Source organism: Bradyrhizobium sp. IC3195, assembly GCF_020193585.1.
In the GTDB taxonomy this organism is placed as follows: Bacteria; Pseudomonadota; Alphaproteobacteria; order Rhizobiales; family Xanthobacteraceae; genus Bradyrhizobium; species Bradyrhizobium yuanmingense.
In genome coordinates this window covers 55,949-167,174 of record NZ_JADYVG010000007.1, presented here as the reverse complement: position 1 = coordinate 167,174, position 111,226 = coordinate 55,949, and the positions used below count along the sequence as shown (strand labels likewise).

The 111,226-nt window shown below is 65.1% G+C and carries 112 protein-coding genes and 1 tRNA gene (2 of these 113 cut by a window edge); 60 read left to right on the top strand and 53 right to left on the bottom strand.

The features are described 5' to 3' along the window. The 6 genes from xylA to I6F09_RS16615 form a co-directional block, all read left to right on the top strand. A protein-coding gene (gene xylA / locus I6F09_RS16640; protein ID WP_225128501.1) for a xylose isomerase crosses the window boundary here: on the top strand, positions 1–1,202 show its 3' portion. The gene continues 121 nt to the left of window position 1, outside the view; 1,202 of the gene's 1,323 nt are visible here — the last part of the coding sequence; its start codon lies beyond the left edge, outside the window; the stop codon is at positions 1,200–1,202. 13 nt (positions 1,203–1,215) lie between these two features. After that, positions 1,216–1,974: an ATP-binding cassette domain-containing protein gene (locus tag I6F09_RS16635; RefSeq protein ID WP_225188536.1), complete on the top strand. Its 759-nt coding sequence runs from the start codon at positions 1,216–1,218 to the stop codon at positions 1,972–1,974. Further along, positions 1,974–3,044: an ABC transporter permease gene (locus I6F09_RS16630; protein WP_225188535.1), complete on the top strand. Its 1,071-nt coding sequence runs from the start codon at positions 1,974–1,976 to the stop codon at positions 3,042–3,044. The genes I6F09_RS16635 and I6F09_RS16630 overlap by 1 nt, the downstream gene beginning before the upstream one ends. Positions 3,045–3,137: 93 nt before the next feature. Further along, positions 3,138–4,070 carry a sugar-binding protein gene (locus I6F09_RS16625; RefSeq protein WP_057028437.1) on the top strand — a complete coding sequence of 311 codons (933 nt, stop codon included), beginning with the start codon at positions 3,138–3,140 and terminating at the stop codon, positions 4,068–4,070. 104 nt (positions 4,071–4,174) lie between these two features. Then, positions 4,175–5,152: an aldo/keto reductase gene (locus I6F09_RS16620; RefSeq protein ID WP_225188600.1), complete on the top strand. Its 978-nt coding sequence runs from the start codon at positions 4,175–4,177 to the stop codon at positions 5,150–5,152. Between the two features lie 3 nt (positions 5,153–5,155). Then, the gene (locus tag I6F09_RS16615) at positions 5,156–5,998 is read left to right on the top strand and encodes an amidohydrolase family protein (protein WP_225188534.1); all 843 of its coding nucleotides are present in this window, start codon (positions 5,156–5,158) and stop codon (positions 5,996–5,998) included. A gap of 182 nt (positions 5,999–6,180) precedes the next feature. Here I6F09_RS16615 and I6F09_RS16610 read toward each other — a convergent pair whose 3' ends face one another. Next, entirely contained in the window at positions 6,181–7,410 is a 1,230-nt protein-coding gene (locus I6F09_RS16610; RefSeq protein WP_109142196.1) for an ABC transporter substrate-binding protein, read from the bottom strand. Between the two features lie 115 nt (positions 7,411–7,525). After that, positions 7,526–8,452 carry a methyltransferase domain-containing protein gene (locus I6F09_RS16605; protein WP_109142197.1) on the bottom strand — a complete coding sequence of 309 codons (927 nt, stop codon included), beginning with the start codon at positions 8,450–8,452 and terminating at the stop codon, positions 7,526–7,528. Positions 8,453–8,518: 66 nt separating this feature from the next. On the opposite strand from I6F09_RS16605, the gene I6F09_RS16600 reads away from it, so the two are divergent. From I6F09_RS16600 to I6F09_RS16580, 5 genes are all read left to right on the top strand, one after another. Then, the gene (locus I6F09_RS16600; RefSeq protein WP_225143200.1) at positions 8,519–9,556 is read left to right on the top strand and encodes a ligase-associated DNA damage response exonuclease; all 1,038 of its coding nucleotides are present in this window, start codon (positions 8,519–8,521) and stop codon (positions 9,554–9,556) included. Further along, positions 9,553–11,214: an ATP-dependent DNA ligase gene (locus tag I6F09_RS16595; RefSeq protein WP_225134329.1), complete on the top strand. Its 1,662-nt coding sequence runs from the start codon at positions 9,553–9,555 to the stop codon at positions 11,212–11,214. Before I6F09_RS16600 ends, I6F09_RS16595 begins: the two co-directional genes overlap by 4 nt. 135 nt (positions 11,215–11,349) lie before the next feature. Beyond that, the gene (locus I6F09_RS16590; RefSeq protein ID WP_035996474.1) at positions 11,350–11,655 is read left to right on the top strand and encodes a DUF6460 domain-containing protein; all 306 of its coding nucleotides are present in this window, start codon (positions 11,350–11,352) and stop codon (positions 11,653–11,655) included. Positions 11,656–11,682: 27 nt separating this feature from the next. Further along, positions 11,683–12,417: an MBL fold metallo-hydrolase gene (locus tag I6F09_RS16585; RefSeq protein ID WP_225157556.1), complete on the top strand. Its 735-nt coding sequence runs from the start codon at positions 11,683–11,685 to the stop codon at positions 12,415–12,417. A 3-nt stretch (positions 12,418–12,420) separates the two neighbouring features. After that, complete coding sequence (locus tag I6F09_RS16580) at positions 12,421–13,746, top strand: MATE family efflux transporter (protein ID WP_225188533.1); 1,326 nt, start codon at positions 12,421–12,423, stop codon at positions 13,744–13,746. Positions 13,747–13,873: 127 nt separating this feature from the next. On the opposite strand, the gene I6F09_RS16575 is transcribed toward I6F09_RS16580, so the two are convergent. Both I6F09_RS16575 and I6F09_RS16570 read right to left on the bottom strand, forming a co-directional pair. Beyond that, entirely contained in the window at positions 13,874–14,971 is a 1,098-nt protein-coding gene (locus I6F09_RS16575; RefSeq protein WP_035996478.1) for a quinone-dependent dihydroorotate dehydrogenase, read from the bottom strand. Further along, positions 14,968–15,312, bottom strand: a complete 345-nt coding sequence (locus I6F09_RS16570) for a DUF952 domain-containing protein (RefSeq protein ID WP_035996479.1) — start codon at positions 15,310–15,312, stop codon at positions 14,968–14,970. The genes I6F09_RS16575 and I6F09_RS16570 overlap by 4 nt, the downstream gene beginning before the upstream one ends. Positions 15,313–15,604: 292 nt before the next feature. Between I6F09_RS16570 and I6F09_RS16565 the strand changes: the two genes are divergently transcribed. Beyond that, on the top strand, positions 15,605–16,261 hold the full coding sequence (locus I6F09_RS16565) for a helix-turn-helix transcriptional regulator (protein WP_225188532.1): 657 nt from the start codon (positions 15,605–15,607) through the stop codon (positions 16,259–16,261). Positions 16,262–16,270: 9 nt separating this feature from the next. On the opposite strand, the gene I6F09_RS16560 is transcribed toward I6F09_RS16565, so the two are convergent. The 3 genes from I6F09_RS16560 to I6F09_RS16550 all read right to left on the bottom strand — a co-directional run bounded on the left by I6F09_RS16560 (position 16,271) and on the right by I6F09_RS16550 (position 22,664). After that, positions 16,271–17,914: a lysine--tRNA ligase gene (locus I6F09_RS16560; RefSeq protein WP_036020521.1), complete on the bottom strand. Its 1,644-nt coding sequence runs from the start codon at positions 17,912–17,914 to the stop codon at positions 16,271–16,273. A 349-nt stretch (positions 17,915–18,263) separates the two neighbouring features. Then, positions 18,264–21,707 (bottom strand): tetratricopeptide repeat protein, encoded by a 3,444-nt coding sequence (locus tag I6F09_RS16555; protein ID WP_225188531.1) that lies wholly within the window; start codon positions 21,705–21,707, stop codon positions 18,264–18,266. A gap of 369 nt (positions 21,708–22,076) precedes the next feature. Then, positions 22,077–22,664: a PadR family transcriptional regulator gene (locus tag I6F09_RS16550; RefSeq protein WP_035996500.1), complete on the bottom strand. Its 588-nt coding sequence runs from the start codon at positions 22,662–22,664 to the stop codon at positions 22,077–22,079. A gap of 195 nt (positions 22,665–22,859) precedes the next feature. Between I6F09_RS16550 and I6F09_RS16545 the strand changes: the two genes are divergently transcribed. Genes I6F09_RS16545 through I6F09_RS16530 form a run of 4 tightly spaced genes read left to right on the top strand, consistent with a single transcriptional unit; the run spans position 22,860 to position 28,573 of the window. Then, complete coding sequence (locus I6F09_RS16545) at positions 22,860–23,246, top strand: nuclear transport factor 2 family protein (RefSeq protein WP_035996505.1); 387 nt, start codon at positions 22,860–22,862, stop codon at positions 23,244–23,246. Between the two features lie 39 nt (positions 23,247–23,285). After that, complete coding sequence (locus I6F09_RS16540) at positions 23,286–25,076, top strand: acyl-CoA dehydrogenase C-terminal domain-containing protein (RefSeq protein WP_225188530.1); 1,791 nt, start codon at positions 23,286–23,288, stop codon at positions 25,074–25,076. A gap of 55 nt (positions 25,077–25,131) precedes the next feature. Beyond that, complete coding sequence (locus I6F09_RS16535) at positions 25,132–26,340, top strand: acetyl-CoA C-acetyltransferase (RefSeq protein ID WP_157285676.1); 1,209 nt, start codon at positions 25,132–25,134, stop codon at positions 26,338–26,340. A 19-nt stretch (positions 26,341–26,359) separates the two neighbouring features. Beyond that, complete coding sequence (locus I6F09_RS16530) at positions 26,360–28,573, top strand: FAD-dependent oxidoreductase (protein WP_225188529.1); 2,214 nt, start codon at positions 26,360–26,362, stop codon at positions 28,571–28,573. 129 nt (positions 28,574–28,702) lie between these two features. Here the strand turns inward: I6F09_RS16530 and I6F09_RS16525 are convergent, their stop codons facing one another. Together I6F09_RS16525 and I6F09_RS16520 are read right to left on the bottom strand one after the other, a co-directional pair. Further along, a complete protein-coding gene (locus I6F09_RS16525) occupies positions 28,703–29,047 on the bottom strand; it encodes a hypothetical protein (protein WP_225188528.1) in 345 nt (114 codons plus the stop codon). A 373-nt stretch (positions 29,048–29,420) separates the two neighbouring features. Further along, entirely contained in the window at positions 29,421–29,729 is a 309-nt protein-coding gene (locus I6F09_RS16520) for a hypothetical protein (RefSeq protein WP_225171891.1), read from the bottom strand. A 608-nt stretch (positions 29,730–30,337) separates the two neighbouring features. Between I6F09_RS16520 and I6F09_RS16515 the strand changes: the two genes are divergently transcribed. The 3 genes from I6F09_RS16515 (at position 30,338) to I6F09_RS16505 (ending at position 32,981) form a co-directional block, all read left to right on the top strand. Then, the gene (locus I6F09_RS16515) at positions 30,338–30,832 is read left to right on the top strand and encodes a MarR family winged helix-turn-helix transcriptional regulator (RefSeq protein ID WP_035996519.1); all 495 of its coding nucleotides are present in this window, start codon (positions 30,338–30,340) and stop codon (positions 30,830–30,832) included. Between the two features lie 99 nt (positions 30,833–30,931). Continuing rightward, positions 30,932–32,302 carry a glutamate--cysteine ligase gene (locus I6F09_RS16510; RefSeq protein ID WP_035996529.1) on the top strand — a complete coding sequence of 457 codons (1,371 nt, stop codon included), beginning with the start codon at positions 30,932–30,934 and terminating at the stop codon, positions 32,300–32,302. A gap of 112 nt (positions 32,303–32,414) precedes the next feature. Further along, on the top strand, positions 32,415–32,981 hold the full coding sequence (locus I6F09_RS16505) for a PAN domain-containing protein (RefSeq protein WP_035996547.1): 567 nt from the start codon (positions 32,415–32,417) through the stop codon (positions 32,979–32,981). 109 nt (positions 32,982–33,090) lie between these two features. On the opposite strand, the gene I6F09_RS16500 is transcribed toward I6F09_RS16505, so the two are convergent. From I6F09_RS16500 to I6F09_RS16485, 4 genes are all read right to left on the bottom strand, one after another. Beyond that, entirely contained in the window at positions 33,091–33,657 is a 567-nt protein-coding gene (locus I6F09_RS16500; protein WP_035996550.1) for a nucleotidyltransferase family protein, read from the bottom strand. 10 nt (positions 33,658–33,667) lie between these two features. After that, entirely contained in the window at positions 33,668–34,447 is a 780-nt protein-coding gene (lepB, locus tag I6F09_RS16495) for a signal peptidase I (RefSeq protein WP_225128513.1), read from the bottom strand. Beyond that, complete coding sequence (gene tldD, locus I6F09_RS16490; RefSeq protein WP_225188527.1) at positions 34,444–35,871, bottom strand: metalloprotease TldD; 1,428 nt, start codon at positions 35,869–35,871, stop codon at positions 34,444–34,446. Before tldD ends, lepB begins: the two co-directional genes overlap by 4 nt. 112 nt (positions 35,872–35,983) lie before the next feature. Next, positions 35,984–36,517, bottom strand: a complete 534-nt coding sequence (locus tag I6F09_RS16485; RefSeq protein ID WP_035996576.1) for an invasion associated locus B family protein — start codon at positions 36,515–36,517, stop codon at positions 35,984–35,986. Positions 36,518–36,975: 458 nt separating this feature from the next. Here I6F09_RS16485 and coxB point away from each other — a divergent pair, with 458 nt between their 5' ends. The 9 genes from coxB (at position 36,976) to I6F09_RS16440 (ending at position 44,074) form a co-directional block, all read left to right on the top strand. After that, complete coding sequence (gene coxB, locus I6F09_RS16480; RefSeq protein ID WP_035996579.1) at positions 36,976–37,830, top strand: cytochrome c oxidase subunit II; 855 nt, start codon at positions 36,976–36,978, stop codon at positions 37,828–37,830. A gap of 83 nt (positions 37,831–37,913) precedes the next feature. Then, a complete protein-coding gene (ctaD, locus tag I6F09_RS16475; RefSeq protein ID WP_035996582.1) occupies positions 37,914–39,530 on the top strand; it encodes a cytochrome c oxidase subunit I in 1,617 nt (538 codons plus the stop codon). Between the two features lie 61 nt (positions 39,531–39,591). Then, positions 39,592–40,536 carry a heme o synthase gene (locus I6F09_RS16470; RefSeq protein ID WP_035996584.1) on the top strand — a complete coding sequence of 315 codons (945 nt, stop codon included), beginning with the start codon at positions 39,592–39,594 and terminating at the stop codon, positions 40,534–40,536. Next, complete coding sequence (locus tag I6F09_RS16465) at positions 40,533–40,709, top strand: hypothetical protein (RefSeq protein WP_035996586.1); 177 nt, start codon at positions 40,533–40,535, stop codon at positions 40,707–40,709. Before I6F09_RS16470 ends, I6F09_RS16465 begins: the two co-directional genes overlap by 4 nt. A 5-nt stretch (positions 40,710–40,714) precedes the next feature. After that, positions 40,715–41,368 carry a cytochrome c oxidase assembly protein gene (locus I6F09_RS16460; protein WP_036020565.1) on the top strand — a complete coding sequence of 218 codons (654 nt, stop codon included), beginning with the start codon at positions 40,715–40,717 and terminating at the stop codon, positions 41,366–41,368. Between the two features lie 77 nt (positions 41,369–41,445). After that, positions 41,446–42,342 (top strand): cytochrome c oxidase subunit 3, encoded by an 897-nt coding sequence (locus tag I6F09_RS16455; RefSeq protein ID WP_035996590.1) that lies wholly within the window; start codon positions 41,446–41,448, stop codon positions 42,340–42,342. Positions 42,343–42,439: 97 nt separating this feature from the next. Then, positions 42,440–42,841: a DUF983 domain-containing protein gene (locus I6F09_RS16450; RefSeq protein WP_035996593.1), complete on the top strand. Its 402-nt coding sequence runs from the start codon at positions 42,440–42,442 to the stop codon at positions 42,839–42,841. Next, positions 42,838–43,593, top strand: a complete 756-nt coding sequence (locus I6F09_RS16445) for an SURF1 family cytochrome oxidase biogenesis protein (RefSeq protein WP_035996596.1) — start codon at positions 42,838–42,840, stop codon at positions 43,591–43,593. Before I6F09_RS16450 ends, I6F09_RS16445 begins: the two co-directional genes overlap by 4 nt. Before the next feature lie 115 nt (positions 43,594–43,708). Next, on the top strand, positions 43,709–44,074 hold the full coding sequence (locus I6F09_RS16440; RefSeq protein WP_035996598.1) for a nuclear transport factor 2 family protein: 366 nt from the start codon (positions 43,709–43,711) through the stop codon (positions 44,072–44,074). A gap of 1 nt (position 44,075) precedes the next feature. On the opposite strand, the gene I6F09_RS16435 is transcribed toward I6F09_RS16440, so the two are convergent. Further along, a complete protein-coding gene (locus I6F09_RS16435; RefSeq protein ID WP_109142212.1) occupies positions 44,076–45,413 on the bottom strand; it encodes a histidine kinase in 1,338 nt (445 codons plus the stop codon). A gap of 86 nt (positions 45,414–45,499) precedes the next feature. On the opposite strand from I6F09_RS16435, the gene I6F09_RS16430 reads away from it, so the two are divergent. The 6 genes from I6F09_RS16430 to I6F09_RS16405 all read left to right on the top strand — a co-directional run bounded on the left by I6F09_RS16430 (position 45,500) and on the right by I6F09_RS16405 (position 50,985). Continuing rightward, a complete protein-coding gene (locus tag I6F09_RS16430; RefSeq protein WP_028178165.1) occupies positions 45,500–46,144 on the top strand; it encodes a response regulator transcription factor in 645 nt (214 codons plus the stop codon). 552 nt (positions 46,145–46,696) lie between these two features. After that, positions 46,697–48,115 carry a threonine synthase gene (thrC, locus tag I6F09_RS16425; RefSeq protein ID WP_036040215.1) on the top strand — a complete coding sequence of 473 codons (1,419 nt, stop codon included), beginning with the start codon at positions 46,697–46,699 and terminating at the stop codon, positions 48,113–48,115. After that, a complete protein-coding gene (locus I6F09_RS16420; RefSeq protein WP_036020577.1) occupies positions 48,112–49,401 on the top strand; it encodes a pitrilysin family protein in 1,290 nt (429 codons plus the stop codon). The genes thrC and I6F09_RS16420 overlap by 4 nt, the downstream gene beginning before the upstream one ends. 35 nt (positions 49,402–49,436) lie before the next feature. Next, a complete protein-coding gene (locus I6F09_RS16415) occupies positions 49,437–50,024 on the top strand; it encodes a GNAT family protein (RefSeq protein ID WP_035996611.1) in 588 nt (195 codons plus the stop codon). Positions 50,025–50,124: 100 nt separating this feature from the next. Next, a complete protein-coding gene (locus tag I6F09_RS16410) occupies positions 50,125–50,775 on the top strand; it encodes a hypothetical protein (RefSeq protein WP_035996613.1) in 651 nt (216 codons plus the stop codon). A gap of 15 nt (positions 50,776–50,790) precedes the next feature. Continuing rightward, complete coding sequence (locus tag I6F09_RS16405) at positions 50,791–50,985, top strand: hypothetical protein (protein WP_157783945.1); 195 nt, start codon at positions 50,791–50,793, stop codon at positions 50,983–50,985. Positions 50,986–51,003: 18 nt separating this feature from the next. On the opposite strand, the gene I6F09_RS16400 is transcribed toward I6F09_RS16405, so the two are convergent. The 5 genes from I6F09_RS16400 to I6F09_RS16380 form a co-directional block, all read right to left on the bottom strand. Then, positions 51,004–51,489 (bottom strand): ATP F0F1 synthase subunit B, encoded by a 486-nt coding sequence (locus tag I6F09_RS16400; protein ID WP_035996616.1) that lies wholly within the window; start codon positions 51,487–51,489, stop codon positions 51,004–51,006. A gap of 5 nt (positions 51,490–51,494) precedes the next feature. Next, complete coding sequence (locus I6F09_RS16395) at positions 51,495–52,055, bottom strand: F0F1 ATP synthase subunit B (protein WP_036040220.1); 561 nt, start codon at positions 52,053–52,055, stop codon at positions 51,495–51,497. 60 nt (positions 52,056–52,115) lie between these two features. After that, positions 52,116–52,346, bottom strand: coding sequence for a F0F1 ATP synthase subunit C (locus I6F09_RS16390; RefSeq protein WP_008541273.1), 231 nt, complete (start codon positions 52,344–52,346; stop codon positions 52,116–52,118). 52 nt (positions 52,347–52,398) lie between these two features. Further along, positions 52,399–53,148 carry a F0F1 ATP synthase subunit A gene (locus I6F09_RS16385; protein WP_035996621.1) on the bottom strand — a complete coding sequence of 250 codons (750 nt, stop codon included), beginning with the start codon at positions 53,146–53,148 and terminating at the stop codon, positions 52,399–52,401. Positions 53,149–53,246: 98 nt separating this feature from the next. After that, positions 53,247–53,621 carry an AtpZ/AtpI family protein gene (locus I6F09_RS16380; RefSeq protein ID WP_035996624.1) on the bottom strand — a complete coding sequence of 125 codons (375 nt, stop codon included), beginning with the start codon at positions 53,619–53,621 and terminating at the stop codon, positions 53,247–53,249. Positions 53,622–53,696: 75 nt separating this feature from the next. Here I6F09_RS16380 and I6F09_RS16375 point away from each other — a divergent pair, with 75 nt between their 5' ends. From I6F09_RS16375 to I6F09_RS16365, 3 genes are read left to right on the top strand one after another with little or no spacing between them, the layout of a single operon-like run. Further along, complete coding sequence (locus I6F09_RS16375) at positions 53,697–53,939, top strand: hypothetical protein (RefSeq protein WP_225188526.1); 243 nt, start codon at positions 53,697–53,699, stop codon at positions 53,937–53,939. A gap of 41 nt (positions 53,940–53,980) precedes the next feature. Next, positions 53,981–54,496: a hypothetical protein gene (locus I6F09_RS16370; protein ID WP_225188525.1), complete on the top strand. Its 516-nt coding sequence runs from the start codon at positions 53,981–53,983 to the stop codon at positions 54,494–54,496. Between the two features lie 13 nt (positions 54,497–54,509). Next, the gene (locus tag I6F09_RS16365; RefSeq protein ID WP_225113009.1) at positions 54,510–54,983 is read left to right on the top strand and encodes a secondary thiamine-phosphate synthase enzyme YjbQ; all 474 of its coding nucleotides are present in this window, start codon (positions 54,510–54,512) and stop codon (positions 54,981–54,983) included. Between the two features lie 63 nt (positions 54,984–55,046). Here the strand turns inward: I6F09_RS16365 and I6F09_RS16360 are convergent, their stop codons facing one another. The 6 genes from I6F09_RS16360 to I6F09_RS16335 all read right to left on the bottom strand — a co-directional run bounded on the left by I6F09_RS16360 (position 55,047) and on the right by I6F09_RS16335 (position 60,489). Then, positions 55,047–56,672: an MFS transporter gene (locus tag I6F09_RS16360; RefSeq protein ID WP_225188599.1), complete on the bottom strand. Its 1,626-nt coding sequence runs from the start codon at positions 56,670–56,672 to the stop codon at positions 55,047–55,049. Positions 56,673–56,917: 245 nt separating this feature from the next. Beyond that, positions 56,918–57,286 carry an integrator complex subunit 1 gene (locus tag I6F09_RS16355; RefSeq protein WP_157785154.1) on the bottom strand — a complete coding sequence of 123 codons (369 nt, stop codon included), beginning with the start codon at positions 57,284–57,286 and terminating at the stop codon, positions 56,918–56,920. Between the two features lie 91 nt (positions 57,287–57,377). Beyond that, positions 57,378–57,701: a hypothetical protein gene (locus tag I6F09_RS16350; protein WP_225188524.1), complete on the bottom strand. Its 324-nt coding sequence runs from the start codon at positions 57,699–57,701 to the stop codon at positions 57,378–57,380. Next, positions 57,698–58,018, bottom strand: coding sequence for a YggT family protein (locus I6F09_RS16345; protein WP_035996633.1), 321 nt, complete (start codon positions 58,016–58,018; stop codon positions 57,698–57,700). Before I6F09_RS16345 ends, I6F09_RS16350 begins: the two co-directional genes overlap by 4 nt. Before the next feature lie 201 nt (positions 58,019–58,219). Continuing rightward, positions 58,220–60,199: a sodium:solute symporter family protein gene (locus tag I6F09_RS16340; protein ID WP_036040224.1), complete on the bottom strand. Its 1,980-nt coding sequence runs from the start codon at positions 60,197–60,199 to the stop codon at positions 58,220–58,222. Positions 60,200–60,210: 11 nt separating this feature from the next. Beyond that, a complete protein-coding gene (locus tag I6F09_RS16335) occupies positions 60,211–60,489 on the bottom strand; it encodes a DUF4212 domain-containing protein (protein WP_035996678.1) in 279 nt (92 codons plus the stop codon). A gap of 269 nt (positions 60,490–60,758) precedes the next feature. On the opposite strand from I6F09_RS16335, the gene I6F09_RS16330 reads away from it, so the two are divergent. The 3 genes from I6F09_RS16330 (at position 60,759) to I6F09_RS16320 (ending at position 64,440) form a co-directional block, all read left to right on the top strand. Continuing rightward, positions 60,759–61,367 carry a hypothetical protein gene (locus I6F09_RS16330; protein WP_057028414.1) on the top strand — a complete coding sequence of 203 codons (609 nt, stop codon included), beginning with the start codon at positions 60,759–60,761 and terminating at the stop codon, positions 61,365–61,367. 72 nt (positions 61,368–61,439) lie between these two features. Beyond that, positions 61,440–63,575, top strand: coding sequence for a DUF294 nucleotidyltransferase-like domain-containing protein (locus tag I6F09_RS16325; protein WP_225188523.1), 2,136 nt, complete (start codon positions 61,440–61,442; stop codon positions 63,573–63,575). Positions 63,576–63,759: 184 nt separating this feature from the next. Next, complete coding sequence (locus I6F09_RS16320) at positions 63,760–64,440, top strand: response regulator transcription factor (protein ID WP_035996645.1); 681 nt, start codon at positions 63,760–63,762, stop codon at positions 64,438–64,440. A 5-nt stretch (positions 64,441–64,445) separates the two neighbouring features. Here the strand turns inward: I6F09_RS16320 and I6F09_RS16315 are convergent, their stop codons facing one another. Continuing rightward, positions 64,446–67,277 carry a winged helix-turn-helix domain-containing protein gene (locus I6F09_RS16315; RefSeq protein WP_225188522.1) on the bottom strand — a complete coding sequence of 944 codons (2,832 nt, stop codon included), beginning with the start codon at positions 67,275–67,277 and terminating at the stop codon, positions 64,446–64,448. Between the two features lie 195 nt (positions 67,278–67,472). Between I6F09_RS16315 and I6F09_RS16310 the strand changes: the two genes are divergently transcribed. From I6F09_RS16310 to I6F09_RS16295, 4 genes are read left to right on the top strand one after another with little or no spacing between them, the layout of a single operon-like run. After that, the gene (locus I6F09_RS16310; RefSeq protein WP_035996651.1) at positions 67,473–67,892 is read left to right on the top strand and encodes an organic hydroperoxide resistance protein; all 420 of its coding nucleotides are present in this window, start codon (positions 67,473–67,475) and stop codon (positions 67,890–67,892) included. Between the two features lie 35 nt (positions 67,893–67,927). Then, positions 67,928–68,956, top strand: coding sequence for an alpha/beta hydrolase (locus I6F09_RS16305; protein ID WP_225171884.1), 1,029 nt, complete (start codon positions 67,928–67,930; stop codon positions 68,954–68,956). Positions 68,957–69,008: 52 nt separating this feature from the next. Continuing rightward, positions 69,009–69,572 carry a cytochrome P460 family protein gene (locus tag I6F09_RS16300; RefSeq protein WP_225188521.1) on the top strand — a complete coding sequence of 188 codons (564 nt, stop codon included), beginning with the start codon at positions 69,009–69,011 and terminating at the stop codon, positions 69,570–69,572. Positions 69,573–69,589: 17 nt separating this feature from the next. Then, positions 69,590–70,411, top strand: a complete 822-nt coding sequence (locus I6F09_RS16295; RefSeq protein WP_035996659.1) for an SDR family NAD(P)-dependent oxidoreductase — start codon at positions 69,590–69,592, stop codon at positions 70,409–70,411. A gap of 11 nt (positions 70,412–70,422) precedes the next feature. Here the strand turns inward: I6F09_RS16295 and I6F09_RS16290 are convergent, their stop codons facing one another. Together I6F09_RS16290 and hemA are read right to left on the bottom strand one after the other, a co-directional pair. After that, positions 70,423–73,932, bottom strand: a complete 3,510-nt coding sequence (locus tag I6F09_RS16290; RefSeq protein ID WP_225142881.1) for a hybrid sensor histidine kinase/response regulator — start codon at positions 73,930–73,932, stop codon at positions 70,423–70,425. A 181-nt stretch (positions 73,933–74,113) separates the two neighbouring features. Beyond that, positions 74,114–75,343 (bottom strand): 5-aminolevulinate synthase, encoded by a 1,230-nt coding sequence (gene hemA / locus I6F09_RS16285; RefSeq protein WP_035996665.1) that lies wholly within the window; start codon positions 75,341–75,343, stop codon positions 74,114–74,116. Positions 75,344–75,610: 267 nt separating this feature from the next. Here hemA and aroQ point away from each other — a divergent pair, with 267 nt between their 5' ends. Beyond that, positions 75,611–76,042, top strand: a complete 432-nt coding sequence (gene aroQ, locus I6F09_RS16280) for a type II 3-dehydroquinate dehydratase (protein WP_035996668.1) — start codon at positions 75,611–75,613, stop codon at positions 76,040–76,042. Positions 76,043–76,212: 170 nt separating this feature from the next. Here the strand turns inward: aroQ and I6F09_RS16275 are convergent, their stop codons facing one another. The 4 genes from I6F09_RS16275 to I6F09_RS16260 all read right to left on the bottom strand — a co-directional run bounded on the left by I6F09_RS16275 (position 76,213) and on the right by I6F09_RS16260 (position 81,000). Further along, a complete protein-coding gene (locus tag I6F09_RS16275; protein WP_035996672.1) occupies positions 76,213–77,274 on the bottom strand; it encodes an MBL fold metallo-hydrolase in 1,062 nt (353 codons plus the stop codon). A gap of 137 nt (positions 77,275–77,411) precedes the next feature. Further along, entirely contained in the window at positions 77,412–79,568 is a 2,157-nt protein-coding gene (locus I6F09_RS16270) for a methyl-accepting chemotaxis protein (RefSeq protein ID WP_074447650.1), read from the bottom strand. A 161-nt stretch (positions 79,569–79,729) separates the two neighbouring features. Further along, on the bottom strand, positions 79,730–80,455 hold the full coding sequence (locus tag I6F09_RS16265; RefSeq protein WP_035996788.1) for an outer membrane protein: 726 nt from the start codon (positions 80,453–80,455) through the stop codon (positions 79,730–79,732). A gap of 224 nt (positions 80,456–80,679) precedes the next feature. Next, positions 80,680–81,000: a hypothetical protein gene (locus I6F09_RS16260; protein WP_035996689.1), complete on the bottom strand. Its 321-nt coding sequence runs from the start codon at positions 80,998–81,000 to the stop codon at positions 80,680–80,682. 189 nt (positions 81,001–81,189) lie between these two features. Here I6F09_RS16260 and I6F09_RS16255 point away from each other — a divergent pair, with 189 nt between their 5' ends. Beyond that, positions 81,190–81,474, top strand: a complete 285-nt coding sequence (locus I6F09_RS16255) for a hypothetical protein (RefSeq protein WP_036020690.1) — start codon at positions 81,190–81,192, stop codon at positions 81,472–81,474. 32 nt (positions 81,475–81,506) lie between these two features. On the opposite strand, the gene I6F09_RS16250 is transcribed toward I6F09_RS16255, so the two are convergent. From I6F09_RS16250 to I6F09_RS16215, 8 genes are all read right to left on the bottom strand, one after another. Then, a complete protein-coding gene (locus tag I6F09_RS16250) occupies positions 81,507–82,448 on the bottom strand; it encodes an AEC family transporter (RefSeq protein WP_036020644.1) in 942 nt (313 codons plus the stop codon). Positions 82,449–82,553: 105 nt separating this feature from the next. Further along, the gene (locus I6F09_RS16245; protein ID WP_035996696.1) at positions 82,554–82,763 is read right to left on the bottom strand and encodes a hypothetical protein; all 210 of its coding nucleotides are present in this window, start codon (positions 82,761–82,763) and stop codon (positions 82,554–82,556) included. After that, positions 82,760–82,936: a hypothetical protein gene (locus tag I6F09_RS16240; RefSeq protein WP_192893053.1), complete on the bottom strand. Its 177-nt coding sequence runs from the start codon at positions 82,934–82,936 to the stop codon at positions 82,760–82,762. The genes I6F09_RS16245 and I6F09_RS16240 overlap by 4 nt, the downstream gene beginning before the upstream one ends. A gap of 369 nt (positions 82,937–83,305) precedes the next feature. Beyond that, positions 83,306–84,925, bottom strand: a complete 1,620-nt coding sequence (locus I6F09_RS16235; RefSeq protein WP_225147418.1) for an ABC transporter ATP-binding protein — start codon at positions 84,923–84,925, stop codon at positions 83,306–83,308. Positions 84,926–84,927: 2 nt separating this feature from the next. Next, the gene (locus I6F09_RS16230; protein WP_035996700.1) at positions 84,928–85,767 is read right to left on the bottom strand and encodes an ABC transporter permease; all 840 of its coding nucleotides are present in this window, start codon (positions 85,765–85,767) and stop codon (positions 84,928–84,930) included. Further along, positions 85,764–86,735 (bottom strand): ABC transporter permease, encoded by a 972-nt coding sequence (locus I6F09_RS16225; protein ID WP_225188520.1) that lies wholly within the window; start codon positions 86,733–86,735, stop codon positions 85,764–85,766. The genes I6F09_RS16230 and I6F09_RS16225 overlap by 4 nt, the downstream gene beginning before the upstream one ends. Positions 86,736–86,934: 199 nt before the next feature. Continuing rightward, on the bottom strand, positions 86,935–88,485 hold the full coding sequence (locus I6F09_RS16220; RefSeq protein ID WP_035996790.1) for an ABC transporter substrate-binding protein: 1,551 nt from the start codon (positions 88,483–88,485) through the stop codon (positions 86,935–86,937). A 300-nt stretch (positions 88,486–88,785) separates the two neighbouring features. Further along, a complete protein-coding gene (locus I6F09_RS16215; protein ID WP_035996705.1) occupies positions 88,786–89,097 on the bottom strand; it encodes a hypothetical protein in 312 nt (103 codons plus the stop codon). A gap of 211 nt (positions 89,098–89,308) precedes the next feature. Here I6F09_RS16215 and irr point away from each other — a divergent pair, with 211 nt between their 5' ends. Continuing rightward, on the top strand, positions 89,309–89,761 hold the full coding sequence (irr, locus tag I6F09_RS16210) for a Fur family transcriptional regulator Irr (RefSeq protein ID WP_225188519.1): 453 nt from the start codon (positions 89,309–89,311) through the stop codon (positions 89,759–89,761). A gap of 29 nt (positions 89,762–89,790) precedes the next feature. Here the strand turns inward: irr and I6F09_RS16205 are convergent, their stop codons facing one another. Next, a complete protein-coding gene (locus I6F09_RS16205; RefSeq protein WP_225188518.1) occupies positions 89,791–91,338 on the bottom strand; it encodes a winged helix-turn-helix domain-containing tetratricopeptide repeat protein in 1,548 nt (515 codons plus the stop codon). 133 nt (positions 91,339–91,471) lie between these two features. Here I6F09_RS16205 and mddA point away from each other — a divergent pair, with 133 nt between their 5' ends. Both mddA and I6F09_RS16195 read left to right on the top strand, forming a co-directional pair. Continuing rightward, positions 91,472–92,260 (top strand): methanethiol S-methyltransferase, encoded by a 789-nt coding sequence (gene mddA / locus I6F09_RS16200; RefSeq protein ID WP_225188517.1) that lies wholly within the window; start codon positions 91,472–91,474, stop codon positions 92,258–92,260. Positions 92,261–92,348: 88 nt separating this feature from the next. Next, a complete protein-coding gene (locus I6F09_RS16195) occupies positions 92,349–92,771 on the top strand; it encodes a GFA family protein (RefSeq protein ID WP_225188516.1) in 423 nt (140 codons plus the stop codon). 80 nt (positions 92,772–92,851) lie between these two features. Here I6F09_RS16195 and I6F09_RS16190 read toward each other — a convergent pair whose 3' ends face one another. Beyond that, a complete protein-coding gene (locus I6F09_RS16190) occupies positions 92,852–93,076 on the bottom strand; it encodes a hypothetical protein (protein WP_036020653.1) in 225 nt (74 codons plus the stop codon). Between the two features lie 234 nt (positions 93,077–93,310). On the opposite strand from I6F09_RS16190, the gene I6F09_RS16185 reads away from it, so the two are divergent. Then, complete coding sequence (locus tag I6F09_RS16185; protein WP_036020657.1) at positions 93,311–93,595, top strand: hypothetical protein; 285 nt, start codon at positions 93,311–93,313, stop codon at positions 93,593–93,595. A gap of 135 nt (positions 93,596–93,730) precedes the next feature. On the opposite strand, the gene I6F09_RS16180 is transcribed toward I6F09_RS16185, so the two are convergent. The 4 genes from I6F09_RS16180 to I6F09_RS16165 form a co-directional block, all read right to left on the bottom strand. Beyond that, positions 93,731–95,665 carry an ATP-binding protein gene (locus I6F09_RS16180; protein ID WP_035996724.1) on the bottom strand — a complete coding sequence of 645 codons (1,935 nt, stop codon included), beginning with the start codon at positions 95,663–95,665 and terminating at the stop codon, positions 93,731–93,733. Next, positions 95,662–96,345 (bottom strand): response regulator transcription factor, encoded by a 684-nt coding sequence (locus I6F09_RS16175; RefSeq protein ID WP_035996793.1) that lies wholly within the window; start codon positions 96,343–96,345, stop codon positions 95,662–95,664. The genes I6F09_RS16180 and I6F09_RS16175 overlap by 4 nt, the downstream gene beginning before the upstream one ends. 159 nt (positions 96,346–96,504) lie before the next feature. Beyond that, on the bottom strand, positions 96,505–96,732 hold the full coding sequence (locus I6F09_RS16170) for a hypothetical protein (RefSeq protein WP_036020661.1): 228 nt from the start codon (positions 96,730–96,732) through the stop codon (positions 96,505–96,507). A gap of 136 nt (positions 96,733–96,868) precedes the next feature. Continuing rightward, positions 96,869–97,735, bottom strand: coding sequence for an alpha/beta hydrolase (locus I6F09_RS16165; RefSeq protein WP_225188515.1), 867 nt, complete (start codon positions 97,733–97,735; stop codon positions 96,869–96,871). 142 nt (positions 97,736–97,877) lie between these two features. On the opposite strand from I6F09_RS16165, the gene I6F09_RS16160 reads away from it, so the two are divergent. Together I6F09_RS16160 and I6F09_RS16155 are read left to right on the top strand one after the other, a co-directional pair. Then, complete coding sequence (locus I6F09_RS16160; protein ID WP_225140755.1) at positions 97,878–98,255, top strand: VOC family protein; 378 nt, start codon at positions 97,878–97,880, stop codon at positions 98,253–98,255. 23 nt (positions 98,256–98,278) lie between these two features. Further along, positions 98,279–99,163, top strand: a complete 885-nt coding sequence (locus I6F09_RS16155; protein ID WP_057028400.1) for an arginase family protein — start codon at positions 98,279–98,281, stop codon at positions 99,161–99,163. 89 nt (positions 99,164–99,252) lie between these two features. On the opposite strand, the gene I6F09_RS16150 is transcribed toward I6F09_RS16155, so the two are convergent. Further along, positions 99,253–99,337: transfer RNA gene (locus I6F09_RS16150), tRNA-Leu, on the bottom strand. A 156-nt stretch (positions 99,338–99,493) separates the two neighbouring features. Here I6F09_RS16150 and I6F09_RS16145 point away from each other — a divergent pair. Beyond that, positions 99,494–100,033, top strand: coding sequence for a disulfide bond formation protein B (locus I6F09_RS16145; protein ID WP_036020670.1), 540 nt, complete (start codon positions 99,494–99,496; stop codon positions 100,031–100,033). Between the two features lie 3 nt (positions 100,034–100,036). On the opposite strand, the gene I6F09_RS16140 is transcribed toward I6F09_RS16145, so the two are convergent. After that, a complete protein-coding gene (locus I6F09_RS16140) occupies positions 100,037–101,122 on the bottom strand; it encodes an AbrB family transcriptional regulator (protein WP_036020673.1) in 1,086 nt (361 codons plus the stop codon). Positions 101,123–101,222: 100 nt separating this feature from the next. After that, complete coding sequence (locus I6F09_RS16135) at positions 101,223–101,504, bottom strand: PsiF family protein (RefSeq protein WP_036020676.1); 282 nt, start codon at positions 101,502–101,504, stop codon at positions 101,223–101,225. Between the two features lie 200 nt (positions 101,505–101,704). Here I6F09_RS16135 and I6F09_RS16130 point away from each other — a divergent pair, with 200 nt between their 5' ends. Beyond that, complete coding sequence (locus I6F09_RS16130) at positions 101,705–102,187, top strand: hypothetical protein (RefSeq protein WP_035996745.1); 483 nt, start codon at positions 101,705–101,707, stop codon at positions 102,185–102,187. A 108-nt stretch (positions 102,188–102,295) separates the two neighbouring features. Here I6F09_RS16130 and I6F09_RS16125 read toward each other — a convergent pair whose 3' ends face one another. Further along, the gene (locus tag I6F09_RS16125; RefSeq protein WP_035996748.1) at positions 102,296–102,844 is read right to left on the bottom strand and encodes a TetR/AcrR family transcriptional regulator; all 549 of its coding nucleotides are present in this window, start codon (positions 102,842–102,844) and stop codon (positions 102,296–102,298) included. A 107-nt stretch (positions 102,845–102,951) separates the two neighbouring features. On the opposite strand from I6F09_RS16125, the gene I6F09_RS16120 reads away from it, so the two are divergent. From I6F09_RS16120 to I6F09_RS16110, 3 genes are all read left to right on the top strand, one after another. Next, entirely contained in the window at positions 102,952–103,380 is a 429-nt protein-coding gene (locus tag I6F09_RS16120; protein WP_225188514.1) for an acyl-CoA thioesterase, read from the top strand. A gap of 3 nt (positions 103,381–103,383) precedes the next feature. Beyond that, positions 103,384–103,827, top strand: coding sequence for a PaaI family thioesterase (locus tag I6F09_RS16115; protein WP_036020678.1), 444 nt, complete (start codon positions 103,384–103,386; stop codon positions 103,825–103,827). 111 nt (positions 103,828–103,938) lie between these two features. Continuing rightward, the gene (locus tag I6F09_RS16110) at positions 103,939–104,598 is read left to right on the top strand and encodes a DsbA family protein (RefSeq protein WP_035996797.1); all 660 of its coding nucleotides are present in this window, start codon (positions 103,939–103,941) and stop codon (positions 104,596–104,598) included. A gap of 80 nt (positions 104,599–104,678) precedes the next feature. On the opposite strand, the gene I6F09_RS16105 is transcribed toward I6F09_RS16110, so the two are convergent. From I6F09_RS16105 to I6F09_RS16095, 3 genes are all read right to left on the bottom strand, one after another. Then, the gene (locus I6F09_RS16105) at positions 104,679–104,885 is read right to left on the bottom strand and encodes a hypothetical protein (RefSeq protein WP_035996755.1); all 207 of its coding nucleotides are present in this window, start codon (positions 104,883–104,885) and stop codon (positions 104,679–104,681) included. 80 nt (positions 104,886–104,965) lie between these two features. Beyond that, positions 104,966–106,036 carry a phospholipase gene (locus tag I6F09_RS16100; protein ID WP_225140762.1) on the bottom strand — a complete coding sequence of 357 codons (1,071 nt, stop codon included), beginning with the start codon at positions 106,034–106,036 and terminating at the stop codon, positions 104,966–104,968. 26 nt (positions 106,037–106,062) lie between these two features. Next, the gene (locus I6F09_RS16095) at positions 106,063–107,034 is read right to left on the bottom strand and encodes a S1C family serine protease (RefSeq protein WP_225113025.1); all 972 of its coding nucleotides are present in this window, start codon (positions 107,032–107,034) and stop codon (positions 106,063–106,065) included. Positions 107,035–107,298: 264 nt separating this feature from the next. On the opposite strand from I6F09_RS16095, the gene I6F09_RS16090 reads away from it, so the two are divergent. The 3 genes from I6F09_RS16090 to I6F09_RS16080 form a co-directional block, all read left to right on the top strand. Next, a complete protein-coding gene (locus I6F09_RS16090; protein WP_035996763.1) occupies positions 107,299–108,717 on the top strand; it encodes a M20 family metallopeptidase in 1,419 nt (472 codons plus the stop codon). A gap of 259 nt (positions 108,718–108,976) precedes the next feature. Then, positions 108,977–110,767 carry a peptide ABC transporter substrate-binding protein gene (locus I6F09_RS16085; RefSeq protein ID WP_035996767.1) on the top strand — a complete coding sequence of 597 codons (1,791 nt, stop codon included), beginning with the start codon at positions 108,977–108,979 and terminating at the stop codon, positions 110,765–110,767. A 26-nt stretch (positions 110,768–110,793) separates the two neighbouring features. Next, positions 110,794–111,226 carry the 5' portion of an ABC transporter permease gene (locus I6F09_RS16080; protein WP_025033623.1) on the top strand. Its footprint extends 527 nt past the window's final position, so 433 of the gene's 960 nt are visible here — the first part of the coding sequence; the start codon lies at positions 110,794–110,796; its stop codon lies beyond the right edge, outside the window.

Here is a 111,226-nt window from a genome sequence, read left to right as displayed (position 1 = left end):
TCGAGGATCACTTGCGCTTTGCGGTCTGCTATTGGCATTCGTTCTGCTGGCCGGGCGGCGATCCCTTCGGCGGCGAGACCTTCCTGCGGCCTTGGCACCACGGCACCGACGCGATGACGATGGCCCGCGCCAAGGCCGATGCCGCCTTCGAGCTGTTCCGCCTGCTGGACGTCCCCTTCTTCACCTTCCACGACGTCGATGCGGCGCCGGAGGGCGCTTCGCTCGCCGAGTCCGTCGCCAACCTCAACGCCATCGCCGATCTGTTCGAGCAGAAGATGGCATCGAGCAAGGTCCGCCTGCTCTGGGGCACTGCGAACCTGTTCACGCACCGCCGCTACATGGCGGGCGCCGCGACCAATCCGGATCCCGACATCTTCACCTATGCCGCCGGCCAGGTCCGTGCCGCACTGGAGGTGACGCACCGGCTCGGTGGGCAGAACTACGTGCTGTGGGGCGGACGCGAGGGCTACGAGACGCTGCTCAACACCGATCTCAAGCGCGAGCTCGACCAGCTCGGCCGCTTCGTCTCGCTCGTCGTCGAGCACAAGCACAAAATAGGCTTCAAGGGCCCGCTGCTGATCGAGCCGAAGCCGAAGGAGCCGACCAAGCACCAATATGATTTCGACGTCGCCACCTGCTACGGTTTCCTCGAACGCTACGACCTGCTCAAGGACGTCAAGCTCAACATCGAGCAGAACCACGCCATCCTCGCCGGCCATTCCTTCCATCATGAGGTGGCGCTGGCCGAGGCGCTCGGCGTGTTCGGCTCGCTCGACATCAACCGCGGCGACGATCTGCTCGGCTGGGACACCGACCAGTTCGCGATGAACGTGCCGGAGCTGGCGCTGGTGTTCCACGAGATCCTGAACCGTGGCGGCTTCACCACGGGTGGACTCAATTTCGATGCCAAGATCCGCCGCCAGTCGATCGATCCCGATGATCTCATCCATGCCCATGTCGGCTCGATGGATGCCTGTGCGCGGGCCTTCCTCGCCGCCGCCGACATGCTCGACGCCGGCACGCTGAGTGCGCCGCTCGCAAAACGTTACGAGGGCTGGGCGAGCCCGGAGGGCCGCGCCATTCTCGGCGGCCAGCGTTCGCTCGCCGATCTCGCCGACCGTGCGATGTCTCCCGGCTTCGATCCGCAGCCGCGCTCGGGCCGGCAGGAATATCTGGAAACCCTGGTCAACCGCTATGTCTGAGGAAACGCCGCTGATGACGAAGACTGACGCGACGCCGGTGCTCGAGCTCACCGGCATCGGCAAGGAGTTCGGCGCGATCCGCGCGCTGCACGACGTCGATATGCAGGTCTGGCCCGGCGAGGTGGTCGGCCTGATGGGCGACAACGGCGCCGGCAAGTCGACGCTGGTGAAGATCATCGCCGGCAATTTCCGTCCCACGCATGGCGAGATGCGCTTTGCCGGCAGCGCGGTGCATTTCAACCGGCCGGTCGATGCCCGCGCCGTAGGCATCGAGGTCGTCTACCAGGACCTCGCGCTGGCGGATAATCTCACGGCCGCCGCCAACGTCTTCCTTGGCCGCGAGTTGAAGCGCAGGTTCGGACCGATTGCCTTGCTCGACCACAAGGCGATGGCATGGCGCGCGCTGGAGCTGTTCGGCGAGCTGCGTTCGGAGACGCGCCCGGACGATCTCGTCAGACAGATGTCGGGCGGCCAGCGCCAGGCGGTCGCGATCGCGCGTACCCGGCTCTCCAATGCGCGGCTGGTAATGATGGATGAGCCGACCGCCGCGATCTCGGTGCGCCAGGTCGAGCAGGTGCTCGGCCTGATCCACCGGCTCAAGGAGCAGGGCGTCGCCGTGATGCTGATCTCGCACCGCATGCCCGACGTGTTCGCCGTATGCGACCGCGTCGTCGTCATGCGACGCGGCGAGAAGCGCGCCGACAAGTCGATTCACCAGACCTCCCCCGAGGAGGTCACCGCCCTCATCACCGGTGCGAAGGAGGCGGCGTGATGGCCATGCCCTTGGAATCCCCGATCAGCTTCACCAATGTCGGCAAGATCAGGTGGTGGCAGCGCGGCATCTTCGCCTCGCAGACCGGCTACGTCCTGCTCGCGCTGGCGGTGCTGCTGGTGATCATGCATTTCGCCAGCCCCTACTTCTTCACCCAGGGCAACATGCAGAACGTGGCGAAGAACTTTTCCTTCATCGCCATTGCGACGCTCGGCGTCACCTTCGTGATCATCACCGGCGGTATCGACCTGTCGGTGGGATCGATGATGTGCTTTTCCGCCATGATCACATCGATGGTGATGACCGAGTTGTCGGCGCCCGGATCGCCGCTGGTGCACATGGCCGCCGACGGCAAGACCGTGCTCGCCAATGTTCCGGGGCTGATCCTGCTTGTCTCGATCCTCGCCGGCCTCGGCGCCGCGCTGATTGCCGGCCTCGTCAACGGCTTCTGCATCGCCGTGCTCGGCCTGTCACCCTTCGTCACCACGCTCGGCATGCTCTCGATCGTGCGCGGGCTCGGCTATGTCGTCTCCAACGGACGCGGCAGCTTCCCGGGTGGGCCCGACGCCGATTATTTCTATTCGCTCACGTCCGGTGACGTGCTCGGCGTGCCGGCGCCGTTCATCTATCTCGTGATCCTGGCGCTGACCATGGCGGTGGTGCTGCACCACACCTCGTTCGGCCGCCACGTCTTTGCGCTCGGCGGCAACGAGAAGGCGGCCGAGCTCACCGGCATTCCGGTGGTGCGGGTGAAGATCGAGGTCTACGTGATCTGCGCGCTCGCCGCGGGCCTGCAGGGCATCATCATCTCCGGCTGGCTTGGATCGGCGCCGGCCAACATGGCGATGTCCTACGAGCTCAACGTGATCGCGGCGGCCGTGATCGGCGGTGCCAATCTCGCCGGCGGCATCGGCGGTCCGCTCGGGGCCATCGTCGGCTGCGTGCTGCTGGAGGTGATCCGCAACGGCCTCGTGCTGGCCCAGGTCTCCTCGTACTGGCAGCAGACGCTGGTCGGCGTGATCATCATTCTGGCTGTGCTGGTCGACCGCGTCCGCTCGCGGATGACCTGACATGACGACATCTCGGGAAGGCAAGGAAAACGTCGCCTATCCGCTTCCCGGGGGCTTTCGAGGGGATAGGCACCAACAAGAGTGGAGGAGACAATGAGGAAACTGCTTCTTGCCGGCATCGCGGTTGCGATGATGGCCACGCCGGCATTTGCTGCGAACTACCGCTTCGTCATCGTGCCGAAGGCGATGAACAATCCGTTCTTCGATTTTTCGCGCGACGGCTGCCTGAAGCGCGCCAAGGAGCTCGGCAACATCGAGTGCATCTACAAGGGACCGGTCGAGCATGAGCCGGCGAACCAGGCCCAGATCATCCAGGACTTCATCACGCAGAAGGTCGACGGTCTCGCCATCTCGGTCGCGGACGTCGCGGCCATGACCAAGTCGATCGAGGCGGCGACCGCCGCCGGCATTCCCGTCATCACCTTCGATGCCGACGCGCCGGGCTCCAAGCGCATCGCCTATATCGGCACCAACAACAAGGAGTTCGGCCTGGCCCTCGGCAAGGAATTGCTGAAATTGCGGCCTGACGGCGGCAAATACGCGATGGTCTCTGGCGGTCCCGGCGCAAAGAACCTGGCCGAGCGTGTCGACGGCGTGCGCGAGGCGCTGAAGGGCTCGAAATGGACCGAGGTCGCGGGTTCGCCGAGCTTCTGCAACGACGATCCCGCGCTCGCGGTCCAGCAGATGACGGACATGCGCACCGCAACGCCGGATCTCGCCGCCATCGTTCCGATCGGCGGCTGGCCGATGTTCGCGCCCGAAGGTTTCAAGGCCTTCGCCAGCAGGAACAAGAAGGACATCGATTCCGGCAAGTTCACGCTGGTCGTCGCCGATACGCTGAAGATGCAGCTCGAGCTGCTGCGTGACGGCTATGCCAATGCGCTGGTCGGCCAGCGTCCGTTCGAGATGGGCGAGAAGGCGATGGACACGCTGCTCGCCATCAAGAAGGGCGAGAAGGTGCCGGAGATCGTCTACACCGGCCTCGATCTCGTCACCAAGGACAACGTCGCGAAGATGTTGAAGTAGGAGCGCTGCCCAGCCCCGCGCTTCTGCATGCCTCTCCCGCTTGCGGTTTCCGCAAGCGGGAGAGATGATTTGGAATGGACGACGACTGCTGGAAGGCGATGGGAATGAAAAGGTCGCGGCTCGGCGCTCTCGATGTCACCTCGATCGGCCTCGGTTCAGCCCCGCTCGGCGGATTGTTCTCGCCCGTCAGCGATGCCGATGCGCAAGCGACGATTGAACGCGCCTGGTCGCTCGGTGTCCGATTCTTCGACACCGCCCCGCTTTACGGCTTCGGCCTCGCGGAGCGGCGGCTGGGCGCCTTCCTGCGGCAACAGAGGCGCGACTCCTACGCCATCTCGACCAAGGTCGGCCGCCTGCTGCGCGCACCGGACAATGCTGCGCCGGAGGACGAGCACTACAAGGGCACGCCGCGCGAGCGGCCGGTGTTCGATTTCAGCTATGACGGCGTGATGCGGTCGGTGGAGGAGAGCCTGCAGCGCCTCGGCCTCGACCGCGTCGACGTCCTGCTCGTGCATGATCCCGACGATCACTATGACGATGCCGTCACCGGCGCCTTCCGCGCGCTCCAGCGCCTGCGCGAGGACGGCACGGTCAAGGCGATCGGCGCCGGAATGAACCAGTCGGGGATGCTGGCTCGCTTCGCCGAGGCCGTGCCGGTCGACTGCTTCCTGCTCGCCGGCCGTTACACGCTGCTCGATCAGGGCGCACTGGATGCGCTGTTTCCGCTGTGCCAGGCCAGCAATATCGGCATTTTGCTCGGTGGCATCTACAACAGCGGCATCCTGGCCAATCCGCGGGCGAGCGCGAAATTCAACTATCAGGATGCTGATGTTGCGCTCGTGGCACGCGCGCTGGAGCTCGACGAACTCTGCCGCAGGCACGGCACCGAGCTGAAAGCCGCCGCGCTGCAATTCTGCATGGCCCATCCGGCGGTGACGGTCGCCGTGATGGGCGCGCGCAATGCCGCCGAAGTCGCCGACAACATCGCGATGTCCGAGAAGGCGGTGCCGCCGGCATTCTGGCAGGAGCTGCGGACGCGAAAGCTGGTCGATGCGCGCGCGCCGCTTCCCGGCGGAGATTAAGGCATGATCGTCGATGCCCACCAGCATTTCTGGGACCCGGCGCGCGCCGATTATCCCTGGATGGAAGCGGACGAGCTGGCGCCGATCCGCCGTGCCTTCGGCCCGGCCGATCTCGCGCCGCTGCTACAGGCGAACGGCATCGAGGCCAGCATCCTGGTGCAATGCCGCTCAGCGCTGGAGGAGACCGAGGAGTTCCTGCGTATCGCGGATGCGACGCCCTCGGTGATCGGCGTGGTCGGCTGGGCCGATCTCACCGATGCGGCGCTCGGCGAGACGCTCGACCGGCTGCGCGCTCTGCCTGGTGGCGGCAAGCTGGTCGGCATCCGCCACCAGGTCCACGACGAGCTCGATGCGGATTGGCTGCTGCGCGAGGACGTCCAGCGCGGACTCACGGCCGTGTTCGCCCACGATCTCGCTTACGATTTCCTTGTCCGCAGCCGCGAGCTGCCCGCGGCGGTCGCAACCGCGCAGGCCTTTCCGCACGCGCGTTTCGTGCTGGATCACGCCGCCAAGCCGCCGATTGCCGCCGGCGGGAGCGCGGAATGGACCGAGCGCATCGCAGCGCTGGCTGCCTGCGGCAATGTCTGGTGCAAGATCTCGGGATTGGCGACCGAGGCGGTCTGGGACGACTGGAATGCAGAACGGCTGTTTCCGTTCGTGGAGCACGCCGCGAAATGTTTCGGCGAAGACCGGCTGATCTTCGGATCGGATTGGCCCGTATGCCTGCTCGCGGGAAGCTACGGCGAGATCAAGACCGCGCTGGAGACCTGCCTGGCGAGGCTCGGCCCGCGCGTGCGGGGCAAGGCTTTCGGCGTGAATGCCAAGGCTGTGTATCGCTTGGGTTAATCTGCAGTGGATGTGCGCTCTTACCCTCTCCCCTTGTGGGAGAGGGTGGCTCGCCGCGAAGCGGCGAGACGGGTGAGGGGTCTCTCTCCGCGAGCTCGCGTGTGGATAGATACCCCTCATCCGGCGCTTCGCGCCACCTTCTCCCACAAGGGGAGAAGGAAAAGGCGACGGGGCCCGCCTCGCTACTCCGACATCGGCTTGTCGGAGATGTCCCAGTCTTTCCCGGTGAAGGTGGAGATGAACAGCGTCTTCATCGGTGTGTAGTCCTCGGGCGTGTAGCTGTAGGTGACGCCATCGAGGAAATACGGCGAGTGGAAACCTTGCAGGTTCGATGCCTGCTTCAGCACGTTGGCGCGGGTGAGCTCGTTGCCGCAGCGGCGCAGGATCTCGGCCATGGTGGCGGCCTGCCCGTAGCCGGCGAAGGCGATGGTGTTGTCGGGGTCGATCGCCGGCGTGTACTTCTTGCGCAGCTCCTCGAACGCCATCACGTCCGGGTCCTTCTCCCATTTGGGCAGGCCGACCTCCTTGTTGTAGCGGATCGCGACGATGCCGGTGGCGTTCTCGAGCCCCGCGGCATTGAGGATCGAGCGGCCGGTGGAGCCGGCGGACAGGAGGTGCAGCGGCTTCCAGCCGAGCTCGGCCACTTTCCGGATCGACTGCGACGAGGCCTTGCCGGTCGAGATGTTGTAGAAGACGTCGGCTCCGGACTTCGAGAGATTGATGAGCTGGGAATCGACGGTCGGCTCGGTGAGATCGTAGGTCTGCTCCATGATCACTTGCGCGGTGCCGCCGGCGTCCGCCAGTACTTTCTTGAACGGACCGAGGAAGTCGCGGCCGAAATCGTCGTTCTGGTAGAGGATGCCGATCTTCGCGTTCGGCTTCACGCTGACGACGTGCCGCGCCAGGATGCGCGCCTCGGTCGGATAGAGCGGCAGGCCCGCCATCGTCCACTTGAACTCTTTCGGATTATTCCACTTCGACGCGCCGGTGTTGAGCAGGAGCTGCGGCACGCCCTTGGAGTTCAGGTATTTGTGCACGGCGGTCTGCGGCGCGGTGCCGAGCGAGCCGTACAATGCGAGCACTTCCTCCTGCTCGACCAGCCGGCGCGTGGCCTCGACGCATTTCGGCGCGCTGTAGGCGTCATCCATGGTGAGGAACTTGACCTTGCGCCCGTTGATGCCGCCCTTCTCATTTAGCATCTGGAAATAGGCTTCGCCGACGCGGCCGAGCACGCCGTAGAGCGAGCCGGGGCCGGAATGCGGCACGGTCTGACCGATCTTGATCTCGGTGTCGCTGGCGCCCGCATCGTATTTCTTCTCCGCGGCCCAGACGTAGGGCGCGGGCAATGTCGATGCGGCGATGGTGGCGAGCGCGCCGGCGCTGAAATCGCGCCGTGATGGATTCTTGGTCATTGTTGTTTTCTCCCTGATGCGCGCATTGTGCTGACATCGCAGCTCGGCTCGCAAGTGGGAAGTCGCAGCTTTGCGACGCAATGACGCTCAAATCATGAGACGTTAGCGCCTAGACTCAAGTTTTCTCGGCGACGACGACGAGGCCACGCACCGGCTCGTTGTTCTCGTTGCGTGGCGAGGCCGGCTCCAGAGTCAGCAGCTTCATCCCCGCCTTCGCGATGGCGCTGCGCACATATTCCGCGGAATGGGCATAACGCAGGCCATCGCCGAGCACGATGCCGTCGCCCGCATGCGTCTCCACCGTGAAGGCGAGCACGCCGCCTGAGACGAGCACGCGCCTTACTTCGCTCAGCACCGGCGCGAGATCGGAGAGATAGACGAACGCATCCGCGGCCACGACGAGGTTCGCGCTCGCGTCGGCCTTGCCGCGCAGGCCCTCGATCATGTCGGCGACTTCGAGTTCGGCATAGAGGTTCGTCGCCCGCGCCTCCTTGATCATGCCGGATGACAAATCGATGCCGGTGAAATGGTCGACCTGCTTGGCGAAGGCAGCGGCCGCGAGCCCGGTGCCGCAGCCGAGATCGATGGCGCGCTTGAAGTAGGCGGGCTTCTTGGCGGCGACGCGCGCCGCCAGCACCGCCTTGAAGATCAGCGTCGGGGCACGATAGCCGAGATCGTTGATCAGCGCGTGCTCGAACCGCGGCGCGTATTGATCGAACAAGGCCTGCACGTAGGCCTTGGGCATCTCCGCCATCTCGGTATCGCCGAGCCGCATCAGGTGCAGGCCGGCGCCGTGCTGATCCCCGGGGTCGCATCGCCGCGCTTCACGAAAGGCCGCGATGGCCTTGTCGCGCTCGCCGAGCTGCTGACGAATCTCGCCGAGCGTGAACCAGGCCGAGGTGAAATCAGGTGCAAGCTCGATCGCCTGCTCCAGGAGGTCGGCCGCGGCGGGAAGGTCGCCCTTGAGCTGGAGATCACGCGCGAACTCGAAACGGCGGTCGGCCATGAGATCGCCGGAGGTCAGGAACAGGCGGAGCGGCATTGAGGAACCAGGAAACGAAACGGGTAAGTGACTCGAAGATGTGATGGCTCGACTTATATAACAGGCATGCGTCCGCAAGACATCCTGCTGCCAAATGCTGCCGGCCTGTGCTGCAAGCCCGGCGGCTTCCATATCGACCCCGTCCGCCCCGTGGAGCGGGCCGTGATCACCCACGGCCATTCCGACCATGCCCGTGCGGGCCATGGCGCGGTGCTGGCGACGCAGGAAACGCTGGACATGATGCGGCTGCGTTACGGCGAGAACTTCGCCGGTTCGACCCAGGCCATCCGCTATGGCGAGGAGATCCGGCTCGGCGACGTCAAGATCAAGTTTCACCCGGCCGGCCACGTGCTGGGCTCCGCGCAGATCGCCGTCTCGTGCAAGGACACGTGCATCGTCGCCTCCGGCGACTACAAGGACGCGCCGGACCCGACCTGCGCGCCGTTCGAGCTGGTGCCCTGCGATGTCTTCATCACCGAGGCGACGTTCGGCCTGCCGGTCTTCAGGCATGGCGATGCGAGCGACGAGGTCAAGAAGCTGCTGGCTTCGGTCGCGCTGTTTCCGGAGCGCGCGCATCTCGTCGGCGCCTACTCGCTCGGCAAGGCGCAGCGCGTGATCAAGCTGCTGCGTCTGGCCGGCTATGACGCGCCGATCTACCTGCATGGCGCGATGGAGACGATTACGCATTACTATCAGAGCCGCGGGATCGACCTCGGCGAGCTCAAACCAGTGAAGGGCATGAAGAAGGCGGCGCTCGCCGGCACCATCACGCTGGCACCGCCCTCGGCCACCTCCGATCTCTGGACGCGGCGCTTTCCCGATCCCGTCACCGCCTTCGCCTCGGGCTGGATGCGCGTGCGCGCCCGGGCGCGGCAGCGCGGCGTCGAGCTGCCGCTGGTGATCTCCGATCACGCCGATTGGGACGGCCTCACCGCAACCATCGCGGCGACCGGCGCCGGCGAGATCTGGGTCACCCACGGCCAGGAAGATGCGCTGGTGCATTGGTGCCGGAGCAAAGGCCTGAAGGCACGGCCGCTCGACCTCGTCGGCTATGGCGACGAGGAGGAGAGCGAGACGCCGATTCAAGGCGAGGCCGAAGCATGAACCGCTTCGCCGAGCTGCTCGACCGTCTCGCCTATGAGCCCGGCCGCAACAACAAGCTGCGGCTGATCACCGGTTATTTCCGCGAGGTCGGCGATCCCGACCGCGGCTATGCGCTGGCTGCGCTGACCGGCGCACTCAGCTTCAAGCACGCCAAGCCCGCGCTGATCCGCGACCTCATCGCAGCACGCACGGACGAGGTGCTGTTCGGGCTGAGCTACGACTATGTCGGCGATCTCTCCGAGACGGTGGCGCTGATGTGGCCGAAGGCCGCGCTCGCCGCCCACAACAACCCGCCGCCACCGAGCCTCACCGAGGTCGTTACCACGCTGCGCACGCTGGGCAAGACCGAGCTGCCCAAGCAGCTCGAGCGCTGGCTCGACGAGTTAGATGAGACCGGGCGCTGGGCGCTGCTGAAGCTCGTCACCGGGAGCTTGCGGATCGGCATCTCCGCGCGCCTTGCCAAGACTGCGGCCGCAGCGCTCGGCGACAAGGACCCACACGAGATCGAGCTGATCTGGCCGGGGCTCGTCCCGCCCTATCTCGACCTGTTCGCCTGGCTGGAAGGCCGCGGCGACAAGCCCGTCAATCGCGATCCCGCGCCGTTCCGGCCGGTGATGCTGGCGCATGCGATCGAGGACAACGATTTCGCCGCGCTCGATCCCGCCGACTACATCGCCGAATGGAAATGGGACGGCATCCGCGTGCAGGCGGTGGCCGGGCGCGACGAGCGCGGCCATATCACCGCGCGGCTCTATTCGCGCACTGGCGAGGACATCACGGGAAGCTTTCCGGATCTCGTGCCGTCGCTGCGCCTGCCGGGCGCGATCGATGGCGAGCTCTTGATCCTGCGCGAGGGCCGGGTGCAGAGCTTCAACGTGTTGCAGCAGCGCCTCAACCGCAAGGTCGTGTCGCCGAAGCTGATCAAGGAGTTTCCGATTCACCTGCGTGCCTACGACCTGCTCGGCGACGACGAGAACGATCTGCGCGAGCTGCCTTTTGCCGAGCGGCGCGAGCGGCTGGAGCGATTCATCGCAAAGCTCGACGATCCCCGCATCGATCTCTCGCCCACCGTACCCTTCGATAGCTGGGAGGCACTCACCGCCGCACGCGCGGATCCTGCGAGCGCCGGCGCCGGCGAGGACGCGGACGCCGTCGAAGGCGTCATGCTGAAGCGGCGCGATGCGCCTTATCTGCCGGGGCGGCCGAAGGGGCAATGGTGGAAGTGGAAGCGCGACCCGCACATCATCGACGCCGTGCTGATGTATGCGCAGCGCGGCCACGGCAAGCGCTCGTCCTATTATTCCGACTACACCTTCGGCGTCTGGACCGAGACCGAGAATGGCGAGGAGCTGGTGCCGGTCGGGAAAGCCTATTTCGGCTTCACCGACGAGGAGCTCTTGCAGATCGACCGCTTCGTCCGCCGCAACACCACGGAAAAGTTCGGCCCCGTGCGTCATGTCGTGCATGAGGGCGACAAGGGGCTGGTGCTGGAGGTCGCCTTCGAAGGATTGCAGCGCTCGCCCAGGCACAAATCCGGCGTCGCCATGCGTTTCCCCCGCATCAGCCGCCTGCGCTGGGACAAGCCGCCGCGAGAGGCCGACCGGCTGGAGACGCTGGAGAAGATGCTGAAGGCCGAGGCGGCGGAGATCGAGGTGTGAACTGTTGCCACGAGGACGGTGCGCTCCCTCTTCCGCCCGAATTAAACTCCCGTAACCCGATTGACGGCCCCTTGCGGGTTCCCCATGTCCCCCGCCGTGCCTATAATGGGTTCGAATCCGCTTCAGGAGTTTGCGATGGTCCAAGACGTCAGAGATTTGCCGGCCGGCCGCAGCGACGGCCTGCACCGCTTTCTCGGCGGCTCGCCGCTGGCGGTCGCGTTCCGCCTGGTGCTGCTCTCGATCCTGGTCGGCGTCGTGCTGGCGACGATCGGCTTCGATCCCTGGAACATCATCCACAGCATTCGCCTGTTGTTCCAGCGGCTGTGGGACCTCGGCTTCGATGCGGTGAACTGGCTGTGGCGCTACTTCCTGCTCGGTGCGGTCATCGTGATTCCGATCTGGCTGCTGTCGCGCGTGTTCGGCGCGCCGCGCGGCAGGTAAGGATCGGATTGAGGGAGTGCGCAGCCGATGCAATTGCGGTTCGTCGGCTGCGGTGATGCCTTCGGCTCCGGCGGCAGGCTCAACACCTGCTTCCACGTCTCGGGGCGCAAAGCGAACTTCCTGATCGACTGCGGCGCGTCGGCGCTGCCGGCGCTGAAGCGGCTCGAGATCGATCGGGGCGACATCGACCTGATCCTGATCACGCATTTCCATGGTGACCATTTTGCCGGCCTGCCGTTCGTTCTGCTCGACGCGCAATTCTCGCGGCGAACGCGGCCGCTGACGATCGCGGGCCCGCAAGGCATCGACAGGCGGCTGCGCGAGGTGATGGAGGCGCTGTTCGAGCATTCCTCGAACACCAAGCAGCGCTTCGAGCTGAACGTGGTCGAGCTCGCGCCCGGGCAAAGCCAGCGCTTCGGCGCGGTGAATGTGACGCCCTATCCGGTAGTGCACGGCGAATCAGGCGGACCGTTCCTCGCCTATCGCATCGCGGCCGAGGGCCGCACGCTCGCCTACACCGCCGATACCGAATGGACGGAGACGCTCATTCCGCTGGCGCATGGCGCGGACCTTTTCATCGCCGAAGCCTATATGTACGAGAAGGTGGTCAAGAATCACCTCAGCCTGAAGACCTTGGAACAGCATCTGCCCGACATCGGCGCCAAGCGGCTCGTCCTCACCCATATGAGTGACGACATGCTGTCGCGCCTGGGCGAGGTCGAGCACCTCGCCGCCGAAGACGGCATGGTGCTCGTGTTCTGAAAGATGCACGCACCCGTCCATCACCGCGTCGGTAGCCGGCAGGTCTTCGCCATTGCAGGTCCGGCGATGGTCGCGAACCTCACGACGCCGCTGATCGGCGTGGTCTCGACCACCGCGATCGGGCGGCTCGACGATGCCGCGCTGCTCGGCGGCGTCGCGATGGCCTCCGTCATCTTCGACTGCCTGTTCTGGTTGTTCGGCTTCCTGCGCATGAGCACGCTCGCCTTCACCGCGCAGGCGCTCGGCGCGGGCGAGACGCGCGAGCAGACCGTGATCCTGGTGCGCGGTTTCATCGTCGCCGGCCTGATCGGTGCGGCGCTGATCGTGCTGCAGCTGCCGCTGGCAGGCGCACTGTTCGACCTGATGGGCGGCAGCGAGGGCGTGACGCAGGCCGCAAAGACCTATTTCATGATCAGGATCTGGTCCTCGCCTTTCGCCTTCGCCAATTACGTCATCCTCGGCTGGCTGGTGGGGCAGGCCCGCGCCAATCCGGCCCTTGCGCTCCAGGTCGTCATCAACCTCATCAACATGGTGGCGACGATCCTGCTGGTGCTGGTCTACGACACCGGCATTGCCGGCGCGGCGATCGCCGCGCTTCTGTCCGAGACGATCGGCTTCATGCTCGGCGTGATCGTGTGCAGGCGCCATGCACTCGGCGGTTTTGCCATACCTCGCGCAACGCTGTTCGATCGCGACAAGCTGATGCGGCTCCTGGCGGTGAATACCGACATCCTGATCCGCACCGCGGCGCTGATCGCCGTGTTCCTGTTCTTCACCGCCAAGGGCGCGCGGGCCGGCGACGTCACGCTGGCCGCGAACTCCGTGCTCAACAATTTCCTCCTGGTCAGCGCCTTCTTCCTCGACGGCCTTGCCAATGCGGCCCAGCAGCTTTGCGGCCGCGCCTTTGGCGGCCGCGACGCCAAGGGATTTGCGGATTCGACCAGGCTGGTGCTGCTCTGGGGGCTCGGCTTCGCAATTGTCGTCGCCGTGCTGTTCGCCGCGTTCGGCCCTGACATCATCAACGTCATGACGGCGAGCGAGGACGTCCGCCGCGCGGCGCGCGAGTTCCTGCCCTTCATCGTGCTGGCGCCGCTCCCCGGCGTGTTCGCCTTCGGTTTCGACGGCATCTATGTCGGCGCGACCTGGGCGCGGGAGATGCGCAATCTGATGCTGCTCTCGCTCGCGATCTTCTTCGCCGCCTGGCTGGCGCTGCAATCGTTCGGCAATACCGGCCTGTGGAGTGCGCTGATCGCGTTCTACGTCGCGCGCGGCGGCTTGCAGGGCGCGAGGTATCCGGCGCTGTACCGGGCGACGTTCGTGAAGCCGTAGAAGAACCGTAGCCCGGATGGAGCGCAGCGTAATCCGGGGGCTTTGTCCATGCCGATAGCTTCCCGGATTGCGCTGCGCTCCATCCGGGCTACGAAGTCTGCGCAGGCGAGGAGAGGCGAAGGACGCCTCACATCCCCGGCCAGTCTTCCGCCGTCAGCGTCGCCGCGTCGGCGCCGACGATCTCCGACAGCGAATCCCGCCCTGTCCGCAGCAATGTCGACGTCAGGTCGCGCTTGATCTCGTCGACCAGGCCGAGGCCCTTGTAGACCAGCGAGGAATAGAGCTGGATCAAGCTGGCGCCGGCGCGGATCTTGGTCAGCGCGGCGCCGCCCGAATCCACGCCGCCGACGCCGATCAGCGGGAATGCGCCCTCGACGCGCACATAGGTTTCCGCGACCATGCGCGTCGACAGGCGGAACAGCGGCCGGCCGGACAGGCCGCCTTGTTCCTTCGCCCGCGTCTCTTCACGCAACGTGCTCGGCCGCGCGACCGTGGTGTTCGACACGATCATGCCGTCGACCCGGCGCGAGCGCGCGACCTGCACGACATCGTCGAGCTGGGCGAGGCTCAGATCCGGCGCGATCTTGAGCAGCACGGGCGTGTCGCCGGCCTTCTGCCTGACACGCTCGCGGGCCTCGATCACGCGCGCGAGCAGATCGTCGAGCAGCGCGCCTTCCTGAAGGTTGCGCAGGCCCGGCGTGTTCGGCGAGGAGACGTTGACGGTGAAATAGCTCGCCACCGGCGCGAAGGTCTCGATCAGCTTGACGTAGTCGCCGACGCGGTCCGGCGAATCCTTGTTGGCGCCGACATTGACGCCGACGATGCCGCCGTGCTGCGCGCGCGCGGCAAGCCGGCGCAGAGCCGCCTCCGCGCCGTCATTGTTGAAGCCCATGCGGTTGATGATCGCCTCGTCGCGCTCGAGACGGAAGAGCCGCGGCCGCGGATTGCCGGCTTGCGGCTTCGGCGTCACCGAGCCGATCTCGACGAAACCGAAGCCGAGCCGCAGCAGCGCGTCCGGCACCTCGGCGCTCTTGTCGAAGCCCGCGGCCATGCCGATCGGATTGGGAAAGTTCAGCCCGAAGGCGCGCACCGCGAGCTTGGGATCATCGGCGCGCGGCTTGACCGGCGGCAGGAAGCGCAGGCCCTGGATCGCGAGGCGATGCGCGTCCTCGGGATCGAGCCAGCGCAGCACCGGCAGCGAAAAGGCGTCGAACGCGCGGATCACGGCAACAGCTCCGGAACATCGTGACTGCCGTCAGAGCGCATGTTGAGGTTCATCACCGCCAGGACCGCGCCGAGATCGAGCTCGCCATAGAGATGCGGGAAGAGCTCGTCATTGCGCGAGCGTTCCCAGCGCAACTCGCTGCCGAGCGCGTCGCCATCGACCTCGACCAGGAACAGCGCGCGCTGCCCGAAATAGTGCTTGCGCAGGGTCTCGGGAACCTGGGCCGCGGTCGAGAAATGGATGAACCCGTCGCGCGCGTCATCTGCGCTGCCCCGGTAGACACCCTGCCGTTCCGCCTCGCGCCAGGCCGAGGCCGGACAGATTTTGTAGATCTTGACCACCGCTACCGCAGCCTTGTTTGTTCTTTGAGTCTCTTGGGTTTTTTCGCTTTTCGCGGGTCCTCGAAACCCCGGCGCGACCGTAAAGCCCGCCCCTTCCGAACTCAAGGCTTAGAGCCTTTTCCGCGCCGATGAAATCGGCACGGGGCTCCAGATTCCCGTTTTGCGCGCTTTCCTGACGCGAACGGCTACCCGCTTCGTTTGCGAACGCCGCCTCGGTCGCCTCTTGCGCGAAAAACGGAAAACCGGTTGATTTGAGGACAGTTTTCCTGAGTTGCGACGGGCTGGACCTTCCATGGTCAGACAGGCCAAAGCGCAGAGGGTGCTGACTCACGACCAGATCTGGGCCGCGCTGGACCGGCTGGCGGCGCGCGCCGGATTGTCGCCGTCCGGCCTTGCCAAGCGTGCCGGGCTCGACCCTACCACCTTCAACAGGTCCAAGCGCGTCACCGCCGACGGCCGCGAGCGCTGGCCCTCGACCGAATCGATCGCAAAAGCGCTGGCGGCGGCCGACGCCTCGATCGATAGCTTTGCGAAGCTGATTGATGACGACGGTGGAAGCGGCCGCGGCTCGGTGCCGCTGCTCGGCTTTGCACAGGCCGGAATGAGCGGCGCCTTCGATGAGGCCGGTCTTCCAACCGGCAGGGGCTGGACCGAGATCGCGCTTCCGATCGGAGAGGACGGTCAAGTCTTTGCGCTGGAGATTTCCGGCGCTGCGCTACTGCCTGCCTATCGCGACGGTGACATCATCCTGGTCTCGCCTGCGGCGCCGATCCGCAAGGGTGATCGCGTGGTGGTCAAGATCAAGACGGACGAGATCACGATTGCGACCCTGAAGCGCCGCACGGCAAAGACCCTGGAGTTGGCGCCCCTCGATGCGTCACAGGCGGCGCGAACGGTCGCGGCAAGCGATGTCGCCTGGGTTGCGCGGATCCTCTGGGCGAGCCAGTGACTGCGCCGCTCACGCACTCCTCGCCAGGGCGCCGTCGATCATGTTGACCGCGTTTTGCACGCCGTAGACCGCGACGAAAGAGCCGAAGCGCGGGCCCTTCTCCTGGCCGAGCAGGACCTGGTAGAGCATGTTGAACCAGTCCAGCGTGACGCCGGGGCGGCCGTCCTTGCCCTTCTTGACCTGGTCGAGGAACGGCTCGCGGCGGCCGATCTCGTAGACGACGTTCTGGATGTCCTCGGCGGATGCGTCCTGCGCAAGCTGCGACAGCGCATCGCGCAAATCCTGCAGCGCGGCGCGCTCGCTGTCCGTGGGTACGCGGAACTGCTTCGTCGGCGCGACGAAGTCGCGATAATAGTTGATGGCATAGCCCACCATCGCATCCAGCTTCGGATGGGTCTGCGGGCTCACGCCGGGCCGGTAGCGGCCGATGAAGCCCCACAGCGTCTCGGCGTTCTCCGCGTTCGACGATGACACCAGCGTCAGGAGCAGCTGGAAGGTGACGGGCATGTCGCCCGTCGGCGGCTTGCCGTTGTGGATGTGCCAGACCGGATTGCCGAGCTGCTGCTTGCCGTCCTGCTTCGGAAAACCGTCGAGGAATTGCTGGTAGTCGTCGACATTGCGCGGGATGACGTCGAAATACAGCCGCTTGGCCGCCTTCGGCTCGCGGTACATGAACAACGAGAGCGATTCCGGTGAGGCGTAGCGCAGCCATTCGTCGATGGTCAGGCCGTTGCCCTTCGACTTCGAGATCTTCTGGCCCTTCTCGTCGAGGAAGAGCTCGTAGTTGAAGCCTTCGGGCGGCGTGCTGCCGAGCGCTCTGGCGATCGCGCCGGACAGCTTCACGGAATCGATCAGGTCCTTGCCCGCCATCTCGTAGTCGACGCCGAGCGCGACCCAGCGCATCGCCCAGTCGGCCTTCCACTGGCACTTGACGTTGCCGCCGGTGACGGGCGTTTCAACTTCCTGGTTGGTATCGGGATCGACGTAGGTCACCGTGCCCGCCGCGACGTCGCGGCGGATCATCGGCACCTGCAGCACGACGCCCGTGGTCTTGCTGATGGGCAGGAACGGCGAATAGGTCGCGCGGCGATCCGGGCCCAGCGTCGGCAGGATGATCGCCATGATCTTGTCGTAGGCGGCGAGCATCTTCAGCAGCGTCGCATCGAAGCGGCCCGACGTGTAATAGTCCGTCGAGCTCGCGAACTCGTAGTCGAAGCCGAAATGATCCAGAAACGCGCGCAAGCGCGCGTTATTGTGCGCGCCGAACGACGGGTACTCGTTGGAGAACGGATCCGGCACCCGCGTCAGCGGCTTGCCGATATGAGCAGCCAGCATCTCCTTGTTCGGAACGTTGTCGGGCACCTTCCGGAAGCCGTCCATGTCGTCGGAGAACGCCAAAAGGCGCGTCTTGACCTTGTCCTCGGTGAGCACGCGGAAGGCGTGGCGCACCATCGAGGTGCGCGCCACCTCGCCGAACGTGCCGATATGCGGCAGGCCGGACGGACCATAGCCGGTCTCGAACAGCACCTCGTCCTTCGGGCTTTTCTTCAGCCGCGCGACAATGGCCTTCGCCTGCTCGAACGGCCAGGCGTTGGATTGTTCGGCGAGCGCACGCAACTCGCTCGGGTTTGCGGCTAGATCAATAACGGACATCAGGGGCCTCCGGGCCGCGGAAAATAGCGATTTCCCGGCAGAATGCAAAAGCTGCGAGCTAATACCCCCAGCCGTCTCCCGGTTGCGCAGGGCTATCGTATTTGGGAGCTTTTTCCTGCGGCCATCCTTCGAGACGCCCGCTTTGGGCCGGCTCCTCAGGATGAGGGCGGAGTGCGCGGCAGCGGTTTCAACGAGCACTGATGCTGATTAGCCTCATCCTGAGGAGGCGCGTTAGCGCCGTCTCGAAGGACGAGGCGTGCGCGCAGCCGCCGCCACAGGTCATATGCGGTAGCCATGCGCTTGCGGAGAGGGTCGGGGTGTCTCAGCGTTGGATCGAATGCGATGCGGCTCAATGCGCCGCTGAGGCCGAGCGTTTCGTCGCCACTTGCTTGGGGGCCGGCTTCGCGCTGGCCTGCGGTGCGCTGTCCCAGCCGCCGTTCGGGGTCGCAACGTTGACGGCATCGTCGGGCTGCGGCTCGGCGCTGAAGGTCTGGATCGCGAGCTTGGCGGCCGCCAGCGATTGCGGGTCGAGGCGCTTGGCGACGTCGTCGCGCTTGCCGGCGGCATCCGCATCGCCCTGGGCAGCTGCCAGGTTGAACCATTTGTAGGATTCGGCGAGGTTCTGCTCGACGCCGATGCCGCGGGCATAGAGGATGCCGAGGTTGAACTGGCTGTCGGCGACGCCGCGATCGGCCGCTTTCCGGAACCACTGCGCCGCGCTCTTGTAATTGGCGCCGCGACCGCCGCCGTCGGCATCGAGCACGGCGAGATTGTGCATCGCCTTGGCGTTGCCGCGCTCGGCGGCCTGGGTGTAGTAGCGGCGCGCGATGTCGGCGTCCTTCTTCACCCCTAGGCCCTTTTCGTAGAGCGTGCCGAGGCGGAAGATTGCGGGGACGACCCCGGCCTGCGCCGCGCGGTCGTACCACTTCGCCGCTTCGTCGTAATTCGTGGCGACGCCCTTGCCTTCGGCAAAGCGCACACCGATCTCGTAGGCCGCGGTCGCATCGCCCTTCATCGCGGCGCTGCGCAAGGCCGGGCCGCCGATGCCGTCAGGCAGCTTCTCGCTCGGCGGCACCTGGACGACGCCGAGCTTGGCGCGACTCGTGCCCGACAGCGCGCCGGTGACGTCGCTTGAGGCCGGCGGCATCGCCGCGGCAGGCGCTTGCGGGATTTCAACCGAGGCCGAGCCGCCGGAACCGGGAAGAGGCGCCGGCGCGGCATTGTTCTGCGATTGCCGTCCGATCGGTGTCGGCGATGTCATCGACGGGGTGACCTGCTCGGGCGCGGCTGGCTTGGTCTCGACCGGCGGCGGCGCCGGCTGCGGTGCCGGCTCGCTCGGGATGTTTTGCATCGCCTGCGGCGTCGGTGACGAGCTGCCGCCTTCGAGCAGGTTCATCGCCATCTTGAAGGTGCCGAGCACGATCACGACCACGCTCGCGCCGACCAGCAGCGAGCGGATTTTTGAGGTGATGGTCGAGCCGCCTTCCTGGCCCTTCTCCTTGGCGCGGGCGATCGCGGCTTTGGCGCCGCGGGCCGGCTTCTCGGGCGGCTGTGCGGCGGCAGCTTGCGCCGCGCGGCGGGCGGCCGCGATGAAGCTCGACGACGACACCGGCTCCTTCGGTGCGGCGGCAATTCCGCTGATCGCGCTTTCGGAGGCGGCGATGCGTTCCGACGGCGTGGCGACGCGCCCGCCCGGCCGTGTGCCCGGCTCGAGCGGGTGATCCGGCGGCAGCTCCGGCGCGAGTGCAGCGCGCGCCGTGTGCGGCTCCAGGATCTCGCTGATCGCGCGCGGCGGAACCGGCGGCGCCGCCGGCACGGGCGGCGGGGCGGCGGGGGTGGCGGCGTGGAACTCGCGCGGTGCGGCGACGAAGGCAGCCGGCGGCGCCTGCGCGGCAGCCGGATTGGGTAGCTCGGGCTTCGGATCGTATTTCGGCGGCTGTGCTGGCGGTTGCGGCTGCGGCTCGCGCGCCATCGGCGCCGGCTCCATCGCCGCTGCCATCGGCGTCGACATCGGCTGTGGGGCGGGGGGAGGCGGCGCGGTGCGCACCGCGCGCAGATCGCCCTCGATCATCGAGAGGCGATCGACGACGTGACCGAGCGCGCTGTGGACGGCCTCGAGCGAGTCCTGGGTGTGCCGGTTGGTCTCGGCCTGACTGAAGCGGATGTCGGAGAGCTCGCGCTTGACGAGGTCGACCATGCCGGAATCGGGCGGCGGCGCGGAGCTGCGGCTCTCGGCGAGGGCCGCATAGGTCGCCTGCTGCCGTTCCAGGTGCCTGAGGATGTCGTGCAGCCCGTCCTCGACGCGGCTCAAATTGCCGTTGCGCGGATCGGCGGCGGCCTCGATCCGCTCCAGGAGATAGGAAACACGCTGCTCGAGATGGGCGAAGGTCGAGGCGGAATCGTTGCCGACCTGCATGCGGTCGAAACGGTCCGACAGCGCGCGGATCGCAGCTTCGAGATGCTCGGTGCTCTCGGACGGCTGCGGCCGCTCGCGGGTTTCCAGCGCCGCCGTGAGCGCCGCGATGCGCTGCTCCAGCGCCGCGAAGCTGTCGCCATGGCCGGAGGCGCGGGTGATCTGGTCGACCTTGGACGACAGCAGCTGTACGTCCTCGGATAGCCGCGCCAGCGCCTCGTTGGAGGCGACGTTGGAGACGATGGCGCGCAGCGCCGCGATCGCGCCTTCGAGCTGCTGCACGGTCGAGGGATCGTCATTGGCGCGCAGGATCAGGTCGAGCTTGGCGCCGAGATTGCGGATCGCCTCGTCGTAGCCGGTGAGCTGCTCGGCCGGCGTCAGTGTGCGCAGCACCTGCTTGATGTCGGACAGTGCGCGCTCGATGCCGGCAAGAACCTGCCCGTCGGTGCCGTTGGAGCGGGTCTCGTCGATCCGGCGATGCAGCGAGCGGATCTCGTTCTCGATCGATTCGATCGCGCGCCGCGGCATCGCCTCGGTGATGGCGGCGCGGATTTCGGCCAGCTCGCTGCGGAAGGCGTTGATGGCCTGCTCGGTATTGTCAGGCCGCTGCAGCGATTCGATCTGGCTCGTGATCTTGAGCAGATGGCGCTCGAGCGCGGAGAAATCCGGCCCCGGCTGCGGTGGCGGCGGCGCATAGTTAGGGGCGGGCGGTGCCATCGGCGGCGCGTAAGGAGCCGTTGGCGCAAGCGGCGGCGCGGCACGCGGCGGCATCTGCCGCGGCGCAAAGCCGTCGAGCTCGCTCTGGCGCGCGGTGATCTCGGCGACCGCGACGTCGAACGAAGCCGGGCTCAGGGGTGGTGAGCCGCGATAGACCTGCGCGGCGGCGCGCTCGACGGCATCGGCCTGGCGCTGACGCGTCTCGGCCGGGGTGGGGCGAGGGGCCTGCGGCTGCGGCGCTTGCCGCTGTGGACGGGAGATTTGCGACAGGCGCGCGTCGAGCCGCGAGATCGCATCGTTGAGCTGGCGCGCGACGCCCTGCTCACGCGAGACGTCTGGTCGTGAGGCGTCTTGTCTTGAGGCGTCTTGTCTTGAGGAGTCTTGGCGCGGCGCGGGTTTCGAGATCCGCTCGATCTGCTGGGTGATCGCGTCGAGCCGCTGGTGGATGTCGGCGACTTCGCGGCTCTCCTGACTCGGTCCTTGGCTCGGCACGTGCTGCGGACGCTGATCGTAGGATCCGCGGAAGTTGGGCGGGGCAGTATCGCCGAGCGTGGAGTTCAGCCAATCGTTGAGCGACATGCCGGCACGGCGCGCAGCAGCCTCGGCCCGCTCCCGGACGGATGGATCGATGCCGTCGACACTCCACGATACGCGCGAATTCATGACTCTGTCCGGTTCCGACTTCGGCACCCCACCCCGGCGCCTCCAGCTTCCCCACGCGTGCCGGTTGCAAAGACAATCGAATTTGGCGCGGGTCGTCTGCCTCGAAAACCGACTTTTTCCTGTTACGGTAAATAACGAGTTAAGGAATGCGGAGCCGCTGTCTTAAAGTTGGGCGGCGGGAACTGGGGGGCGGTGTTGTGTCGCTCATCCGGTCCCGAAACAAACCGGTGTCATGCCCCGCGAAGGCGGGGCATCCAGTACGCCGCGGCTCCTCGGCTCTAGCCGCGCCGTCTCTGGAATACTGGATCGCCCGCCTTCGCGGGCGATGACAGCGAGGAGGCGGAAAGGGCTCGCGTAACGTCGGCGCCCTCAGCCCTTCTCGCGCTTGCCATCCTCCAGCGGTACCACCGTCGCCTTGCCGCTCATCGCCGACAGCGCTTCCAGCGCCTCCTCGCAGAAGTCGGCCACCATCTGCTCGTGGCGGGCGCCGAGCTGGAGCAGCAGCAGATTGCCGAGATCGAGCCGTCCCTCCGCCGTGCCGTCGGGAAAGCGCTTCTTCAGGATGCGCTCGTAATTGGCGTGGCGGTCGCGGTGGTGCTCCAGGCGGGCCATCAGGTCGGTGCGCATGGGCTCGATGTCGATGCTGTCGAGCGCGTGCAGCCGCACCAGGAGGTCGTCCTTGATCGAGGGCGGCGTGCTTGGCCGCGCGGCCCAGTGCCGCAGTGCTGTTCGGCCCTCGGGAGTCAGCGTATAGATCAGTTTATTGGGCTTGCCCGACTGCACGACCTCGCGGCCCTGGATGTAGCCGCGGTCCCGCAGCTTGGAGAGCTCGCGGTAGATCTGCTGATGGTCGGCCTTCCAGAAGAAGCCGATCGAGGAATCGAACGTCTTGGCGAGTTCGTAGCCCGTCATCGGGCGTTCCGTCAGGCATGCGAGGATTGCGTCGCCCAGTGCCATGATCGGCCCCCTTCTTTAGGTTTGACCAAGCTGCTTGACTTTATGCGCATCGGCGCATATGCGTCAATGTGCATATGAGGCAGCGTGCAGGCGGGCCACAGGCCCGACTGAATAATCAAGTGAAATCAATCTCCTCGCTACTGTGCATGGGGTTGTTTTCGCACTTTTGCCCTTAGCCTAGGGAGGCACCTGAGAATGACCGGCCTCGATTCCTGGTACGCCTACATGAAGTCTCACGACCGCGCTGCGCTCTGGGACTTGCTGCATCCCGACGCCGTGTTCGAAAGCCCCGTCGTGCATACGCCGCAGCGCGGCCGCGACATCACCTTCAAATACCTCTCCAGCGCCGAGAAGGTGCTCGGCGGCCCCGGCTTCACCTATGTCGGCGAGTGGCGCAGCGACAATGGCGCGGTGCTCGAATTCAAGAATGTCATCGACGGCATCGAGATCAACGGCGTCGACATCATCAGCTTCGATAGCGAGGGGCGCATCACCCACTTCAAGGTGATGGTGCGTCCGCTCAAGGCGATCAACATGCTGCACCGCCTGATGGCGGAGCAGCTTGCCGCCGCCCAATCATAAGCCCAACATCCTCCTCAAGCCCCATGCCGGGAGACCACCATGCCGATCTATAAAGCCCCCGTCGAAGACGTGAACTTCCTGCTCAACGACGTCTTCCAGATCGATCGCTACGACAATCTCGCCGGCTTCTCCGATGCGTCCAGCGACGTGCGCGAGGCCATCCTCGGCGAAGCCGCCAAGCTCGCCGAAGAGGTGCTGCAGCCGCTCAACCGCGTCGGCGATCTCGAAGGCTGCAAGCGCGCGGATGATGGCAGCGTCGCCACGCCGAAGGGGTTCAAGGAGGCGTTCAAGCAGGTCGCCGAGGGCGGCTGGCTCGGCCTGTCGGCGCCGACCGAATATGGCGGCCAGGGCCTGCCGGTGACGCTGAGCCAGGCGGTCAATGAATTCCAGATCTCCGCCAACATGGCGTTCTCGATGTATGGCGGCCTCACCATGGGCGCGACCGCGGCGCTCTTGGTGCACGGCACGCCCGAGCAGAAGAAGACCTACGTGCCGAAGATGGTGGCCGGCGAATGGACCGGCACCATGAACCTCACCGAGCCGCATTGCGGCACCGATCTCGGCATGCTCCGCACCAAGGCAGTGCGGCAGGCGGACGGCAGCTTCAAGATCACGGGCACCAAGATCTTCATCTCGGCCGGTGAGCACGATCTCGCCGACAACATCATCCATCTCGTGCTCGCCCGCATCGAGGGCGCGCCGGCCGGCATCAAGGGCGTGTCGCTGTTCGTGGTGCCGAAGTTCCTGGTCAATGCCGACGGTTCGGTGGGCGCGCGCAACGGCGTCGTCTGTGGCTCGATCGAGCACAAGATGGGCATCCACGGCAATTCGACCTGCGTGATGAACTACGACAACGCCACCGGCTGGCTGATCGGCGAAGAGAACAAGGGCATGCAGGGCATGTTCGTGATGATGAACGAGGCCCGGCTCGGCGTCGCCGTGCAGGGCCTCGCGCAGTCCGAGGTCGCCTATCAGAACGCGGTCGCCTATGCCCGCGAGCGCATCCAGGGCCGCGCGCTCACCGGCGCCAAGGCGCCGGACAAGCAGGCCGACCCGATCATCGTGCATCCCGACGTGCGCCGCACGCTGCTCTCGATCCGCGCGTTCAACGAGGCTGCGCGCGCTTTCGTGATGTGGACCGCGCTGAAGAGCGACGTCGCCCATCGCTCCGAAGACCCCAAGGACCGCCAGGCCGCCGACGATCACATGGGCCTGATGACGCCGGTGCTGAAGGGCTTCCTCACCGATTACGGCTTCGCCAACGCGGTGCAGGCGCAGCAGATGTATGGCGGCCACGGCTACATCGCCGAGCAGGGCATGGAACAGTTCGTGCGCGATGCGCGCATCGCCATGATCTATGAAGGCGCCAACGGCATCCAGGCGCTCGACCTCGTCGGCCGCAAGCTGCCGCGCGACGGCGGCCGCGCCATCATGGCCTTCTTCGGCGAGGTCATGGCGTTCGCCAAGGAGAACGGCGGCGACGAGGCGCTGAAGCCCTTCATCACGCCGCTCTCGACCTCGCTCGGCCATCTGCAGCAGGCGACGACCTGGCTGATGCAGAACGCGATGGCTAAGCCCGACAATGCCGGTGCCGCCGCAACCGATTACCTGCATCTCTTCGGCTTCGTCGCGCTCGGCTACATGTGGGCGCGGATGGCCAAGGTGACGAATGCCAAGATTGCCGAGAGCGGGGCGACGCCCTATCTCTCCACAAAACTCGTCACCGGCCGCTTCTTCATGGAGCGGATGCTGCCGGAGACCGCCGCCAATCTCGCGCGCATCCAGGCCGGTTGCGCCACCATCATGGAACTGCCGGCGGAAGCGTTCTGAGCCTGCTTCCGCTGCCTGCTCCCAATCGTACCGAACATCACATCAGGAGGGCGTCATGCCTGAGGCATTCATCTACGACCACGTTCGCACCCCGCGCGGCCGCGGCAAGCCGGACGGCGCGCTGCACGAAGTCACCGCCCTCGCGCTCGCGACCGTGCCGCTGAAGGCGCTGAAGGACCGCAATAATTTGCCTGAGGATTCGGTCGATGACGTCGTGCTCGGCGTCGTCGATCCGGTTGGCGAAGCCGGCTCCGACATCGCGCGCTTCGCGGCGCTGAAGGCCGGCCTCGGCGAGGCCGTCCCGGGCGTGCAGATCAGCCGCTTCTGCGCCTCCGGCCTCGATGCCGTGAACTTCGCCGCAGCGCAGATCATGAGCGGCCAGCATGAGCTCGTGATCGGCGGCGGCGCCGAGTCGATGAGCCGCGTCGGCATCGGCGCCTCCGGCGGGGCCTGGCCGATGGATCCCTCGATGGCGGTGCCGGCCTATTTCATGCCGCAGGGCGTGTCGGCCGATCTGATCGCCACCAAATACGGCTTCTCGCGCGACGACGTCGACGCCTACGCCGTGCAGAGCCAGCAGCGCGCCGGCAAGGCCTGGGACGAAGGCCGCTTCAACAAATCCGTGGTGCCGGTGAAGGACATCAATGGCCTCACCATCCTCGCCAAGGACGAGCACATGCGCCCCTCGACGACGATGCAGTCGCTGGCGCAGCTGCAGCCGTCGTTCACGATGATGGCGCAGATGGGCGGCTTCGACGGCGTCGCGATCCAGTCGCACCCGGAGATCGAGCGCGTCAACTACGTGCACCATGCCGGCAATTCCTCGGGCATCGTCGACGGCGCCGGCGCCGTGCTGCTCGGCAGCAAGGAAGCTGGCAGCAAGTACGGCCTGAAGCCGCGCGCCAAGATCCGCGCATTCGCCAACATCGGCTCGGAGCCGGCGATGATGCTGACCGGTCCGGTCGACGTCACCGAGAAGCTGTTCGCGCGCTCCGGCATGAAGAAGTCGGACATCGACCTGTTCGAGCTCAACGAGGCTTTCGCCTCGGTCGTGCTGCGCTACATCCAGGCCTTCGACATCGACAATGCCAAGATCAACGTAAATGGCGGCGCGATCGCGCTCGGTCACCCGCTGGGGGCCACCGGCGCAATGATCCTCGGCACCGTGCTCGACGAGCTCGAGCGCACCAACAAGTCCACCGCCCTGGTCACGCTGTGCATTGGCGGCGGCATGGGCACCGCGACCATCATCGAGCGCGTCTAAGGGTTGAGGAGCAACCAACATGTCGTACAAGAACTTCAAGGTTGAGACCGATTCCGACGGTATTGCGCTCGTCACCTGGGACATCCCAGGCCGCTCCATGAACGTGCTCGACGAGACCTCGACCAACGAGCTCGAGGCGATCGTCAAGGCGACCACGGCGGATGCCGCGGTGAAGGGCGTCGTCATCACCTCGGCCAAGGAAGCGTTCTGCGCCGGCGCCGACCTGTCCATGCTCGAAGGCATGAACCAGGCCTATGCGAAGGTTTTCAAGGAGCAGGGCGAGACCGCGGCGAACCAGATGCTGTTCGACCAGAGCCGGCGCTTCTCGCAGGTGCTGCGCGGAATTGAAACCTCAGGCAAGCCGTGGGCGGCGGCGATCAACGGGCTCGCGCTCGGCGGCGGCTTCGAGATCACGCTGTGCTGCCATTATCGCGTCGCGGCGGAGAATCCCAAGACGCGCCTCGGCCTGCCCGAGGTCAAGGTCGGCCTATTCCCCGGCGCCGGCGGCACGCAGCGCGTGCCGCGCCTGGTGCCGCCGCAGGACGCCATGACCATCCTGCTCAAGGGCGACCCCGTCACCGTCGACAAGGCCAAGGCGCTGAATTTGATTCACGCCATCGTGCCCGCAGCCGACCTCATCAAAGCCGCCAAGGACTGGATCAAGGGCGGCGGCAAGGCCGTCGCGCCGTGGGACGAGAAGGGCTTCAAGCTGCCCGGCGGCCCGGTGTTCTCCAAGGCCGGCATGATGATGTTCCCGGCCGGCAACGCGATCTATCGCCGCGAGACCTACGACAATTACCCGGCCGCGCGGGCGATCATGAGCTGCGTCTATGAGGGCCTGCAGCTGCCGATCGACGCCGCGCTGCGGGTGGAGTCGCGCTACTTCACCTCGGTGCTGCGCTCCAAGGAAGCGGCTGCGATGATCCGCAGCCTGTTCCTGTCGATGCAGGAGCTCAACAAGGGCGCGCGCCGTCCCAAGGATGTGCCCGCGACCAAGGTGAAGAAGATCGCCGTGATCGGCGCCGGCTTCATGGGCGCGAGCGTCGGCTATGTCTCGGCCCGCGCCGGCCTCGACGTCGTCCTGATCGATCGCGACCAGGAGAGCGCCGACAAGGGCAAGGCGCATGCCCAGAAGGTGATCGAGGAGCAGATCAAGAAGGGCCGCGCCAAGCCCGCGGACGCCGAAGCGCTGCTCGCGCGCATCACGCCGACCGCGGACTACGCCGCGCTGAAGGACGTCGACCTCGTCATCGAGGCCGTGTTCGAGGACCGCAAGGTCAAGGCGGAGACTTTTGCCAAGGCGCAGCAATATCTGAAGCCTGATGTGATCTTCGCCTCCAACACTTCGACGCTGCCGATCACCTCGCTGGCCGAGAGTTTTAAGGATCAGGGGAAGTTCATCGGCATTCACTTCTTCTCGCCGGTCGAGAAGATGATGCTGGTCGAGATCATCCTCGGCAAGAACACCGGCGACGTCGCGCTCGCGACCGCGCTCGACTACGTCCGCCAGATCGGCAAGACGCCGATCGTGGTCAACGACTCCAGAGGCTTCTTCGCCAATCGCTGCGTCGGCCGCTACGTCGCCGAAGGCAACGAGATGTTCCTGGAGGGCGTGCCGCCCGCGATGATCGAGAACTGCGCCAAGATGGCCGGCATGCCGGTCGGCCCGCTCTCGCTCTCGGACGAGGTCGCGCTCGATCTCGGTCTCAAGATCATGAAGGCGACCGAAGCCGATCTCGGCCCCAACGCGATCAATCCCGAGCAGAAGAAGCTGATGGTGGAGATGGTCGAGAAGCAGGGCCGGCTCGGCCGCAAGAACAGCAAGGGCTTCTACGATTACCCCGAGAAGGGCAAGGGCCAGAAGAGCCTGTGGCCGGGCCTCTCGGCCTTGCAGCCGAAGCAGCTCGATCCCGATACGCTCGATATCGAGGAGCTGAAGCAGCGCTTCCTGGTGGTGCAGGCGGTGGAAGCTGCGCGCACCGTTGAGGACCACGTCATCACCGATCCGCGCGAGGCCGATGTCGGCTCGATCCTCGGCTTCGGCTTCGCGCCGTTCACGGGCGGCACGCTGTCCTACATCGACTTCATGGGCACGAAGAAGTTCGTCGAGCTCTGCCACAGACTGGAGGCGAAATACGGCTCGCGCTTCACCCCGCCGAAGCTGCTCGAGGAGATGGCCGCGAAGGGCGAGACCTTCTACGGCCGCTTCGCGCCGAAGAAGGCGGCGGCCTGACGAGAGGCTTGTAGCCCGGATGGAGCGCAAGCGAAATCCGGGAGCAGTCCTTCAACGCGAGAACCCCGGATTGCGCTTCGCTTCATCCGGGCTACGCAAATAAAGGCCGGATCATCGATCCGGCCTTCTTCATTTGCTGTCTCCGAACGGCGAGAAGGCGCGCCCTCCGACGACATCGTCGTCGAGACGGGCCTTCCAGCTGCCCTCGTCGCCGCGGCCGATGCGCACCTTGAAACGCCAACCATTCTGGTTGGTAAAGGCGACGTCCGCGCCGCTCTTCGTCCTGGCGTAGCGGCAGGGATATTCGGTCGGCCGGTCCGGAAAGACGATCTTGCCTTCCTTGCTCTCGAACACAGCCGAGGTGATCTGCGGATGGATCATGAAGATGCAATTGCGCTGCGACGCGACCGGCGTCGAGAGCCCGAGCATCGCCAGCGGCGCGCCGGCGGCGGTCATGAGGACGATCATGTTCATGGAGGCAATTGTCTCCTGGAGATGCTCCTTCGACGTCGCCGCGGATCAGATGGTTCACAAAAGGAAGGGCTGGATCATCGCTTGGGCGCTCTGCCTTGAGCCTTGTCACATCGATTGATGCGCTTTCGTCTCACCCCAGCACCCAATCCTCCACCCCGGCCACGCTCGCTTCGCCCTGGCACCGCTCTTGCTGATGATCCACCGGATGGCCCATCGACATTGAAGGTGTCTCGCAATGATCCCCACGGTGTCTCAAGACAGCGCAGCCGGCGTTGCGGTAAGATACGCCCCCTTGTTGCTGCTGGATCGGCCGTGGCGCCGCCGCAGGCTCCTCCGGTGGCGCAGAAAAATTCCTTCGTGGTTTGGCCTGGTCTTACTCGTCCTCGTCTTTGATGTTGCGCTGGCCGTGCTTGCCTGGTTCGCCGTCGATCTCGTCCTGCACTGAAAGCTCACCTCTGTGCACGTAGAACGTCGCCGCCAAATAGGCGACCTGGCCGGCAATCAGGCAGCCGACGATGATTGGAACGCCCGTCCAGAATCCAAAGCCCGAGGTCTGAAGCACCGTCGCGGCAAGGATCGCAGTCGCCGGCGAGACCAGCAATAGAGTCCAGACTCGGAAGAATAGACCCGTCGCCAAGCCGGTGATTGCGCTCGCGAGCAGGAGGAGGATTACAGTCGTCACAATAGCTTTCCGGTCCGACGGTTAGCGTCCTGTCCCGCGCTGAAGTTGAGGCACAGGAGGATTGCTCTCACAAGGATGGCGACGTCCGCGGAGCGCAAAAGGCGGAGTTACTGTTAACCCGGACAATGCTCGTAAAATCCCCGTCAGCGCATCGCGAATCATCGGATTAGCGAATGACGCAAGCAAAGAGCCGAATCATCGGTCCGGCTCTTCGTCGACCCCGCCCGTCACGCTTCGCGAACGGCGGACCAGAGCTGACCGGCGATCATCTGGACAATCACTTGGCCTTCCGTCACGATCTGATTGCCGTCGAGGCCCAGCGCAGGGACTTGGCCCGAAGGAGGCCCCAACTTCAGATAATCCTCACCATTTCGGGCTTCTTTGCGCCGCTATCGACCTCGACCAGGCCACAGAGCGGGCTGGCCTCCAGGAGCACGAGGCGGGGACGGCGGGCACACACCGGGGAAACCATCCGGTTTCGAGGAATTTCCTTCCCCTGACGCTTGGCTCGGCCGAAAGAACGACTACATGCACCTGCTTGAAATAGTCAAGATTGATGCAGGTGCATCGAATGGAGTAAGAGACGGGCGACGAGCTTGAGCGGGACCATGAAACGCAAACCATCGACCGAGGCAACCGCCGCCTGGATCCGCCTGATGCGGGTGCAGAGCCGCGTGCTCGATTGCGTCGAGCAGGACTTGAAGAAGGCCGGCTTCCCACCGCTGGCCTGGTATGACGCCCTGCTCGAACTGTCGCGGGCGCCCTCGGGCGAGCTGCGGCCGGTCGAGCTCGAGCGGCAGATGCTGATCCCGCAATATTCGACCTCACGCCTGATCGACCGCCTGGTCGACGAGGGCCTCGCCTCGCGGCGCGAATGCAAGATCGACAAGCGCGGCCAGTTCGTCGAGATCACCGAAGCCGGCCGCGAGCTGCAGAAGCGAATGTGGGGCGCCTATTCGGCCGCGATCGAGAAATATGTCGGCTCGAAACTGTCGGACGCCGACGCCGTCAAGCTCAGCAATCTGCTCGATCGCCTGGGCTGCTCGTGCGGCGAGATGAAACTGCCGCCCGCGGCCGCCAACGAAACCATGCCATCGCGATGATCGCGCGGCAAACCCGCTCGCCCGTGCAACCGGTGGGTTCGCGGGCCGTCCCTGTCACCCGCGCGCGTTCGGTCGAAGCGCTTTTGATTAGAGTTTGATATGGCGCGAGACCAGATCGACATGACGCCGCTGCAATCACGCGACGAGCTCGTCGCGTGGTTCGAGGCAGGCTGCAAGGACCCGTCCGAGTTCCGCATGGGCACCGAGCACGAGAAAACGCCGTTCACGCTCGACGACCATCGTCCGGTGCCTTACGAGGGCGCGCGCGGCATCGGCGCGCTGCTCGAAGGCATGAAGCTCCTGCTCGGCTGGGAGCCGATCATGGAGCAGGGCAACATCATCGGCCTCTACGACGTCACCGGCGGCGGCGCCATCTCGCTCGAGCCCGGCGGACAGTTCGAGCTGTCCGGCGCGCCGGTCGAGAACGTGCACCAGACCCAGAGCGAGCTGATGGCGCACTTGGCGCAGGTGCGCGAGATCGCAACCCCGCTCGGCATCGGCTTCCTCGGCCTCGGCATGACGCCGTCCTGGTCGCGCGCCGATATCCCGGTGATGCCCAAGGGCCGCTACAAGATCATGACCAATTACATGCCGAAGGTCGGCCAATACGGCCTCGACATGATGTACCGGACCTGCACGGTGCAGACCAATCTCGACTTCTCCTCCGAAGCCGACATGGTCAAGAAGCTGCGCGTCTCGCTCGCGCTTCAGCCGGTCGCAACTGCACTGTTCGCTAATTCACCGTTCACCGAGGGCAGGCCGAACGGCTTCCTCTCGTTCCGGTCCGAGATCTGGCGCGACACCGACAATGCGCGCGCGGGCATGATGCCGTGGGCGTTCGAGGACGGCATGGGGTTCGAGCGCTATGTCGATTATGCGCTGGACGTGCCCATGTATTTCGTCAAGCGCGGCGAGGAGTACATCGACGTCTCGGGCTCCTCGTTCCGCGCCTTCTTCGACGGCCGCAACAACAACCTTCCCGGCGAGCGTCCGACCTTGTCGGACTGGGCCAACCACCTCTCGACGATCTTCCCGGAAGTGCGGCTCAAGCGCTATCTCGAGATGCGCGGCTCGGACGGCGGCCCGTGGGGCCGCTTGCCGGCGCTGCCGGCGTTCTGGGTCGGGCTGCTCTACGACGATGCCTCGCTCGATGCCGCCTGGGAGATCGTCAAGCACTGGAGCGCGCATGAACGCCAAGCCCTGCGCGACGACGTGCCGCGCATGGGCTTCAAGGCGCGGATCAAGGACCGCTATCTGTTCGAGATCGCCAAGGAATGCCTCGTTCTTGCCCATGCCGGCCTGCGCCGGCGCGGCCGGATCGATCAACTCGGCCGCGACGAAACCCGGCATCTCGAGCCGCTCGATCGCATCATCGATTCCGGCCGGACGCCGGCCGAGGAGATGCTGGATAAATTCAACGGACCCTGGAAGGGCTCGGTGGAACCGGCCTACGCAGAATACGCGTTCTAGACTCTGCAGCCGGGCACCCAGGATTCAGCCGTTCATCGCCCATACAGGTTTGCGGCGATCAAATGACCGGCTGAAAAACCTGAGCGTCGTCAATAATTCGAAAGCTGTTCCGATGTGGAAGGGCCGCCTGTCCGGGGCCATCATGGCCAGCGCCGCGGCATGTGTCACGCTGCTTTCGCTTGCGTTTGCGAGCGCGCCGGCGCTTGCCCAGACGGCGTTCGACCGGCCCGGCGGCGACTATTTCAGTACGCCCGTCACCTCCGGCGATCCCGAGGATTGCGCGCTGCTGTGCGAGCGCGATCGCCGTTGCCGCTCCTGGAGCTTCAACTATCCCGATGTCGAAGGCGGCTCGGCCGTGTGCTGGCTGAAGAACACCGTGCCGGCCCGCGTGCCGGGTAGCTGCTGTATCTCCGGGGTGCGCGGCGCCGGCGTGATCGAGCCGCGCGTCGAAGGCGTCGAGACGTCGATCGACCGTCCCGGCGGCGACTTGCGCAATTTCGAGCTCAAGGACGGCGAAAGCGTCGAGGCCTGCAAGGCCGCCTGCACCGCCGACAACAAATGCCGCGCCTTCACCTATGCCCGCCCCGGCTACACCGGGCGCGAGGCGCGCTGCTTCCTGAAGAAGGAAATCAAGCCGCCGCGAAGGAAGGCGGGGTTCACGTCGGGCGTGGTGCGGTAGCATCCATACTCGTGCCCCGGACGCCATCAGCGCGTTTACGCGCGTCTTCGACGCGCTATGGCGGCGCTTCTTCAGCGCCGCACTGCAGAGACGGGACACGTGAGGCACCTCACTCCGCCGCGATCACCGTGATCTCCGGCCACAGCGCTTTCCAGCGCTTAGCCTTCGCTTCGTAGTTCGCCGCGGAAAAATTCGGTCCTGGATTTGGCCGCGCGATCAGTGCCGCAATGTCGTCAAACCCGCGCGGTGCGTAGACTTCGTGGCCATCGCTTGCGCGCCTGACGCCGACCTGTGTGTTCTGCGTGAGGAAGCGGTCGATGCCTTCCCTCGAGCTTCTCAGCGGCGGATACGGCAGGCCGTGCTTGGCCGGGTACCACATGTGCACGCGGGCCTGGTTGCGGACCTCGATCTTGGCGCCGAGATGCGCGAGGCGCGCATGGAGGGTGCGGATCACCGCGTCCTCGGCCTCCCACGATGTGTCGGCGCCGAAATAGAACACGTCGTAATCGGCGATGCCGTGGTCGATCGGGCGCCCCGTGAGCACGTTCCATACCGTCTGCACCAGGCATCCCGACACCAGCCATGCATCCGGTAATGCAAGTCGATGCAGCTCGTCGGCGATCGCGGCGTTGACCGGATTGCGTAAGGCGAGCGCGAGGAATTCGTCCTTGCTCACCTGCGACCGGTCAGTGCACGGCGGTGAAGAACCGCGACAGCCTGAATCCGGACAGCCAGGTCCATACCGGCTGGCTGCGCATGCCGAGGTCCCAGGAGCCGACCACGGCGTCCGCACGGCCGATCAGATTGTCGATCGGCAGCAGGCCGACGCCGCCGGAGCGCAGCGGCACGCGGCTGTCGGCGGAATTGTCGCGGTTGTCGCCGAGCACGAACAGATGCCCGGTCGGGACCGTCACCTCGGGCGTGTTGTCGAGCGGACCGCTGTCGCGCATCTTGAAGATCAGATGCGAGACGCCGTTCGGCAGCGTCTCGACATAGCGATAGGCGGGCTCGCTGCCGCCGCTGTCGTTCTCGGCGGCGCCGACGCCGTCCGGCTTCAGCTCGGCCGGACGGTCGTTGATGAAGAGCTGGCCCTGCCGCATCTGGATGCGGTCGCCGGGCAGGCCCACGACGCGCTTGACCCAGGCCTGCGAACGATCGCCGGGCCAGCGGAAGACGACGACGTCGCCGAGCTTCGGCGTCTCCGCGAACACGCGGCCGCTTTCCGGCAGGCTGATCTGGATCGGCAGCGACGAGGTGCCGTAGCCATAGGGGAATTTCGAGGCGAGCAGCGCATCACCGATCAGGAGCGTCGGCTCCATCGAGCCCGAAGGCACGTAGAACGGCTCGGCGAGCGCGCCCTTGGCGATGAAGACCGCGGCGACGATGCCGGCGAGCTGAGCGATCTGTCCGCCCCAGCCGCTGCTTTTGCGCTTGGGGCTGACCGTGACCTTGTCTTCAACGCTCATGCGCCGGTTCCACCCACGGTGATGCGTTCCATCAGCAGCGACGGCTGGCCGACGCCGACAGGCACGCCCTGGCCGTTCTTGCCGCAGGTGCCGATGCCGGTGTCGAGCGCGAGGTCGTTGCCGATCATGCGGATGCGATGCAGGTCGGTCGGTCCGTTGCCGATCAGCATGGCGCCTTTCAGGGGCGCCCCGATCTTGCCGTTCTCGATCTTGTAGGCCTCGGTGCACTGGAACACGTATTTGCCCGAGGTGATGTCGACCTGTCCGCCGCCGAAATTCGCGGCGAACACGCCGTTCTTCACCGAGGCGATGATCTCGGCCGGATCGCGGTCGCCGGCGAGCATGTAGGTGTTGGTCATGCGCGGCATCGGCAGATGGGCATAACCCTGGCGACGGCCGTTGCCGGTCGGCTTCATGTTCATCAGCCGTGCGTTCTGGCGGTCCTGCATGTAGCCGACCAGGATGCCGTCCTCGATCAGCACGGTGCGATTGGTCGGCGTGCCCTCGTCGTCGATCGACAGCGAGCCGCGGCGCGAGGCGATGGTGCCGTCGTCGACCACGGTGACGCCCTTGGCCGCGACCTGCTGGCCCATCAGGCCCGCAAAAGCAGATGTCTTCTTGCGATTGAAGTCGCCCTCGAGGCCGTGGCCGACCGCTTCATGCAGCATCACGCCGGGCCAGCCGGCGCCGAGCACGACGTCCATCTCGCCGGCGGGCGCCGGAATCGACTCCAGATTGACCAGCGCCTCGCGCAGCGCGCCGTCGGCGGCCTCGCGCCAATTCCTGCTCTCGATGAACTCGGCATAGCCGGCGCGGCCGCCATAGCCCTTGCTGCCGCTCTCCTGGCGGTCGCCCTGGCCGGCGACGACGGAGATGTTGACGCGCACCAGCGGACGGATGTCGCGATAGCTCTCACCGTCGGGCCGCAGGATCTCGACGACCTGCCAGGTCGCGCCGAGACTGACGCTGACCTGCCGCACCCGTGGATCCTTGTCGCGCAGGTAAGCGTCGATCTCGGCGAGCAGTTTTACTTTTGTCTCGAAGCCTGGGGCATCCAGGGGATTGTCGTCGCCATAGAGGCGGACATTGGTATGCGGCGGCGGCGCCGAGAAGCTGCCGGAGTAGCCGCCGCGCACGGCGGCAACCGCATCGGCAGCGCGGATCAGCGCCGGCAGCGAGACGTCGGAGGAATGCGCGTAGCCGACCGCATCGTCCTTGACGGCGCGCAGGCCAAAACCCTGCGAGGTGTCGTAGGTCGCCTGCTTCAGCCGCCCATTGTCGAACATCAGCGCTTCGGTCTGGCTGTATTCCAGGAACAGCTCGCCGTCGTCGGCGCCGGAAAGCCCACGCGCGACCTCGCTGCGAACCTGGTCGCGGTCGAGATTGGCACGGTCGAGCAGGGAGGTCGTGGCAGGATTGGTCATGCGTCCGTCCATTAGCCGGGGATGTGGGGCAAGATAATGGTTTCGGATCGGTTCCGCGAGAGCGCGAAGCCTCACATTACGGAAACAAAAGGATTGTCAAGGTTAGCCGCTGCTACGGCAGCTTGTCATAGCCCTCACCCAGTCCGTTCAGGCTAAGCGGGAAGCCGATGCCTTCTTCCGGCGTCTCGAAGATGATGAAGGTCGCGGTCTTGGCGCTGCGGAGCTGGCCGAGCAGCTTGTCTTCCAGCACGACCTCGGCGACGCAGCCATTGGGCAGGCAGCGGACGAAGCCGGCGCGGCCGACGTCCTGGTTGTCGAGCTTGAGCCCGAGGCCGGAGGGCAACAGGACCCCGAGCGGAGCGACCACGCGCATCAGCCGGCTCTTCTGGTCGGCGGTCTTGAGCACGATCACGGTCAGGCCGGCATTGGAGCGGTCTTCCGCCACCACGCTCTGGATCAGGGCGCATTGCTCGGTCTGGGCGCCCGGCGGGGTGTCGCAGCGGATCTGCCAGTCGCCATGGACGGAGCGCACCGCGCCCTGCGCATGGGCGAGCCCCGGCAGCGCCAGCAGGACCATCGCAGCCACGAGGCCGGCGAGCGCCGGGAGGCCGTTCGCCGGCCTTGCCATCGATCTCGAAAGCCCCATCGGGTCGGTCCCTCTGCTCGCCTGGGTTGCTCGCGCTTGGCGGACTGATCTGGCGGACTGATACGGAATGACGGCGTCTTGAAGGCGATTCCCAAGCAAATTCCGCGCCGCCCACACCGCCATTGCCCGCACGAATCAGGCTGCCGCGTGGCAGTCTTCCAGTGCCTACCGCGGGCAATTCCGCTGTCAAGCCGCAGCGTCCCGGGAAACGGTATTTTTGTCTGATCTTGCTGGGAAATATCTTGCCGGTGATGGCTGGCAGGCGGGGCTCAAGACTGCATTGCGATAGATCAAGAATTATGGTTTGAGAGGCTTGATTTCGCGTTCTAGCGATCTGGCCCCAATTCCTCTTAGAGGTATTCTTGCGTGGCGGTTTGTCGGACTGGCGGATCGAATAAGCGTTTCCCGCAAGCAGGGGAATGCACGTGGGGTGATCTCGGAAGGGGAGCGCGAACGACATGAGGATGTCGATGGGTCGGGTGGGCCGGCAATTGCTGGGATTGGCCACCATCGCCTTGGTGGCGACTGGAGTCACGCTGGCGACGGGTGGTGCGGCCTTGGCCGAGCTCGGGCAGCCGGCGCCGTGGGAGTGGACGCTTCAGCAGTCCGGTTCCCCGGTGATGGACAACATCGTCTGGTTCCATAACTTCCTCTTCGTGCTGATCACTCTGATCACGCTGTTCGTCCTGGCGCTGCTCGTGATCGTGGTCGTCAAGTTCAACGCGAAGGCCAATCCGGTGCCGTCGCGGACCACCCACAACACGCTGATCGAGGTGGCTTGGACGCTCGTCCCGGTGCTGATCCTGGTCGGCATTTCGGTGCCGTCGTTCCGGCTGCTGTTCCTGGAGCTCGACATTCCGAAAGCGGACCTGACCGTGAAGGCGACCGGCAAGCAGTGGTACTGGTCCTATGCCTATCCGGATAACGGCAAGTTCGAATTCGATTCGCTGATGGCGCAGGACAAGCAGCCCCGTCTGCTCGGCGTCGACAACGAGATGGTGGTGCCGGTCAACAAGGTGATTCGCGTCCAGACCACGGGTGCGGACGTCATCCATGCGTTCGCGCTGCCGGCTTTCGGCGTCAAGATCGACGCCATTCCCGGCCGTCTGAACGAGACCTGGTTCAAGGCTACCAAGACCGGCATGTACTACGGTCAGTGCTCGGAACTGTGCGGCAAGGATCACGCCTTCATGCCGATTGCGATCCGCGTGGTGAGCGACCAGGAGTTCGCCTCCTGGGTCGAGACGGCGAAGAAGAAATTTGCGAGCGGCGGCACCAGCACCTACGCCTCCGCGGCCGGCCCGACGCAGTAAGCGCCGGGGGCGGCCTGAGGGACTGAAAGCGATAAGGGTGGGACCTCCAAAGGTCCGAATGGGACGCAAGGCAGGATTTGAAAATGGCAACGAGCGCAGCGGCACACGGCGATCACGCGCATCATGACGAGCATGCCCATCCGACCGGATGGCGGCGCTACGTCTATTCGACCAATCACAAGGACATCGGCACGATGTACCTGATCTTCGCGGTCGTCGCCGGCATCATCGGTGCGGCGATGTCGATCGCGATCCGGGCCGAGTTGATGTATCCGGGCGTGCAGGTCTTCCACGAGGCCCATACCTACAACGTGTTCGTGACCTCGCATGGCTTGATCATGATCTTCTTCATGGTCATGCCCGCGATGATCGGCGGCTTCGGCAACTGGTTCGTGCCGCTGATGATCGGCGCGCCAGACATGGCGTTCCCGCGCATGAACAACATCTCGTTCTGGCTGCTGCCGGCATCGTTCGCGCTGCTCTTGATGTCGACCTTCGTCGAGGGCGAGCCGGGCTCCAACGGCGTCGGGGCGGGTTGGACCATCTACGCGCCGCTGTCGACCTCGGGCCATCCCGGCCCGGCGGTTGACTTCGCGATCCTGTCGCTGCACCTCGCTGGTGCTTCCTCGATCCTGGGCGCGATCAACTTCATCACCACCATCTTCAACATGCGCGCGCCGGGCATGACCCTGCACAAGATGCCGCTGTTCGTGTGGTCGATCCTGGTGACGGTGTTCCTGCTGCTGTTGTCACTGCCGGTGCTCGCCGGTGCGATCACCATGCTGCTCACCGACCGCAATTTCGGCACGACGTTCTTCGCCCCCGACGGCGGCGGCGACCCCGTGCTGTTCCAGCATCTGTTCTGGTTCTTCGGTCACCCCGAGGTCTACATCCTGATCCTGCCCGGCTTCGGCATGATCAGCCAGATCGTCTCGACCTTCTCGCGCAAGCCCGTGTTCGGCTATCTCGGCATGGCCTATGCCATGGTCGCGATCGGCGGCATCGGCTTCGTGGTGTGGGCGCACCACATGTACACGGTCGGCATGTCCTCGGCGACGCAGGCCTATTTCGTCGCCGCCACGATGGTCATCGCGGTTCCGACCGGCGTGAAGATCTTCTCCTGGATCGCCACGATGTGGGGCGGCTCGATCGAATTCCGCGCGCCGATGATCTGGGCGGTGGGCTTCATCTTCCTGTTCACGGTCGGCGGCGTCACCGGCGTCGTGCTGGCGAACGCGGGTGTCGATCGCGTGCTCCAGGAGACGTACTACGTCGTCGCCCATTTCCACTACGTGCTGTCGCTCGGCGCGGTATTCGCGATCTTCGCCGGCTGGTACTACTGGTTCCCGAAAATGTCGGGCTACATGTACAATGAGGGCCTTGCCAAGCTGCACTTCTGGGTCACCTTCGTCGGCGTCAACCTGGTGTTCTTCCCGCAGCACTTCCTCGGCCTGTCCGGCATGCCGCGCCGCTACATCGACTATCCCGATGCGTTCGCGGGCTGGAACCTGGTCTCGTCGGTCGGCTCCTACATCTCCGGCTTCGGCGTGCTGATCTTCCTCTACTGCGTGCTGGACGCCTTCATGAAGAGGGTGCCGGCAGGCGACAATCCCTGGGGTGCCGGCGCGACCACGCTGGAGTGGACGCTGTCCTCGCCGCCGCCCTTCCACCAGTTCGAAGTGCTGCCCCGCGTGCAGTAACCAATCCCCCGCGGCGCCCGTGACGGGCGCCGCGGCGCTGTAACGAAGCGAGTAGATCTAAGTGTCCGTCCTCGACCACAACGCCATCGACATCAATCCCCACATCTCCGAAGCGGAGGTTGGCGATTATCTCGCATTGCTCAAGCCGCGGGTGATGTCGTTGGTGATCTTCACTGCGCTGGTCGGGATGGCGATGGCCCCGGGGCATTTCCACCCGGTGCTGGCGATCACCTCGCTGCTCTGCATTGCCGTCGGCGCCGGTGCCTCCGGGGCGCTCAACATGGCGCTCGAAGGCGACATCGACGCCAAGATGTCGCGCACGGCGAACCGGCCGATCCCGCGCGGCCGCATCACCCGCCCCGAGGCGATGGCGTTCGGCATGACGCTCGCCTTCTTCTCGGTGATGACGCTCGGCATCCTCGTCAACTGGATCGCGGGTGCGCTGCTCGCCTTCACCATCTTCTTCTACGTCGTGATCTACACGATGTGGCTGAAGCGCTGGACCGCGCAGAACATCGTGATCGGCGGCGCCGCCGGTGCGCTGCCGCCGGTGGTGGCCTGGGCCTCGGTGACGGGCACGGTCGATGTCGAGCCGCTGCTGCTGTTCGCCATCATCTTCTTCTGGACCCCGCCGCATTTCTGGGCGCTGGCGCTGTTCCGCTCCGACGACTACGCGCGCGCCGGCATTCCGATGCTGCCGAACGTCGCCGGTCCCGACGCCACGCGTCTGCAGATCCTGCTCTACACCATCGTGCTGATCGCGGTCGCCGCCGCGCCCTGGGCGCTCGGCTATTTCGATGCCGTCTACGGCGTGGTCTCGCTGATTCTCGGTGCCGGCATGCTGGTGCTCGCCATCAACGTCTATCTGCGCCGCGAGCGCAGCCAGTCGCTGCGCGCGACCCGCAAGCTATTTGCCTTCTCGATCCTGTACCTGTTCGCGCTGTTTGCGACCCTGCTGGCCGAGGTCGTGTACCGGGCGCTTGCTCCGATGGTTGGGGGCGCATGATCACCGCGATGGCCGACAAACCCGAGCCGGAAGGAATCGTCCTCACCGAGGCGCAGCGGAAGAGCCGTCGTCAGCGCTCCATCGCGATCGCTTTGGCGCTCGGCGTGCTCGTGGTGCTGTTCTTCGCCGTCACCATGGTCAAGGGGCCGGCCGTGCTCGTGCGGCCGATGTAGGAAACATGGATCACGAGCCCACCATATCGCAGGACGTCAGCGCCAGGCCGGGCCATCGCAACCCGGGCAAGGGCCGCGGGCTGGGGCGCGATGTGGTGGTCGCGTCCATCTGCGGCGGCGTGGTCGCGCTGATGGTCGGCGCCTCCTACGCGGCGGTGCCGTTCTACAATTGGTTCTGCCGCGCCACCGGCTTCAACGGCACGACGCAAGTGGCGACCTCTGCGCCGGCCACGGGCCCGATCGCGCGGAAGATCTCGGTGCGCTTCGATTCCAACGTCGCGCCCGGCCTGCCCTGGAAGTTCGAGCCGGAGCAGAGCGAGATCGAGGTCAATATCGGCCAGGTCGTGACCGTCTTCTACACCGTGACCAACCAGGCGGCGCGCGCCACCGCGGGCCAGGCCGCCTATAACGTCGCGCCCCTGACGGTCGGCGCCTATTTCCAGAAGATCAACTGCTTCTGCTTCACCGAGCAGACCATGGCGCCCGGTGAGAAGCGCGAGATGCCGGTCGTGTTCTACGTCGACCCGTCGATCGCCGCCGACCACGAGAACGACGGGCTGAGCACGATCACGCTGTCCTACACGTTCTATCCGGTGCGCGATCCCGTAGTGAAACCGCTGGCATCGGGCGAAGCCGACAAGCGCAAGGGAAATCTTTGACCGCAGGGCTCACGCGCAGGCGGTTGGACGCAAGGGGATAAGTGCCGGACAGGCACGGGATTGAGGAGAGAGACGGAATGGCCACGGCGCACACCAAGCATCACGACTATCACCTGGTCGATCCCTCTCCCTGGCCGGCGGTCGGCTCGCTCTCGGCCTTCATCATGGCGGTCGGCGCGGTCGCCTGGATGCACCACATGTTCTCGGCGGCACCGATCGTATTCGGCGTCGGCACCGTGGGCGTGCTCTACACCATGGCGAGCTGGTGGGCCGACGTGATCAAGGAGGCCCAGTACAAGGGCGATCACACCCGGGTCGTGCAGCTGCATCACCGCTACGGCATGATCCTGTTCATCGCCTCCGAGGTGATGTTCTTCGTCGCCTGGTTCTGGGCCTATTTCAACGCGGCGCTGTTTCCGGCCGATGCCGTCCACGCCACCCGCGATGCGGTGTTCGGTTGCGGCCTCGGCACGCAGCCCGGCGCCTGCGCGGTCCCGGGCACCTGGCCGCCGAAGGGCATCGAGACCTTCGATCCCTGGCATCTGCCGCTGCTGAACACGCTGATCCTGCTCACGTCAGGTACCACCGTGACCTGGGCGCACCATGCGCTGCTCGAGAACGACCGCCAGGGCCTGAAGTATGGCCTGATCCTCACCGTCGTGCTTGGCGCGCTCTTCACCTGCGTGCAGGCCTATGAGTACGCCCACGCGGCGTTCTCCTTCGGCGGCAACGTCTATGGCGCGACGTTCTTCATGGCGACCGGATTCCACGGCTTCCATGTGCTGGTCGGCACCATCTTCCTGCTGGTGTGCCTGTTCCGCGCCTATGCCGGCCACTTCACGCCGAAGCAGCATCTCGGCTTCGAGTTCGCGGCCTGGTACTGGCACTTCGTCGACGTGGTCTGGCTGTTCCTGTTCCTCTGCATCTACGTCTGGGGACGCGGCGCCGAGACCATGGCCAGCGCCGCGCACTGAGCCCGATCGAACCGATCAGGAAGGGCGGCCGCAGGGCCGCCCTTTCGCTTTCCGGCCGCCCGAAGTTTCGTCGGAAACTGTGATAGAGTCCGCCATCATGAACGACAGTGCCGGCACACCCCCGTCCGAAACCACCGTCCTGCAAAGCGCGCTGCGTGGGCTTGCCTGCAAATGCCCGCGCTGCGGCCAAGGCAAGCTTTATGCGGGCTTTCTGACGCTCGCGCCCGCATGCGACCGTTGCGGGCTCGACTATGCCTTCATCGATACCGGCGACGGCCCGGCGATCTTCATCATCATGCTGGCCGGCGGCATCGTCGTCGCGTGCGCCCTCATCGTCGAAGTCAAATACCAGCCGCCATATTGGCTGCATGCGGTGCTCTGGCTGCCGCTCATCCTCGCCACCACGCTGTTGCCGCTGCGCTCGATGAAGTCGTTGCTGATCGCGCTGCAATTCCACCACAAGGCGGCGCCGGGCCGGTTGGTCGATCGCGCGAAATGAATGAGCCTGCGTCGCGCAAGGCCCCCGTGGCCGGCTTCGCGCTGTTCACGCTGTTCCTCACGGCTGTGTTCGTGGCGCTCGGTGTCTGGCAGCTGCAGCGCCGCACCGCCAAGCACGAGTTGATTGCGGCGCTCACCGAGCGGCTTGCGGCCGCGCCGGTTGCGCTGCCGCCGTCCGCGCAATGGGTCGCGCTCAATCCCGCCCGCGACGAATTCCGCCGCGTCAGCTTCACCGCGACCTACGCAGCCCTCCCCGATGCAATGGTCTATTCCTCCGGCTCGGCGGTGCGCAAGGACGCCTCCGGCCCTGGCACCTGGGCGTTCCTGCCGGCGCGGCTTCCCGGCGGCGAGATGGTCGTGATCGACGCGGGTTTCGTCGAGAACACGATGCAGGACCGCGGCGTCGAGGATCGCGCGGTGAACAAGCTTATCACGGGCCAACCGGTTGAGCTCACCGGCTATCTGCGCTTTCCCGAGGCGCCAAGCTGGCTGACTCCGGCGGAGAATCGCGGCAAGCGGCTCTGGTTCGTGCGCGATCATCTGGCAATCGCAAGCGTGCTGGGCTGGGGCACGGTTGCGCCGTTCTATATCGATCTCGAACGGCCCGCGCCGGCGAACGGCATCCCGCGTCCGGGACCGCTCCAGGTGAATCTCAAGGACGACCATCTGCAATATGCAATCACCTGGTTCACGCTTGCAGGCGCCGTGCTCATCGCCTTCGGCGTGTGGGCAAGAGGCCGGCGGCAGAGCTGAGCTCATTGGCAGGTCCATCGAGGGAACCCGGTATCGCCCGGGGTTTATTATTCAGCGCATATTCACGAGGGTGGTTCTAAGCCGCCAATATTGTCCGCGGCAGATTGGGTGCGGCGTGAGTGATTTCGACCAGATGGGAATTATCGTCGACTGGGTGGATGCCTGCCGTAAGGGCGACCTCACAGCCCTGCTCGACCTCTATGCCGACGACGCGCAGCTCGAATGCACCTGCGACGGCGCGCGGCGCTTTCGTGGCCGGAGCGAGATCGAGGCCTATTGGCAGCCGCGGCTCAGCGCCTTCTCCTCGGCGGGGTTCGGGCTGGAAGAGATCAATCCCGCGCCCCACGGCGTCCACCTCGAATATTCCGTCGCCGGCGCGCTGCGCATTCAGGCCTCGTTCCGCTTCAGCCCGGATGGCAAGATCCGCAGCACGCTGTGCGAACCGGCGCGACAGAATGCGCATGATGGTTGCGCCTGCTGAATTAGCCTGGTGACGGAACGTCCCGCATCGTCTCCGCCGGAAGGCGGCAGCGCACGTAGGTTCGGTCATCCACGCGCAACAGCGATAGCGATCCGCTGAGCGCGCGCACGCGCTCATGCATGCCGGTCAGGCCCCGGCCGAAGACGTTGTCCGCAGGGAAACCGCCGCCATCGTCGGAGATCTCGACGACGAGCGTCTTGTCGGCAACCGTCGCCTGCACATGTGCGTTGCCCGCGTTGGCATGTCGCAGCACGTTGGTCAGTGCCTCCTGGATCACTCGATAGACGGTCTGCGCCAGCGGTCCGCCGATTGCGCTGAGATCGCGATCGATCGCATCCGTCAGCACGATATGAGGTGCCTGCTTGCGAAAATTCCGGAGCAGCGTTTGCACGCTGCTCGAAAGGCCGAGCTCTTCGATATAGAGCGGCCGCAGCCGGTCCAGGATGCGGCGGTTGGTCTGCTGCAGGGCCTCGACCGATTGCAGCAGGTCCTGTGCCGAATTGCCGAGATGTCCCGTTGGCTCGGAGGCATCGGTCAGCGCGATCGTGCCGGCGCGGATGCTGAAGAGGAGGGGCCCGAGCTCGTCGTGCAGTTCGCGGGCGAGATCGCGCCGCTCGTCATCCTGCAGCGACACCAGGCGGTGCATCAGATAGCGATTGTCCTGGCTGAGTTGCGCCAGTGTCGCTGCCAGCGCATTGGCTTCCTCGCAGCTCTGCCGGATCTCCGGCGGTCCTCCGACCGGGATCGGCCTTGCGTAGTCGCCGCGCCGAATCCGCGTAAGACCGTCGCCGAGATGTTGCAGGGGGCGCAGGGCCGAACCGGCGAAGACATAGGCAACGGTGCCGGTGAGCACCATCAGGACAGCGACCAGGCTGGTCAGCGCAAGGAAGCCGATCCACTTCTCGAACAAGTCGGCCGATATGTCCGGGAAGAACACGATATCGCCGACATGTCTGCCGTCTATGACGATCGGAAACGCCGCTTCCATCTCTGGTATGGTGATGAGGTTGACGAACCATTGCGGAACCTTCTTCAGGTTGCGCAAGTCTTTCGGAGAAGGCGGGGGACCTCCGTCCATGCGGCGGAATTGAATATCCGTGGAGGCGTCCAAGGACTGAACAAATGCATCGAGGGTCTTTTGCGGATTGTCCGATGCGCGCAGGGTGCTGTTGAGCGCGGCGGCGATGGTCTGGATCGAGCGTCGAGCCGGCTCGTGTTCATCAGCTACCTGACCTGGTGCAAATATCCGCAGTAATATGCCGCCCAGGATCAGGGCTGCGAGAAGGCTCGCGCCGAGCGGGAGAAACAATTGCGTTCGGAACGAAAGTCGTCGCCACATTAGGTCAATTCTAACGCGTATCGGCCGGATTTGCTCTTTCCATTTATTCCCGGCGGGCTATGAGTCGAAAAACAAGAGAGTGCGCGATGCAAGATACCGCCAAGCTGGCGACGAGGGTCCTGATCGTCGACGACCATCCCGTGGTGCTGTCCGGCTGCCGCACCCTGTTCGCATCCGACCATTCAATCCGCATTGACGAGGCGAGCGATGCCAAATCCGGGCATCGCGCCTATGTCAGCAAGCGGCCCGACGTCACCGTGATCGACATCAGCCTGCCCGACGTCTCCGGGTTCGAGCTGATGCGGCGCATCCGCAAGGACGACCCCGACGCCAAGATCATCATGTTCAGCATGAACGACGATCCGGCGTTCGTCGTGCGGGCCGTCGAGCTCGGGGCGCAGGGCTATGTCTCCAAAGGCGACGATCCCAGGATCCTGCTCAAAGCGGTGCGCAAGGTGGTCGCGGGTGACAACTTCATCTCGCCGCAGCTTGCGGAAGCCGTGACGTTTTCCGGCGCGGCGATCAAGGCCAACCCCGCGTCACAGATGACGCCGCGGGAGCTCGAAATTCTTCGCTTGCTCGGACGCGGCGACAAGATCGTCGAGGTCGCCGAGGCGCTCGGCATCTCCTACAAGACGGTCGCCAACACCACGTCCCTGCTCAAGCAGAAGCTTGGCGCCAAGAACCATTCCGACCTGATCCGGATCGCAGTGGAAATCGGAATGAACTGACTTTCGCCATCGACCGAACCGGCTGCTCCGGGATGCAGCGGTTCGGCCGACGGATCGACGCCGCCGTTGGCCGGGCAATGCATTGGACAACGGGCTGACACCCATCCGCCGACACAATGGGCCGAGGCTGTATTCGTTCCCGCGACTGATTCGGGAAAAAGCGGAATTCAGGGTCAGGATCACGGCCGGGGCTTGGCTGCAACTGCCAAAAGCGAACCAGAGCCGGATCGGGAAGAATAGGAACATTTTCGACACGCGCGGGGTTTTGGACTTGACGATTTCATGACAGGCGACGAAAGCTTGCCGGAACAGTTTTGAGGGCTCGGCGACCCCGACGAGGCAACTGGTCTGCACACAACGACAGGCCTTCCAAGAGAAGGGCTGCGGCAATGCCGCAGCCCTTTTTCATTGGGCGAGGGGTACGCCGGAAGCGGTTTCCCGATGCCGCAAAACACTCTATGGTGGTTCAAAGCCACCGGCTGTTGACAAGTAATTACGTAAAATCAAAGGCTTAAGGGTCGAGCTCCGGCCCGGCCGCCTTTGGAGGGCAGTTTGACTCGCTATATCTCGACCCGGGGCGAAGCCCCCGAACTCGGCTTTTGTGACGTGATGCTGACCGGGCTTGCCCGCGACGGCGGCCTGTATGTGCCGGCGGTGTGGCCACAGCTTCCGAGCGAGACGATCGCCGGCTTCTTCGGCCGCCCCTATTGGGAGGTCGCGGTCGACGTGATTCGTCCCTTCGCCGGTGGCGAGATTTCCGACGCCGAGCTCGGGCGCATGGCGAACGAGGCCTATGCCACCTTCCGCCATCCTGCGGTGGTGCCGCTGCGCCAGATGTCCCCGCACCAGTTCGTGCTGGAGCTGTTCCACGGTCCGACGCTCGCCTTCAAGGACGTGGCGATGCAGCTGATCTCGCGGCTGATGGACCATGTGCTAGAAAAGCGCGGCCAGCGCACCACCATCGTGGTCGCGACGTCAGGCGATACCGGCGGCGCCGCGGTCGAAGCCTTTGCGGGCCTCGAGAACGTCGATCTAATCGTGCTGTTTCCGCACGGCCGCATCTCCGAGGTGCAGCGGCGGATGATGACCACGACGGGCGCGGCCAACGTCCATGCGCTCGCCATCGAGGGCACCTTCGACGACTGCCAGGCGCTCGTGAAGGGAATGTTCAACAACCATCGCTTCCGCGATGCGACCTCGCTCTCCGGCGTCAATTCCATCAACTGGGCGCGCATCGTCGCGCAGGTGGTCTACTATTTCACCTCTGCCGTCGCGGTCGGTGCTCCGGCGCGCGCGGTCGATTTCGTCGTTCCGACGGGCAATTTCGGCGACATCTTCGCCGGCTACGTCGCCAAGCGCATGGGGCTGCCGGTGCGCACCCTGCGCATCGCCGCCAACGTCAACGACATCCTGGCGCGCACGCTGAAGACCGGCATCTACGAGGTGCGTGAGGTGCACGCGACGGCATCGCCGTCGATGGACATCCAGATCTCCTCGAACTTCGAACGGCTGCTGTTCGAGGCCGGCCGGCGCGATGGCGCCGGCGTGCGTCGCCTGATGGAACAGCTGAAGCAGTCCGGCCGCTTCGTGCTACCCGATGCGACACTCGCCGCGATCCGCGAGGAGTTCGATGCCGGGCGCGCTGACGAGACCGAGACTGCGGCTGCAATCCGCGCCGCCTGGCGCGAAGCAGGCGAGCTGGTCGATCCTCATACCGCCGTGGCGCTCGCCGTCGCGGACCGCGACACCACCGATACGAAGGTGCCGAGCATCGTGCTCTCCACCGCCCATCCGGCCAAGTTCCCCGACGCCGTCGAGGCGGCTTGCGGCCAGCGGCCGCAACTGCCGGCCTGGCTCGACGGCCTGATGACCAAATCCGAACACATGAGGGTGATGAAGAACGATCAGGTCGAGCTCGAGCGGTTCGTGCTGTCCGCCAGCCGCGCCGCAAAGCAGGGAGTTGCCGGATGAGCGTCGAGATGTCCAAGCTTGCCTCCGGCCTCACCGTCGTCACCGACGAGATGCCCCACCTCGAGACGGCGGCGCTCGGCGTCTGGGCCGGCGTCGGCGGACGCGACGAGAAGCCGAACGAGCACGGCATCTCGCATCTGTTGGAACACATGGCGTTCAAGGGCACGACCAGGCGCTCCTCGCGCGAGATCGTCGAGGAGATCGAGGCGGTCGGCGGCGACCTCAATGCCGGCACCTCGACCGAGACCACGTCCTATTACGCGCGGGTGCTAAAGGCCGACGTGCCGCTCGCGCTCGACGTGCTCGCCGACATCCTCGCCAATCCGGCCTTTGAGCCCGACGAGCTGGAGCGCGAGAAGAACGTCATCGTGCAGGAGATCGGTGCCGCGCAGGACACGCCCGACGACGTCGTGTTCGAGCATCTGAACGAGCTCTGCTATCCCGACCAGCCGATGGGCCGTTCGCTGCTCGGCACCGCCAAGACGCTGCGCGCCTTCAACCGCGACATGCTGCGCGGCTATCTGTCGACGCATTATCGCGGGCCCGACATGGTGGTGGCCGCGGCCGGGGCGGTCGATCACGGCCAGGTCGTCGCCGAGGTCGAAAAGCGCTTTGCGAGCTTCGAGGGGACGCCCGGGCCGAAGCCGCAGGCCGCTCGGTTCGGCCAGGGCGGCGCCAAGGTGGTGCATCGCGAGCTCGAGCAGGCGCATCTGACGCTGGCGCTCGAGGGGGTGCCTCAGACCGATCCTTCGCTGTTCTCGCTGCAGGTCTTCACCAATGTCCTCGGCGGCGGAATGTCGTCGCGCCTGTTCCAGGAGGTGCGCGAGAAGCGCGGCCTCTGCTACTCTATCTACACCTTCCACGCCCCCTACACCGATACCGGCTTTTTCGGCCTCTATACCGGCACCGATCCCGCCGATGCGCCGGAGATGATGGAGGTCGTGGTCGACATCATGAACGAATCGGTGGAGACGCTGACTGAGGCCGAGATCGCCCGAGCCAAGGCACAGATGAAGGCGGGGTTGCTGATGGCGCTGGAGAGCTGCTCCTCCCGCGCCGAGCAGCTCGCCCGGCATGTGCTGGCCTACGGGCGGCCGCAGACAGTGCAGGAACTGGTTGCCCGGATCGACGCCGTCAGCATCGAATCGACGCGGGACGCGGCCCGTGCGCTGCTGTCGCGCAGCCGGCCTGCGGTCGTCGCATTGGGCAGCGGCAGGGGTCTGGACACGGCGGTGTCTTTTGCGGAAGGATTGACACGGGCGCGCGCCAAGGCGCGGCTGCATTAGGAGCCGCGCGTGGGCCTCGCCCCGGGAAGCATCACATGGCCCTCTTTCGCCTGCCATCCAGTGGACCCGCCGCCCTGGCGCCGCGCGGCAACGGGCTGCTCCTGCGCGCGCCGCAAATGTCCGACTTCCTGCAATGGGCTCATTTGCGCGAGACCAGCCGCGACTATCTGACGCCTTGGGAGCCGATCTGGCCGTCCGACGATCTCACCCGCTCCGGCTTCCGCCGGCGCCTGCGCCGCTATGCCGAGGACATTGCCGCGGACCGCTCCTATCCCTTTCTGATCTTCCGCGAGCTCGACGGTGCCCTGGTCGGCGGCATCACGCTCGCCAATGTCCGGCGTGGCATCGTGCAGGCCGGCACCATCGGCTATTGGGTCGGCCAGCCTTATGCCCATCGCGGCTACATGACGGCCGCACTGCGAGTGCTGCTGCCGACGCTGTTCGGCGAGCTCAATCTGCACCGGGTCGAGGCCGCCTGCATCCCGACCAATGCGCCGTCGATCCGGGTGCTGGAGAAGTGCGGCTTCTCGCGCGAGGGCCTAGCGCGCCGCTATCTCTGCATCAACGGGGTCTGGCAGGATCACCTGCTGTTCGGCCTGCTGCACGAGGACTTCCGCGGCTGAGCAGCCTGATGGATGCAGCCAAATCCCTTTTTGCCGCCTTGGGTTCGCCGATATTGGCGATATAACCCGGCCGGAACATTGTCATGGAGTACGGGTGTTGATGGTGCAGGAGCTTCGGTCATCGCGGACGAGGTTGCGGCGGGGCGCAGCGGTCGTGCTGGCATTATCGGTCGGGCTCGCCTCCGTCTCGCCGGTGGCGGCACAGTCGTTGACCGACCGCTTCAAGAGCCTGTTCGGCGGCAAGTCCGACGAGCCGGCGGAGCCGAAGCCGGCGCCTGCGCCCGGGCAGCCGGCCGAAGACGACCTCGATTGCCCCCAGGTCACGGTGCGCGCGGGCGCCTCGACCTACGCGGTCGGCGCCAGCGGCAAGCCGGCGGTCGGCAATGACATCCGCTTCCAGGCCTCGATCACCAAGATGGCGCGCGAATGCTTGCGCAGCAGTGCCGGCATCACGGCCCGGATCGGCATCCAGGGCCGTGTCATCGCCGGCCCCGCCGGGGCGCCTGCCTCCGTCGAGGTGCCGCTGCGCATCGCCGTCGTGCAGGGCGGCGTCGGCGAGAAGGTGATCGCCTCGAAGGCCTACCGGACCACGGTGGCGATGTCGGAAGGCGGCAGCGTGCCCTTCACCTTCGTCGCCGAGGATCTGGCCTATCCGGTGCCGGCGCCCGCGGTTGCCGATACCTACATCTTCTATGTCGGCTTCGACCCGCAGGCGCTCTCGCCGGAGCCGAGAGGGAAGAAGAAGAAGTAGGGAGATCTTGCGGCAATGTCAGCTGTCATTGCCCGCGAAGGCGGGCAATCCAGTATTCCAGAGGCCGCGGTGCTTGAACTGAGAAGCCTCGGCGCAATGGATCACCCGCCCCAGTGCGCAAGTGCGCACAAGGTGGGTGATGATACCGCACTTGTGGATGCTGTTACCCGACAGACAAAAAAGCCGGCGCTCGTCGCGCCGGCTTTTTGATTGGGTAAGGCAAATCCCTCAGTTCAGCTTCTGCCTGACTTCGTTGATGCCCTTGGCGAGCAGGTCGTCGGCGATCTGGCCCTTGACCGACTGCGACAGGATCGTGGAGGCAGCCTGCACGGCGGCTTCCGCGGCGGCTGCCCGGACGTCCGCGAGAGCCTGAGCCTCGGCGAGTGCGATCTTGCCCTCGGCGGTCTTGGTGCGGCGGGTGACGAAATCTTCCAATTTCGCCTTGGCCTCTGCTGCGATGCGCTCCGCTTCGGCATTCGCGTTGGCGATGATGTCGGCGGCCTCGCGCTCGGCACCGGCAGTGCGCGCCTTGTAGTCGGCGAGCACCTTGGTGGCCTCCTGCTTGAGGCGCGCCGCCTCGTCCAGCTCGGCCTTGATACGAGCGGCGCGATGATCGAGCGCCGACATCGCCGTCTTGAACACCCCCACATAGGCGAAGATCACCATCAGGATCACGAAGGCGACGGCGACCCAAAACTCAGGTGTGAAGAACATCGAGACTAACCCTTCAAGGTTGCATCAACGGCGGCATTGACCGACGCTGCATCCGGAACGACGCCCGTGAGCTGCTGAACGATGGTGCCGGCTGCATCGGCCGCGATGCCGCGGACGTTGCTCATGGCGGTCGCGCGGGTCGAGGCAATGGTCTTCTCCGCCTCGGCGAGCTTGGCGGACAGTTGCTCTTCCAGCGCCTTGCGTTCGGCTTCCGCCTGCGCATTCGCCTTCTCGCGGGATTCGTTGCCGATCGCCTGTGCGCGTGCGCGCGCCGACGCGAGCTCGCCTTCATAGGCCTTGAGCGCCGCCTCGGACTGGTCCTTCAGCTTCTGCGCTTCGGCGAGATCGCCCTCGATCTTGTTCTGACGCGCCTCGATCGCACCCCCGACACGCGGCAGCGCGAACCGGGAGACGATCAGATACAGCGCGACGAAGGCGATCGCGAGCGACACCAGTTGCGAAGCAAAGGTGCTGCTCTCGAAAGGCGGAAAGCCACCGCCGTGGTGACCGCCATCGGCCTCCGTGTGAGCGCCGGTACCTTTGGCGCCGCCATGACTTTCAGCCATGGAGTTCTCCTGTTGCTGTCAGACGCGCCGCCTCCCACCTGGAAGCGGCGCGAAACGCGTTCAGAGCGGGACGAACAGCAGCAGCAGAGCGATCAGCAGCGAGAAGATGCCGAGCGCTTCGGTCACGGCGAAGCCGAAGATCAGGTTGCCGAACTGGCCCTGAGCAGCTGCCGGGTTGCGCATGGCTGCGGACAGATAATTGCCGAAGATGAAGGCCACGCCGATGCCGGCGCCGCCCATGCCGATGCACGCGATGCCCGCGCCGAGAAACTTAGCTGCTTGCGGATCCATTTTTGACTCCTTGGAAGAAAGACAGGTGTGGGTGGAAAAGCACCCGGATCACTCAGTGTCCAGGGTGAATGGCGTCGTTGAGGTAGATACAGGTCAAGATCGCAAACACATAGGCTTGCAGGAACGCGACCAGCAGTTCGAGCGCGGTGAGCGCGACGGCGAGCGCCAGCGGCATGACACCGCCGATCCAGCCGACCACGCCAAGAGACGCGCCGAGCATGGCAACGAAACCGGCGAACACCTTCAGCGCGATGTGGCCCGCGAGCATGTTCGCGAACAGTCGAACGCTGTGCGAGACCGGCCGCAGGAAGAACGACAGCACCTCGATCGCCATGACCAGCGGCAGGATGTAGCCCGGAACGCCCGAGGGCACGAACACTTTCAGGAACTTCAGGCCGTTCTTGTAGAGGCCGTAGATCAGGACCGTGAAGAACACCAGCAGCGCCAGCGCCGCAGTGACGATGAGATGGCTCGTCACGGTGAACGTGTACGGAACGATGCCTACGAGGTTCGAGACGCAGATGAACATGAACAGCGAGAAGATCAGCGGGAAGAACCGCATGCCATCCGCTCCGGCAGTGCTGCGGATCATGCTGGCCACGAACTCATAGGAGAGCTCGGCCACCGACTGCAGACGCCCCGGAACCAGCTGCTTGCCGCTGGTGAGCAGAAGCAGCGCGATGATCCCCACCGCGACGAACATGTAGAGAGAGGCATTGGTGAAGGCGATCGTGTGATCGCCGATACGGCCGATCGTGAAGAGCGGTTCGACGTTGAACTGATGGATCGGGTCGATTTTCATCCGCGCGGCATCTCTCGTCTGCTGGACAAGCCGACCAGTGAAGATTGGTCGGCCGGCTGTGCCGGCGAGCGGCACGACAGTTAACCCGGCTAGGCCAATTACGAACCACCGCGCCTGTTCGGACCCGCGCCTGCCGTTCTCACCACATTCACCACGCCGGCGATGAAGCCCAGCAGCAGGAACGCGATGAATCCGAAAGGCGACGTCGACAGCAAGTGGTCGAACCCCCAGCCAATCCCCGCTCCGACAGCGACGCCGGCGATCAACTCCGAGGATAGTCGGAAACCAAGCGCCATCGCCGAGGCTCTGGCCGCTTTGTCTCCATCGTCACCTGCGGGTTGCTCGGTCTTGGCCCGGCGGTCGCGAAATTCGGACAACCGCTGATCAAGATTTCCGAGCCGATCGGAAAGCGCGGCTTCCTCGGGCGATCTATCGCGATCTCCATCCTCGCCGTGTCCCGTGCCCTGTGTCATGCAACGAAGACCCGAAACGCTGCGGCTGAATGGAAATTGCGCCCGTCACCCTCAAAAGCCGCGCGGACCATACTGATGGCCTATAATCAAGTCAAGCCAAGTCACGATTGCGTCCCTTCCGATTATGTATTTGATTTACTTGATGATATTGACGCGCACGGCAGCGCTGCACACAGCGTGACGCCGCACCGCAGCAGGTCTGCTTGCGAACGGCGGACGCAGCCGTGCTTTCGCCGCGCTCGCGGGATCAAAGAAGCCGCCGCGTTCGTTAATTTCGGGGGCGGCTTTTTGGCGGCGGATTGCCGGCTGGGGGTGTAGAATTGCAACCGCAGCCGCAGCAGTGCCGGGCGGAGACAATGATGAGACCTGCGACGTCATCCACGACATCATGGCTCGCGGCGGCGGCCGCGGTGATGGTAGTCAGCGGCGGCCTCGCGGCCGCGCAATCTACGCCCGACGGCGAAAATGGCCGCTACAGCATGACGCCCATCCCCGAGGGCGTGCTGCGGCTCGACACGCGCACCGGCACGGTGTCGACCTGCACCAGGAACGGCGCCGGTTGGGCCTGCTACGCGGTGCCCGACGAGCGGACCGCACTCGACGCCGAGATCGGCAGGCTCCAGGCCGAGGTCGAGCGGCTGAAGGCACAGCTCGCGGCGGGGCCAACGGTATCGGGCAAGATCGACGAGGCGCTGCCGAAATCCGATCCACTCAGGAAGCCCGAGCCCAAGGTCGCCGAGGGCGAGCGCAAGATCGAGATCCCGCTGCCGAGCGAGCAGGACGTCGACCGTGTGATGTCGTTCCTGGAAAAGGCCTGGCGGCGGCTGATCGACATGGCCAACCGCGTGCAGAAAGACGTGTCGGGGAGGATCTGATGCGGGCCCCTCCATGACATCTGCCAGATCCGTCACCCGCTCCGCACCATCGTCCGTACAGGCCACGACCGTCACATCGGCACTGCTCACCGTGCAGACGCCTGGCCGCGGCTTCACCGATCTGACCAGCGAGGCCGCACGATTCATCGCCGAGGCGCGGGCGGGCGAGGGTGCATTGACGCTGTTCATCCGCCACACCTCGGCCTCGCTGACGATCCAGGAGAACGCCGATCCCTCCGTGCTGGTCGACCTTACCACGGCGCTGTCTCGGCTCGCACCGGAGAACGCCGGGTGGACCCATGATACCGAGGGGCCCGACGACATGCCGGCCCATATCAAGACCATGCTGACGCAGACTTCGCTTCAGGTCCCGGTCCTGAGCGGCAAGCTCGCGCTCGGCACCTGGCAGGCGATCTACCTGATCGAGCATCGCAGCCGCCCGCACCGCCGTGAGATCGTGCTGCAATTCATCGGCAGCGATCGATAACCACACAAAGCAAAACCGGCCGCGGAGACCGCGGCCGGTTGGTGTCGTCGATTGCTGCTGCGATCAGGTCGCCTTGATGTCGACGTCCTTGGTTTCCGGCAGGAACAGGAAGCCGATCACCACGGTAATCGAGGCGAAGATGATCGGGTACCACAGACCGGCATAGATGTCGCCTGTCGAGGCCACGATGGCGAAGGCGGTGGCAGGCAGGAGGCCGCCGAACCAGCCGTTGCCGATGTGGTAGGGCAGCGACATCGAGGTGTAGCGGATGCGGGTTGGGAACAATTCGACCAGCATCGCCGCGATCGGGCCGTACACCATGGTCACGAACAGGACCAGGACGAACAGCAGGCCGATGATCGCCGCCGGCTGCGGACGGAAGACGTCGAACGGATGCGACATCTTCACGATGCCGGTGTCACCCGCCTTGGGATAGCCAGCCGCCTGCACCGCGGCGAGAACCGCCGGGTTGCTGTCCTTGGCGTTGGCGTAGGGCACGTCCTTGCCGTTGACCACGACCTTCACGCCCGAGCCGGCCGGACCCGAACTCGTCGTGTACCTGACCGACGATTGCGACAGGTAGGCGCGTGCGGTGTCGCAAGGAGCGGTGAAGACGCGGGTACCGACCGGGTTGAACAGATCGCCGCAGCCGGCGGGATCGGCCACCACCTCGACCTTGACCGACTCGATGGCCTTTTCCAGCGCCGGGTTGGCGTTGGACGTGATCATCTTGAAGATCGGGAAGAAGGTCAGCGCCGCGATCAGACAGCCGCCGAGGATGATCGGCTTGCGGCCGATCTTGTCGGACAACATGCCGAACACGATGAAGAAGCCGGTGCCGAGCAGCAGCGACCATGCAATCAGCAGGTTGGCGGTATAGCCGTCGACCTTCAGGATCGATTGCAGGAAGAACAGCGCGTAGAACTGGCCGGTGTACCAGACCACGCCCTGGCCCATCACACCACCGAGCAAAGCGAGCAGCACGAGCTTGCCGTTCTGCCAGTTGCCGAAGGCCTCCGTCAGCGGCGCCTTCGAACCCTTCCCCTCTTCCTTCATCTTCTGGAAGATCGGCGATTCGTTCAGGCGAAGCCGGATCCAGACCGAGATGCCGAGCAGCAGCACCGAGACCAGGAACGGAATGCGCCAGCCCCACGCTGCGAAATCGGCCTCGCCGAGCGCGGTGCGGGTGAACAGAATCACCAGCAGCGACAGGAACAGGCCGAGGGTTGCCGTGGTCTGGATGAAGGAGGTGTAGAAGCCGCGCTTGCCGTTCGGCGCATGCTCCGCGACGTAGGTCGCCGCACCGCCATATTCGCCGCCGAGCGCCAGACCCTGGGCGAGGCGCAGCACGATCAGGATGATCGGGGCCGCGATGCCGATGGTCGCCGCGTTGGGCAACAGGCCGACGATGAAGGTCGACAGACCCATGATCAGGATGGTGACAAGGAAAGTGTATTTGCGGCCGACGATGTCGCCGACGCGGCCGAACACGATCGCGCCGAACGGACGCACCAGGAAGCCCGCGGCAAACGCCAGCAGCGCGAAGATATCGCGGGTTGCCGGGGGATAGGCCGAGAAGAACTGCGCGCCGATGATGCCGGCCAGCGAGCCGTAGAGATAGAAGTCGTACCACTCGAAGACGGTACCGAGCGAGGAGGCGAGAATGACGAACCGTTCGTCCTTCGTCATCCCGGCGCCGGCAGATGGTGCCGATGTTGCAGTTACTGTCGTCATTCAGATTCGCTCCCGCTTGTTTTCTTTTCAAGAACCGATTCGCGCCACGCGGGCGCGCCACCAATCGGGGGCGAGCAATTACATGCCTATCGCGTCCGGCCCAATAGTACTTTCGACGCGAATCGGAAGGATCGCGGAGATGTCGGACGGGAAATCACGGAGCCGCGGGAACGAAATACCGTGGGGTCTGCAGCCTCAAACTAAAGTCCAAGGACGGAAAAGCCCATCGCGACAATCCACATCACTACTGACACCAGGGCAGACCAGTATGCGAACACCAGATAGGTTTCTCGCATCACCGCCGAGACTGTTTTTTGTGCATGCGGCTGAGGCGGGCGTCTGTCTTTTGGAAGATACAGCCACATCTCGGTGCGGCGGTGGTCTTTGGTCCGCGCCTCCTGCGCTTTCAGGAGAAGCACCAGTGTCATGATCAGGCTCAGAAAGCCTCCCGCCTGAAACGCGGAGCGCGGCAGAAACGAAAGGCCGATCATGACGCAGAATATGGCGAGGGAGGCAAATCCGCACGCGCGCAGGACCGTTTCAAAGGCGATGCGGCGCATTTCTTCCATGAGGAGGAACTCCGTCGCCTGGCTCATTGGGATCGAGATGCGTCTAGGGTAGTCCCTGCGGGGCCTGCCTTCAATGGTTCCCGCCCGCCGTTCAGAGGCCGATGCTGATGAAATTGCCGGCGGCGGGGAGCGCCAGGATAGCCGTGCCGGCCAGCCAGATCCAAAGCGAGACGCCGTTCGACTCCTGTGCGCCGGTGACGCGTTCGTAGATGGCGGCGGGAATGCCGCCCAGGATCACGGTGGCGGTCGAGACCATCAGCGAGGCGAACATCAGCGTCAGCGACATGTTTCCGAACAGAAGAGGGCCTGCGAGCGGTTGGACGTAGAGCAGGGCGAAGATCAGCCAAAGCTGGTTGAAGAGGCCGTTGATCATTCCGAAGAAGGCAATACCGATCAGGAAGAAGTTGCGGTTCATGATCCTCCTCCCGCAAGCCGCGGCGCGAGGTTGAGCACGAGCAATGTGTAGTGGAGCACGATCCGCAACCAGAACATCCAGACAAAACCGAACAGCCACACGATGGCTGGAGGAACTGCCTTCGGCGTGACGGTTGCGATGGCGGTGAGCACCGGATCGGTGAGGCGGCAGAAGAAGCGCCAGATATAGTTCGGCGAGTCGGCGTCGACGAAGAGGCCGAGCAGGAAGCGGCCGAGCATGGTGTACATCAGAGCCGCCAGAACGAAGTTCGGCAGGTGGAAATACCAGTATCTGGCGAACGAGTCGGCAATGTCCAAAATCTGTCCTCCTCCGGACCTCGCTCTGGCGCAGTATGGTCTTGCGAGGGCTGCCTGCTCGGCCCGGCCCGTCGGGCATTCTGCACCGGCCGCCGCACCCAACAATGTCAAGGCAGACGGTTCTGGGCAAGCGAGCGCCGCCGGTCGCAAACAAGAACGGGGCCTCGCAAGGCCCCGTTCGTCGCAATCGATCCGATCCGCTCAGGTCGTTTTCTCTTCGAGCACCGTGCGGCCTCGCGGCTTGCGAATCTCGTCAACATAGGCCTGCATTTCCCGCGACGGCGCCCTTCCCAGCAGGCTCACGATGATGATCACCGCGAAGCCGAATGGCGTCCCCAGCAAACCGCATGCGATGTTGTTGAGGTTGAACCAACCCACCTTGTTGGCGAGCGGGTGGGCCAGCGTCGGCCAACTCTCCATGGCGTTGGGCAATGCCATGGCCTTGGCGATGTCGACCAGCGGTGCGCCGGTGACCGGATTGAGCAGCGACGTCATGCCGAAATACTTGACGCCCGCGCCAGGGAAATAGCGCGTGACGAGCAGGTAGAACATGCACAGCCCAAATCCGGCGATGATGCCGCAGATCGCGCCCGTGGACGTCGTGCGCTTCCACCACACACCCATCACAAGCGCCGGGAAGTTGCCCGCCATCGCCAGGGAGAACGCCCAGCCGACCATGGCCAGGATATCCCCGGGCTTGGTGGCAGCCGTCGCCGCGGCAATGACTGCGACCGCCAGCAGCAGCACGCGCGCGATGATCAGCCGGCGTGCCGTCGGCGCGTTCGGATCGATCATCTTGTAGTAGACATCATGCGACAATGCATTGGCGATCGCGAGCAGCAGCCCGTCGGCGGTGGACAGAGCCGCGGCCAGGCCGCCGGCCGCGACGAGGCCCGAGATCACGTAGGGAAGCCCCGCGATCTCCGGTGTCGAGAGCACGATCACGTCCGTGTTGATCACGAAGTCCTGCAGCCGGACCACACCGGGGTGACCGGCAACGGCCTTGCAGGCGGCAATGACGGCGTCGATGTTGACGGCGTTCTTGCCGCAGATCTGGATCAGCCCGAGCTCGCCCCAGCTGAACAGCCAGGGCCTGATCGCGGACAGATCGCGCCCGATGATGTTCGTGTACACCTCCAGCTTCGAGAACGCCGCATAGGCAGGCGCCGAGAAGTACAGGAGGAAGATGAACAGCAGCGACCATGCCACGGATTGCCGCGCCTCACGCACCGACGGTGTCGTGAAGTAGCGCATCAAGATGTGCGGCAGCGAGGCCGTCCCGACCATCATGCACAGAATGATCGCAAAGAAGTTCAGCGGGCTATAGCTGAAGAACGGCTGAATGTGCGGCTTGAGGCTTGCCGCCGCCGCCAGTCCGTTCGCGAGCATGTCCTGTTCGCGCGCCGTGATGTCCGCGATCGCGTGCCCATAGGTCAGCTGCGGAAGCGGTATCCCGTAGATCTTGGTCGACAGGATCACGATCGGTGTCAGGTAGGCTATGATCAGCACGATGTACTGGGCCACCTGCGTCCAGGTCACCGCGCGCATGCCGCCCAGCATCGAGCAGACCAGGATGCCGACCAGTCCCGCGAAAACCGCGAGCTCGAACTGCATTCCGAGGAAGCGCGAGGCAATGATGCCCGTGCCGTAGATCTGCGCCGTGACATAGGTGAACGAGCAGGCGACGAGCACGACGACGCCCAGCGCCCGGGCGAAATTGCCGCCATAACGGAAGGACAAGAAGTCGGGCACCGTATAGGCGCCGAATTTGCGCAGATAAGGCCCGATCAGGATGGAGACCAGCACGAAGCCGCCGGTCCATCCGAGCACCCAGGCAAGTCCGTCATAGCCGAGCAGGAACAGCGTGCCCGCCATGCCGACGAAGGACGCTGCCGACATCCAGTCGGCACCGGTGGCCATGCCGTTGTAGAACGCCGGTACGCTGCGACCGGCCACATAGTATTCCGAGACTTGCGCCGTTCGCGACAGAATGCCGATGATGGCGTAGACCGCGAGCGTGAAGAACACGAACAGGTAGCCGAGAACCTTGTTCGGCACCCCGATCACTTCGAGGGCGGCGAGCAGAAGGACGAACGCGACGAATCCACCGGTGTAGAAGCCGTAGATCCGCCCGAGGTTGCTGAGAAAGTCGGAGCCGCCGGTTGAGGCCTGCGTAGCCATGTTCAATCCCCCTAATCGTCTTCTGCGAAGCCGAATTCTCGGTCGATCTTGTCCTGCTGTCTGGCGAAGACGAACAGGATGACCACGAAGGCGATCAGCGAACCCTGCGCGGCCATATAGAAGCCGAGCGGGAAGCCAAGGATCGGCAGCTTGATGGCGTTGAGCGGAACCACGAACATGTGGATGACGTATCCGAAGAAGAACCAGATGCCGAGGTTGATCAGCATCAGGCGCGAGGTCTTGCGCCAGTGGGCTTCTTCTCGTTCTTTGAGATTTTGGGAGTCAGGCATGGGCTGCATTTCCTCTGTCAGCACTCCGGCATGCGAGCCGGAGGAATCGAGGGGTTGCATACCCGTCGCTGCGGCCCCCCCGTGCCGCCTTCCAACCGGTCTTTCGCCAATTTGGAATGTCGGAGGCTAACATCAGGAGTGCCGAGGTCTTTCTAATACTTTCGGAGGGAACCGATGTTGCGGATGCGAACGGCGCTGCGGCCGTTGACAATTCGGGCGCGGCGAGCGCGGGATAGCACGGCGATTCCGTTTGGCAGGATCGGATTGCGATGAAGCTGCTGCAGAAATTCTTTCGTCCCCGGCCGCCGATTGGCGATCGCAAGGCGCTTGCCGACTTCATAGACGCGCAGTCGGCATTCATCGTGCAAAAGGGTATTTACGAGTATTCGCGTGCCCGCGCGGGCCATTACGCCAAGGTGCTGTTTGCCGAGGAAGGCTTTGCACAAGCCGTCGAACGGTCGCGCTGGCAGGCTTATCCGCTCGGGCTTGCGATGGTCGGCGAGATGGTCGAGGGGGTATTGCGCCCACATGCCGGCATGCACCGCCGGGCGGTTCTCGACCAGATGATCCTCGTCGTCCTCTCGGTTTTCGACCGTTACCCCGTGCCGCCGTCGCTCGGCGAGGACGCCTGGCTTGAGGCCCGGCGCGAGCTGGAGCAGAGGCTCGACCTTGTTGGCGGGCATGCGCCCAAGCGCGTGATGGACATTCCCGAGCCGCTGGCGGAAACCTATTTTGCGATGATGCCGATCCACGAAAAGCTGCGCGGACGGGATTTCGAGACGATCCGCAATTACCTGCGCGTCAGCCTGTGCAACATCCATGACGAATTGGTCGATCGCATCGATGCGGCTGCCGTGACCAACAGGCTGCTGGCGTAGGATCGCCCGGCCTCTGCCAATGCCCGGTTTGCCGGCCAGCATCGCACGGTCCGGGCCTTCCGAGGGAGGACAATGGATACGACGAGTGGTGCCGCCCCGCTTTTGTCGCTCGACGCCGTTGTCATCGATGCCGAAACGACTGGGCTCGATCCGCGCAAGGCGCGGGTGATCGAGCTTGCCGGCGTGCGTCTGTCGGCCGGAAAGCTGGTCGACGGCGGTTCGTTCGTTCAATTGCTGCGGCCGGCCGATCAACCGATCCCCGCCGAAACGACGCGCATTCACGGCATCGATGATGCCATGGTCGCTGAATCGCCGCTATTCGTGGATGTGTGGCCGCGTTTCGAGGCATTCCTCGGCCGGACGGTCGTCATCGGGCACATGATCGGTTTCGATCTGGCCGTCCTGAAGCGCGAATGCGATCTGGCGGGATTGCCATGGTCCCGGCCTCGAACGCTCGATACCAGACTGCTTGCGGAGATCGTTGCGCCGGACCTCGGCGGATACCAGCTGGAGAATCTTGCGGCCTGGCTTGGCATTGACGTAGCCGGCCGGCACTCCGCTCTCGGCGATGCGATCACGACGGCACGGATCTTCCTTGCGCTGCTGCCGAGGCTGCGCGAGCACGGCATCCGGACCGTCGCTCAAGCCGAGCGGGTCTGTCGCGCGCTCACCACGGTGCTCGACGATCAGGTGCGGATGGGTTGGGTCGAGCCGGTCGAAGCGACGGCTCGTATCGATGCAGAGCAAACGCTGAAGCGATTCGACGCCTATGCCTATCGCCACCGCAACCGCGACATCATGCGGTATCCCGTCATTTTCGTCGGTCCGGACGTTTCGGTGAGCGAAGCCCTGGCGCGAATGACCAGCGAGAGAATATCGGCTGTGTACGTCGGTGCGGCGGATGCGGCCGCCGACGATATCAAGGCCGTCGAGGCCGGGATCGTTACCGAGCGTGACGTGCTGCGGGCGATCGCCCGGCTCGGTGCCCCCGCGCTGGAGCTGCCGGTGCACCGCATCATGAGCAGGCCGCTGGCGGCGATTCCCGAGGACGCGCTTGTCTATCGCGCGATTGGCCGGATGATTCGCCTCAAGACCCGCCATCTCGGCGTCGTCGATGAGGCCGGCCGGGTGGTCGGTGCGTTGTCCGCGCGGGACCTGCTGCGTCTGCGGGCAGGGGAGGCCATATCGCTCGGCGACGAGATCGAGGATGCTGCGGATACGCAGGCATTGGCGCTGGCCTGGGCGAAGCTGCCGCGGGTTGCGGAGGTGCTCCTGGCGGAAGGATTGTCCGGGCGTCAGATTGCGGAGGTGATCTCCAGCGAGCTCTGCGCCCTCACCCGTCAGGCCGCTGTGATCGCCGAGCGGATCATGCGGGATCGCGGTCGGGGCGCGGCCCCCACGCCCTACACGCTGATCGTGCTCGGGTCTGCCGGGCGCGGCGAAAGCCTGCTGGCGATGGATCAGGACAATGCCGTGATCTTCGCGCAAGGCGAGCCGGGAGGCGACGAGGATCGCTGGTTTGAGACGTTCGCAGCGCACGTTGCAGATATTCTGCACGAGGCCGGTGTGCCTTATTGCAAGGGGGGCGTCATGGCGAAAAACCCACCCTGGCGCGGCTCTGTCGCAACCTGGCGGGACCGCATCGAGCACTGGGTCTGCCGCTCCAGTCCAAAGGATCTGCTGTCGGTCGATATCTTTTTCGATCTCCGGGCCGTTCATGGCGACGGCAGCCTTGCCGTCGCGGTCAGGCAGGCGGCTTTCGCGGCAGCCGAGGGGCAGGTCGCGTTCGCCAAGCTTCTGGTCGAGGGGATCAGCGTCCCTGCGAGCCTGAAATTCTTCGGCGGCATTCGCACTGACGGCGGTCGCATCGACCTCAAGGCGGCAGGGCTGTTCGGCCTGGTCGCTGCAGCGCGTGCGATGGCGATCCGATACCATGTGATGGACCGATCGACATCGCAACGCCTCGCGGGCGTGAAGGCCCTGGTTGGCCGTGGCCAGACCGATCTCGATGCGCTCGACGAGGCCCATGGTATCTTTCTGGAGCTGATCGTGTCGCAACAGATTGCGGATGTGGCGCAGGGGACGGCGCCCTCCAATGCGGTGTTGGTCAAGCCGTTGTCGGCCCGTGATCGCGAGCGATTGAGGGCAGCGCTTCAAGCGGTCGCCGTGATCGATGAGTTGACCCGAGACCTGCTGTTCAGGGATTGATGAGACTCGTCAGCGGCTTTTTGCGCTGCAACATCAGTTGGTTGACGCCTGTGATTAACCGCCTTGCGACTACGGGCGGAAGGTTGCCTTGCAAGACGGCTCCAGTCAGTAAACAATCGCAATTGCTGCATGATCAGCAACGAGTTGAACTTCTTTCCCGATCTTTCGTCGGCCTGCGGAACAGATGACTGCAACAGCCAATGCAAACACCCATCTCGTCATCGCCGATGATCATCCCCTGTTCCGCGATGCGCTGCGGCAGGCGGTGGCGGGCGTTCTCCCCGCGGCTCGGATCGACGAGGCCGGGTCCTTCGAGGATCTGACCAAGCTTCTTGAGCAGGCCTCCGAGGTCGACCTGGTCCTGCTCGACCTCTCCATGCCTGGGATCTCCGGCTTTTCCGGCCTGATCTATCTGCGTGCGCAATACCCGGCGATCCCGGTCGTGATCGTCTCGGCCTCCGACGACAGCGCCACGATCCGCCGTTCGCTCGATTTCGGCGCGTCCGGCTTCATCCCGAAGCGGTTCGGGGTCGAGACCTTGCGCGACGCCATCCTCAAGGTGATGGAGGGCGACGTCTGGGTCCCCGCCGATACCGACCTCTCCGCCGCCGCCGATCCCGACATGACCCGCCTGCGCGACCGCCTGGTGACGCTGACGCCTCAGCAGGTTCGCGTCCTGATGATGCTGTCGGAGGGCCTTCTCAACAAGCAGATCGCCTACGAGCTCGGTGTCTCAGAGGCCACCATCAAGGCGCATGTCTCGGCGATCCTGCAGAAGCTCGGCGTCGAGAGCCGGACGCAAGCGGTGATTGCCGCCGCCAAGATCGCCGGCGGCCAGTGGAAGCAGGGTACGCCCACGGAATAGGGCTGCTACAGCGTGGTCAGAAGCACGCTGGCCGCTTTGATATCCGCCGTATCGGCGCCCTCGGCAAAGCCCTCGAGCGCCGATTGGAGCCATCGCTTCGCCTCGTCGCGCTGCCTGCGTCCGGCAAACAGCCCGGCGAGATCGATCGCAGCGCGCAGCTCCCAGGCCGTGGCGCCTTTCCGGCGGCTGAGATCCAGGGATTGCATGAAGTGGGCTTCTGCCTGCTCGGCGTCGGGCTCCGGCAGCGACAACAGAACTCTGCCTTTCATCCGCAGCAACTCGGGCATGTAGAGATGATCGCCGCCCTGATCAACGAGGCGGATCGCATCGTCGATCAGGCGCGCACTCTGCTCGATCTGTCCAAGCGCCAACAAGCCTTGAACCAGCGCGATGTTGAAGGTCGTGGTGAGCAGTTCGTAGCCGGCCTCGTGGAGCTCGCGTAGGCAAGCCATGATCGTATCGACGCCTTGCGCGGCGTCTCCCCGACGGATCGCCAGTTCGCCTTTCACGCCGCGGCCCACCACGAGATAGGGACCCATCGAGCGAGATTCGGCATGCGCGATGAATTGGTCGATGCTCTGCTCGGCGCCGTCGAGATCGCCGTCCCAGAGCGAGATCGAGACCGCCCAGATCAACGCGATGCACAGCGTGATCGGATGCTCCATCTGCGCGGCTTCAGTCACCGTCTGTTGCGCCAGCTGCCGCGCGTCCGCGGGCCGGCCCTGCAACCAGAGTTCGCGCGCCAGCGTGATGCCGGCCCGGTTGCGATGATCGAAGCCATGGATGGTGCTGATTCGTTCGGCGCCCGGCCCTTGCCATGCGACCTCCAGCATCTTCAGCGCGTCGCGGTGCTCGCCGGCCAGATGCAGCGAAACCCCGAGCAGCGAATGGGCGAGGACGATCGAGCCGGGATCGCCGAGCGGCTGCGCGACCGCAAGGCTCTGCTGCGCATAGCCAAGCGCGGCATGGAACTGCCCCATCCGTTCGTGAAAGATATGCATGCGGCCGAGCAGCTGCAGCTGGTTCGGCGCGTCGCCGCGCGCCTCCGCCATCGCAAGGCTCCTGCTCAAGGCCGCGCGCGCCGCCTCGCTGCCGCCGCGCGTGAACATCAGGGTCAGCCCGAGGGCAGCCTGGATGTGCATTTCATCGGCGCTGCCGCGCGCGGACGGGGTCATCGCAAGCAGTGCCCGTTCCGACCAGCGCCGGCATTCGATCAAGAGGGACATCGCGAGGAAGATCGGCGCTGCCGCGGCGGCGAGCGCAATGCCGGCGGTGGCGTCGCCGCCCGCGCCAAAGCACCAGTCCAGCGCGGCACGCACATTGTGGAGCGCGGAGAAGTGGATCGCCCGTTCGTCGGCGTTCGGCGTTGCCGCCCATGTGCTGCCGGCCTGCTCCAGCCATCGCCGGTAGTAGGTCGCGTGGCGGGCGGCGAGCGCGGCGTCGTTCGGCTCGATCTCGAGCAGATAGGCGCGCGTGGTATCGAGCAGACGGTAGCGCATCATGGCGCCGACCGGCCGCGGCGCGACCATCGATTTGGCGACGAGACTGTCGATGGCATCGAACAAATGGGAGCGGTCGGCACGTTCATCCGGGACGACCTCGAGGGCGGCGTCGATGGTGAAGTGACCTGCGAAGACCGCCAGCCTGCGGAGGACGAGGCGCTCGATGTCGGACAGCAGCCCGTAGCTCCAGTCCAGCGTCGCCCGCAACGTCTTCTGTCGCGGGGGCGCGGTGCGCTGGCCCTGCCAGAGCAGATTGAGACGCTCATCGAGCAGCGCGGCCGTCTGCTCCAGGCCGTAAGCTTCGACCCGGCCGGCGGCGAGCTCGATCGCCAGGGCCATGCCGTCGAGGTTGCGGCAGATCCTCGCGATAGTCGCGGCGTTGGTATCGTCGAGCGCGATCTGCGCGCCGCCAGCGGTCGCCCGTTCGATGAAGAGCTGAAGCGCGGGATAGGTCTGTGCAGCCGCCGCACTCAGCCCGGCACTATCAGGCGGTACGGCGAGCGGCGCCAGTCGATAGACCTGCTCGCCCTCGACGCGCAGGGCTTCGCGGCTGGTGGCGAGGATGTGGACATCAGGCGCAGCGTGGAAGATCGCCGAAGCCAGCGGTGCCGCCGCGGCGATGACATGCTCGCAATTGTCGAGGATGAGCAGCAACCGCTTGTCCCTGACATGCGCGAGCAGCGCGGGCAGGGGATCGTCGGTCTCGGCCGGCAAGCCGAGCATCAACAGGATCGAGGTGATCACGAGATTGGGATCGCTGAGCGCGGCAAGGTCGACGAAATGCGCGGCGTCGGAGAACGTCGCGAGCAGGTCGTGGGCGATCGCCACCGCGACGGCAGTCTTGCCGACGCCGCCCGGACCGACGATCGTGACGAAGCGCGAGGTGAGAAGCTTGTCGGAGATGGTGGTGACCGCCTGGTCGCGCCCGATCATCCGTTGCAGCCGATTCGGCAGCTTGACCGGCGGCAGTTCCATCGGCGGGGACGAGCGCCGCGCCGCCGGAAGCTGCGTGTGCGAGATCGGTGCCACGAAGCAATAGCCGCGCCCGGAGAGCGTCGTGATGTATCGCGCGCCGTCCTTGCCGTCGCCGAGCGCCTTGCGGAGAGCGGCGATGTGAAAGCGCAGATTGGCCTCTTCGACAGTGATGCCGGGCCACACCAGCGCCATTAGATCCCATTTGCTGACGACCTCGTTCGGCCGCGACATCAGTGCGGTCAGCGCGTCGAACGCCTTCGCACCCAGCGGCACTGTGACGCCGTCGCGCGTCACAAGCCTTTCATGTGGCGCCACGGTGAATGGTCCGAACGAGAGTCTTGGCCCGGTCGGCGTGGTCATCGCGAAATCTTGCTCATTTGCGAACCGGATAGCCAGAGGGCAGCCATCCCGCAAGGCCTGCGTTGCATCGGCCTCAGACCTTGTTTGCAGGCCTCGCAACAGCTTCTGCGCCGGCCTCACAACTTCTCACAAGTCCAAACGGGTCTCCGGAGCGCGTCGCTGCTAGTCAGTTTGCGCGACTGCAAGGAGCTCTTCATGACGCAAACGGCAAAACTGCTCTACACGGCCCGGACCCACACCAGCGGCGGCCGGCACGACGGCATATCGCGCAGTTCCGACGGTCGCCTCGACGTCAAGCTGTCGCCGCCGGGCGGGGCCGGCATCGGCACAAATCCCGAGCAATTGTTTGCGGCCGGCTGGTCAGCCTGCTTCGAAGGCGCCATGGAACTCGCCGCGCGCAAGCAGAAGGTGACCCTTCCCAGGAAAAGCGCGATCGACGCGGAGATCGATCTGGTGCTCGACGAGGGCGCCTACGCGCTGAGGGCGCGCCTCAATGTCAGCCTGCCGGGACTCGACCCCGAGATCGCACGCGGCATCATCGATGAAGCGCATCAAACCTGCCCCTACTCCAAGGCCGTCCGCGGCAACATCGACGTCACGGTCGCGCTGATCTGACGCACCATCATAAATCACGACAAGGTCACATCATCATGAAGCAGCTCATCGATCAGCACCGCCGCCAGTTTCTCGGCATCGCCACCGGAGCCGCCGCCGCCGGCATCGGCGTGATCGCGTTCGCTCGTGCCGAGACCGAACCGCAGCGATCCCAAGCATCGAATGCGTCCTTCGGCGCGATCAAGCAGATCGATGCCGGCGTTCTCAACGTCGGCTATGCCGAGGCGGGTCCCTCGAACGGTCCGGTGGCGATCCTGCTGCATGGCTGGCCCTACGACATTCACGCCTTCGTCGAGGTCGCGCCGCTCCTGGCCAAGGCCGGCTATCGCGTGATCATCCCATACCTGCGTGGCTACGGCACGACGCACTTCCTCTCCAGCGAGACGCCGCGCAACGGCGAGCCTGTGGCCATGGCCGCGGACATCATCGCGCTGATGGACAAGCTCGAGATCAAGAAAGCCGTCGTCGCCGGCTTCGACTGGGGTGCACGCACCGCCGACATCATCGCCGCGCTGTGGCCGGACCGTTGTCGCGCGTTGGTAGCGGTCAGCGGCTATCTGATCTCGAGCCAGGCTGCCGGCAACGCGCCGTTGCCGCCGCAGGCGGAGCTGCAATGGTGGTACCAGTTCTACTTCGCGACCGAACGCGGCCGGGCCGGATACGAGAAGTACACGCACGATTTCGCCAAGCTGATCTGGAAGCTGGCCTCGCCGCAGTGGAAGTTCGACGACGCCACCTTCAACAGGAGCGCGGCGGCGCTCGACAACAGGGATCACGTCGCGATCACGATCCACAATTACCGCTGGCGGCTCGGGCTTGCCCAGGGCGAGGCGAAATACGAGCCTCTCGAAAAGAAGCTGGCCGCAGCTCCGCAGATCGAGGTGCCGACGATCACGATGGAGGGCGATGCCAACGGCGCGCCCCATCCCGAGCCGAGCGCCTATGCCAAGAAGTTCTCAGGCCGATACGAGTTTCGCCTGATCACCGGCGGCGTCGGCCACAATCTGCCGCAGGAAGCGCCACAAGCCTTCGCCAAGGCCGTCATCGACGCCGACGGCGCCTAGGCATTCGTCGGCACGTCCGTCCAGCCTCATTGATCGAGCCCGATGAAACATCATGACGATAGCCGAACCCGAAAAGAAGAAATCTCTCTACACCACGATGATCGCGCTGACCGTGGTCGTCCTCGTCGTGCTCCTGACCTGCATGCCCTACCTCGTCACGATCGCCTTCGCGGAAGGGCCAGCGGAACAGAGCGCGGCGGACGCCTCGCCGATCTTCGGCGTCACAATTCCAGCCGGCTATAAGCGGTGGGAGCTGATCGCGCCGGCCGAAGAGGCCGCGCCGCTCGACGAGCTGCGCGCTGTTGTCGGCAACCAGACCGCCATCGATGCCTATCAGGCTGGAAAACTGCCGTTCCCGGACGGCACCATTCTGGTCAAGCGCGCCTGGAAGCGGAAGCAGTCACCGGAGTTCGCGTCCGCGACGATTCCCGGCGCCGCCACCACGGTCCAGGTGATGGTGAAGGATTCCAGGAAATACGCGGCTACCGGCGGCTGGGGCTTTGGCCGCTTCGTCAACGGCAAACCGGTGGACGAGGCGCAGCACCGCACCTGCTGGGGCTGTCACGAAGCCCGGGCCAAGAGCCGCGACTATGTCTTCACGCGGCTTGCGCCTTGAGACATACGGTGACTGGCTTGAAGACTTGGTTCATCAGCGGCAGCTCTCGCGGGCTTGGCCGTGCCATCACGGAAGCGGCACTCGCCGCGGGCGACCAGGTGGTTGCCACTGCGCGGACGCTCCAACCGCTTGAACCGTTGCGGGAACGTTTCGCTGAAAGACTGTGCCTTGCAACGCTCGACGTCACGGATGAAGCTGCCGCGCCGGCAGCCATCGCGCTTGCTGCGGAGACGTTCGGCGGACTCGACGTGGTCGTCAACAATGCCGGCTACGGCGACCTCGGATCGGTCGAGGATACTGGCCTGGACTCGTTCCGGCGGCAGATCGAGGCCAATTTGATAGGCACCATTATCGTCACCAAGGCGGCGATTCCGGTGCTGCGCCGGCAGCGCCGTGGCCACATCGTGCAAGTCTCGTCCGTAGGCGGCCGGATCGGCGCCCCAGCCCGCGCCGCCTATTCGGCCGCGAAATGGGGTATCGAGGGCTTTTCGGAATCGCTGGCGCGCGAGATGGCGCTGATCGGCGTGAACGTCACGATCGTCGAGCCCGGCGGCTTTCGCACCGGCTTTGCGCGAGCCGCACATGGGACCGGCGAAGGACGCCCGGAATACGATGCGCTCGTCGGCGCTGCCGTCAGGATGCAGCGCGATTACGACGGCCGGCAGCCCGGCGATCCAGCCAAAGCCGCGGCCGTGGTTCTGAAGCTTGCCGATATGGAGCGCCCGCCTCTGCGCATTGCGCTCGGAAGCGATGCCGTCGACGCCATCGCTGCGATCGATAAGCTCCGCCTCGAAGAGCTGGAGAGGTGGCGAGCGCTCAGCGTATCGACTGACTATTGACCCCGGGGGCCTCACTCCGCCGCCACCATCTGCTGCGTGCGCCACTGCCCGAGCAGGGCACGCAGCGAAGCCGGCTTCACCGGCTTGTTGAGCACCGCGATCTTCTCGTCACGCGCGGCGACCTGCACGGCGGGGCTGCGGTCGGCCGTGATCAGGATCGCAGGGATGGTATCGCCGAAACGGCGGCGGATCTCGCGGATGGCGGCGATGCCGTTGCCGCGATCGAGGTGATAGTCGACCAGAAGGCCGGTGACGCGGCGGCCGGCGGCTTCGATCGCAGCGATCGCGCCTTCGGGATCGGCGACCGCGATCACCTCGGCATCCCAGGCCTTGAGCAGCGTGCGCATGCCGTCGAGGATCGCCGCATCGTTCTCGATGCAGACGATCAGCGCGCCCGAGATCGGTGTGCGCGCCAGCGGCGTCGCGCTGGTCACGGCCGCGGTGTGGGTGACCGCCTTCGCTGTCGGCACGGTCACCGAGAACACCGAGCCGCCGCTTCGGTTGCCGTCGATGGCGATGCCGTGCTTGAGCACGCGGGCCAGGCGTTCCACGATCGAGAGGCCGAGGCCCAGACCGCGCGCGATCCGCGCGCCCTGCTCCAGGCGATGGAATTCCTTGAAGATCTCGCCGCGCTTGACCGCGGGGATACCGACGCCGGTGTCGTAGACGCAGATCTTGAGCGAGGCGCCGCGGCGGCGGCAGCCGACCAGCACGCGGCCGCGCGGGGTATACTTGATCGCGTTCGAGATCAGGTTCTGGAGCAGGCGCCGCAGCAGGAGCCGGTCCGACTCGACCGGCAGCGAGCAGGGCACGAAGGCGAGCTCCAGTCCCTTGGCGCGCGCGATCGGCGCGAACTCGATTTCCAGCGAGCGCATCAGATCGGCCATCTTGAAGCTCGAGATCGAGGTCGCCATCGCGCCAGCGTCGAGCCTGGAGATGTCGAGCAGAGCGCCGAGGATTTCCTCGATCGCCTGCAAGGATTCGTCGATGTTCTCGACCAGCCGCGTCTCCTCGCCATTGTGCTGGCGCTCGACGAGGCTTGTGACGTAGAGCCGCGCCGCATTCAGCGGCTGCAGGATGTCGTGGCTGGCGGCGGCGAGGAAACGCGTCTTGGAGATGCTGGCGTCCTCCGCCGCGCTCTTGGCGATGGCCAGCTCGGAGTTCAGCCGCGTCAGCTCCTCGGTGCGGTCGCGCACGCGCTTTTCCAGCGTCGCATTGGCGCGCTCCAGCGCTTCGGCGGCTTCGAAGGTCGGCGTGACGTCGGTGAAGGTGATGACGAAGCCCCCGCCGGGCATGCGGTTGGTGAGCACTTCGATCACCATGTGGCGTTCCGGCAGCCGCTCGAGATAAGGCTCGCTGTCGGTGGTGTAGGCCGCCAGGCGCCGTTCCAGCAGGGCCTCGCGCTCGAGCGGATCGTTCGGATCGCCGAGGCCGATGAACTCCAGGATCTCGCGCAAGGGCGTGCCGAACTGGATCAAATGCAGCGGCACATTGAGGAGGTCACCGAACTGCCGGTTGGAGCAGATCAGTTGCAGATCGGCGTCGAACACGGCGATGCCCTGACGCACATGGTTGAGCGCGGTCTGCAGGATCTCGCGGTTGAAATGCAGCGCGGCGTGCGAATCGTCGAGCAGCTTCAGCGCGGCCTTGGCGGAGACCGTCCGCTTGCGCAGCAGCAGCGACATCACGAGACGGGAGGAGGCCGCGCCGATCGAGGAGGCAATCAGATGCTCGGCGTGTTGCAGCAGCTCGAAATCGGCGGGCGCACCGGGCTCCAGCCGCACGTTGCGCCGCGCCGAGAAGGCCTCAAAGGAATGTCGCGCGCGGTCGGGCCCGAGATATTGCGCCACTGTGGTCTGGATGTCCTGCACGGTGACGGTGCTGCGCCAGCGGCGGAAGCTCGGGGAGATCGGTGCGAGCGTATTGGGCACGAACAGATCGGCTTGCAGCAGCTCGATGGAGGATGGCCGGCGTGCCAGCGACAGCAGCACATAGGTCAGGATGTTGAGGGACAGCGACCAGATCACGCCGTGCATCAGGGGCGGCAGGTCGGCGCCGAACAGTGCCTGCGGCCGCAGCGCCTCGATGCCGAACGGGCCGTGCTGCAGCAGCAGGATGCCTGACGTCGAGGAATCCATGAAGCTCGGCATGAACAGCGTGTAGAGCCACACCGCAAACCCGACCAGCATGCCGCCGATCGCCCCGCGCGCGGTCGCGCGCCGCCAGAGCAGGCCGCCGAAGAAGCTCGGGGCGAGCTGGGCGATGGCGGCAAAGGAGAGCAGGCCGATCGCCGCGAGCTGGGTGCTGCCGAGCGCGCGATAGTAGAAATAGGCCATCACCATGATGGCGAAGATCGCGAGCCGGCGCGAGCGCAGCAGGAAGTTGCTGAAATCGGCCCCGCCGGCGCGCCCCTCCGGCCGACGTTTCAGCACCAGCGGCACCACGAGGTCGTTCGAGACCATGATGGAGAGCGCGACGCATTCGACGATCACCATGGCGGTTGCCGCCGACAGCCCGCCGACGAAGACGGCGACGCTGAGCAGGTTCGCGCCGCTCTCGATCGGCAGGGCCAGCACGTACATATCAGGGTCGGCCGTGCCGAACGGGAAGGTCACGAGGCCGGCGAGCGCGATCGGGATCACGAACAGGTTGATGGCGACGAGGTAGAGCGGAAACAGCCAGCGCGCGCGGCCGACCTCGGCATCCGAGGAATTCTCCACCACGCTGACGTGAAACTGGCGCGGCAGCAGCATGATCGCGCACAGCGACAGCAATGTCATGGTCAGGAAGTTGCCGATCGACGGCGAATAATTGATGGCGCGCACCGCTTCCGGCGTCCTCATCGCGCGCTCGATCAATTCATGCGGCGAGAACATCCAGAAGGTGACGAAGATGCCGGCGGCGAGGAAGGCGACCAGCTTGATGATGGATTCGGTCGCGATCGCCAGCATCAGGCCGTGCTGGTGCTCGGTCGCGTCGGTCTGTCGCGTGCCGAACAGCACAGCGAAGGCCGCCATCGTCAGCGTGACCATCAGCGCCATGTCGCCGAGGATCGGGATGTGCGAGAAGGCCTGGTCTTCGCTCAGGATTGTGCCCAGCGAAGAAGCCACCGCCTTGAGCTGGAGCGCGATATAGGGCACCGAGCCGATGATCGCGATTGCGGCGACGGTCGCCGCCACCGCCTGGCTCTTGCCGTAGCGGGCCCCGATGAAGTCGGCGATCGAGGTGATGTTGTGGGCTTTCGCCAGCTGGATCACGCGTCGGAGCACCCCGGCCCCCAACCCGATCATCAGGATCGGGCCGACATAGATCGCGAGGAAATCGGTCGAGGTGCGGGTCGCGAAGCCGACCGACCCGAAGAAGGTCCAGGACGTGCAGTAGATCGCCAGCGACAGCGGATAGATCAGCCCGGAGGCGCGGCCGCGACCGGCCGGCGAGCGGCGGTCGCCGTGGCTCGCCACCAGGAACAGGAAGCCGATATAGCCGAAGGCGGCGGCGATCACGCCCCAATCGTGCAGCATGGGTCGGGGGCTCTCTCCCTGGGCGCCGGCGGCGCCCGAGCTCATTTTCCTTGCAAACCTAGCGCGTTGAGCGAGTGCAGGCGACAGCGAAATGCCGTGCGGCGGTAGGAACTGCCGGCGTCGTTAAGCGGTGGGGCGAGCTGTCCGCCCGCTCTTACCCTCCAGGGAGGGTAAAAGAGGCCTATTCCGCGGCCAGCGACTTCGCGCGCAGCGGCAGGCCGAGGCGGTCCCACACTTGCAGCAGCGCTTCGGCGAGCTGATCGATCAGGCCGTCGTCGTGATAGGGCGAGGGCGTGATACGCAGGCGCTCGGTGCCCTTGGCGACGGTCGGATAGTTGATCGGCTGGATGTAGATCCCGTGCTGTTCGAGCAGCAGGTCGGAAGCCTGCTTGCACTTCTCGGGATCGCCGACGAACAGCGGTACGATGTGTGTGTCGCTCGACATCACCGGCAGGCCGGCGGCATTGAGGATCGCCTTGACCCGGGCGGCACGGTCCTGGTGGCGCTCGCGCTCCCAGCTCGACGTCTTCAGGTGCCTGATCGCGGCGGTCGCGGCCGAGCAGACCGCCGGCGGCAGCGCGGTGGTGAAGATGAAGCCCGGCGCATAGGAGCGCACGGCGTCGATGATCTGGCCGTTGGCGGCGATGTAGCCGCCGAGACAGCCGAACGCCTTGGCCAGCGTGCCCTCGAGAATGTCGATGCGATGCATCACGCCGTCGCGCTCGGCGATGCCGCCGCCGCGCGGGCCGTACATGCCGACGGCGTGGACTTCGTCGACATAGGTCATCGCGCCATATTTCTCGGCGAGATCGCAGATCCTGGCGAGCGGCGCGACATCGCCGTCCATGGAATAGAGACTCTCGCAGACGATCAGCTTCGGCCGATCGGGACCGGCCGCTTTCAACAGCTCTTCGAGATGCGCAACGTCGTTGTGGCGGAACACGATCCGCTCGCAGCCGGACTGGCGGATGCCCTCGATCATCGAATTGTGGTTGAGCTCGTCCGACAGGATCAGGCAGTTCGGAATGAGCTTTGCGATGGTCGGGATGCCGGTCTGGTTCGAGACATAGCCCGAGGTGAACAGCAGCGCGGCTTCCTTGCCGTGGAGATCGGCGAGCTCGGCTTCGAGCTGCACCAGCGGATGATGCGTGCCGGCGATGTTGCGGGTGCCGCCGGCGCCGGTGCCGACGCGCGTGGCAGTCTCGACCATGGCGCCGACTACCTTCGGATGCTGGCCCATGCCGAGATAGTCGTTGGAGCACCAGATCACGACGTCGCGCTTGCCCTTGGGCGAGTGCCAGACCGCATGCGGGAACCGGCCGGCCGTGCGTTCGAGGTCGGCGAACACGCGATAACGCCGCTCGGTGTGGAGACGATCGAGGGCGGAATCGAAGAATTGGGCGTAATCCATCGGCAAACCTGCAACGGAACCTGACCAAGGGGACGGGTCTACTTAGAGCTTTTCCAGCTCCAATGTCTATGCGCTATCCCACATTTGGATCTGTGGGGCATTTGGGCAAAATGCCCTATCCGGCGCGTCTCAGTTTGATCCCGATCAATCCTGCGCGACATATAATGCTGCTCTGCACCATCTGCCGGGGCGACCCAGCCTATGGTCTTCCGTCGCGGCCCGGCGCGCGCTTTCCTTGCTCAACCAAGCTCTCGAAAGGACCCTTCCATGAAGCGCGTGATGATCCTCAACGGTCCCAACCTCAACATGCTCGGCATCCGCGAGCCGCACATCTACGGCACGACGACGCTCGCGGAGGTCAACGCGAGCTGCGAGGACGCAGCCGCCAGGCTCGGCCTCAAGCTCGCCTTCCACCAGTCCAACCACGAGGGCGTGCTGGTTGATCTGATCCAGTCGGCGCGGCAGGACGCCGAGGCCATCGTGATCAATCCGGCCGGCCTCTCCTTCACCTCGGTCTCGATCATGGACGCGATCAAGACGTTCGAGGGCCCGGTGCTGGAGGTGCACATCTCCAACATCCACGCCCGTGACGAATATCACCGGCATTCCAAGATCTCGTTCGTGGCGACCGGCGTGATCTGCGGGCTCGGGCCGTTCGGCTACATCGCGGCGCTGCACGCGATCGCAAATATGAAGTGAGGCGCCAGCCGCGCCGGAGGTCTGCTCCCTCGCCCCGTTCTTACGGGGAGAGGGTTGGGGTGAGGGGCTGTTTCGGCAATGATGGTGAGAGTTGGACTCGCGGAGACTCCCCCTCACCCGCCACGCTTCGCGTGTCGGCCTCTCCCCGCATGCGGGGAGAGGCGAATAACTCACGTCGTCCGAAACTGCAGCACGCCGTCCTGCATCTCGGGCGTGAGGCGGCCCTCGACGATCATGTAGTTGACGTGGGCGACGAGCTCGCCGGCGGCAAAGCCCATCTGGTGCTCGTCCAGCACGTGCTTGTTGAACACCACGGGCACCAGAGCGCGCGAGGTTTGCGGCACCTCACGGCAGGCTTCCGCGATCAATCGGCAGCGCTCTTCATGGTGGTCGGCGAGCTGCTTGATGCGGGTCTTCAATCCGTAGAACGGCACGCCATGGCCAGGCAGCACCAGCACGTCATAGGGCAGCGTCGTGGTGAGGCTGGCGAGCGAGGCCAGATATTCGCCGAGCGAGTTCTGGTCGGGCTCGACCGCCCAGACGCTGACATTCGGCGAGATCTTGCTCAGCACCTGGTCGGCGGAGAGGAACAGCTTGTCGTCGGCGCAATACAGCATCACCTGGTCGAGGGCGTGGCCGCCGCCGGTGATGACCTTGAAGCGGCGCGTGCCGATCACGACGTCGTCGCCATGCGAGATGCGGCGGTAGGACGGCGGCAGCACCGAGACGCGCTTCAGATAGTCCTGGCCGCGGCCGAGCAGCTTTTCGGTGAGCGACTCGTCCATGCCATGGCGGCGGAAGAACAGCCGCTGCGCCTCGCGCCGCTCCTCGGTGCCGCGGTTCTGGTGATAGACCGATTGCAGATATTCGACCTGCGACATCACCAGCGGGCAGCCGAACCGCTCGACGATCCAACCGGCGAGACCGACATGATCCGGGTGGGAGTGGGTGACAATCAGGCGCGTGATGTTGACGCCTTTTAGCGGTCCGTCGAACAGCTTCGTCCAGGCCTCGATCGTCTCCTCGTTGCCGAAGCCGGCATCGATCATCGCATAGCCGTCGCCATCGGCGAGCAGGTAGATGTTCACGTGGTTGAGGCGGAACGGCAGCTTCAGCCGCGCCCACAACACGCCGGGCCGCACCTCGACCACCTGTTCGGGGCCGGGATGCTGTTCCCAGGGGTAGCGCAGGGCCTCGGCCGAGGACTGCGGGGTGTCGGTTTTCGAGCTCATGCTATCGGCTTAAACCCAGCGCGCGCGGGGCGCCAGCCGAAAAAGGATGCTGGGCGGCGACAGCATGGCGGTCATACCGAGGCAGTTTTCCGTAGCCCGGATTGCGCTACGCTCCATCCAGGCTACAGGACAGGGCCTTACGCCGCCCGCATGTCGTTGAGGAAGGCGTCGATCTCCCCGCGCAGCATATCGGCCTCGCGGCGCAGCGCGTCCGAGGCGCCCAGCACCTCGGTGGCCGCAGCGCCGGCTTCGGCGGACGCGGTGGAGACGCCGACGATGTTGCTGGAGACCTCGCTGGTGCCGCCGGCGGCATGCTGGATGTTGCGGGCGATTTCGCGCGTCGCGGCGCCCTGCTCCTCGACCGCTGCTGCGATCGTGGTGGTGACGTCGTTGATCTCGCCGATGATCCGGCCGATGCCCTGGATGGCGCCGACCGCGGAGGTCGTGACTGACTGCATGCTGGCGATCTGGGTGCGGATCTCGTCGGTCGCCTTGGCGGTCTGGCTCGCCAGGCTCTTCACCTCGGAGGCAACCACCGCGAAGCCGCGGCCGGCCTCGCCGGCGCGTGCCGCCTCGATGGTGGCGTTGAGCGCGAGCAGATTGGTCTGCGAGGCGATGGTCTGGATCAGGTCGACGACGACGCTGATGCGGCTCGCGCTGTCGGCAAGGCTCTGCACCGTGGCGTCGGTCGCTCCCGCTTCGTCGACCGCCTTTTTGGCGATCTCGGCGGAGGTCACGACCTGACGGCTGATCTCCTGGATCGAGGAGGACAGCTGCTCGGTGCCGGCCGAGACGGTCTGCACGTTGACCGACGTCTCCTCCGCGGCGGAGGCGACCGCGTTGACCAGCGCGTTGGACTGGTCGGCGGTGTTCGACATGCTCTGCGCGGTCGATTGCATCGAATTGGCCGATTGGGCCAGATTGTCGAGCGCGGAGCGCACCGTGCTTTCGAACTGGGCGATCTTCGCCTCCATGCGCGCGGCGCGCTCGGCCTTGGCGATACGGTCCTTGTCCTGCTCGCTCGTCAGCGCGCGGGTCTCGATCATGCTCTCCCGGAACACCTGCAGCGTGTTCGCCATCACCGAGATTTCGTCGTTGTGATTCTTCGAGCGGTAGATCTCGGTTTCGAGATCCCCGTTCGCGAGCAGCTGCATCGACTGCTGCAAGGCGCCGATCCGGCGCAGGATGTTACGGCCGACATAGAGCCAGACGAACAGCGCCGAGCCGACCAGCATCAGCGCGCCCAAGCCCAGCATGACCGACGTCGCGAGCGAAATCTCCTGCCGCGCCTGGAAGGTCGAGGTGTTGGTCTCTTTCTGCACGCCGTCGACGAGCTGCTGCACGCTGATGCCGAGCCCGACATTGAGCTTGCGGGTCTCGTCCAGGATGGTCTGGCCGTAGTCGATGGAGTCGAGCTCTTTCTCGCGCAGATTGAACACGCCGGTCTTGCCGGTGCCGAGCGCGAGCAGCTTTTCCGCGGTGTCGCGCAGCATCTTGTTGCCCTGGTTGTCCGGCAACAGATCGAGGTTCGACCGCAGGCGCCCCTGCGCCGTCTTGAATTCCTTCTGGATGTCATCGAGCTTGTCGCTGGTGTTCGCCGACAGCGCCGCGCTCATGTTGGCGGCGGCGAGATTACCGCTGGCGACGACGTTGCCGAGCTGACCGACGGTCTGCGCGGCGTCGGTCGCGTCTGCGGCTGACAGGTCGGCTGAACCGAGAATGGCATTGACGCGGGTCTGCGCGTCCAGCATCGCCGGACTCGCTGCGCCGACGAACGCGCCCTGCGCGGCGCGAAGCGCGTCATATTGCTTGTCGTGCAGCGCCGCGATGTCGAGCCGTTCGCGGGCGGCTTTCGTCAGGCTCTGAGCCGCCTCGTTGATGCTCTTCATCGTCTCGCTGAGCCCGGAGACGACGCTCTTGTCGCCGCCGAGCTCGATGATCTCGTTGAGCTTCTGCTGCGTTTGCTCCTGTAATTCCCTGAGTTTCTTGGTGCGCTCGTTCAGAGCGTCCTCGCTCTGCGCCGCAAGCAGGGCCGGTCCCTGCGCCGCGAGGCTCGCACTCAGCGCCGACAATTGCAGGCTGGCGGAAAGGCGCGGAATGTCCCGTCCGCTCAGTTCAGTCATGCGTCCGCCGAGATTCTGCAGCGCAAGGCCGGCGCCGGCCGCGATCACGAGGCCCATGCCCGCGATGACCGCAAACGCCGCGAACAGGCTGCCGCGCACGCCCCATTTGGGCATTTTGAAACGCGGACGGAAACTGCCAAGGAAGCGGCCAAGGCCCAAACGGATCGGCATCGAAAATTCCCCCAATGTTCTTCTATTTGTGGCTGCAGTATCGGCAGCACCGGTTAAGGAATCGCAATGAGCCCAATCGGTTGACGTTGTTCCGCAGAGCGAAAAAAGAGGGGCCGGCAACGAGGCCGGCCCCTTCATCTTGATAAGGTCCTGGTAACCGATCAGTAGCGCGCCATGGCCGGGCTCGCCCAGTTGAAGCGGTAGTTGACGCCCGCCTTGAAGGTATGGTCGTCGGTGGTGAAGGCGCCGGTGCCGGCGAGCGGACCGGCAGTGAAGCTGGCGTCGCCGAAATTGTAGTACTGGTACTCGGCCTTGGCCGACCAGTTCGGGGCGAACATGTATTCGAGGCCGGCGCCGACGGTGTAGCCGTTGCGGTGATCGCCGGTGATGACGAAGGCGGCCGGCACGCCGCCGACGGTGACCCTCTCGTTGTTGTCCGAATAGGCGTAGCCGCCCTTCACATAGACCAGGCCGGGACCCCAGGTGTAGCCGACGCGACCCGTGATCGAGCCGAGGCCGCGCTGGTCGTTGGTGTAGGCGATGCCGCCCGGGAACACGGCGCCGACGCTGCCGGAGAGCCAGGAATACTGGCCTTCGACGCCGACCACGAAGTTCGGGTGGAACTGCCAGTCCGCACCGACCTGCACGCCGCCGAGGAAGCGGCCGTTGCCGTTGTTGCCGGTGGAGAGGCCATTGAAATTGTTGTCGCTGGAGAACGCGCCGCCGACATGGGCGCCGAGATAGAAGCCCGTCCAATTGTAGATCGGCGCGGCGTAGGCCGGCGCGGGCGTCTTGTAATAATTGCGGTTGCCGAGATCGGCACCGACGGCCGGCGCAGCCGCGCCCAACACGAGCAGCGCCACGGTCGCAAACAGAATCTTCTTCATCGTCTTGAACTCCAACACGTAAGGTCCCCGGCAGGCGCGTTTGCTGCGCCGCATTGGTTTTGCAGATAGCTCGCTTTTGACGAAAATGCTGTCACATCCGTGGCACAGCGACGGCCAACGTAACTTGTTGGGCCGCAAATGATTTTCGTGCTTAATGGCAACTTAAGAAGTGGTGAAGGAAGGCTTAACGGCGCACCCTGTCGGTAACTTGCGCGCGCCTTGCGTTAACCAAGACGCCGCCGTGCCTCATCGCGCATCTGCGCGCGAAAGGCGGCGCGCTTTGCCGGCCTGTCTTCCTCACGCACGTCGTGTCGATCGAAGATGTCGAACTTCTCCAGGATCGGATAGCGCTCGCTCGCCATCGCGAGCACGCGCAGTATCCTGGTCCCCTCCGGCGTCGGGCCGCTGACCTCCCAGCGCCGGATGGTGTCGGCGCCGCCTCTTTCCGGCAGTCCGCAAAGCTTGGCCATGTCGGCCGCGCTGAGCTTGCGCTCGAGGGCATCGGAGAGGTCGTTGCGAAGCTGCTTCAGTTCGGCGCCGGTCATGCTTGCGTCCAGGGAAGTCACTGAAAGCAATGCACTAGCGCTGATTCGGGTCCATCCGAAGACGGTATGAGTCCGCCGCGCTCCGGCACCTTGGTCCGCACACGGAATTATGAAGGGAGAACCCATGGAAATTTGCCGATGCATGAACACTTGGCATATCGGGGCGCGCAACGGGTGAAGGGATCAGCCATGAAAACCATCAGACTCGCCATTTCCGCGCTGATCACGACGGGACTGCTTGCCGCACCATTCGCAGCTGAGGCGAAAAAGGTCCGGTCCAGCCGGCAATACAGCACTGGTGTGGTGGCTCCGACCTATGGCGGAGCCGGAGCGCCGGCCGCGCAACCGAGGGCGGCCTACGGATCGTCGGGACAGTCGGTTGGCACTGTCACCGCGCCGTCGATCGGATCATACAATTGGCCCTCGGTCGGCGTGACCAACTCGGCTCCCACCTGGAGCAACACCACGAGATAGAGGGCTCCGGCAAGGTGGAGGCCACTGGCGGATCAACGCATGCCGCTCGCCGATCCCGAGAGCAGATAAAGCGCGATGAGCAATGTCGCGACCGACAGCATCGTCGTGATCGAGACCGTGGCCGCAACCAGCTTCTCCTCGACCTTGTGTTCATGTGCGAGGACGTAGACGGTTTTCGCCGTCGGCACGGCCGCGCAGATGACCGCCGCAACCGTGTAGAGAGGGGTGAGGCCGATCACGACGCAAAGCCCGTAGACGATGAGCGGCATGACCACCAGTTTCACCGCCGCGAGCGCAAACGACGCTTTCAGGTTGGACCGCAAGCCCTCGATGGACAGGCCAAGCCCAATGGCGAACAGCGCGCACGGCGTGAGCGCGGCAGCGATCATGTTGAGATAGGCCGCGACCGGTGCCGGAATCGGCAGTCCCGTCACCGCCCAGGTGAGGCCGATGAACGTCGACAGCACCATGGGATTGAGCAGGATCTGCTTTGCCAGTCCCATAGAGCCCACGGAGGCCCCGCGTGCATCGCGCTTTTCCAGCAGGATCACCGTGATCGGAAACATCACCGCGGCCACGAACACCGTCGCGACGGCCGCGGGCAGGACGGCGGGTTGGCCGTAGATCGCATGCAGGATCGGCAGCGCAACGAACCCGGTGTTGGTCATCGCCGCCGCCATCCCGTGAATGGTGCTGCTGGCGAGGTCGTGTTTGCCGCCTGCGCGGACCGGCACGAACACGAGCGCGAAGCAGATCAGCGAGCCGCCGCCGAAGGCGAGCAGAAAACGCCATTCCAGGAGATTGCGCGCCGGCTCCTGGGCGATCGTGACAATCAACAGCGCCGGCATCGCCACGTTGTAGGCGAAATGCACCAGGGCATCGGCCAGCGCCCGCGAGAGATAGCCGAGCTCGCCGGCGAGCCAGCCGGTGACGATGATCGCGAATACGGGAAGAACGAGGCTGGCGACCTCCATCCGGCTTCCCCCTCATTTTCGAACAGGGAGGGTAGACCGGCAATGGACTGGCGTCACTCCGTGATTTGTGGGTCGCCTTGATTTGTCGGAGGAGAATCCGCCTCGCTAGATTCCCCGGCGCCCCTGGTCTCCGATCACGCAGCGCCAGGCCGCCAGGCGCTCGGCCGGATGCTGGTTCATCCATTCGGCAAGCTGCGGCGCGCCCATCAGGCAGGCCTGCACCGAAATTTGCGCAAAGTCCGACGTGGTGACGATCTGCTCGTGACAATTGGAGGGAGAGGCGAGGCTGCAAAGCACGGCGATGATCTTGATCACGATACGTTACCTCCGTCGCGGCCGATGAACGGGCGACGGATCGCCGGCTTTCCCTGGCCCTCGTCCGTCGGATCGACCGGCGGGAAGATGCTGTCGTAGATCGCCCGCGCTTCCTGGATGAGACGCGTTCGCTCGCGCTCGGACTTCGAGACAAATCGAATAACTTCGCCCATGTTGGCTCCGAATATCAGTGTGAGTCCGTCATGAGATGACGTCGATCATTCAAACGTCATCTATGGTCATGCCCTTAAGCTTTGAAGCGGCCGGTCCAGTCACGACCGGATAAAAAGCGCGTGACCAGGCTGCGCAGTTCCCAGCATCCCGGTGCGTCTTGCTTGCTGGGTTGTTGAGCTGCCCATCACATCACGTTCGTTGTACGACGCCAGCCGCGACGAGCGACTATGGCGTCAAGTCACCCCTTGCCGACATGAGCAAGGATGATCTCACGAAAGCAAATGCCGCTGAATCGAATATGTTTCGCCTCGCTCGGCGTGCAAGTTTTTGGAACCATCACGGAAATCAATGAACGAGGACGAGCCGCCTCAGGCCGCCGGCGCGTGCTCCTTCCGTCCGGGCACGGCTGCGAGCAATTCGCGCGTATAGGCGTGCTCGGGCGCGGCGAAGAGTTGCGCCGTCGGCTTCAGCTCGACGATGGCGCCGCGCTGCATCACCGCGATACGGTCGCAGATCTGGGCCGCGACGCGCAGATCGTGGGTGATGAACAGCATCGACAGGCCAAGGCGCGCCTTGAGATCTTCCAGCAGCTTCAACACCTGCGCCTGCACCGAGACGTCGAGCGCGGAGACGGCCTCGTCCGCGACGATGATCTCCGGCTCGAGCGCAAGCGCGCGGGCGATGCCGATGCGCTGGCGCTGGCCGCCCGAGAATTCATGCGGATAGCGCTCGAGCGCGCCGGCGTCCAGGCCCACCATCTTGAGGAGATCGCGGGCGCGGTCGAACGCCACCTTCGGATCGGTCCCGGCTGCGATCGGCCCGTCGGCGATGATGTGGCCGATTTTGCGGCGCGGATTGAGCGAGGCGAACGGATCCTGGAAGATCATCTGGATTCGATGGCGCTCGCCGCGCAGCGCCTTGCCGGAAAGCGAGGTCAGGTCGGTCTCGCCGATCCGCACCGTGCCGCGGTCGGCTTCGATCAGTCGCATCACCAGGCGCGCTACCGACGACTTGCCCGAGCCGGATTCACCGACGAGGCCGAGCGTCTCGCCCTTGAGGATGTTGAAGTTGACCGCGCGCGCCGCATCGACGCGGCGGGCCTGGCGGAACCAGCCGCCCGACGTGACGTAGGTCTTGTCCAGCCCGATCACCTCGACGGCCTTGGCCCGATCGTCCAATGGCTCTCGCGGCGGCGGATCCATCGAGGGCACGGCGGCAAGCAATGCCTTGGTGTAGTCGTGCTGCGGCTCGTTGAAGATGGCCGCGGCGGGACCTTCCTCCACGACCTTGCCGTGGCGGAGCACCACGACCTGGTCGGCGATGTCGGCGACCACGCCGAAATCATGGGTGATGAACATCACCGCCATGTTGCGGCTCCGCTGGAGGTTGCGGATCAGCTTCAGGATCTGGGCCTGCGTGGTGACGTCGAGCGCGGTGGTCGGCTCGTCCGCGACCAGCACCGCGGGCTCGAGCGCGAGCGCCATCGCGATCATGGCGCGCTGGCGTTGGCCGCCGGAGAGCTGGTGCGGATAGGCGCGCACGATACGCTCAGGGTCGGGCAGGCCGACTTCGCTTGCCAGCGCCAGCGCCTTGGCCCGCCGCTCCTTCGGCGTGAGCAGGCCGTGCGCCTCGAACATCTCCGCCATCTGGTCGCCGATCCGCATCAACGGATTGAGCGCGGTCATCGGCTCCTGGAAGATCATCGCCAGCCGACGGCCGCGCAGATCGCGCCAGCCGTCGTCAGCGAGCTTGAGCAGGTCCCGGCCCTCGAACTGGATTTCACCGGAGGTGACCGAGACCGTATCCGGCAACAGGCCCATCAGCGCATGCGCGCACATCGACTTGCCGGAACCGGACTCGCCGACGACGCAGACGATCTTGCCGGGCTGCAGATCGAGCGAGACACCGTCGACCGCGAAGGGGCGCTCGGCGCCCTTGGGCAGCGCGATCCGCAAGTTCCTGATGGAGACGGCGGGCGGGGCGGTCATCGTCAGCGGCCCTCCCGCGACAGGCGCGGATTGAGCGCATCGTTGAGGCCTTCGCCGATCAGGTTCAGCCCGAGCACCGAGATCAGGATGGCGATGCCGGGAAACACGGTGATCCACCAGGCCTGCCGGATCACGGTGCGGCCGGCGCCGACCATGTAGCCCCAGGAGATCAGATTGGGATCGCCGAGGCCGAGGAAGGACAGCGAGGATTCAAGCAGGATCGCGGTCGCCACCATCAACGAGGCCAGCACGATCACGGGCGACAACGCGTTGGGGAGGATCTCGCGCAGGATGATCCAGCTGTTGCTTTGGCCGGTGACCACGGCGGCCTGGACATATTCGCGGGTGCGCAGCGACAGCACCTCGCCGCGCACGAGGCGAGCGACCGGCGGCCAGCTCACCACCGCGATCGAGGCGACGATCGAATAGATCGAGGGCTGCAGGATGGCGACCAGCACGATCGCGAGCGCGAAGCTCGGAATGGTCTGGAAGAACTCGGTGAAGCGCATCAGGGCGTCGTCGACCTTGCCGCCGAAATAACCGGCCATGGCCCCGATCGGCACGCCCACGATCAGCGCCGCCAGCGTGGAGACGAGACCGACCAGAAGCGAGACGCGGGCGCCGAAGATCATGCCGGCGAAGATGTCGCGGCCGAGCGCGTCGGTGCCGAGCGGCACGGCCCCGAGCGTGAACGGCGGCAGGAACGGCCGCTGCACCATGCGCCAGGGCGAGTTCGGGAACAGCATCGGTCCGAACACCGCGACAGAGATTGCAACCAGGAGGATGACGAGCCCGATGACGCCGCTCGGGCTCTTCAGCATCGATTTCCAGAACTGCTTCATGCGGCGTATTCGATCCGCGGATCGACCAGGCGATAGACGAGGTCGGTGATGAGGTTGAAGGTGAGGACCATGGCGGAGCAGATCACGAACACGCCGAGCAGCAGATTGTAGTCCCGCTGCAGCAGCGCGTCGTACATCAGCCGCCCGATGCCGGGCCAGGCGAACACGGTCTCGGTGATGACGGCGCCGCCGATCAGCGTGCCGGAATGCACGCCGGCGAGCGTCACCACCGGCAGCAGCGCGTTGCGCAGCACGTGGCGGCGCTGGATCACGGCGTCGGAGAGCCCCTTGGCGCGCGCGGTCTTGACGAAGTCGAGGCGTTTCACTTCCAGCATCGAGGCGCGCGTCATGCGGGTGTAGGTCGCCATGAAGAACAGGCCAAGCGTCATCGCCGGCATGATCAGGTGCTTTGCGACGTCGACCGCATGGGCAAGGCCGGTGAGGTTGGCCCCGACCGTCTCGTAACCGAAGCTCGGCAGCCAATCCATCGTGACCGAGAACAGGAGGATGCCCATCAGCGCCACCCAGAAGATCGGCATGGCGTAGAAGATCAGCGCGAATACGGTGATGGCGGTGTCGAAAAAGGTTCCGGCAAAGCGCGCGGCGAAGGTGCCGAACAGGATGCCGAGCGTGAGCGAGATCGCGAAGGCGGTCAGCGTCAACAACAGCGTCGCCGGCAGCCGCTCGCCGATCAGTTTTGCGACCGGAGCCTGCTGGCGGAAGGAAAAGCCGAGGTCGAGGCTGACGACGCCCTTGACGTAGATGAAGAGCTGCTCGGGCAGCGGCTTGTCGAGCCCGAACTTCTCCCGGAGCTGCTTGACGAAGACCTGATCGCTGGCCCCGGCCTCGCCCGCCATCACGATCGCGGGATCGCCGGGCGCCAGGCGGATCAGGAAGAAATTGAGAACGACGATCGCGAGCAGGACGATCACGCCCTTCAGGACGCGCTGAGCAACGAAGGAGAGCATCTAGTGAGTCATATTGGTGATGTGACCTGGCGCCACGGAGACGGAATGACTCCCTCGCCCCGCTTGCGGGGAGAGGGTTGGGGTGAGGGGGATTCTCGGCGAGCGTATCAGCAGTTGGTCTCGTGGAGACTCCCCCTCACCCGAATGTGCGCTATGCGCACATTCGACCTCTCCCCGCAGGGGAGAGAGGTAAGAGGCTTCACTTGTCGAGCCATGCGTCCTTGAAGCCGTCATTGACCCCGATCCCCGTGGTGATCAGGTTCTTGACCTTGCAGCGCATGATGGTCGGAAATTGCAGCTCGAGCATCCAGGCCACCGGCACGTCCTCGACCAGGATCTTCTGCGCCTTCTCGTAGATCTCCTTGCGCTTGGAATCCGGCGTTGCAACCGCGCCCTCGGCGAACAGCTTGTCGATATCCGGGTTGGAGTAACCCTCGACGTTGTTGAACATCTGGCCCTTGGCGATGTTGCTGGAGATGTAGTTGCGTCCCACTCCGAGCGCGGGGTCGCCGTACTGGTAGAGATAGGTAAAGGCGATGTCGTAATCCCACTCGGCGATCTTCTGGTTGCCGCCGGCGACGTCGGTGGCGATCGTCTCGATGGTCATGCCGACATCCTGGAGGTTCTGCTTGACGGCTTCGCCCCAGCGCTGCCAGGTCTCGCCATAGGCGAGCGGCAGCAGGCGGATCTTTTCGCCCTTGTAGCCGGCTTCCTTCAGCAGTGCCTTGGCCTTGGCCGGATCGTAGGGGTATTTCTTCACGTCATCGGTATAGAACTTGATGGTCGAGGCCGACGGGCCGGTGGCGACCTTGCCGAGCCCGTTCCAGATCACGTCCTTGGCGAAGTCGCGGTCGACCGCATACATGATCGCCTGCCGCACCCGCTTATCGGCGAGCGGACCCTGGCGGTTGTTCAGCCACAGCCAGGCCAGCGGCGAGAAGAATTCCCAGCCGGCGCCGGTGACGCAGGTGTCCTTCAGCTTGGACAGCCGCGGCACGTCGAAATTCTCGACCGAGCCGCCGGGCAGCACGTCGACCTTGCCGGTCTCGTAAGCCACCGAGCGCGCGGCGGCGTCCGGGATGATCTGCCAGTAGATCTCGTCGAGATGGGGCTTGCCCTTTTCGTGGTAGTTCGGATTCTTGACCAGGCGGATGAACGAGCCCTTCTGCCATTCCTTGAACATGAATGGGCCGGTGCCGATGGGTGCGTTGTTGTAGGGGTTGGTCTTCCAGTCGGTGCCTGCATAGAGATGCTTCGGCACCATCGGCATCGAGCCGACCTCGAAGATGCCGAGGAACGGGCCGAACGGCTGCTTCAGCGTGAAGACCACCGTATGATCGTCCGGCGTCTCGACCTTGTCGACCTGCGCCAAATTGGTGCGGGCGCGCGCATGGGTCTGCTTCAGCATCTCGATCGAGAACAGCACGTCGGCGGCGGTGAAGGGCTTGCCGTCGTGCCAGGTCACGCCCTTCTTCAGCTTGAAGATGTAGGTCTTGGCGTCCTCGCTGACGCTCCAGCTCTCGGCGAGCTCCGGCAGGGGATCGAGCTTGGGGCTGTAGCGCAAGAGGCCTTCGAAGATGTTGCCCGAGACCATCTGGGTCGGGCCGTTCTGGACCTGTGCAAGCATCAGGCCGGGCGGCTCGGGCTGAATCACGGCATTGATCACACCCCCCGTCTTCGGCTCTTGCGCCAGCGCAGGGGCCGCAAGGCCGCAAGCCAGGAGGAGACCAAGCAACACTCGTTTTGGCATGTCGTAATCTTTCTCAAGCGAGACCAGCCGGAAACGCTTCGCACGCGCCCTCGCGCGCAAAGCGACGGTCGGTCCATCCCAATCCCCATCCGCCATCGAGGCTCACACAGTCCCGTTCAGCGCGGCAAGATGAAAGTCGCGACAGTGCTCGCACAAAAAATGTACAGCTCGTCCTGTTTCTCCGCCTGTGCGACGGCACGGTAGATCGGCCAGCTCCGAGGGATCAGGCGGCCTTCAGAAGTGATGAGAGCATGCCGGGCAGTGCACAAGTCCGCGCCTGCGACCAAAAGCATCAGCCCGTCATTTTGCGCCGAGCGCCCGCCGCAATTCGTCGAGCGCCTCTGCAAGCTGCTCGCGGTGCGCGATGTCGTCCTTGGGAAGCGCGGCGACGCTGCCGGCGAGCTCCCGCAGGATGCCGGCCAGCAGGCCGAAGTTGACGTGCAGATGCACCGATTTGCGTTCATCGGCCGCACCAGGATGTTGCAGCACCAGCGCAATGCCGCTGCCGTCGAGCTTCGCCTCGAAGCGGGACGAATGCTCGAAGGTGCCGACATAGAATTTGTCGGGATATTCGAGTGCGACCTCTGCCTTGTCGGGAACCGGCTTGGACATGCGAACCTCATCTATGCCCGCGCATTTTGGCCGGGAATGAGCCGGCCCGCCTTGCGCCAGGTCAGAGGCGGTCGACGCCAAATTTGATCCGGATCAAAGCCGGCCCGCCGCTTTTGCGATCGAATGGCAAGTAGCGGGACGCGGCTGCGCATCCCGTTTGCTTGAGCCGTGAGACGATGGATGGACATTCAGGCCACGACTATCCCTGCGGATGACGACGGCGGACCCGATATCGCCGGTTGAGCCGTCGCCGGATGCGGGCGTGCAGCACTGCCTGCAATTGCTCGGCAATGCCGGCTTGCGCCCGACACGCCAGCGCGTGGCGCTGGGCCGACTGCTGTTCCAGGGCGGCCATCGTCACGTCACCGCAGAAAGTCTCTACGCAGAAGCGATGGCTGCGAACGCATACCTGTCGCTCGCCACCGTCTACAACACGCTGAACCAGTTCACCGAAGCGGGCCTCTTGCGCCGGATCGCGGCCGACGGCATCAAGTCGTTCTTCGACACCGACACGTCCCTGCATCCGCACTTCTATCTCGAAGGCGAGGACGTGCTGGTCGACGTGGCCGAGGGCCTCGCCTTCACCAAGATGCCCGAGGCGCTTCCCGGCCACGAGATCGCGCGGCTCGATGTCGTCGTCCATTTACGCCGGAAGCGAACCTAGCGCTTGCGCTGCAGGGAGGCTAAGACGCCTCACTGCAACCCGGCGCGGCGGAATCCCTCCAGATAGTGTTCGCGATCTCGCTCATTGGCCCACGGCAGCTGCGTCGCGATCCAGTGTAGCGAGATGCCCGGCTGGGTGCGGCGGAGCTCTCCGAGTGCCATTTCCGCAAGCGTGCCATCGCCGGTCATGCCGGCGGAGACGGCGAGCACGCGGTATGCGCCGGTAAGATCGCCGCGGTGGCGGATCGCCTCGCGCGCCAGCGCGATGGCCTCGCCATAGTGCCGTTCGGTGAAGCGCGCATAGGCGGCGATACCGTGATAGATCGCCAATGACGGATCGCGCGGCGACAGCCGGATCGCCTTTTGCGCGGCCTCGAACGAGTCCTTCGACCGTCCGGCGTAGGACAGTGCCAACGCGTAATAGCCCTGCGCCAGCGAGAAGTTCGGATTGAGCGCGAGCGCCTGCTCGAACTCGGATAGCGCGTCGGTGAGCCTGCGGGTCGAGAAGCAGACGCTGCCGAGCGCGGCATGTGCCCAGGCATCCTCATGGTCGCAGCGCACCGCTTTGAGCGCGGCGGCTTCCGCGGACGGCGCAACCGCGGCCAGCTCGGTCCAGCCGAGATGCACGCCGAACATGTCGTTCACGGCCAACACCGACAGCGCCTGGCCGTAGTTCGGATCGATCGCGATCGCGCGCGCGAGCAGTTCCTTCGCGGCCGTCTGGTCCTGGCGGGTCACGCGCCAATAATGCGACAGCGCGCGCATCAAGAGGTCCCAGGCGTCGAGGCTCGCCGGCGGCTTCCGACGGCTGCGGAAATTTTCGGCGGCGTGGATCTGCGGCTCGATCGCGGCGGCGATCGCGTTGGTGATCTCGTCCTGCACGGCGAAGACGTCGACGAGCTCGCGGTCATAACGCTCGACCCAGAGATGACCGCCCGACACGGCGTCGTTGAGCTGCGCGGTGATGCGCACCCTTTTGTCCGCCTTGCGCACGCTGCCTTCGACGATGTAGCGGACGCCGAGCTCCTCGGCGATCTGCCTGATATGGACCGCGCGTCCCTTGTAAGTGAAGGAGGAGTTGCGGGCGATCACCATGAACCAGCGCTGCTTCGACAGCGCGGTGAGGATGTCCTCGCTGATCCCGTCGCCGAAATAGTCCTGCTCGGGATCCCCGCTCTTGTTCTCGAAGGCGAGCACCGCGACCGCCGGGCGGTCCGCCACCCGCGGGGGAGCGGATCTGGCTTCCGTCCGCGCGAGCGATACCGCCACCTCTTCCCGGACCTCGCCGATGAAGCGAAACCCCTTGCGCGGAATGGTCTTGATCAGGCGCTGGGTCGCGCCGTCGTCGCCGAGCGCCTTGCGCGCGGCGTTGATCCGGCTGTTGAGGGCGGAATCCGAGACGATGCGGTCGTTCCAGACCTGGCTGATCAGGTCATCCTTGCTGACCACACGCGCCCGTTGCGTGACCAGATAAAGCAAGAGATCGAACACTTGCGGCTGCAACGGAACGGTTTCCCCGTCGCAAGTGAGCTCCCGAAGGTCGCCGTCCAGCACGTTGTTTTCAAAGCGAAATCGCACGTTCTCGTCGTCTCAAGCAAAAATCAAAGTCGTCTCAGGCGAAAATCAATCGTCCGCGAAAGCCGCGGGACGTCCGATCCGGCATGGTGCGAAGACCAAACCGTGTCGATGCCTCGGCACAACGGAGTGTTTCATGACCCAAATTGATCACCAGGTTCATTCTCTCGGCCCGGAGGTTACGGGCTCTCGTATTTTCAGGTTCATCGCCTTTCTGTACGGAATTGCGGCGTATCTCGTGTTTTTCGTCACCATTCTCTACGCGATCGGCTTCGTCATGGGGGTGATGGTGCCCAAGACCATCGATACCGGTGCCGAAGCGCCCGTCGTTCGCGCGGTCGTTATCAATCTGCTGCTGATGTCGCTGTTCGCGGTTCAACACAGCGTGATGGCACGCCGGCAATTCAAGGATTGGTGGACGCAGTTCGTCCCCAAGCCGGTCGAGCGAAGCACGTATGTGCTGTTCGCGAGCCTGTCATTGCTCCTGCTGTTCTGGCAGTGGCGTCCGCTACCCGCGGTCATATGGGAGGTCGAGAACCCCGATCTTGCCGTGACACTGGTCACATTGTCCTTCGCTGGCTGGGTGCTGGTGTTCACCTCGACCTTCATCATCAACCATTTCGAACTGTTCGGCCTGCATCAGGTGACGAATCATCTCGTCGGCAAGGAAATGCAGCCGCCGCGTTTCAAGACGCCGCTGCTCTACAAATTCGTCCGCCATCCGATCTATCTCGGTTTCATCATCGCGTTCTGGGCGGCGCCAGTCATGACCGCGGGTCATCTCTTGTTCGCGGCCGTGACCACGCTCTACATCCTCGTCGGCATCGCGCTGGAGGAGAGCGATCTCGTCGATCTCTTCGGCGACGAGTACCGGCAGTACAAGCAACGCGTCTCCATGCTTATTCCCTGGCGCCGGTCGGTATAGTCTAGGTCAAGCCCCGCGCATCCAATCGAAACGGCGCGCGGGGCGCCGACGCGCGATAACGATCCATCAGAAAAAGGGAGACGTCCAAATGAAACATGTCGGAAACTGCTTCTGCGGCGCGGTCACGGTCGAGGTCACGGGCGCGCCGGAGGCGATGGGCTATTGCCATTGCCGCTCCTGCCGCTCGTGGTCGGGCGGTCCGGTCAACGCTTTCAGCCTTTGGAAGCCGGAAGCCGTGCGCATCATCGAAGGCGCTCAGAATGTCGAGACCTTCGTCAAGACGCCGCTCAGCCAGCGCAAATATTGCAGGAAGTGCGGTGGCCATCTCATGACCAACCATCCGCCGCTCGGTCTGGTCGACGTTTTCGCCGCCACCATCCCCACCCTCGCGTTCACGCCCGGCGTCCACGTCAACTATGCCGAGACCGTGCTGCCGATGCGCGATGGCCTGCCCAAGCTGAAGGATTTTCCCGCCGAGTTCGGCGGAAGCGGCGAAATGATGCAGGAATAGCGGCGCGCCTTTGGCATTTTTTCGAGAGGGCGGCAGAGCGCTGCCCTCTCTGGCTTCTTCCAAGAGAGAAGGATGAACGACTAGCCTCCGCGCGATTCGACCACCTTGCGGCAGGAATCGGACAGCTTCGACTTGTTCTCGCGCAGGCAGGCATTCATCTGCGGCGGCTTGCCGATATGCTCGGCGCAGAATTTGCTGGCGTCGCCGCGGCAGGCCATTTGCTCCTGGACAGATGGACCGGACTGCGCGGCAGCAGGCAGGGCGGCAGCTGCGAGCAGCAGCGCGGCAAGAACCGAAATCTTCATAGAGCACCTCTTTGGAATTCTCGTTGGTCCCGACCGGGATCAATCGGGCCGGACCATTCCGCAAAGGCCGGGCGCCGGTCCATGCCATGTTCATGGCAGCGGCCAGTCCTCCCGCCCGCGGTACCCCCATCTTCATGGCATGTATCCGCGCGCCGACTTTTGTCATTCAGGCTGCACCTCGGCTGCGAGACCCGGTGATTGCGTCGGGACGCCGAACGGAACCAGGAGATCAAGATGTCGAAGAGAGCTGGAGCGCTGGGCGCAGGGCTGACGGTCATGGCGCTGGCGGGCGCGGCGACGGTGTCGCTGGGCACGAGCCCGGCGCAGGCCGTGGTCTATTGCAAGACCGTTGGCGTGCCCAAGGGCTGCGTGGTGCGGCCGACTGGCGCCGTGGTGGTGGGAGCGCCGGTCGCGCGGGCTGCCGTCGCGACCCCCGGTGTCGGCGCGCCCGGTGTCGGTGTGCGTGCCGGCACGCCGATGAATCGCGGCGGCCCGGTCAATCGCGTCGGCGTGCGCTGATATTTCCGCTTCATTGAATTGATGCATCGCTTCGGGCCAAGGGGCCTGCGGACGAACCCCCCGTCCTCCGCAGGCAATTTTACCCGGCCCGTCCCCTCTCTCCGTGCGCCCCACACGTTCGGGGAGGGGGCCCTTTCAGCCCGCGGCCATGTCGCTGTCGGGAAAACGTTGCGGCAATTTCAGCCGCACGCGCGTGCCGGAGGAATCAGACGTCAGGTCGAGCACCGCGCCGCAGCGGGCGGCGCGGCTTTTCATGTTGCGCAAGCCGCGCGCGGTCTGGCCGGCCCCCGCGGCCTCGCCATTGCCGGCCAGCGCAAAGCCGCCTCCGTCGTCAGTCACGCTGATCACGCCGTACGGCCCCTGGCCCGCGTCGAACGTGTCGATGGTCACCGCGATGCGGCGGGCCTGCGCGTGCTTGACCGCATTGGTCACGGCTTCGTCGAGGATGCGCACGATCTGGACGACGTGCCATGGCCTGAGCTCGGGATGCAGCGGCAGGCCCTGCGGCGTCGCCACGCGCCAGTCGAGCGTGATGTCGTGCGGCCGCAATTGGGCCGTGGCGCGCTCGCGCCAGGAGCCGAGCGCCAGCATCAGGTCGCCGCCGATGTCGTCCATGGAATCGATCACGAGACGGAGATCCTTCAGCGCCGCGCGGGCGGCGTCCGTGATGCTCGCGCTCGCGCTGCCGCGCTCGGACAGCGCGACGATGCTTACGAGCTGGCCGCCAAGGCCGTCGTGCAGGTCTCGCATCAGGCGCGTGCGCTCGTTGGCGAGCGCCGCCGCGCGGGCGCGCTCCTCCTCGCGGGCAAAGCTCGCCTTCAGCCGCTCCTCGGCCTCCCGCACCCGCGTCACCAACTGGCCGGCAAAGCTGTCGACCTGGTTCAAGGCGCGGGCAAAGCGCCAGGTCAGCCCGGCGCCGATCGCGACCAGCATCGCCGAATAGGACAGGCGCGAGACGAAGATGCGATCGTTGCTCACGATGTCGAGCACTGTGAGCATGTCCTGGACCCAGCAGACCAACACGATGGTCACCGCGCAGCCGATCGTGAAGCTCGCCGCGTCCTGCCGCCGCACCACCGCGGTTGCGGTGACGCAGGCCATCAGGAACAGGCAGAGCCCGACGGTGGGAATGCCGAGCACCAGGAACAGGATGCGCGGCAGCGGCGGGCCCCCGATCAGCCCGACCACGAACACGAGGACGCCGGGCACGAACAGCAGCGTGCCGTAGCGCGGCCAGCGCCAGCCGAAGAACAGCACGCCGAACACGACGATCAGCGCGCTCTCGATCGGTGCAGAGGCCAGCAGCACCGCGGCCAGGTGCGATACCGTGGCCGGCGGCACCGGCGGCGGCGCGAATGCCTGCACCACGCCGAGCACCATCGCCGTCGCCAGTACGCCATAGACCGGCTCGTGACGCCGCATCAGCCACATGATCGCGAGGATGACGGCAAGGATCGCCTGCCAGGCGGAAAACACCACAGGCAGCGTGACGAACAGCAGCGTGCGTGTCTCATAGGCCGGGCGCAAGGCGGCATCCGGCCCGACATAGACGGTGTCGAGGAAGCCCTTGAGCGGGCCCCATACGAACAGCCGCACCGTGATCTCGTTTCCGCCCTCGCGCAGCAGCGACGCGGGGATGGCGGCGATCTGCGGCGTGTTGCGGTCGGGCCGGTTGGCGTTGGTGTCGCGTCGGGAGTCGAGCACGACGACGCCGTTGACGGCGACCTCCACCGCGTTGCTGAAGCGCGGCAGGAACACCGACCAGCCCGAGGCCGCATCGCCGCTCCGGAACGTGAAGGTGCCGGCGTAGATCGGCGGGTCGGCCAGCGAATAGCGCGACGAGGTGAAATGCGGCAGCGTCACCGGGCGCGTCAGACCGTCCTCCCGCGCCGAGAAATCGTCCACCGCGTAGTCGTCGGGATCGCTCGGCTGCAGCAACCGAATCCCCAGGATCGTGACGATCACGATCAGCGCCTGAAGCAGCAGATAGGGCACGAGGCGCGAGGCGATTAGCCGGCGCCGCGGGCGTGTCGGTGCCTTCGTAGGTGCTTTGGCCGCGATCTCGCTCACAGCTTGATCAGGCCCTGCTGCACCGCCTCGAACACCGCCTCGCTGCGCGTATGCACCTCGAGCTTGCGATAGATGTTCTTGATATGCCCAGGCACGGTCTGCTTGGACAGGCCGAGATGGCTCGCGATCTCGGCATAGCTGAAGCCTTTGGCGATGCCCCACAGGATGTCGATCTCGCGCGGGGTGAGCCTTGCCGTGTTGAGCGCGGGGCCGGGCGGCGGCTCCGCCGAATTCTGCGCGGCACCTTGCGTCCTGCGCACGATGAAGCGGGCGATCGAGGCCGAGATCGGCGAATGTCCCGCGACCAGATCGCGCACCGTGGTGGCGATGTCGGTGGGGAAGGCGTCCTTGAGCAGGTAGCCGGTGGCGCCGACCGTGATCGCGGAGATCACGCTTTCCTCGTCGCCCAGCGCGGAAATCACCATGATTTCGGTGTCGGGGAAGCGCTGCCGCATCTCGCGGATCAGCTCGACGCCGTGGCCGTCGGGCAGTCGCAGGTCGGTCAGCAGCACGCGCGGCGCGCCGGCGGCGAGGGCTTGCCGCGCCTCTGCGAGCGTACCGGCGCTGCGCACCTCGTAACCGGCCTTGACCAGCGCATCCTGGAGCCGCCAGCAGGTCGGCGCATCGTCCTCGACGAGGAGGATGGTGATGGCTTCACCCGTCTCGCCTTGTTCGGTCATGATCATGGTCCCGCGATCCGCGTGTCCTCCGCGGCGCGAGGCAAGTCTAACCGCAGCCCGAAGGCCGTGACACCCATAATCATGGGGACGGGAAAGTCACGGGACTGCCATGTGCCGACCCAACGTTGCCGCGCGACGGAGTGCCGCCGCCAATCCAGCTTACGAAAGATCAACCCGCGGCGGCGGATATCGCCGCGCCAGGACCGATAGCGACAGCGGCCGTTCGTCTTCCGGCAGCTCCAGATAGGCCAGCACGAGCGGCCGCTTCCAATCGCCGACGCCGAAATCCATCGCCGTCCATTTCTGCGGCTCGGGCCCTTCGAGCCCCCGGACCCAGACGAAATAGCGGGGAAGGTCGTCCGTGTCCGTCGTGCGTCTCCTGGCCATCGAAGCGGTCCGCTGCGTCAAGATCGTTGCCGCACGATATAGGAAATATCTGGGGGAAGTCGAACGCCCCGGACGATCGGGGAAGCTTGCCGCCCGCGCCGGTGCCGGTTGGCGACAAAAGCGCTGTCGTTGCCCGTTAAGGTTCGATCCGTTCGAGAAATGATCGCGTCAGCGCGACAACCTCATCGAGGTTGGTTTCGAGCAGCCAATGGCCGCCATCCAGGAGATGCAGTTCGGCATCCGGCAGGTCGCGGAGATAGGCCCGCCCTGACTCCTCAGGCATGTAATGGTCCTGCGGCCCCCACAGGATCAATGTTGGCGGCTTGTGCTGCTGAAGATATCGGCGGTGCTCGGGAAACCATTGGCGGTTCGCCTTGAGGCCAAACAGAACGTCTGCGGCGGCGTCTTTCCGCCGCTCGGTCATCAGCGACCAGTGCAATCGCCAAAGGTCCGGCGCGATCAGTCCAGCCATGTCCGCACGCAAATCGTTCAGGAACTCGTCGCGGAAATTTTCCTCCGTAACTGCTTCCCTCATCGCCGCACGCATCTCCTGATCGGGCAGTGACCAGGACTTCTCGATGTCAGCGTATGCCGGGCCAAGCGCATCTTCGTAAGGTATGTCGCCGTTTTGAATGATCTGGGCCACCACCCTCTCAGGCCGCATGATCGCCAGCCTCGCTCCGATCGGTGAGCCAAAATCATGAAGGTAGATCACGAAGCGTTCGATCTTCAGCTGCTTCACGAACTGGTCGAGCCACGCGGCATAGCCGTCGAAGCTGTAGTCGAAGTCATCAGGTGTCCCGCTATAGCCGAACCCGGGATAGTCGGGAGCAATCAGCCGCCAATTATCGGCCAGTCGCGGCATCAGATTGCGGAATTCGTAGGATGAACAGGGATAGCCGTGCGGCAGCAGAACGACGGGCGCGCGTTCAGGACCGGCTTCTCGGTAGAAGGTATCCACGGATCCGATCCGGACCCTGCAATGTCTGACGCGTGTGTCCATGTCTTGCTTCCTTTGTAGATAAAGCAACTTCGGGGGCGGGGTTCCCAGCATCTGCTTCGTGGTGGGTAGAACCGCAGGCGGCTCTGCGGAACAACGACCGGAAGCTCACCGTTACGAAGCAACATCGGAACGGGAGGTCGTTGTGATCCACCATGTCTCGGTCGGTACGAACGATGTTCAGCGTGCGAAGCGCTTCTACGATGCCGTCTTGCCCATCGTCGGGATCACGCCGATGGCCGAGGACGAGGGTGGACTGGGCTACGGAAGCGGGACGTTTCACTTCAGCGTTCAAGTTCCGATCGATGGAAAGCCCGCGACCGTGGGTAACGGCAGCCACATCGCCTTTGCCGTCGAGAACCGCGCGATGGTCGATCGCTTCTACGCTGCCGCATTGAAGCATGGTGGCAGCGACGCTGGCGCTCCCGGGCTGCGGCCGAGTTACGACCTCAACTATTATGGGGCGTTTGTCCGCGATCCAGACGGTCACAAGATCGAGGCCGTGACCTACTCGGCACAATAGTCGCGAGCGAGCGGGAAGGCGCCATGCCGACCATGCCCTATGCAATTATCGAAGCTCCTTCGACGCTCGGCCTTGCGACCGACGGCGTGGAGCGCTTGCCCGAACAGCTGCTGAAGCTTGGACTTGCGGAGCGCATCGGCGCACGCCGCGCCGGGCGGCTGGTGGTGCCTTCGAAAGATCCGGCGCCGGATCCCGAGACCGGCATCTTGAACGCCGGCGCAATAGCGGCGTGGTCGCCCCAGCTCGCCGACGCGGTGGAAGCGGTGCTTGTCGCGGGCGAGTTTCCGCTGGTGCTGGGCGGCGATTGCACGATCTTGCTGGGCTCGATGCTCGCGCTTCGACGGCGCGGCCGCTATGGCCTGTTGTTCATCGACGGCCACGCCGATTTTTTCCAGCCCGAGGCGGAGCCCAATGGTGAGGGCGCCTCGATGGACCTTGCCTTCGTTTCCGGCTACGGCCCGTCCCTCCTGGCCGACATCGAAGGTCACGGTCCTCTGGTCCGCCCTGAAGACATTGTGGCGTTTGGATATCGCGATCACCAGGATCAGGCGGAATATGGAAGCCAGCCGCTTCCCGAAGAGCTCAAGGTGCTTGATCTTCCGGCTGTGCGGGCGCGGGGCATCGAGGCCGCTGCACGCGAAGCCGTCGATTACCTGATGCGAGCCGAGCTGGACGGCTTCTTCATCCATCTCGACGCCGATTGTCTCGACGATGCCATCATGCCGGCTGTCGATTTTCGCGTGCCGGGTGGGTTGTCGTGGGACGAGCTATCGACCGTGCTCCGGGTTGGCTTGGCGAGTGGCAAGGCGGTCGGCCTGGAGATCACCATTTACAATCCGGGCCTGGATGAAGACGGCAGCGCCGGGCGTGGCCTGGCCGATGTGCTCGCAGCAACGCTCGGGTCGTAGCTCGAGTTTGCTGAACCAGTTCGACTTCGCCAAGAGGCTTCGCCGGACACGCTTCGCCCTTCGAGCCCCGCCACGCGAAGCCCGAAGCGTGGTGCCCCTGGCCGGAATCGAACCAGCACTCCTTGCGGAACTCGATTTTGAGTCGAGCGCGTCTACCAGTTCCGCCACAGGGGCCCTCGGTCGGCCCCATAGGCGGCGTCGCGAAGCCGGCGGACTATAGCCATGGACGGGACGGGGTCAACCCGCGCCAAAGTGATACGGCCGTTCTCGACAGCCGCATGGGCCGGGGCTAGAGGCTTAGGGCGCGCGAGAGATACGAAAGAGGCTGCCGTGACCACCCAGAGTGCCGCCATACCTGCGTTCAAGCCGGGCGCCACGAGCCCCGCGCTGACCGCCGCGGTCCTGGTCACGCTGATCGGCGCAGCCACGATTGCGGGCGCCTGGTTCTTCCAGCTCGTCCTGGAGATCCTGCCCTGCCCGTTGTGCCTGGAGCAGCGCTACGCCTATTACCTTGCGATACCGCTCGGTGTGTTGACGGCGCTGGCGGCGCGAAGCGGCGCGCCGCGGCCGCTGCTGCTGGCTGGGCTGGCGATCCTCACCCTGGCCACGCTCGCCAATGCCGGCCTCGGCGCCTACCATTCCGGGGTCGAATGGGGGTTCTGGAAGGGGCCGACCGATTGCTCCGGTCCGGTCGTCAACCTCGGCAGCGCCGCCGATCTCTTGTCGAAGCTCGACACCGTGAAGGTGGTGCGCTGCGACGAGGTGCAATGGCGCTTCCTCGGCCTGTCGCTCGCCGGCTACAACGTGCTGATCTCCCTCGTGATGGCCGCGATCGCCGCGTGGGGATTCGTGCGGACCGCGAAGCGCTAAAGCTCAATCATCCACGTCGTCCTGCGTGCGCCCGAACAGGTGCACGATGCCCGGCGTTGCGATCGTCACGAAGACGAAACGCGACAGGTGGTGGGCGCCGACGAAGATCGGGTCGATGTGCAGCGTCAAGGCCAGCGCCAGCATCGCGTCCATCGCGCCCGGCGCGAAGGCGACGACGACGTCGGAGAATTTCACCGGGGTGGTCAGCGCCACGATGCCAACGAAGATGGCGGAGACGGCGATGGCCACGGCAAACGAGCCCAGCGCAGCGCGGAGGTGGCCGGCGAGCGTCTTGATCCGCATCCGCGCGAAACGGCTGCCGATCAGTGCGCCGATCCCGATCAGCGCAACGCCACGCACCCAGTCCGGCAGGCCGCCCTCGACCCATCCGGCACCATGCAGCACGCTGGAGGCGATCATCGCGCCGAACATCCAGCTCGCGGGAAACCTGATCAGCCGCAACACGAGCGCTGCGGCCAGCGACGCGGCGGCTAGCTCGAGCAGGTCGAGCGGCGAGGCGATGGTCGTCGTCAACGACGGTGCAGCGGAGGGCGTGACGCCTGCAATCGCCAGCACCATCGGCAGCGCGGCGGTCAGGATCATGACGCGCATGGTCTGCACCACCGCAATGCCCGGCAGGTCGGCGCCGCGCTCGACCGCCAGGATCGTGATCTGCGACAGCGCGCCGGGACTGCCGGCCAGGAAAGCGGAGGTGCGGTCCCAGCCATGCATGCGCTGGAGGTAATAGCTCGACCCGAACGTGGAGCAGAACGTGGCGAGCGCAAGCAGGCCGATGGTGACGGGGTAGGCGCTGACCTGCTGAAGCAAATGGCGCGAGACGACCGAGCCCAGCGAGATGCCGAGCAGCACCAGCACGGTCTGGGTCAAAATCGGCGGCAAGGTCAGCTGGCGGCCGGCGATCGCGGCGATCCCGACCGCGATCATCGAGCCGGAGATCAGCCCGCCGGGAAGGCCGGCGAGCAGAAACACAAGGCCGCCGGCGGTGCCGATGACGAGCGTCTCCACCGTGCTCAGGATCGTGGCACGGCTCGGCCATTCGAACGACAGGGAGGCGGTGATGTGCTTCACGCCACCTTATCGCAAATCAGCGCGAGGCGCACAATTGCAGGCTCATCATGCCGCAATGCGCGAGGCCTTCCGCGGAGGCTCGGAAGGAATCGTGACGGGCTTATTTCTTGTCGGCTGCGGGAGCGGCGACTGCGCTGCCGGCCTTCGCCTCCTTTTTGCATTCGCGACGGAATTTCTTGCGCTCCTTCCCCTTCAATCCCTTGGCGTCCGCCTGCCTGGAGCATTCCAGCGATTCCGCCGATCGCTCCTTCGTTGCCTTCTTGTCGTCGACGGTGGCGGCAGTGTCGGTCTTGGCGGCCGGCGCGGCGGTCTGCGCGAAAGCGGTGCCGGTGACGAGCAGGGAGGCGAGAGCAACGGCGGCGAGGCGGGACGTGAAGGTCATGTGGTGCACTCTGCTTGCGAGAATTGCGAAGGGCTGGAACGTTGGCTCGCGTTGCTGAACGCGACATGAATGAGTTGAGCGGCAGGATCACTATATTTTGCCGGCGCAACCCATCGCATCCTTGTCGCAAGCGGCCGGCACGCTAGGATAGCAATCCTCAATTCACTTCCGTCGGGGAAGATCAAGCAGGAGACCCAGGGATGACCATTCAGACGAAATTGTTGTATGCGATCGCAGCGTCCGGTGTCGCGGCATTGCTGACGAGCGCGCCGGCACAGGCACTGACAGCGCAGGAGTGCAGCGCGAAGTACCAGGCCGCCAAGAAGGACGGCTCGCTCGGCACCATGAAGTGGAATGACTTCCGCAAGGCCCAATGCGGTGCCGATGCGACGCCCGCCGCTGCGCCGACAGCGGCTGCGCCCACAGCTCCCGCGGAGCCGAAGCAGGCCAAGAAGGAAGAGGCACCCGCCGCCGCGCCGGCCCTGCCGGCCGGTCCTGCGGTCTACCCAAACGCGGTCGATCCGAAATATGCCAAGGAGACGCCCGGCAAGGCGCGCCTGCACACCTGCGTCGACCAGTACAATGCCAACAAGTCCACCAACGGCAACGGCGGCTTGAAATGGATTCAGAAAGGCGGCGGCTATTACAGCGAATGCACCAAGAAGCTGAAGGGCGCCGCCTGAGCTTCGCAGCGAAGGCCGGAGCAAGGCTCCGGCCGATTCGCCTGAATTCTCGCGCATGATCTTGGCAGAACACCTGCGCTCACCCGGCCCTTGGGGTCCGGATCATGCTTAGTCCAGCAGCTTCTCGGCAGATTTCGCCACGAGCTGCGACCGCTTGCGCGGACCGCTCTCGACGAACAACAGGCTCTGGCCGAAGATGAAGCAGTAGAACAGAAAGGCCTGCGCGTCGGCCTCCTCGGCCGCAAGACCGGTCGCCCGATAGAGGTCGCCGACGTGCCTGAGCCGCGCCGCGTCGACGCTCGCCACCGCCGCCGCGGCGTTGTCCTCCGATCGGGCCCATTGCCGGATCGCGAGCTCAATCGCCATCCCTTCTGGATTGAGCCGCTCGGAATAAAGCTGGATCACCGCCTTCAGCCGCTCGCGGGGCGCTTGTCCGTCGAGGCTCGTCTGCTGCGCGATCGCGGCGATGCGGCCCTTGCGCCAGGCTTCGAGCATGGCCTCGAGCAGTGCGGCGCGGTCGGCGAAGCGCCGGTAGAAGCCGCCCTTGGTGACGCCGAGATTCTTGGCGAGCACCTCGACCCGCACGCCCTCCACCCCCGCGCGGGCGAGCTCGGCAAACCCAGCCTCAACCCAGACGTCGCCCTTGCCGTCGCTCATGAAGAAAGCCTCACCCGGTCTTGATACGGTGCCGTATTGCTAACGTGACACGGGTTTGATACGCTACCGTATCAACGAGCAAGGACGAAATTGCGGGAGGAAATGCGATGGAGCAGGAGGCGACCTATCGCGGCACGGTCTATCCGTGGCAATGCGACCATATCGGGCACATGAACATCATGTGGTATGTCGGCAAGTTCGACGAGGCCAATTGGAATCTGTTCGCTCGTCTCGGCCTGACGCCGAGCTATTTGCGCATCTCCGGCCGCGGCATGGCCGCGGTGCAGCAGAACATCGCCTACAAGCGCGAGCTGCTCGCCGGCGACATCGTCGAGATCCGCAGCCATCTGCTCGAGATCAGGGACAAGTCGATCCGCTTCCGGCACGACATGACGAATGCGGAGACCGGCGAGCTCGCGGCGACGTGCGAGATCACCGGCGTGCACATGGACCGTCAGCTCCGCAAGTCCGCCCCGTTCGCCGATTGCATTCGCGAAGCTGCCTTGAAGCATCTTGCCGAACCAGCCGAGGTGTGAGCCATGACCGCATTCGAGCCGAAAAACCCGGGCTATCGCGCGGCGGCCATCGCCATGTTCGATGCCCAACCGGCCATGCGCACGCTCGGTATCGTGATCGTCCGGCTCGCGCCGGGCGAGGTCGAGCTGGCGATGCTGCATGCGCCGGCCCTCACGCAGCAGAATGGTTTCATCCATGCCGGCATCATCACGGCCGGGCTCGACAACGCCTGCGGCGTTGCGGCCTTCAGCTTGATGCCGGCGGAGGCCGGTATCCTCACCGTCGAATTCAAGACCACGCTGCTCGCGCCTGCCCGCGGCGAGCGTTTCGTCTTCAAGGCCGAAGTGGTCAAGCCCGGCCGCACGCTGACCTTCTGCGAGGCAAAGGCCTACGCCGAGCATGACGGCAAGACCACGCTGATCGCCATGATGAGCGGGACCTTGATGGCGATGCTGCCGGCGGCTTAGTCGAGCCGGACGCGATTCGCGTGGCAATCGCGCCCGCGGCATTCTATATGACCCGTAACAATGGCCGGGGCGCGGGCGTATATCCGCAAGACGGGACCGGAACGGGACGATATGACTGGATTTGGGAATAATGGCCTTGGGCCGAGCCGGCGCGCAGCCTTGACGCTGATCGGAGCGGGCGCTCTCGCCGTGGGTGGGATCGTTTCGGCGCGCGCCGCCACCGGCGATGACGAGGTGCTGACCGAAGCCAAGGTGCTGCGCGATCCCGACACGCCGGTCGCAGGCAATCCCGACGGCAACATCACCATCGTCGAATGGTCCGACTACAATTGTCCCTATTGCCGCAAGCTCGAGCCCGAGCTGCGCCAGGTGGTCCAGGACGACGGCAAGGTGCGGCTGGTCATGAAGGACTGGCCGATCCTCGGGCCGGTTTCGGTCACCGCGGCGCGGAGCGCGCTGGCGGCCAAGTTCCAGGGCAAGTATCACCAAGCCCATGACGCCCTGATCGGCGTCAGCTCGCGCCTGACCGAGCCGCGCATCAACGAGCTGCTCGCGGCTGCCGGGGTCGACATGGACCGCTTGAAGCGCGATCTCACCGGCCACGCCAAGGACATCGACGCCATCCTCAAGCGCAACAACGAGCAGGCTGAAGCTTTCGGCTTCCAGGGCACCCCGTCCTTCATCGTCGGCAAGTATCGCGTGCCCGGCGTGCTCAGCATGACCGAGTTCGAGCAGGTCATCGCCGACGCTCGCAAGGCCAAGATGAACTGAGCCGGCGATATTTCAGGACGCAATACAAAGGCGCCGTCGCGGGTCTGCGACGGCGCCTCGTTCATGTCGATCGGACGAAATTACTTCGACGAGATCCGGACCCAGTCCTTGTGCGCGCGATCGCGCAGCGCATCCCAATCGGCCTTGGCGACGTCCCAGTTCACGATCGTTCGGTTGGTGGTCGCGATGTCGCCTTTGGCGACTGACGACGTCTGCATGGAATCATAGACGTAGACGCCGCCCGCAAGCAGCAACGCGCCCAGGATCATTCCGAAAAAAGTCTGCATGGCGAACCTCCGGTGACGGGCGATAACGTCGGCCCGGAGTGATGGTTCCGCGACTATGCGGCGCATCCAAGTGAGGTTGTTCATTCTCCATTCAGCCACTCCATCAGCTCCGCATTGATCTCGCGCGGATAGGTGTGGCTGAGGTCGTCGATCTCTCGATAGGTGACTTGGGCACCGGCGGCGGACAGCGCCGCCTGCGTCTGCCGTGCGGTCTGCACCGGAAACATCCAGTCGAGCTTGCCGTGAGTGATGAAGACCGGCAAGCCTTGCAGGCGCGTTGCGTCGGCCATCTCCGCCATCAGCGGATGGAAGGTCGCCGCAACCGGGGCGAGATGCGTGAAGGGCGAGGCGCCGTCGAGGCCGGTGACGTAGCAGAAGGTGCCGCCGTCGCTCATGCCGGTCAGCAGCATGCGCGAGGGGTCGATGCGCCAGCGGCCGCGTACAGTATCGATGATGCGCATGAGGTTCGGTGTGTCGGTGTCGTCGCCCATCAGCGCCCAGGTCGGGCCGGTCGCGGTCGGCGCCACCAGGATCGACCCGAGAGTGCGGGCGTCGCGGAGCCAGCTCCACAGAAAGCCGCGTCCGTTGCCGCTGCCGCCATGCAGCGCCATCACCAGCGGCATGGCACGCTCGGGCGCATAATATTCGGGGACATAGACCGAGAAGCCGCCGCGGCTGCCAGGCTCGTTGTGGTCGTGGAAGATGCCGGTATCTTCGCCCGCGCTGGCTTGGAGCCGCGACAACAAATCCGCATTGTCGCGATTGGCGGCGTTGAGGAAGAAGCTGCTCACCGGCGGAAACTGCGCTGCCAGCGGATAGAGCGCCTCCTGCGCGCGCGGGACAAGGCGCAGCGCGCGGAACACCGCGACGAGATCGCCATGGCCACGCTCGACCTCACGAATGCCGGCAAAGGCAGCGAGCGTCTCGCCGCAGGCGCGATCGAGCCGCTCGCGCAAGCCTCCGAACTGCTCCGGCCAATCCCCGATTGCTGCGTGCGCCGTCTGCAGCGCCTCGTCCGGCGTGCCGATCGCATCCATCACCGAGGCGAAGGCCGGTGGATGCAGATGCCGCTGGAAGAAGCCGAGCGCTTCCAGCGCATTGAGCAGCGGCGGCAGCACGGCCACGATGTCGTCCACCACGGCCTCGGTCATCGCCCGCTTCCTCAAAGCCTTTTGGATCAGTGCAGCTTCGGCGCCTTCAGGAGCTTGAAGCGATCGGTCGACGTCACGGTGACGTCGAAGGTGACGCCTTCGTGATGAACGGTGAGCGGCACGTCGACGCCGGCGGCGCCGAGCGCCCACATCTTCTTGTAGAAGGCGGTCTGGCTCGTCACCCTGTCACCGTTCACGGCGAGAATGACGTCGCCGGTCTTGAGCTCGGCGCGGGCGGCCGGGCCATTGGCGGAGATCCCGATCACCACCACGCGGTTGTCGATCTCGGTCGAATAGAGTCCGAGCCAGGGTCGTGCCGGCTTGTTGACACGGCCGAACTTGCGCAAGTCCTCCAGGACCGGCTTCAGGAGGTCGATCGGCACGATCATGTTGACGTGCTCGGCCTCGCCGTCACGTTCGCGATCGAGCTGGAGCGAGCCGATGCCGATCAGCTCGCCGCGTTCGTTGAGCAGCGCCGTACCGCCCCAGTTCGGATGTGCGGGAGCGGTGAAGATGGCCTCGTCCAGCAGATATTCCCAGTAACCGGCGAATTCCTGCTTGGCCACGACCTGGCTCGCGACCGAGCGCGTGCGTCCGCCGGCGCCGCCGACCACGACGCGGTCGCCGATCCGTGTCGCCGCCGACGAGCCGAGCGGCAGCGGCGCAATGTCGAGCTGGCCGAGCGCCTGCACCAGCCCGAACCCGGTCTCGGAATCGAAGCCGAGCGCATGGCCCTCCACCACTCGTCCGTCGGCGCGGTGCAGCCAGACCGACTCTGCCTCGGTGATGAGATAACCTATCGTGAGCACCAGGCCGTCATCGATCACGACGCCGTTGCCGGCGCGTTCGGTGCCCAGCGTCTCGGCACTGAAGGCGTCCGGAGGGATGATGGCGTGCAGGCCGACGACGGAGCCGAGCGCGCGGTCGAGATCGAAACCATAGTCGCTCGCCCGCGGCTGGTTCGCCGGCGGCACTCTCCATTCGGTCAGAGCGCTCATGGAGTTCTCCTGGCTGAGAGCATCGCTCCGGCAAGGCTGGCGGAGCGACGCGCGAAGCACGCCTAATTTAGGCCGGAGCAGGCCGTCTTGAAAGCCTCGTTCCCAACTATTCGGGAGAACGCCGCGTGAAATCTTGGAAAGGCCCGGAAACACATCGTCATCTGATCCGGCGCATGGCTGCTGTCCGGCGCAGTGCTAGGCGCCGTGCAGTGAAGCTGCTAACCATTGCCGCCTCGTTTGACCAAGGGATCACGGACGACAAGCATGGACAACCGCAGCGACATCTGGCGTGGCATCGACACGATCAAGGCACGCTTCATCGACCTCAGCGACAGGGTCTGGGGCATGCCTGAGGTCTGCTACACCGAGGCGCGGTCCGCCGCCGAGCATCTCGCCGAGCTGCGTCATCAGGGCTTCCGCATCACTGAGAACGTCGCCGGCATCCCGACTGCGCTGATCGGCGAGTGGGGCGAGGGCGGTCCGGTCATTGCCTTCATGGGCGAGTACGATGCGCTGCCGGGCCTCAGCCAGGAGGCGGGTGTCGCCGAGCATCGCCCGATCGAGACCGGCGGCCATGGCCATGGCTGCGGTCACAACCTGCTCGGTTCCGCAGCGCTGCTCGCCGCGACCGCGGTGAAGGACTGGCTGGCCGAGAACAAGGTGCCCGGCCGCGTGCGCTATTACGGCTGTCCGGCGGAGGAAGGCGGCGCGGCCAAGGCCTTCATGGTGCGCTCCGGCGCGTTCGAGGACGCCGACATCGCCATCACCTGGCACCCGCACAGCTTCTGGGAGGTGGCGGTAACGCCCTCGCTTGCGAATACGCGCGCGGATTTCATCTTCACCGGCCGCACTTCGCATGCGGCGGCCTCGCCGCATCTTGGCCGTTCGGCGCTCGATGCGGTGGAATTGATGAATGTCGGCGTGAACTACATGCGCGAGCACATGCCGAGCGACGCGCGCGTGCACTATGCCCTGCTCGACACCGGCGGCATCGCGCCGAACGTGGTGCAGGCCCATGCCCGCGTGCGCTATTCGATCCGCGCGCGCGATCTTCCCGGCATGAACGAGTTGGTCGAGCGTGTGTCCAAGATCGCGCAAGGCGCGGCGTTGATGACCGAGACCAAGGTCGAGATGAAGATCATCTCCGCGGTCTCCAATATCCTGCCCAACACGCCGCTGGAGCAGGCGCTGCATCAGGTCATGGAAGAGCTCGGACCGCCGCATTTCGACGATGCGGACAAGAGCTTTGCCGGCCAGATCCGTGCGACCTTGAGCGACAAGGATATCGCCTCGGTCTATTACGCGATCGGCATGGAGCCGACCGATCGGCCGCTGGCCGACTTCCTGGTGCCGCTCGATGCCAAGCGCAATCCGCTGGTCGGCTCCACCGATGTCGGCGACGTGAGCTGGGTGGTGCCGACCGTGCAGGTGCACGCACCGACGGTTGCAATCGGCACGCCCTTCCACACCTGGCAGGTGGTGGCGCAGGGCAAGAGCCCGCACGCGCACAAGGCCATGGTGCAGGCCGCCAAGGCGATGGCAGGTCTCGGCATCAAGGCGTTGACGGAACCGGAGCTGATCAAGGTTGCCAAGGCGGATCTCCAGAAGCGGACGGCCCGCACTCCTTACGTCTGTCCGTTGCCGGATCACGTCGCGCCGCCGCTCGACATGTCCGTGGCGTAGGAATTCGCCTCGATACTTCGTCTGATCCAGCGAACAAATTTTCCGCAGTGCAGCGCGCAATCCGGCAGATTTTGATGCTGGATTGCCGAACGGATGGGCTGCGGAGCGCAATTTTGCCCAACGGACAGCCAATAGACCGTTTGCATACACACGGTCCCAGTTGACGTGCACCCCATTCGGTGTGCCATCTACCGCCAGCTAAACCAGGCGGTCGCGAGCGGCCGCCTGCATCCATGTCGGAACCAGACGGGGGACAACCATGCTGGACAAAGAGCTGCGTTCGATGATCGGTCAGGTGAAGGACGGGCGGATGGACCGCCGCGCCTTCGTCAAGCGCCTCGCCGCGGTCGGTCTCACCGCTCCCCTCGCCAACCAGCTCCTCGCGCTCGGCGGCGTTGCCATGGCGCAGAGCCCCGCGGTCTACAAGCCGACCAAGCGCGGGGGCGGCGGCCCTCTCAAGGTGCTGTGGTGGCAGGGGCCGACGCTGCTCAATCCTCATTTCGCCACCGGCACCAAGGACCAGGACGGATCGCGGCTTTTCTACGAACCGCTCGCCAGCTGGGACGCCGACGGCAATCTCAACCCGATCCTCGCGGCAGAGATTCCCTCGCTTGCAAACGGCGGTCTCGCCGCCGATGCCAAATCGGTGGTCTGGAAAATCAAGCCGGGAGTCAAATGGCACGATGGCAAGCCGCTGACTGCCGACGACTTCGTGTTCACCTGGCAATACGCCAGCGATCCCGCCACGGCTGCCGTCAGCATCAGCACCTATGGTGACATCACGGTCGAGAAGGTCAGCGATCTTTCGATTCGCATCCTGTTCAAGACCCCGACGCCGTTCTGGGCCAACGCGTTCGTCGGCGCTTATGGATGCGTTCTCCCCAAGCATCTGTTTGCCGACTACAAAGGCTCGAAGTCCCGCGAGGCGCCGAACAATCTTGCCCCGGTGGGCACCGGTCCCTACAAGTTCGTCGAGTTCAAGCCGGGCGATGTGGTCCGCGGCGAGCTCAATCCCGACTATCACATGCCCAACCGTCCGCATTTCGACACGATCGAGATGAAGGGCGGCGGCGATGCCGTCTCGGCGGCCCGCGCGGTGATCCAGACCGGCGAATTCGATTTCGCCTGGAACATGCAGGTCGAAGACGACGTGCTGCTGCGTCTGGAGAAGGGCGGGAAGGGCAAGACCGTCTATGCCACCGGCGGCGACATCGAGTTCATCGCGATCAACTTCACCGATCCGAACACTGAGATCGACGGCGAACGGTCCTCGATGAAGACCAAGCACCCGATCTTCTCCGATCCGAACGTGCGCAAGGCGCTCGCCCTGCTCGTCGACCGCGACTCCGTCAAGAAGGCGATCTATGGTCGGGCCGGCCGCACCACGGCCAACTACCTCAACGGCCCCGAGAAGTTCGTCTCCAAGAACACCTCGTGGGAGTTCAACATCGAGAAGGCGTCGAAGATGCTCGATGACGCCGGCTGGAAGGTCGGCGCCGACGGCATCCGCGAGAAGGACGGCAAGAAATTCAAGCTTCTGTACCAGACCTCGACCAACGGTCCGCGCCAGAAGACCCAGGCCATCGTCAAGCAGGCCTGTCAGAAGGCCGGCATCGACGTGGAGCTGAAATCGGTCGTCGCCTCGGTCTTCTTCTCGTCTGACGTCGCCAACCCGGACACCTATCCGAAGTTCTATGCCGACATCGAGGAGTTCCAGATCCCGATGACGCAGCCCGATCCGGCCCTGCACATGCGGCGCTACATCTCCGCCAATGTGGCCACCAAGGAGAACAAATGGCAGGGGCAGAACTTCCCGCGCTACGTCAACAAGGAGTATGATGACGCCATTGCTGCGGCTGAGACCGAGACCGATCCAGTCAAGCGCGCCGCGCTCTACATCAAGTGCAACGACCTGTTGTGGCAGGACACCGTGTTCATTCCGGTGATGCATCGCCTGCTGGTGGATGCCTGCTCCAACACGTTGCGGCCGGCGCTCTCGGGCTGGGCCAATCGGACCGATAACCTTCAGGACTGGTACCGGGAGGCATGAGCGCAGGCTAGACGGGATTCTTCCCTATGAGTCAGTATGTCCTGCGTCGCCTCCTGATCGCCGTTCCGAGCCTGCTGGCGATTTCGCTGGTGCTGTTCGTCGTGCTTGCGCTCGCGCCCGGCGATCCGTTCTCCGAACTGGCCACCAATCCGAACGTGCCGCCCGAAGTGCAGGCGGCACTCCGGGCCAAGTTCGGTCTCGACGACCCGATCTACCTCCGCTACCTGCACTGGCTCAACGCCATGCTGCACGGCGACTGGGGCTTCTCCTTCGTCAGCCGGATGAACGTCGACACGCTGATCCTCCAGCGCCTGCCCGCCACGCTCTACGTGATCGGCTCGGCGCAGATCCTGGCGCTGCTGATCGCGATTCCGGTCGGCGTCTATGCCGCGACCAGGCCGTATTCGCTGTTCGACCAGATCGCGAATACGCTCGCCTTCGTCGGCTTCTCGCTGCCGA

Bases quoted from the DNA above. Each gene is read 5' to 3' on its own strand.
- I6F09_RS16165 (WP_225188515.1), bottom strand. From the start codon at position 97,735: ATGGACACACGCGTCAGACATTGCAGGGTCCGGATCGGATCCGTGGAT.
- I6F09_RS16085 (WP_035996767.1), top strand. From the start codon at position 108,977: ATGCTGGACAAAGAGCTGCGTTCGATGATCGGTCAGGTGAAGGACGGG.
- I6F09_RS16350 (WP_225188524.1), bottom strand. From the start codon at position 57,701: ATGAACCGCAACTTCTTCCTGATCGGTATTGCCTTCTTCGGAATGATC.
- I6F09_RS16355 (WP_157785154.1), bottom strand. From the start codon at position 57,286: ATGGAAGAAATGCGCCGCATCGCCTTTGAAACGGTCCTGCGCGCGTGC.
- I6F09_RS16375 (WP_225188526.1), top strand. From the start codon at position 53,697: ATGGCCTATAATCAAGTCAAGCCAAGTCACGATTGCGTCCCTTCCGAT.
- I6F09_RS16215 (WP_035996705.1), bottom strand. From the start codon at position 89,097: ATGTCCAAGCCGGTTCCCGACAAGGCAGAGGTCGCACTCGAATATCCC.
- mddA (WP_225188517.1), top strand. From the start codon at position 91,472: ATGACCCAAATTGATCACCAGGTTCATTCTCTCGGCCCGGAGGTTACG.
- I6F09_RS16600 (WP_225143200.1), top strand. From the start codon at position 8,519: ATGCGTCCGCAAGACATCCTGCTGCCAAATGCTGCCGGCCTGTGCTGC.
- I6F09_RS16225 (WP_225188520.1), bottom strand. From the start codon at position 86,735: ATGCTCTCCTTCGTTGCTCAGCGCGTCCTGAAGGGCGTGATCGTCCTG.
- I6F09_RS16445 (WP_035996596.1), top strand. From the start codon at position 42,838: ATGAATGAGCCTGCGTCGCGCAAGGCCCCCGTGGCCGGCTTCGCGCTG.
- I6F09_RS16385 (WP_035996621.1), bottom strand. From the start codon at position 53,148: ATGAAAATCGACCCGATCCATCAGTTCAACGTCGAACCGCTCTTCACG.
- I6F09_RS16510 (WP_035996529.1), top strand. From the start codon at position 30,932: ATGGCGCGAGACCAGATCGACATGACGCCGCTGCAATCACGCGACGAG.
- I6F09_RS16100 (WP_225140762.1), bottom strand. From the start codon at position 106,036: ATGACCGAGGCCGTGGTGGACGACATCGTGGCCGTGCTGCCGCCGCTG.
- I6F09_RS16395 (WP_036040220.1), bottom strand. From the start codon at position 52,055: ATGGCTGAAAGTCATGGCGGCGCCAAAGGTACCGGCGCTCACACGGAG.
- I6F09_RS16435 (WP_109142212.1), bottom strand. From the start codon at position 45,413: ATGTGGCGACGACTTTCGTTCCGAACGCAATTGTTTCTCCCGCTCGGC.
- I6F09_RS16220 (WP_035996790.1), bottom strand. From the start codon at position 88,485: ATGCCAAAACGAGTGTTGCTTGGTCTCCTCCTGGCTTGCGGCCTTGCG.
- hemA (WP_035996665.1), bottom strand. From the start codon at position 75,343: ATGGATTACGCCCAATTCTTCGATTCCGCCCTCGATCGTCTCCACACC.
- I6F09_RS16460 (WP_036020565.1), top strand. From the start codon at position 40,715: ATGGATCACGAGCCCACCATATCGCAGGACGTCAGCGCCAGGCCGGGC.
- I6F09_RS16615 (WP_225188534.1), top strand. From the start codon at position 5,156: ATGATCGTCGATGCCCACCAGCATTTCTGGGACCCGGCGCGCGCCGAT.
- I6F09_RS16110 (WP_035996797.1), top strand. From the start codon at position 103,939: ATGACTGGATTTGGGAATAATGGCCTTGGGCCGAGCCGGCGCGCAGCC.
- I6F09_RS16340 (WP_036040224.1), bottom strand. From the start codon at position 60,199: ATGGCTACGCAGGCCTCAACCGGCGGCTCCGACTTTCTCAGCAACCTC.
- I6F09_RS16135 (WP_036020676.1), bottom strand. From the start codon at position 101,504: ATGACCTTCACGTCCCGCCTCGCCGCCGTTGCTCTCGCCTCCCTGCTC.
- I6F09_RS16390 (WP_008541273.1), bottom strand. From the start codon at position 52,346: ATGGATCCGCAAGCAGCTAAGTTTCTCGGCGCGGGCATCGCGTGCATC.
- I6F09_RS16625 (WP_057028437.1), top strand. From the start codon at position 3,138: ATGAGGAAACTGCTTCTTGCCGGCATCGCGGTTGCGATGATGGCCACG.
- I6F09_RS16485 (WP_035996576.1), bottom strand. From the start codon at position 36,517: ATGGGGCTTTCGAGATCGATGGCAAGGCCGGCGAACGGCCTCCCGGCG.
- I6F09_RS16515 (WP_035996519.1), top strand. From the start codon at position 30,338: ATGAAACGCAAACCATCGACCGAGGCAACCGCCGCCTGGATCCGCCTG.
- I6F09_RS16095 (WP_225113025.1), bottom strand. From the start codon at position 107,034: ATGAGCGCTCTGACCGAATGGAGAGTGCCGCCGGCGAACCAGCCGCGG.
- I6F09_RS16155 (WP_057028400.1), top strand. From the start codon at position 98,279: ATGCCGACCATGCCCTATGCAATTATCGAAGCTCCTTCGACGCTCGGC.
- I6F09_RS16565 (WP_225188532.1), top strand. From the start codon at position 15,605: ATGGTCAGACAGGCCAAAGCGCAGAGGGTGCTGACTCACGACCAGATC.
- I6F09_RS16120 (WP_225188514.1), top strand. From the start codon at position 102,952: ATGGAGCAGGAGGCGACCTATCGCGGCACGGTCTATCCGTGGCAATGC.
- I6F09_RS16265 (WP_035996788.1), bottom strand. From the start codon at position 80,455: ATGAAGAAGATTCTGTTTGCGACCGTGGCGCTGCTCGTGTTGGGCGCG.
- I6F09_RS16230 (WP_035996700.1), bottom strand. From the start codon at position 85,767: ATGAAGCAGTTCTGGAAATCGATGCTGAAGAGCCCGAGCGGCGTCATC.
- I6F09_RS16535 (WP_157285676.1), top strand. From the start codon at position 25,132: ATGCCTGAGGCATTCATCTACGACCACGTTCGCACCCCGCGCGGCCGC.
- I6F09_RS16270 (WP_074447650.1), bottom strand. From the start codon at position 79,568: ATGCCGATCCGTTTGGGCCTTGGCCGCTTCCTTGGCAGTTTCCGTCCG.
- I6F09_RS16595 (WP_225134329.1), top strand. From the start codon at position 9,553: ATGAACCGCTTCGCCGAGCTGCTCGACCGTCTCGCCTATGAGCCCGGC.
- I6F09_RS16580 (WP_225188533.1), top strand. From the start codon at position 12,421: ATGCACGCACCCGTCCATCACCGCGTCGGTAGCCGGCAGGTCTTCGCC.
- I6F09_RS16370 (WP_225188525.1), top strand. From the start codon at position 53,981: ATGAGACCTGCGACGTCATCCACGACATCATGGCTCGCGGCGGCGGCC.
- I6F09_RS16610 (WP_109142196.1), bottom strand. From the start codon at position 7,410: ATGACCAAGAATCCATCACGGCGCGATTTCAGCGCCGGCGCGCTCGCC.
- I6F09_RS16605 (WP_109142197.1), bottom strand. From the start codon at position 8,452: ATGCCGCTCCGCCTGTTCCTGACCTCCGGCGATCTCATGGCCGACCGC.
- I6F09_RS16540 (WP_225188530.1), top strand. From the start codon at position 23,286: ATGCCGATCTATAAAGCCCCCGTCGAAGACGTGAACTTCCTGCTCAAC.
- I6F09_RS16300 (WP_225188521.1), top strand. From the start codon at position 69,009: ATGACGATAGCCGAACCCGAAAAGAAGAAATCTCTCTACACCACGATG.
- irr (WP_225188519.1), top strand. From the start codon at position 89,309: ATGACGACGGCGGACCCGATATCGCCGGTTGAGCCGTCGCCGGATGCG.
- I6F09_RS16255 (WP_036020690.1), top strand. From the start codon at position 81,190: ATGAAAACCATCAGACTCGCCATTTCCGCGCTGATCACGACGGGACTG.
- I6F09_RS16450 (WP_035996593.1), top strand. From the start codon at position 42,440: ATGAACGACAGTGCCGGCACACCCCCGTCCGAAACCACCGTCCTGCAA.
- tldD (WP_225188527.1), bottom strand. From the start codon at position 35,871: ATGACCAATCCTGCCACGACCTCCCTGCTCGACCGTGCCAATCTCGAC.
- I6F09_RS16115 (WP_036020678.1), top strand. From the start codon at position 103,384: ATGACCGCATTCGAGCCGAAAAACCCGGGCTATCGCGCGGCGGCCATC.
- I6F09_RS16365 (WP_225113009.1), top strand. From the start codon at position 54,510: ATGACATCTGCCAGATCCGTCACCCGCTCCGCACCATCGTCCGTACAG.
- I6F09_RS16240 (WP_192893053.1), bottom strand. From the start codon at position 82,936: ATGGGCGAAGTTATTCGATTTGTCTCGAAGTCCGAGCGCGAGCGAACG.
- I6F09_RS16320 (WP_035996645.1), top strand. From the start codon at position 63,760: ATGACTGCAACAGCCAATGCAAACACCCATCTCGTCATCGCCGATGAT.
- I6F09_RS16105 (WP_035996755.1), bottom strand. From the start codon at position 104,885: ATGCAGACTTTTTTCGGAATGATCCTGGGCGCGTTGCTGCTTGCGGGC.
- I6F09_RS16505 (WP_035996547.1), top strand. From the start codon at position 32,415: ATGTGGAAGGGCCGCCTGTCCGGGGCCATCATGGCCAGCGCCGCGGCA.
- I6F09_RS16130 (WP_035996745.1), top strand. From the start codon at position 101,705: ATGACCATTCAGACGAAATTGTTGTATGCGATCGCAGCGTCCGGTGTC.
- I6F09_RS16590 (WP_035996474.1), top strand. From the start codon at position 11,350: ATGGTCCAAGACGTCAGAGATTTGCCGGCCGGCCGCAGCGACGGCCTG.
- aroQ (WP_035996668.1), top strand. From the start codon at position 75,611: ATGAAGCGCGTGATGATCCTCAACGGTCCCAACCTCAACATGCTCGGC.
- I6F09_RS16360 (WP_225188599.1), bottom strand. From the start codon at position 56,672: ATGACGAAGGACGAACGGTTCGTCATTCTCGCCTCCTCGCTCGGTACC.
- I6F09_RS16315 (WP_225188522.1), bottom strand. From the start codon at position 67,277: ATGACCACGCCGACCGGGCCAAGACTCTCGTTCGGACCATTCACCGTG.
- I6F09_RS16630 (WP_225188535.1), top strand. From the start codon at position 1,974: ATGGCCATGCCCTTGGAATCCCCGATCAGCTTCACCAATGTCGGCAAG.
- I6F09_RS16465 (WP_035996586.1), top strand. From the start codon at position 40,533: ATGATCACCGCGATGGCCGACAAACCCGAGCCGGAAGGAATCGTCCTC.
- I6F09_RS16325 (WP_225188523.1), top strand. From the start codon at position 61,440: ATGGATACGACGAGTGGTGCCGCCCCGCTTTTGTCGCTCGACGCCGTT.
- I6F09_RS16250 (WP_036020644.1), bottom strand. From the start codon at position 82,448: ATGGAGGTCGCCAGCCTCGTTCTTCCCGTATTCGCGATCATCGTCACC.
- I6F09_RS16560 (WP_036020521.1), bottom strand. From the start codon at position 17,914: ATGTCCGTTATTGATCTAGCCGCAAACCCGAGCGAGTTGCGTGCGCTC.
- coxB (WP_035996579.1), top strand. From the start codon at position 36,976: ATGAGGATGTCGATGGGTCGGGTGGGCCGGCAATTGCTGGGATTGGCC.
- I6F09_RS16185 (WP_036020657.1), top strand. From the start codon at position 93,311: ATGTCGAAGAGAGCTGGAGCGCTGGGCGCAGGGCTGACGGTCATGGCG.
- I6F09_RS16550 (WP_035996500.1), bottom strand. From the start codon at position 22,664: ATGGCACTGGGCGACGCAATCCTCGCATGCCTGACGGAACGCCCGATG.
- I6F09_RS16620 (WP_225188600.1), top strand. From the start codon at position 4,175: ATGAAAAGGTCGCGGCTCGGCGCTCTCGATGTCACCTCGATCGGCCTC.
- I6F09_RS16190 (WP_036020653.1), bottom strand. From the start codon at position 93,076: ATGAAGATTTCGGTTCTTGCCGCGCTGCTGCTCGCAGCTGCCGCCCTG.
- I6F09_RS16585 (WP_225157556.1), top strand. From the start codon at position 11,683: ATGCAATTGCGGTTCGTCGGCTGCGGTGATGCCTTCGGCTCCGGCGGC.
- I6F09_RS16235 (WP_225147418.1), bottom strand. From the start codon at position 84,925: ATGACCGCCCCGCCCGCCGTCTCCATCAGGAACTTGCGGATCGCGCTG.
- I6F09_RS16545 (WP_035996505.1), top strand. From the start codon at position 22,860: ATGACCGGCCTCGATTCCTGGTACGCCTACATGAAGTCTCACGACCGC.
- I6F09_RS16525 (WP_225188528.1), bottom strand. From the start codon at position 29,047: ATGAACATGATCGTCCTCATGACCGCCGCCGGCGCGCCGCTGGCGATG.
- I6F09_RS16400 (WP_035996616.1), bottom strand. From the start codon at position 51,489: ATGTTCTTCACACCTGAGTTTTGGGTCGCCGTCGCCTTCGTGATCCTG.
- I6F09_RS16455 (WP_035996590.1), top strand. From the start codon at position 41,446: ATGGCCACGGCGCACACCAAGCATCACGACTATCACCTGGTCGATCCC.
- I6F09_RS16380 (WP_035996624.1), bottom strand. From the start codon at position 53,621: ATGACACAGGGCACGGGACACGGCGAGGATGGAGATCGCGATAGATCG.
- I6F09_RS16310 (WP_035996651.1), top strand. From the start codon at position 67,473: ATGACGCAAACGGCAAAACTGCTCTACACGGCCCGGACCCACACCAGC.
- I6F09_RS16195 (WP_225188516.1), top strand. From the start codon at position 92,349: ATGAAACATGTCGGAAACTGCTTCTGCGGCGCGGTCACGGTCGAGGTC.
- I6F09_RS16175 (WP_035996793.1), bottom strand. From the start codon at position 96,345: ATGACCGAACAAGGCGAGACGGGTGAAGCCATCACCATCCTCCTCGTC.
- I6F09_RS16260 (WP_035996689.1), bottom strand. From the start codon at position 81,000: ATGACCGGCGCCGAACTGAAGCAGCTTCGCAACGACCTCTCCGATGCC.
- I6F09_RS16415 (WP_035996611.1), top strand. From the start codon at position 49,437: ATGGCCCTCTTTCGCCTGCCATCCAGTGGACCCGCCGCCCTGGCGCCG.
- I6F09_RS16530 (WP_225188529.1), top strand. From the start codon at position 26,360: ATGTCGTACAAGAACTTCAAGGTTGAGACCGATTCCGACGGTATTGCG.
- I6F09_RS16125 (WP_035996748.1), bottom strand. From the start codon at position 102,844: ATGAGCGACGGCAAGGGCGACGTCTGGGTTGAGGCTGGGTTTGCCGAG.
- I6F09_RS16275 (WP_035996672.1), bottom strand. From the start codon at position 77,274: ATGAGCTCGAAAACCGACACCCCGCAGTCCTCGGCCGAGGCCCTGCGC.
- I6F09_RS16305 (WP_225171884.1), top strand. From the start codon at position 67,928: ATGAAGCAGCTCATCGATCAGCACCGCCGCCAGTTTCTCGGCATCGCC.
- I6F09_RS16555 (WP_225188531.1), bottom strand. From the start codon at position 21,707: ATGAATTCGCGCGTATCGTGGAGTGTCGACGGCATCGATCCATCCGTC.
- I6F09_RS16410 (WP_035996613.1), top strand. From the start codon at position 50,125: ATGGTGCAGGAGCTTCGGTCATCGCGGACGAGGTTGCGGCGGGGCGCA.
- ctaD (WP_035996582.1), top strand. From the start codon at position 37,914: ATGGCAACGAGCGCAGCGGCACACGGCGATCACGCGCATCATGACGAG.
- lepB (WP_225128513.1), bottom strand. From the start codon at position 34,447: ATGAGCGTTGAAGACAAGGTCACGGTCAGCCCCAAGCGCAAAAGCAGC.
- I6F09_RS16430 (WP_028178165.1), top strand. From the start codon at position 45,500: ATGCAAGATACCGCCAAGCTGGCGACGAGGGTCCTGATCGTCGACGAC.
- I6F09_RS16090 (WP_035996763.1), top strand. From the start codon at position 107,299: ATGGACAACCGCAGCGACATCTGGCGTGGCATCGACACGATCAAGGCA.
- I6F09_RS16290 (WP_225142881.1), bottom strand. From the start codon at position 73,932: ATGCTGCACGATTGGGGCGTGATCGCCGCCGCCTTCGGCTATATCGGC.
- I6F09_RS16405 (WP_157783945.1), top strand. From the start codon at position 50,791: ATGTCAGCTGTCATTGCCCGCGAAGGCGGGCAATCCAGTATTCCAGAG.
- I6F09_RS16635 (WP_225188536.1), top strand. From the start codon at position 1,216: ATGACGAAGACTGACGCGACGCCGGTGCTCGAGCTCACCGGCATCGGC.
- I6F09_RS16170 (WP_036020661.1), bottom strand. From the start codon at position 96,732: ATGGCCAGGAGACGCACGACGGACACGGACGACCTTCCCCGCTATTTC.
- I6F09_RS16335 (WP_035996678.1), bottom strand. From the start codon at position 60,489: ATGCCTGACTCCCAAAATCTCAAAGAACGAGAAGAAGCCCACTGGCGC.
- I6F09_RS16420 (WP_036020577.1), top strand. From the start codon at position 48,112: ATGAGCGTCGAGATGTCCAAGCTTGCCTCCGGCCTCACCGTCGTCACC.
- I6F09_RS16330 (WP_057028414.1), top strand. From the start codon at position 60,759: ATGAAGCTGCTGCAGAAATTCTTTCGTCCCCGGCCGCCGATTGGCGAT.